Annotated in this window: 98 protein-coding genes, 1 tRNA gene and 3 pseudogenes (2 of these 102 running past the window's edge); 42 read left to right on the top strand and 60 right to left on the bottom strand. The window is 69.4% G+C overall.

All coding sequences use genetic code 11. The features are described 5' to 3' along the window. The 4 genes from clpB to MQH10_RS04890 all read right to left on the bottom strand — a co-directional run. Positions 1-2,068, bottom strand: the 5' portion of a protein-coding gene (gene clpB, locus MQH10_RS04905) for an ATP-dependent chaperone ClpB (protein ID WP_242562945.1). 515 nt of this gene lie to the left of the window's left edge; only the first 2,068 of its 2,583 coding nucleotides appear in the window; it begins with the start codon at positions 2,066-2,068; its stop codon lies off the left edge, out of view. Positions 2,069-2,191: 123 nt separating this feature from the next. Beyond that, on the bottom strand, positions 2,192-2,551 hold the full coding sequence (locus MQH10_RS04900; protein ID WP_242562944.1) for a response regulator: 360 nt from the start codon (positions 2,549-2,551) through the stop codon (positions 2,192-2,194). Continuing rightward, the gene (locus MQH10_RS04895; protein ID WP_242562943.1) at positions 2,548-3,561 is read right to left on the bottom strand and encodes a sensor histidine kinase; all 1,014 of its coding nucleotides are present in this window, start codon (positions 3,559-3,561) and stop codon (positions 2,548-2,550) included. The genes MQH10_RS04900 and MQH10_RS04895 overlap by 4 nt, the downstream gene beginning before the upstream one ends. Before the next feature lie 138 nt (positions 3,562-3,699). Beyond that, positions 3,700-4,194, bottom strand: a complete 495-nt coding sequence (locus tag MQH10_RS04890; RefSeq protein WP_242562942.1) for an Hsp33 family molecular chaperone HslO — start codon at positions 4,192-4,194, stop codon at positions 3,700-3,702. 195 nt (positions 4,195-4,389) lie between these two features. Here MQH10_RS04890 and MQH10_RS04885 point away from each other — a divergent pair, with 195 nt between their 5' ends. Then, on the top strand, positions 4,390-5,196 hold the full coding sequence (locus tag MQH10_RS04885; protein ID WP_242562941.1) for a helix-turn-helix domain-containing protein: 807 nt from the start codon (positions 4,390-4,392) through the stop codon (positions 5,194-5,196). A gap of 7 nt (positions 5,197-5,203) precedes the next feature. On the opposite strand, the gene MQH10_RS04880 is transcribed toward MQH10_RS04885, so the two are convergent. The 7 genes from MQH10_RS04880 to MQH10_RS04850 form a co-directional block, all read right to left on the bottom strand. After that, positions 5,204-7,438 carry an arylsulfatase gene (locus MQH10_RS04880; RefSeq protein WP_242562940.1) on the bottom strand — a complete coding sequence of 745 codons (2,235 nt, stop codon included), beginning with the start codon at positions 7,436-7,438 and terminating at the stop codon, positions 5,204-5,206. 82 nt (positions 7,439-7,520) lie between these two features. Further along, positions 7,521-9,434, bottom strand: a complete 1,914-nt coding sequence (locus MQH10_RS04875) for an alpha/beta hydrolase family protein (protein WP_242562939.1) — start codon at positions 9,432-9,434, stop codon at positions 7,521-7,523. A gap of 23 nt (positions 9,435-9,457) precedes the next feature. After that, positions 9,458-11,371, bottom strand: a complete 1,914-nt coding sequence (locus MQH10_RS04870) for an alpha/beta hydrolase family protein (RefSeq protein ID WP_242562938.1) — start codon at positions 11,369-11,371, stop codon at positions 9,458-9,460. 85 nt (positions 11,372-11,456) lie between these two features. After that, positions 11,457-12,878: a M20/M25/M40 family metallo-hydrolase gene (locus MQH10_RS04865; RefSeq protein ID WP_242562937.1), complete on the bottom strand. Its 1,422-nt coding sequence runs from the start codon at positions 12,876-12,878 to the stop codon at positions 11,457-11,459. A gap of 283 nt (positions 12,879-13,161) precedes the next feature. Next, complete coding sequence (locus tag MQH10_RS04860; protein ID WP_242562936.1) at positions 13,162-13,593, bottom strand: DUF1178 family protein; 432 nt, start codon at positions 13,591-13,593, stop codon at positions 13,162-13,164. After that, positions 13,590-14,423 carry a carbon-nitrogen hydrolase family protein gene (locus tag MQH10_RS04855; RefSeq protein WP_242562935.1) on the bottom strand — a complete coding sequence of 278 codons (834 nt, stop codon included), beginning with the start codon at positions 14,421-14,423 and terminating at the stop codon, positions 13,590-13,592. The genes MQH10_RS04860 and MQH10_RS04855 overlap by 4 nt, the downstream gene beginning before the upstream one ends. A 17-nt stretch (positions 14,424-14,440) precedes the next feature. Then, positions 14,441-14,989, bottom strand: coding sequence for a TetR/AcrR family transcriptional regulator (locus tag MQH10_RS04850; RefSeq protein ID WP_242562934.1), 549 nt, complete (start codon positions 14,987-14,989; stop codon positions 14,441-14,443). A gap of 66 nt (positions 14,990-15,055) precedes the next feature. Here MQH10_RS04850 and MQH10_RS04845 point away from each other — a divergent pair, with 66 nt between their 5' ends. Continuing rightward, complete coding sequence (locus MQH10_RS04845) at positions 15,056-15,448, top strand: hypothetical protein (protein WP_242562933.1); 393 nt, start codon at positions 15,056-15,058, stop codon at positions 15,446-15,448. On the opposite strand, the gene grxC is transcribed toward MQH10_RS04845, so the two are convergent. Together grxC and MQH10_RS04835 are read right to left on the bottom strand one after the other, a co-directional pair. After that, positions 15,445-15,702: a glutaredoxin 3 gene (gene grxC / locus MQH10_RS04840; RefSeq protein ID WP_242562932.1), complete on the bottom strand. Its 258-nt coding sequence runs from the start codon at positions 15,700-15,702 to the stop codon at positions 15,445-15,447. The genes MQH10_RS04845 and grxC overlap by 4 nt on opposite strands. Positions 15,703-15,735: 33 nt before the next feature. Further along, a complete protein-coding gene (locus MQH10_RS04835; protein WP_242562931.1) occupies positions 15,736-16,521 on the bottom strand; it encodes a ComF family protein in 786 nt (261 codons plus the stop codon). Between MQH10_RS04835 and MQH10_RS04830 the strand changes: the two are divergent. Continuing rightward, positions 16,520-17,445: pseudogene (locus MQH10_RS04830) on the top strand (methyltransferase domain-containing protein). The gene MQH10_RS04835 and the pseudogene MQH10_RS04830 sit on opposite strands and share 2 nt — an antisense overlap. Before the next feature lie 59 nt (positions 17,446-17,504). Then, the gene (locus MQH10_RS04825; protein ID WP_242562930.1) at positions 17,505-19,670 is read left to right on the top strand and encodes an acylase; all 2,166 of its coding nucleotides are present in this window, start codon (positions 17,505-17,507) and stop codon (positions 19,668-19,670) included. Between the two features lie 144 nt (positions 19,671-19,814). Here MQH10_RS04825 and MQH10_RS04820 read toward each other — a convergent pair whose 3' ends face one another. Continuing rightward, positions 19,815-20,591, bottom strand: a complete 777-nt coding sequence (locus tag MQH10_RS04820) for a glutathione S-transferase family protein (RefSeq protein ID WP_242562929.1) — start codon at positions 20,589-20,591, stop codon at positions 19,815-19,817. A gap of 84 nt (positions 20,592-20,675) precedes the next feature. On the opposite strand from MQH10_RS04820, the gene MQH10_RS04815 reads away from it, so the two are divergent. After that, complete coding sequence (locus MQH10_RS04815) at positions 20,676-21,410, top strand: helix-turn-helix transcriptional regulator (RefSeq protein ID WP_242562975.1); 735 nt, start codon at positions 20,676-20,678, stop codon at positions 21,408-21,410. Positions 21,411-21,426: 16 nt separating this feature from the next. Here MQH10_RS04815 and MQH10_RS04810 read toward each other — a convergent pair whose 3' ends face one another. Then, complete coding sequence (locus MQH10_RS04810) at positions 21,427-23,235, bottom strand: methyl-accepting chemotaxis protein (RefSeq protein ID WP_242562928.1); 1,809 nt, start codon at positions 23,233-23,235, stop codon at positions 21,427-21,429. A gap of 259 nt (positions 23,236-23,494) precedes the next feature. Here MQH10_RS04810 and MQH10_RS04805 point away from each other — a divergent pair, with 259 nt between their 5' ends. From MQH10_RS04805 to MQH10_RS04795, 3 genes are all read left to right on the top strand, one after another. After that, positions 23,495-24,538: a helix-turn-helix transcriptional regulator gene (locus MQH10_RS04805; RefSeq protein WP_242562927.1), complete on the top strand. Its 1,044-nt coding sequence runs from the start codon at positions 23,495-23,497 to the stop codon at positions 24,536-24,538. Between the two features lie 45 nt (positions 24,539-24,583). Next, positions 24,584-25,219, top strand: a complete 636-nt coding sequence (locus MQH10_RS04800) for a flavin reductase family protein (protein ID WP_242562926.1) — start codon at positions 24,584-24,586, stop codon at positions 25,217-25,219. A gap of 91 nt (positions 25,220-25,310) precedes the next feature. Continuing rightward, complete coding sequence (locus MQH10_RS04795) at positions 25,311-25,820, top strand: DUF1993 domain-containing protein (RefSeq protein WP_242562925.1); 510 nt, start codon at positions 25,311-25,313, stop codon at positions 25,818-25,820. A 134-nt stretch (positions 25,821-25,954) separates the two neighbouring features. On the opposite strand, the gene MQH10_RS04790 is transcribed toward MQH10_RS04795, so the two are convergent. From MQH10_RS04790 to mutT, 4 genes are all read right to left on the bottom strand, one after another. Beyond that, entirely contained in the window at positions 25,955-27,235 is a 1,281-nt protein-coding gene (locus MQH10_RS04790; protein ID WP_242562924.1) for a DsbA family protein, read from the bottom strand. A 65-nt stretch (positions 27,236-27,300) separates the two neighbouring features. After that, a complete protein-coding gene (locus MQH10_RS04785; protein WP_242562923.1) occupies positions 27,301-28,170 on the bottom strand; it encodes a kinase in 870 nt (289 codons plus the stop codon). A gap of 23 nt (positions 28,171-28,193) precedes the next feature. After that, positions 28,194-28,322, bottom strand: a complete 129-nt coding sequence (locus MQH10_RS26275) for a hypothetical protein (RefSeq protein ID WP_272886723.1) — start codon at positions 28,320-28,322, stop codon at positions 28,194-28,196. A gap of 32 nt (positions 28,323-28,354) precedes the next feature. After that, on the bottom strand, positions 28,355-28,765 hold the full coding sequence (gene mutT / locus MQH10_RS04780) for an 8-oxo-dGTP diphosphatase MutT (RefSeq protein WP_242562922.1): 411 nt from the start codon (positions 28,763-28,765) through the stop codon (positions 28,355-28,357). Between the two features lie 307 nt (positions 28,766-29,072). On the opposite strand from mutT, the gene MQH10_RS04775 reads away from it, so the two are divergent. Continuing rightward, positions 29,073-30,524: a DEAD/DEAH box helicase gene (locus MQH10_RS04775; RefSeq protein ID WP_242562921.1), complete on the top strand. Its 1,452-nt coding sequence runs from the start codon at positions 29,073-29,075 to the stop codon at positions 30,522-30,524. Positions 30,525-30,583: 59 nt separating this feature from the next. Here MQH10_RS04775 and MQH10_RS04770 read toward each other — a convergent pair whose 3' ends face one another. The 6 genes and pseudogenes from MQH10_RS04770 to MQH10_RS04745 all read right to left on the bottom strand — a co-directional run bounded on the left by MQH10_RS04770 (position 30,584) and on the right by MQH10_RS04745 (position 38,244). Further along, positions 30,584-32,488, bottom strand: a complete 1,905-nt coding sequence (locus MQH10_RS04770; protein ID WP_242562920.1) for an alpha/beta hydrolase family protein — start codon at positions 32,486-32,488, stop codon at positions 30,584-30,586. A 128-nt stretch (positions 32,489-32,616) separates the two neighbouring features. Further along, positions 32,617-33,258: a tetratricopeptide repeat protein gene (locus MQH10_RS04765; RefSeq protein ID WP_272886738.1), complete on the bottom strand. Its 642-nt coding sequence runs from the start codon at positions 33,256-33,258 to the stop codon at positions 32,617-32,619. A 38-nt stretch (positions 33,259-33,296) separates the two neighbouring features. After that, positions 33,297-33,875, bottom strand: a pseudogene (locus tag MQH10_RS27025) (tetratricopeptide repeat protein); the annotation flags it as partial. Positions 33,876-34,158: 283 nt separating this feature from the next. After that, on the bottom strand, positions 34,159-35,343 hold the full coding sequence (locus MQH10_RS04755) for a tetratricopeptide repeat protein (RefSeq protein WP_419720753.1): 1,185 nt from the start codon (positions 35,341-35,343) through the stop codon (positions 34,159-34,161). A gap of 376 nt (positions 35,344-35,719) precedes the next feature. Further along, a complete protein-coding gene (argJ, locus tag MQH10_RS04750) occupies positions 35,720-37,099 on the bottom strand; it encodes a bifunctional glutamate N-acetyltransferase/amino-acid acetyltransferase ArgJ (protein ID WP_242562974.1) in 1,380 nt (459 codons plus the stop codon). A gap of 122 nt (positions 37,100-37,221) precedes the next feature. Beyond that, positions 37,222-38,244, bottom strand: coding sequence for a peptidylprolyl isomerase (locus MQH10_RS04745; RefSeq protein WP_419720752.1), 1,023 nt, complete (start codon positions 38,242-38,244; stop codon positions 37,222-37,224). Positions 38,245-38,453: 209 nt separating this feature from the next. On the opposite strand from MQH10_RS04745, the gene MQH10_RS04740 reads away from it, so the two are divergent. The 3 genes from MQH10_RS04740 (at position 38,454) to MQH10_RS04730 (ending at position 42,699) form a co-directional block, all read left to right on the top strand. Beyond that, on the top strand, positions 38,454-39,626 hold the full coding sequence (locus MQH10_RS04740; RefSeq protein WP_242562916.1) for an acetyl-CoA C-acyltransferase: 1,173 nt from the start codon (positions 38,454-38,456) through the stop codon (positions 39,624-39,626). Between the two features lie 169 nt (positions 39,627-39,795). Further along, a complete protein-coding gene (locus tag MQH10_RS04735; RefSeq protein WP_242562915.1) occupies positions 39,796-40,980 on the top strand; it encodes an FIST signal transduction protein in 1,185 nt (394 codons plus the stop codon). A gap of 3 nt (positions 40,981-40,983) precedes the next feature. Continuing rightward, positions 40,984-42,699: an ATP-binding protein gene (locus MQH10_RS04730; RefSeq protein WP_242562914.1), complete on the top strand. Its 1,716-nt coding sequence runs from the start codon at positions 40,984-40,986 to the stop codon at positions 42,697-42,699. On the opposite strand, the gene MQH10_RS04725 is transcribed toward MQH10_RS04730, so the two are convergent. Beyond that, positions 42,700-43,926: a glycoside hydrolase family 1 protein gene (locus tag MQH10_RS04725; protein WP_242562913.1), complete on the bottom strand. Its 1,227-nt coding sequence runs from the start codon at positions 43,924-43,926 to the stop codon at positions 42,700-42,702. 168 nt (positions 43,927-44,094) lie between these two features. Here MQH10_RS04725 and secA point away from each other — a divergent pair, with 168 nt between their 5' ends. Beyond that, positions 44,095-46,854, top strand: coding sequence for a preprotein translocase subunit SecA (gene secA, locus MQH10_RS04720; RefSeq protein ID WP_242562912.1), 2,760 nt, complete (start codon positions 44,095-44,097; stop codon positions 46,852-46,854). Between the two features lie 130 nt (positions 46,855-46,984). Here secA and MQH10_RS04715 read toward each other — a convergent pair whose 3' ends face one another. Beyond that, complete coding sequence (locus MQH10_RS04715; RefSeq protein WP_242562911.1) at positions 46,985-47,332, bottom strand: hypothetical protein; 348 nt, start codon at positions 47,330-47,332, stop codon at positions 46,985-46,987. A 269-nt stretch (positions 47,333-47,601) separates the two neighbouring features. Here MQH10_RS04715 and bla point away from each other — a divergent pair, with 269 nt between their 5' ends. Next, positions 47,602-48,705, top strand: coding sequence for a class A beta-lactamase (gene bla, locus MQH10_RS04710; RefSeq protein ID WP_242562910.1), 1,104 nt, complete (start codon positions 47,602-47,604; stop codon positions 48,703-48,705). Here the strand turns inward: bla and MQH10_RS04705 are convergent. The 5 genes from MQH10_RS04705 to MQH10_RS04690 form a co-directional block, all read right to left on the bottom strand. Beyond that, positions 48,702-50,078, bottom strand: a complete 1,377-nt coding sequence (locus MQH10_RS04705) for a methyl-accepting chemotaxis protein (protein WP_336605043.1) — start codon at positions 50,076-50,078, stop codon at positions 48,702-48,704. The genes bla and MQH10_RS04705 overlap by 4 nt on opposite strands. Next, on the bottom strand, positions 50,024-50,605 hold the full coding sequence (locus tag MQH10_RS26690) for a CHASE3 domain-containing protein (RefSeq protein ID WP_336605042.1): 582 nt from the start codon (positions 50,603-50,605) through the stop codon (positions 50,024-50,026). Before MQH10_RS26690 ends, MQH10_RS04705 begins: the two co-directional genes overlap by 55 nt. 497 nt (positions 50,606-51,102) lie before the next feature. After that, positions 51,103-52,140 (bottom strand): DUF1499 domain-containing protein, encoded by a 1,038-nt coding sequence (locus MQH10_RS26685; RefSeq protein WP_242562909.1) that lies wholly within the window; start codon positions 52,138-52,140, stop codon positions 51,103-51,105. Further along, positions 52,113-54,020: a long-chain-fatty-acid--CoA ligase gene (locus MQH10_RS04695; protein ID WP_272886722.1), complete on the bottom strand. Its 1,908-nt coding sequence runs from the start codon at positions 54,018-54,020 to the stop codon at positions 52,113-52,115. The genes MQH10_RS26685 and MQH10_RS04695 overlap by 28 nt, the downstream gene beginning before the upstream one ends. Before the next feature lie 115 nt (positions 54,021-54,135). Beyond that, positions 54,136-54,942 carry an amidohydrolase family protein gene (locus MQH10_RS04690; RefSeq protein ID WP_242562908.1) on the bottom strand — a complete coding sequence of 269 codons (807 nt, stop codon included), beginning with the start codon at positions 54,940-54,942 and terminating at the stop codon, positions 54,136-54,138. Positions 54,943-55,017: 75 nt separating this feature from the next. On the opposite strand from MQH10_RS04690, the gene MQH10_RS04685 reads away from it, so the two are divergent. Further along, entirely contained in the window at positions 55,018-55,596 is a 579-nt protein-coding gene (locus tag MQH10_RS04685; RefSeq protein ID WP_242562907.1) for a TetR/AcrR family transcriptional regulator, read from the top strand. Here the strand turns inward: MQH10_RS04685 and MQH10_RS04680 are convergent. Beyond that, positions 55,591-57,030, bottom strand: coding sequence for a sulfatase-like hydrolase/transferase (locus MQH10_RS04680; RefSeq protein ID WP_242562906.1), 1,440 nt, complete (start codon positions 57,028-57,030; stop codon positions 55,591-55,593). The genes MQH10_RS04685 and MQH10_RS04680 overlap by 6 nt on opposite strands. Positions 57,031-57,306: 276 nt before the next feature. On the opposite strand from MQH10_RS04680, the gene MQH10_RS04675 reads away from it, so the two are divergent. The 3 genes from MQH10_RS04675 (at position 57,307) to MQH10_RS04665 (ending at position 59,686) form a co-directional block, all read left to right on the top strand. Beyond that, on the top strand, positions 57,307-57,603 hold the full coding sequence (locus tag MQH10_RS04675; RefSeq protein WP_242562905.1) for a UrcA family protein: 297 nt from the start codon (positions 57,307-57,309) through the stop codon (positions 57,601-57,603). Positions 57,604-57,779: 176 nt separating this feature from the next. Then, on the top strand, positions 57,780-59,288 hold the full coding sequence (locus tag MQH10_RS04670; RefSeq protein WP_242562904.1) for an alpha/beta hydrolase: 1,509 nt from the start codon (positions 57,780-57,782) through the stop codon (positions 59,286-59,288). Next, positions 59,189-59,686, top strand: coding sequence for an alpha/beta hydrolase family protein (locus MQH10_RS04665; protein ID WP_242562972.1), 498 nt, complete (start codon positions 59,189-59,191; stop codon positions 59,684-59,686). The genes MQH10_RS04670 and MQH10_RS04665 overlap by 100 nt, the downstream gene beginning before the upstream one ends. Positions 59,687-59,943: 257 nt before the next feature. Here the strand turns inward: MQH10_RS04665 and MQH10_RS04660 are convergent, their stop codons facing one another. From MQH10_RS04660 to pdxH, 5 genes and pseudogenes are all read right to left on the bottom strand, one after another. Further along, a complete protein-coding gene (locus tag MQH10_RS04660; RefSeq protein ID WP_242562903.1) occupies positions 59,944-60,906 on the bottom strand; it encodes an NAD(P)/FAD-dependent oxidoreductase in 963 nt (320 codons plus the stop codon). 401 nt (positions 60,907-61,307) lie between these two features. Next, positions 61,308-61,448 (bottom strand): annotated as a pseudogene (locus MQH10_RS04655) (hypothetical protein); the annotation flags it as partial. A 487-nt stretch (positions 61,449-61,935) separates the two neighbouring features. Then, positions 61,936-62,463, bottom strand: a complete 528-nt coding sequence (locus MQH10_RS04650) for a thioredoxin family protein (protein ID WP_242562902.1) — start codon at positions 62,461-62,463, stop codon at positions 61,936-61,938. A gap of 55 nt (positions 62,464-62,518) precedes the next feature. Next, positions 62,519-64,066, bottom strand: a complete 1,548-nt coding sequence (locus MQH10_RS04645) for a bifunctional aminoglycoside phosphotransferase/ATP-binding protein (protein ID WP_242562901.1) — start codon at positions 64,064-64,066, stop codon at positions 62,519-62,521. Beyond that, entirely contained in the window at positions 64,063-64,725 is a 663-nt protein-coding gene (pdxH, locus tag MQH10_RS04640) for a pyridoxamine 5'-phosphate oxidase (RefSeq protein ID WP_242562900.1), read from the bottom strand. Before pdxH ends, MQH10_RS04645 begins: the two co-directional genes overlap by 4 nt. Positions 64,726-64,906: 181 nt before the next feature. Between pdxH and MQH10_RS04635 the strand changes: the two genes are divergently transcribed. From MQH10_RS04635 to MQH10_RS04620, 4 genes are all read left to right on the top strand, one after another. Next, complete coding sequence (locus tag MQH10_RS04635) at positions 64,907-65,242, top strand: hypothetical protein (protein WP_242562899.1); 336 nt, start codon at positions 64,907-64,909, stop codon at positions 65,240-65,242. Between the two features lie 150 nt (positions 65,243-65,392). Further along, the gene (locus MQH10_RS04630; protein WP_242562898.1) at positions 65,393-67,009 is read left to right on the top strand and encodes an NAD(P)/FAD-dependent oxidoreductase; all 1,617 of its coding nucleotides are present in this window, start codon (positions 65,393-65,395) and stop codon (positions 67,007-67,009) included. Between the two features lie 113 nt (positions 67,010-67,122). Next, the gene (locus tag MQH10_RS04625; RefSeq protein WP_242562897.1) at positions 67,123-68,712 is read left to right on the top strand and encodes a sensor histidine kinase; all 1,590 of its coding nucleotides are present in this window, start codon (positions 67,123-67,125) and stop codon (positions 68,710-68,712) included. Then, entirely contained in the window at positions 68,699-68,998 is a 300-nt protein-coding gene (locus MQH10_RS04620; protein ID WP_242562896.1) for a response regulator, read from the top strand. Before MQH10_RS04625 ends, MQH10_RS04620 begins: the two co-directional genes overlap by 14 nt. Positions 68,999-69,001: 3 nt before the next feature. Here MQH10_RS04620 and MQH10_RS04615 read toward each other — a convergent pair whose 3' ends face one another. Next, on the bottom strand, positions 69,002-70,309 hold the full coding sequence (locus tag MQH10_RS04615; protein WP_242562895.1) for an alpha/beta hydrolase family protein: 1,308 nt from the start codon (positions 70,307-70,309) through the stop codon (positions 69,002-69,004). Between the two features lie 128 nt (positions 70,310-70,437). Between MQH10_RS04615 and MQH10_RS04610 the strand changes: the two genes are divergently transcribed. The 4 genes from MQH10_RS04610 to MQH10_RS04595 all read left to right on the top strand — a co-directional run bounded on the left by MQH10_RS04610 (position 70,438) and on the right by MQH10_RS04595 (position 73,267). Then, a complete protein-coding gene (locus MQH10_RS04610; RefSeq protein WP_242562894.1) occupies positions 70,438-71,151 on the top strand; it encodes a DnaJ C-terminal domain-containing protein in 714 nt (237 codons plus the stop codon). Between the two features lie 47 nt (positions 71,152-71,198). Further along, positions 71,199-72,320: a chorismate synthase gene (aroC, locus tag MQH10_RS04605; RefSeq protein WP_242562893.1), complete on the top strand. Its 1,122-nt coding sequence runs from the start codon at positions 71,199-71,201 to the stop codon at positions 72,318-72,320. A gap of 165 nt (positions 72,321-72,485) precedes the next feature. Then, positions 72,486-72,992, top strand: a complete 507-nt coding sequence (locus tag MQH10_RS04600; RefSeq protein WP_242562892.1) for a response regulator — start codon at positions 72,486-72,488, stop codon at positions 72,990-72,992. Between the two features lie 65 nt (positions 72,993-73,057). Further along, a complete protein-coding gene (locus MQH10_RS04595) occupies positions 73,058-73,267 on the top strand; it encodes a hypothetical protein (protein ID WP_242562891.1) in 210 nt (69 codons plus the stop codon). Here MQH10_RS04595 and MQH10_RS04590 read toward each other — a convergent pair. Genes MQH10_RS04590 through queC form a run of 3 tightly spaced genes read right to left on the bottom strand, consistent with a single transcriptional unit; the run spans position 73,264 to position 75,046 of the window. Then, positions 73,264-73,641 carry a 6-pyruvoyl trahydropterin synthase family protein gene (locus MQH10_RS04590; protein WP_242562890.1) on the bottom strand — a complete coding sequence of 126 codons (378 nt, stop codon included), beginning with the start codon at positions 73,639-73,641 and terminating at the stop codon, positions 73,264-73,266. The two genes, MQH10_RS04595 and MQH10_RS04590, sit on opposite strands and share 4 nt — an antisense overlap. Before the next feature lie 41 nt (positions 73,642-73,682). Beyond that, positions 73,683-74,315, bottom strand: a complete 633-nt coding sequence (gene queE, locus MQH10_RS04585) for a 7-carboxy-7-deazaguanine synthase (protein WP_242562889.1) — start codon at positions 74,313-74,315, stop codon at positions 73,683-73,685. Next, on the bottom strand, positions 74,312-75,046 hold the full coding sequence (gene queC, locus MQH10_RS04580) for a 7-cyano-7-deazaguanine synthase QueC (protein WP_242562888.1): 735 nt from the start codon (positions 75,044-75,046) through the stop codon (positions 74,312-74,314). Before queC ends, queE begins: the two co-directional genes overlap by 4 nt. Positions 75,047-75,802: 756 nt before the next feature. Between queC and MQH10_RS04575 the strand changes: the two genes are divergently transcribed. From MQH10_RS04575 to MQH10_RS04565, 3 genes are all read left to right on the top strand, one after another. Beyond that, a complete protein-coding gene (locus tag MQH10_RS04575) occupies positions 75,803-78,190 on the top strand; it encodes a TonB-dependent receptor (protein WP_242562887.1) in 2,388 nt (795 codons plus the stop codon). A gap of 450 nt (positions 78,191-78,640) precedes the next feature. Further along, on the top strand, positions 78,641-81,142 hold the full coding sequence (locus MQH10_RS04570) for a TonB-dependent receptor (RefSeq protein WP_242562886.1): 2,502 nt from the start codon (positions 78,641-78,643) through the stop codon (positions 81,140-81,142). 169 nt (positions 81,143-81,311) lie between these two features. Next, the gene (locus MQH10_RS04565) at positions 81,312-82,427 is read left to right on the top strand and encodes a response regulator (protein WP_242562885.1); all 1,116 of its coding nucleotides are present in this window, start codon (positions 81,312-81,314) and stop codon (positions 82,425-82,427) included. Here the strand turns inward: MQH10_RS04565 and MQH10_RS04560 are convergent, their stop codons facing one another. Genes MQH10_RS04560 through MQH10_RS04550 form a run of 3 tightly spaced genes read right to left on the bottom strand, consistent with a single transcriptional unit; the run spans position 82,428 to position 84,627 of the window. Then, on the bottom strand, positions 82,428-83,549 hold the full coding sequence (locus MQH10_RS04560; RefSeq protein WP_242562884.1) for an HlyD family secretion protein: 1,122 nt from the start codon (positions 83,547-83,549) through the stop codon (positions 82,428-82,430). It abuts the gene before it with no gap. Further along, positions 83,546-84,022, bottom strand: coding sequence for a PaaI family thioesterase (locus MQH10_RS04555; RefSeq protein ID WP_242562883.1), 477 nt, complete (start codon positions 84,020-84,022; stop codon positions 83,546-83,548). Before MQH10_RS04555 ends, MQH10_RS04560 begins: the two co-directional genes overlap by 4 nt. 5 nt (positions 84,023-84,027) lie before the next feature. Beyond that, positions 84,028-84,627, bottom strand: a complete 600-nt coding sequence (locus MQH10_RS04550) for a TetR/AcrR family transcriptional regulator (protein WP_242562882.1) — start codon at positions 84,625-84,627, stop codon at positions 84,028-84,030. 425 nt (positions 84,628-85,052) lie between these two features. Between MQH10_RS04550 and MQH10_RS04545 the strand changes: the two genes are divergently transcribed. The 3 genes from MQH10_RS04545 to MQH10_RS04535 all read left to right on the top strand — a co-directional run bounded on the left by MQH10_RS04545 (position 85,053) and on the right by MQH10_RS04535 (position 87,929). Continuing rightward, complete coding sequence (locus tag MQH10_RS04545; RefSeq protein WP_242562881.1) at positions 85,053-86,258, top strand: DHA2 family efflux MFS transporter permease subunit; 1,206 nt, start codon at positions 85,053-85,055, stop codon at positions 86,256-86,258. 74 nt (positions 86,259-86,332) lie between these two features. Then, complete coding sequence (locus tag MQH10_RS04540; protein WP_242562880.1) at positions 86,333-86,956, top strand: class I SAM-dependent methyltransferase; 624 nt, start codon at positions 86,333-86,335, stop codon at positions 86,954-86,956. Positions 86,957-86,969: 13 nt separating this feature from the next. Further along, entirely contained in the window at positions 86,970-87,929 is a 960-nt protein-coding gene (locus MQH10_RS04535) for a Gfo/Idh/MocA family protein (RefSeq protein WP_242562879.1), read from the top strand. Between the two features lie 27 nt (positions 87,930-87,956). Here the strand turns inward: MQH10_RS04535 and MQH10_RS04530 are convergent, their stop codons facing one another. Next, a complete protein-coding gene (locus MQH10_RS04530; protein ID WP_242562878.1) occupies positions 87,957-88,169 on the bottom strand; it encodes a hypothetical protein in 213 nt (70 codons plus the stop codon). A gap of 303 nt (positions 88,170-88,472) precedes the next feature. On the opposite strand from MQH10_RS04530, the gene MQH10_RS04525 reads away from it, so the two are divergent. Further along, on the top strand, positions 88,473-90,059 hold the full coding sequence (locus tag MQH10_RS04525) for a matrixin family metalloprotease (protein ID WP_242562877.1): 1,587 nt from the start codon (positions 88,473-88,475) through the stop codon (positions 90,057-90,059). An 8-nt stretch (positions 90,060-90,067) separates the two neighbouring features. Here MQH10_RS04525 and MQH10_RS04520 read toward each other — a convergent pair whose 3' ends face one another. The 4 genes from MQH10_RS04520 to MQH10_RS04505 form a co-directional block, all read right to left on the bottom strand. Beyond that, positions 90,068-90,280 (bottom strand): hypothetical protein, encoded by a 213-nt coding sequence (locus MQH10_RS04520; RefSeq protein ID WP_242562876.1) that lies wholly within the window; start codon positions 90,278-90,280, stop codon positions 90,068-90,070. Positions 90,281-90,331: 51 nt separating this feature from the next. Then, positions 90,332-90,832, bottom strand: coding sequence for an SPASM domain-containing protein (locus tag MQH10_RS04515; RefSeq protein WP_242562875.1), 501 nt, complete (start codon positions 90,830-90,832; stop codon positions 90,332-90,334). Then, positions 90,813-91,298 carry a radical SAM protein gene (locus MQH10_RS04510; RefSeq protein ID WP_242562874.1) on the bottom strand — a complete coding sequence of 162 codons (486 nt, stop codon included), beginning with the start codon at positions 91,296-91,298 and terminating at the stop codon, positions 90,813-90,815. The genes MQH10_RS04515 and MQH10_RS04510 overlap by 20 nt, the downstream gene beginning before the upstream one ends. A gap of 155 nt (positions 91,299-91,453) precedes the next feature. Further along, positions 91,454-91,530: transfer RNA gene (locus MQH10_RS04505), tRNA-Met, on the bottom strand. Between the two features lie 85 nt (positions 91,531-91,615). Between MQH10_RS04505 and MQH10_RS04500 the strand changes: the two genes are divergently transcribed. Both MQH10_RS04500 and asnB read left to right on the top strand, forming a co-directional pair. After that, positions 91,616-92,656, top strand: coding sequence for a glycosyltransferase (locus tag MQH10_RS04500; RefSeq protein ID WP_242562873.1), 1,041 nt, complete (start codon positions 91,616-91,618; stop codon positions 92,654-92,656). Next, positions 92,656-94,446, top strand: a complete 1,791-nt coding sequence (gene asnB, locus MQH10_RS04495; protein ID WP_242562872.1) for an asparagine synthase (glutamine-hydrolyzing) — start codon at positions 92,656-92,658, stop codon at positions 94,444-94,446. The genes MQH10_RS04500 and asnB overlap by 1 nt, the downstream gene beginning before the upstream one ends. Here the strand turns inward: asnB and MQH10_RS04490 are convergent. Next, positions 94,443-95,555, bottom strand: coding sequence for an NAD(P)/FAD-dependent oxidoreductase (locus tag MQH10_RS04490; RefSeq protein WP_242562871.1), 1,113 nt, complete (start codon positions 95,553-95,555; stop codon positions 94,443-94,445). The genes asnB and MQH10_RS04490 overlap by 4 nt on opposite strands. A 215-nt stretch (positions 95,556-95,770) precedes the next feature. Between MQH10_RS04490 and MQH10_RS04485 the strand changes: the two genes are divergently transcribed. From MQH10_RS04485 to MQH10_RS04475, 3 genes are all read left to right on the top strand, one after another. Continuing rightward, entirely contained in the window at positions 95,771-96,958 is a 1,188-nt protein-coding gene (locus MQH10_RS04485) for a pentapeptide repeat-containing protein (RefSeq protein ID WP_242562870.1), read from the top strand. A 63-nt stretch (positions 96,959-97,021) separates the two neighbouring features. Next, positions 97,022-98,206, top strand: a complete 1,185-nt coding sequence (locus tag MQH10_RS04480) for a serine hydrolase domain-containing protein (RefSeq protein ID WP_242562869.1) — start codon at positions 97,022-97,024, stop codon at positions 98,204-98,206. Positions 98,207-98,285: 79 nt separating this feature from the next. Next, positions 98,286-99,146, top strand: a complete 861-nt coding sequence (locus MQH10_RS04475; protein WP_242562868.1) for a DUF1963 domain-containing protein — start codon at positions 98,286-98,288, stop codon at positions 99,144-99,146. Between the two features lie 4 nt (positions 99,147-99,150). Here the strand turns inward: MQH10_RS04475 and MQH10_RS04470 are convergent, their stop codons facing one another. After that, the gene (locus tag MQH10_RS04470; protein ID WP_242562867.1) at positions 99,151-102,555 is read right to left on the bottom strand and encodes an indolepyruvate ferredoxin oxidoreductase family protein; all 3,405 of its coding nucleotides are present in this window, start codon (positions 102,553-102,555) and stop codon (positions 99,151-99,153) included. Positions 102,556-102,696: 141 nt separating this feature from the next. Between MQH10_RS04470 and MQH10_RS04465 the strand changes: the two genes are divergently transcribed. Both MQH10_RS04465 and MQH10_RS04460 read left to right on the top strand, forming a co-directional pair. Further along, positions 102,697-103,194: an Lrp/AsnC family transcriptional regulator gene (locus MQH10_RS04465; RefSeq protein ID WP_242562866.1), complete on the top strand. Its 498-nt coding sequence runs from the start codon at positions 102,697-102,699 to the stop codon at positions 103,192-103,194. A 51-nt stretch (positions 103,195-103,245) separates the two neighbouring features. Continuing rightward, a complete protein-coding gene (locus MQH10_RS04460; protein ID WP_242562865.1) occupies positions 103,246-104,106 on the top strand; it encodes a pirin family protein in 861 nt (286 codons plus the stop codon). 9 nt (positions 104,107-104,115) lie between these two features. On the opposite strand, the gene pgsA is transcribed toward MQH10_RS04460, so the two are convergent. Together pgsA and uvrC are read right to left on the bottom strand one after the other, a co-directional pair. Then, complete coding sequence (gene pgsA / locus MQH10_RS04455) at positions 104,116-104,736, bottom strand: CDP-diacylglycerol--glycerol-3-phosphate 3-phosphatidyltransferase (protein ID WP_242562864.1); 621 nt, start codon at positions 104,734-104,736, stop codon at positions 104,116-104,118. A 9-nt stretch (positions 104,737-104,745) separates the two neighbouring features. Next, a complete protein-coding gene (gene uvrC, locus MQH10_RS04450) occupies positions 104,746-106,614 on the bottom strand; it encodes an excinuclease ABC subunit UvrC (protein ID WP_242562863.1) in 1,869 nt (622 codons plus the stop codon). A gap of 104 nt (positions 106,615-106,718) precedes the next feature. Between uvrC and MQH10_RS04445 the strand changes: the two genes are divergently transcribed. Further along, positions 106,719-108,203 (top strand): sensor histidine kinase, encoded by a 1,485-nt coding sequence (locus tag MQH10_RS04445; protein WP_242562862.1) that lies wholly within the window; start codon positions 106,719-106,721, stop codon positions 108,201-108,203. Between the two features lie 7 nt (positions 108,204-108,210). Here the strand turns inward: MQH10_RS04445 and MQH10_RS04440 are convergent, their stop codons facing one another. The 4 genes from MQH10_RS04440 to MQH10_RS04425 form a co-directional block, all read right to left on the bottom strand. Then, a complete protein-coding gene (locus tag MQH10_RS04440) occupies positions 108,211-109,545 on the bottom strand; it encodes an amidohydrolase (protein WP_242562861.1) in 1,335 nt (444 codons plus the stop codon). A 101-nt stretch (positions 109,546-109,646) separates the two neighbouring features. Further along, complete coding sequence (locus MQH10_RS04435) at positions 109,647-109,952, bottom strand: winged helix-turn-helix domain-containing protein (protein WP_242562860.1); 306 nt, start codon at positions 109,950-109,952, stop codon at positions 109,647-109,649. 10 nt (positions 109,953-109,962) lie between these two features. After that, a complete protein-coding gene (locus MQH10_RS04430; protein ID WP_242562859.1) occupies positions 109,963-110,592 on the bottom strand; it encodes a hypothetical protein in 630 nt (209 codons plus the stop codon). A gap of 72 nt (positions 110,593-110,664) precedes the next feature. Beyond that, on the bottom strand, positions 110,665-111,513 hold the full coding sequence (locus MQH10_RS04425; protein WP_242562858.1) for a polysaccharide deacetylase family protein: 849 nt from the start codon (positions 111,511-111,513) through the stop codon (positions 110,665-110,667). Between the two features lie 214 nt (positions 111,514-111,727). Here MQH10_RS04425 and MQH10_RS04420 point away from each other — a divergent pair, with 214 nt between their 5' ends. Continuing rightward, positions 111,728-113,422: a class I adenylate-forming enzyme family protein gene (locus MQH10_RS04420; RefSeq protein WP_242562857.1), complete on the top strand. Its 1,695-nt coding sequence runs from the start codon at positions 111,728-111,730 to the stop codon at positions 113,420-113,422. On the opposite strand, the gene MQH10_RS04415 is transcribed toward MQH10_RS04420, so the two are convergent. Both MQH10_RS04415 and MQH10_RS04410 read right to left on the bottom strand, forming a co-directional pair. Further along, entirely contained in the window at positions 113,419-114,774 is a 1,356-nt protein-coding gene (locus tag MQH10_RS04415) for an ATP-binding protein (RefSeq protein WP_242562856.1), read from the bottom strand. The two genes, MQH10_RS04420 and MQH10_RS04415, sit on opposite strands and share 4 nt — an antisense overlap. Then, positions 114,771-115,343, bottom strand: partial view of a response regulator gene (locus MQH10_RS04410; RefSeq protein ID WP_242562855.1) — the 3' portion only. 150 nt of this gene lie beyond the right edge of the window; the window shows 573 of its 723 coding nt (coding positions 151-723); its start codon lies beyond the right edge, outside the window; it ends in the stop codon at positions 114,771-114,773. Before MQH10_RS04410 ends, MQH10_RS04415 begins: the two co-directional genes overlap by 4 nt.

Below are 115,343 nucleotides of genomic sequence, written 5' to 3'. Positions count from 1 at the left end.
GCAGGACGTTGAACACGTCCGGGTGGGCCTTCTCGACCTCGTCGAACAGCACGACCTGATAGGGCCGGCGGCGCACCGCCTCGGTCAGGGCCCCGCCCTCGTCATAGCCGACATAGCCGGGAGGCGCCCCGATCATGCGGCTGACCGAGTGCTTCTCCATGTACTCGCTCATGTCGAGGCGGGTGATCGCCGCCTCGTCGTCGAACATGAATTCGGCCAGCGCCTTGGTCAGCTCGGTCTTGCCGACCCCGGTGGGGCCCAGGAACAGGAACGAGCCGATCGGCCGGTTGGGGTCCTGCAGGCCGGCCCGGGCGCGGCGCACCGCGTCGGCGACCGCCACCAGGGCCTCTTCCTGGCCCACCACCCGACCGCGCAGGGCGGTCTCCATGGCCAGCAGCTTCTCGCGCTCGCCCTCCAGCATCTTGTCGACCGGGATCCCGGTCCAGCGGGAGACGACCTGGGCGATCTGCTCGGCGTCGACCACCTCGGGGCTCACCGAATCCTGGCTGGCCTTGGCCTCCTCGTCGGCCAGGCGGCGCTCCAGCTGCGGGATCTGGCCATAGGCGATCTCGGACGCCCGCTGCAGGTCGCCCTGCCGCTGGGCCGTCACCAGCTCGGCGCGCAGCCGGTCCAGGGCCTCGCGGGTCTGGGCCGCGGAGGAGACCTTCTCCTTCTCGGTCTTCCAGCGGGTGGTCATGTCCTCGGACTGGGCCTCGAGGTCGATCAGCTCGTCCTCAAGCTTTTCCAGCCGCTGCTTGGAGGCGGCGTCGCTTTCCTTGGTCAGGGCCTCGCGCTCGATCTTCAGCTGCACGATGCGGCGGTCGATCTCGTCCAGTTCCTCGGGCTTGGAGTCCACGGCCATGCGCACGCGGCTGGCCGCCTCGTCCACCAGGTCGATGGCTTTGTCCGGCAGGAAGCGGTCGGCGATGTAGCGGTTCGACAGGGTCGCGGCGGCCACGATGGCGCTGTCGGAGATGCGAACCCCGTGGTGGACCTCGTACTTCTCCTTCAGGCCGCGCAGGATCGAGACCGTGTCCTCGACGGTGGGCTCGCTGACGAACACCGGCTGGAACCGGCGGGCCAGGGCCGCGTCCTTCTCGACGTGCTTGCGGTACTCATCCAGCGTGGTCGCGCCGACACAGTGCAGCTCGCCCCGGGCCAGAGCGGGTTTGAGCAGGTTCGAGGCGTCCATCGCCCCGTCCGACTTGCCGGCGCCGACCAGGGTGTGCATCTCGTCGATGAACAGGATGATCGAGCCCTCGGCCTGGGTCACCTCGTTCAGCACCGCCTTCAGGCGCTCCTCGAACTCGCCGCGATATTTCGCGCCGGCGATCAGGGAGCCCATGTCGAGCGAGTGCAGCTGCTTGTCCTTCAGGCTCTCCGGCACATCGCCATTGACGATGCGCAGGGCCAAGCCCTCGACGATGGCGGTCTTGCCGACGCCGGGCTCGCCGATCAGGACAGGGTTGTTCTTGGTGCGGCGGCTCAGGACCTGGATGGTGCGGCGGATCTCCTCGTCGCGGCCGATCACGGGGTCGAGCTTGCCGTCCCGGGCGGCCTGGGTCAGGTCGCGGGCGTAGCGCTTCAGGGCGTCATAGCCCTCCTCGGCCGAGGCCGAGTCGGCGGTCTTGCCCTTGCGAAGGGCCTTGGCGGCCTCTTCCAGGGCCGCGGCGTTGGCGCCGGCGTCCTTCAGGGCCTTGGCGGCGTCGCCGCCTTCCTTGGCGAGCGCGATCAGCAGGCGCTCAGTGGTGACGAAGGCGTCGCCGGCGGTCTTGGCCCCGGCCTCGGCCTCGGCGAAGACCCGTGCGGTCTCGGGCGCCATATAGAGCTGGCCGGAGCCGCCCTCGACCTTCGGCCGCTTGGCCAGCAGGGCGTCGGCCGCTTGGTCGGCGGCGTCGGGCCGTCCGCCGGCGCTCTGGATCAGGGCGCGCGACAGCCCGTCCTTCTCCTCGAGCAGGACCTTCAGCAGATGTTCGGGCGCGAGTTGCTGGTGGCGGCGGGCGAGCGCGAGGCTCTGGGCCGATTGAACCGCCTGTTTGGCGCGGTCGGAATAGAGATCGATATTCATGGGTTCCCCTCATCAGGCGGATGGACGGGGGTCGCCTTGATCAAGCACAACTCCCGGCAGACCGGATGTAGTGTGGCAGATCAGCCACACAAGTCGGATGGGCCTCTTCGGTGCGAAAAGTCGTCAGCCGAGGTTACGGACCGCGTCGGCCAGCAGGTTCGGATCGATGGGCTTGCTGATCACCGGCGCGGCGCTGAACCGCTCCGGCACGCCGTCGCGGCCATAGCCGGTCACCCAGATGAAGGGCGTGCGCCTCTGGCCCAGTATGGTCGCCGCCTGGAACGAGGTCTGGCCGCGACCGAGATTGACGTCGAGCAGGGCGAAATCCACGTCGCAGGTCATGGCCATGTCGGCCGCCTCGCTGGCCGTGCTGGCGACCATGGCCACCTGGCAGCCGAGCTCGGCCAGCAGGTCCTGGATCAGCATGGCCACCATGGCCTCGTCCTCGACCACCAGGACCCGTCGGACCGGCTGCTCGCTCATGGCGCCGGGTCTCCGGTCTCGATGGCGGCGCGGATCACGCAGACCAGGCCCTCCGGCTCGAACCCCATCTCCACCGTTCCGCCCAGGTCGCTCGCCAGGGCCTCGATCATCCTCAGGCCGAAGCCGCGATGGGCCGGCGGCTCGACCGCCGGGCCGCCCCGTTCGCGCCAGACCAGCTCCAGGACCTGGGGCGCAGGCGTGATCCAGGAGATGTCCACCTGGCCGCCTTGGCTGAGCGCCCCGAACTTGGCCGCATTGGTCAGCAGTTCGTGCAGGGCGAGCGCCAGCGCCACCGCCGCCTTGGGCGACAGCCGCACTTCCGGCCCCGAGACCTGGGCCGACGGGCCGAGCGCATGGGTCTCCAGCGCCGCGGCGACCAGTTCGGCCACCTGGGCGCCCTCCCAGCTCTCGCGGGTCAGGATGTCGTGGGCGGCGGCGAGCGCCACCAGCCGCTTCAGCAGGTCCCGCTGGGCGGCCTGGGTGGACTCGGCGTTGCGCAGGGTCTGGAGCACGATGGCCTGGACCGTCGCCAGGGTGTTCTTCACCCGATGGTTCAGCTCATTGACCATCAGCCGCTGCAGATCGCGGGCCCGCACATCCTCGGTGACGTCGCGCATCACCCCGGTGAAGAACCGCTCCCCGTCCCGCCACCACTCGGCCATGGACAGTTCCAGGGTGAAGGTCTGGCCGTTCTTGCGCAGGCCGGCCACAGCCCGGCCCGAACCCAGGATGCGCCGCACGCCGGCCGCGCGATCCTCCTCCGGTCCCCGCTGGCGGGCGTCGCGATAGGGCGGGGCCATCAGGTCGCGCAGGTCGCGGCCGACCATCTCCTCGCCGTAATAGCCGAACAGGCGCTCGGCGGCGGGATTGAAGGTGCAGATCTCGCCGGCCTCGTTGATCACCACGATGGCCTCGACGGCGGTGTCAAAGATGGTGCGATAGTGGTCCGCGTCCTCCCGCGGGTCTCCGCGAAGGATGGTGAGATCGTCTTCGACCTCTGACGCCGGCATGCAGTCTCGCCCCCAGCGCGAAAACCACTCTCGGCGTGACTGAATCCGATGTGGCGGCCGGAGTAAAGGGAGGCGCCCGGGGCGATTGCATTCAGCGCCTAGAATCTAGCCAAGGTTGGGTATCCCGCCGCGCCGCGATCAGGATGCCGGGGGCTTCAGCAGGCGCGCGGTCACCAGGGCGATCGGCACGCCGACCAGCAGGCTGTGGGCGAAGACCTGATTCGCCGTCTGGATCAGGCTGAGCCGCCCGAACGCCTCCGGCCAGCGCAGGGGCACCACCCCCCAGGTCATCACCCCATAGAGCGCCAGGCCATAGATCGCGCCCCACAGGATCGGCTGGCGGCGCAGGGGCTCCAGGCGCTCGGCGGCGAGCACGAAGACCGTGACCATCACCGCCATGATCGCGAAATGGATGGCGAGGCCCAACAGGGCGGTCGAGGCCCCGCCCTGCAGGGCCGGCTTGCCGAGGATCGCGCTGGCGATGGTCTGCAGCATGCGGACCGGCCCCCGTCCCGTGATCAGCGAGGTGATCACCGCGTCCAGGATGTCCAGGGTTCCGGCCAGCAGGGTGGCGACCAGTATGGCGCGGCCCAGTCCGGGTCCGGCGGCGGGGAGGCTTGAGGCGAGGGACATGGGCGGGCTCCGATCGGGACCTTGAGCCTAGGCGGCGGATTTCCGGCCCGTCGCGCACGATCCGACGGTCGAACCCTGGGGCCGGGCGTCGCGGAATTGACAGGCGGACGGCTTGCGCGCCCCCTTCAGCCTGCGGACCTATCTCAGCGGACCTCCCCAGTGGCCGACGGCTCATTTCCGAAACCCGACCAGCCAATGGCCCATCGCCTGGCCTATCGCGCCTGGGACGGGTTCGAGGCGTCGCTGAACCGCACCGACGCCGGCAAGCATGAGGCGACCATCAGCCCCCTGGTGCGGATGGCCCTGCATGTGGGCCCCGCCGTACGCGCCGACTGCCAGGTCGACGACGTCCGCCGCAGCGGCTGGCAGAGCCCCGGCGACTACGATCTGGTCCCGCCCGGCGTACAGGGCCAGTGGGAAGATGCGACCCCGGCCCTGGTCATGAGCTTCCGCTTCAGCCCCGAGCTGATGACCCGGGCCGCCGAGGGGCTGGACGGGCGGCTTGAGGATCTCCGCCCCCAGATGCGGGCCCGCGACCCCCAGGTCGAGCTGATCGGCCAGGCCCTGCGCGCCGAGCTGGAGTCCCCCCTGCCCTCGCCCCGGCTCTATGGCGAAAGCCTGGGCCTGGCGCTCGCGGTGCGCCTGGCCGTCCGCGCCCGCCACCGCCCCGCCCCGCGGCTGACCGCGCTCACGCCCCGCCAGCTGCGCGCCGTGACCGACCGCATCGAGGCCCATCTGGACGAGGATCTCAGTTTGGCCGACCTGGCCGCCACGGCCGGGGTCAGCGTCTCGCACTTCACGGTGATGTTCCGCCGCGCCGTCGGCCAGTCGGCCCACCGCTATCTGATCGAGCGCCGCGTCCTGCGGGCCCAGGACCTGCTGGTCCGCGGCGGTCGCACGATCGCCCAGGCCGCCGGCGAGGCCGGCTTCGCCCACCAGAGCCACCTCGCCCGCTGCATGCGCCGCATGCTGGGCGTCACCCCCTCCCAGCTGACCGCCTGACCGGCGCCTACTGGCGGGCCATCTCCGCCTCGCCCACCGCCTCGGCGTCCAGGGCCTGGTCCTCGTCCATGGTCACCACCACCGTCTTCAAGGCCCCGGTGAAGCTGAACGGGGCTGCGTAGTCGGCGACCGGGCTGCCGCGGTCGCGGCCGATGTCCAGGCCCGACCAGGAGACGAAGGTGGCGAAGCCCAGATGGGTGTGGACCTGGCCCGCCGGCTTGCCGTCCACCGTCAGGGTGAAGGTCCGCCCGTCCCCCTGGCGCACGCCGACGCCCAGCTTGCGACGGCCCGGCGGGATCTTCGCCTCCGAGGTCACCGTCGCCTTGGCGCCGCCGACATTGATCGTGTGGTGCAGATGGCCGCCCTGCAGATAGAGGCTGTAGCCACAGGTGGCGTCGCCGTGGGCGATCAGCACGCCTTCCGCCCCTTCCGGCGGGATCAGGGCGTCGGCCTCGATGCGGTAGGAGCGGCTGCGGACGTCCGGGGCCATGTCGGTGGGCAGGTGGCCCATGCCGCGATGGAAGACGAAGCGCTTGCGCGGCCCGTGATAGCGGATGGCGTTCTCAGCGAAGCGCGGGCCGAAGCGGTCGTCGAGCGGCAGCACCTTGCAGCGCTCGGCCTCCGCCCACCACAGGTCGATCAGGGCCTTCAGCCGCTCGGGCTCGGCCTGAGCCAAATCCTCGACCTCCGAGAAGTCCCGGTCGAGGTGATAGAGCTCCCACTGGTCGGCGTCGAAGGGCCGGCCGGGGGGATGGAAGGCGACGGCCTTCCATCCGTCCTTCCACAGGCCGCGATGGCCGAACATCTCGAAATATTGCGGCCGCCCGCGGGCCGGGGCCGCCGGGTCCTTCAGCGAAGCCGCGAAGCTCACCCCTTCCATCGACATCTGCGGCACGCCCCAGACCTGGGCCGGCGGCTCCAGGCCCAGCAGGTCCAGCACCGTCGGTGCGAAATCGCTGGCGTGGGCGAACTGGTGGCGCAGCTCGCCGCGGGCCGGCAGGCCGTTCTTCCAGGAGATCACCAGCGGATCGCGGATGCCGCCCCCATGGGTGTTCTGCTTGTAGCGGCGCAGCGGGGTGTTGGACGCCATGGCCCAGCCGTGCGGGAAATTGGAATGGGTGTCCGGCCCGCCGATGTCGTCGATCCGGGCCAGCTTCTCGCCCATCGGCTCGCCCTTCATGTTGTAGGGGCCCATGGCGTTGACCATGCCCAGCGGCCCGCCCTCCTGGCTCGCGCCATTGTCGGACAAGACCAGGATCAGGGTGTCGTCCTTGATCCCCGCCGTCTCCAGGAAGCCGATCAGCCGCGCCAGATGCTGGTCGGCGTGGTCGAGCATGCCGGCAAAGGCGCTCTGCAGGCGGGTGAACACCCGGCGCTCGTCGTCCGAATGCTCCTCCCAGCCCTTCACCCCGTCATTGCGGGTCGGCATGCGGGTCTCGGCGGGCGTGATCCCCATGGCCTTCTGCCGGGCCAGCCGCTGCTCGCGCTCCACGTCCCAGCCGTGTTCGAAGACGGGATCATAGCTGCGGATGATCTCCTGCGGCGCCTGGTGCGGGGCGTGGCAGGCGCCGAAGGCCAGCCAGAGCAGCCACGGCGTCTCCGGCGCGTCGGCGGTGTGATCGGCGATATAGCGGATCGACTGGTCGACCAGGTCGGCGGTCAGGTGATAGCCGGCCTCATAGCCCCCGTCCGGCGGGTCGATCGGGGTGTTGTCGCGCACCAGCTCCGGCGCGTACTGGTCGGTCTCGGCGTCCATGAAGCCATAGAACCGGTCGAAGCCGCGCCCCAGGGGCCAGCCGTCGAAGGGCCCGGTCGGGCCGGTCTCAGTCAGCGGCGTCGCGTGCCACTTGCCGACCATGTAGCTGCGATAGCCGTGGGGCTTCAGCATCTCCGGAAGCGTGCCGGCCTCGCGCGCGATCTTGCCGCGATAGCCCGGATAGCCTGAGTCAAAGTTCGCCAGGCAGCCCATGCCCACCGAGTGGTGGTTTCGCCCGGTCAAGAGCGCCGCCCGCGTGGTCGAGCACATGGCCGTGGTGTGAAAGCCGGTATAGCGCAGGCCGTCCGCCGCCAGGGCGTCGATGGTCGGCGTGCGGATCGGCGAGCCGTAGCAGCCGAAGTCCGAGAACCCGACGTCGTCGAACAGCACCACCAGGATATTGGGCGCGCCCTTGGGCGGCTTTGGCGGCGCCGGCCAATGGGGGGTGGAGTCCGCCAGGGTGCGGCCAATCCGGGCTTCCGTCATCTCGCGTCCTCCGGGCCCATACCGGTCGCCCTATTGGCACGCTTACTGCCACGGCCTAGCCCAGACAAGCCGCCACGCCCGCCTAGTTCGGCGGATTGTTCTTTTCGAGGAAGGCGACCAGCGAGGTCAGCATCTGTTGGCGGGTCTCGCCGCGGGAGAGCCAGTGGTCCTCGCCGGGCAGGGTGACCATCTGGACGTCCTTGCCGGCGGCGCGCAGGGCCCGCTCCATGGCCTGGCTCTGCCAGATGGGCACAACCGTGTCGTCCTTGCCGTGGATCAGGAGGATGGGGACCTGGACCTTGTCGGCGTGCTGGGCCGGCGAGATGTCCTTCAGCACCGGATCGGTGGCCTTCTCGGCGCCCATGAACCGGTTCCAATAGCGCATGGCGCTGTAGTTGCGCCGCTCGCGGGCCGTACCGACGAACACCGAGAGGTCTGAAAGCCCCGCCACCGAGGCGGCGCAGCGATAGACGCCGGGGTCGAAGACCGCGCCCGCCAGGGCGGCGTAGCCGCCATAGCTGCCGCCGGCGATGCAGACGCGGGCCGGATCGATCACGCCCTGGCTCGCCAGATAGCGCACCCCATCGGAGAGATCGGTCTGCATCTTGCGGCCCCACTGGCCGAACCCGGCCTCGAGGAAGGCGCCGCCGAAGCCGTTCGACCCGCGATAATTGACCTGCAGCACCGCATAGCCGCGGGAGGCCAGCGCCTGGGCCCACCAGTCGAAGCCGGGTTCGTCACGCACCGCCGGGCCGCCATGCGGCAGGACCACCAGCGGCAGCATCTTGTCCGGCCGGCCATTGGGCACGGTGAGGTAGCCGGACAGGTCCAGCCCGTCGCGGGCCTTGAAGCGGATCGGACGAACCGCCGCGATGTCCTTGGGCAGCAGGGCCTCATAGAGTTGGCCGACGGGATCGGCCCGCTTGGCCTTCAGGTCGACCAGGTCATACCGCGGACCGTCGTCGGCGGGATCGACCCGGACCACGATCCGGGTCCGGTCGGACGACCATGCCACCATGCTAACCAGAGCGCCCTTGTAGGCCCGCGTGATCTTGGCCCAGGTCGCGGCGTCGGCCGGGTCGAGGAACTCATAGACCTGCTGCTCGCCCTGGAGCGCGGTGAAGCCGATCAGACGATGCGACTTCGGATCATGGATCGGCCTTTCATAAGCCTCGTCGCGAAACGGCTCGCCCCAGGCCAGGGTCTCGGGCGAGATCTCGCGCAGGGCGGCGTTGTAGCCATCCGGGGCGGCGACCAGCGCCGAGCGCCCGTCGCGGCCGAGGCCTTCCAGGCTGGGTGTCTCCAGGGGCGCGGTCAGAGACTTCACCACCCGCCATCCCCGGCCTTCCCGCATCTTGAGCACCCAGGCCCCGGTCTTCTGGGTGTATTCCGTCTCGGCCACGGCCTGCCCGTCCGCCCCGACCAGCCACTCGTCCGTATCGTCGAAGCCCTGCTGCACCAGGGTCGAGAGGTCGCTCTCCAGATTGATCGAGAACAGCGAGACGCGCCCCTGGTGTTCCACGAAATTGATCCCTTCCAGGAACAGCTTCGTCTCGCCATTCACCTCGCGGACCATCGGCGATCCGACGAGGATGTTGAGCCCGTCCTTGACGTCGGCCAGCAGCGGCCGGATCCGATGCTTGCGCAGGTCGAAGTCGTAGATGCCGAAGAATTCGCTGCGCGGCGAGGTGACCCACGGGATGATGCTGGTCGTGGAGGTGGTGATGAGCAGGTGGTCCAGACCCGCCCAGTCCAGGCTCCGCACCTTGGCCGGCCCGGCGTCGAGGCCGAACATCGACCCGTCGGCGAGGGACTTCACGATGATCCGGCGCCCCCCGCTCGCCGTCCAGATCACCGCGAGCTTCTGCCCGTCCGGCGAGATCGCGACATCCTCGATGTCCGGCAGCTTGCCATAGGCCTCCAGCGGCGCGGCGCGCGCCGAGGTCGCGGCGAGGAGCGCCGTCGCGAAGAGGGCGGCGAGGCGAACGGGCGCCATCGCGCGCCTGCGGATCGAAGGGGTCATTGCGGCGGATTGTTCTTTTCGAGGAAGGCGACCAGCGAGGTCAGCATCTGTTGGCGGGTCTCGCCGCGGGAGAGCCAGTGGTCCTCGCCGGGCAGGGTGACGAGTTCGACCGGCTTGTGCGCGGCGTTCAGCGCCCGCTGCATGGCGAGGCTCTGGTAATAGGGCACCACAGTGTCGTCCTTGCCGTGGATCAGCAGGATCGGGATCTGCGCCTTGTCGGCGTGCAGGGCCGGAGAGATGGCCTTCAGCACCGGGTCCTTGCTGTCCTCGGCGCCCATGAAGCGGCTCCAGTAGCGGGTCGCCTCGAGACGCCCCGCGCCCTTCAGGGTGGCCAGCATGGCCGGCAGGTCGGCGGGGCCGGACACCGAGGCCGCGCAGCGATAGACCTTGGGATCGAACACCGCCCCGGCCAGGGCCGCATAGCCGCCATAGCTGGCGCCGGCGATGCAGACCCGAGCCGGATCGATGGTCCCGGCGGCGGCCAGATAGCGGACCCCGTCGGACAGGTCGGTCTGCATCTTGCGGCCCCACTCGCCATAGCCGGCGGTGAGGAAGCTCGCCCCGAAGCCGTCGGAGCCGCGGAAGTTGACCCGCAGCACGGCATAGCCCCGCGACGCCAGCGCCTGGGACCACCAGTCGAATCCCGGCTCGTCGCGCGCCGCCGGCCCGCCGTGCGGCAGGACGATCAGCGGCAGATTGTGCTCCGGGCGGCCGGTCGGAAGGGTCAGATAGCCGCTGATCTCCAGACCGTCGGCGGCCTTGAAGGACACGGGGCGGACCGGGGCGACGTCCTGGGGCTTGATGTCCTCATAGAGGAACCCGATCGGATCAGCCCGGCCCGCCTTGAGGTCCACCAGGGCGTAGTTGGGACTGTCGTTCGGCGGATCGACCCGCGCCACGATCCGGCTGCGATCGGCCGACCAGCTGACCAGCTGCACGCGGGAGCCCTTATAGGCCCGCTTGATCTTGCCCCAGGCCTCGGCGTCGGCGGGCGCCAGGAACTCATAGACGTCCTCGTCGCCCTTCAGGTCGGCGAACCCCAAGAGCACGCCCCCGCCCACCCCGTGGACCAGGGACCCGGGCACATCCTTGCGCAGGGGCTCGCCCCAGGTCGGATTGGCCGAAGACACCTCGCGCAGGACCGTGGCGTCCTTCACGGGATCCGCGACCAGGAAGGAGTCCGGCGTGCGCCCCAGGCCCATCAGGGCCGGGCGGTCAAGGGGCGCGACGCGGGAGACCAGCGTGCTCCACCCGCCTCCGGCCTGGCGGACCCGAAGGCTCCAGTCGCCGGTCTCCTGGTTGTACTGGGCCTCGGCCAGGGCTTCGCCATCCCCGCCGACCACCCAGTCGCGGGTGTAGCGGGAGCCGGTGCGGAAGATCCGGGAAGCGTCGTTCTCCAGATCGATCTGGAACAGGGAGTCCACGCCCCGGCCGTCGACGAAGCTGATGCCCTCGACGATGACGACGGTCTTGCCCTTCACCTGCCGGACGATCGGCGTGCCGATGATGATGTTCAGGCTCTCGGTGGCGCCCGACATCACGTTTTTGACCCGACCCTTGTCGAGGTTGTAGTCGAGCAGGACGGCGTACTCGCCGCGCGGCGCCTCCACCCCGTTGATGTAGGACGTGGTGGTGGTGGTGATCAGCAGGTGGTCGGGGCCGGCCCAGTCCAGGCTGCGGACCTTCACGGTTCCCGCGGCCAACTGGCTGAGCTTGCCGCTGGCCATGTCGCGGACCACGACGCGCCGCTGGACCCCATCCGACCAGATGACGCCGAGCTTCTGGCCGTCGGGCGAGATGGCCACCTGCTCGATATTGGCGAGCTTGCCATAGGCCTCAAGCGGAGCGGCCTGCGCCCGGCCGACGCCCAGGGTCGCCACGACGGCGGCCAACAACACCCTGAAACGCAAGACGGCAGTCCCCCAACCCGATAGGGAGACTGCCGCGCAACCCTTGCGAGATCAACCCGAAGTCAGCCCCGGGCGCTCGAAATCCCTACTTCTGGTTCGCGTAGAGCTTGACCACGTCGAACAGGAAATCGCGGCCCTCATAGAGCGAGCGCACCCGCAGGCGCTCGTTCAGGCCGTGCACGCCGCCGCCGTCCGGGTCGCCGAAGATGCCCGACAGGCCATAGGTCGGAATGCCCGCGGCGTTGGTGAAGCGCCCGTCCGTGGCGCCGGTCGACATGGCCGGCACGAAGGGCACGCCGGGCCACATCTTCTTGGACACCTGCTCGATCGGCCCGACGATGGTCTTGGTCAACGGCGGGGGCGGGGTCACCGGGCTGGGCACGCCCACCAGGGTCACCTTGATGGCCGGATCGGCGAAGACGCCGACCAGGGTGTCGCGGACCTTCAGGATGTCCTCGCCGGGCAGGATGCGGCAATTGACGTTGGCCTCGGCCCGCTGCGGCAGGGCGTTGGGGGCGTGGCCGGCATTGACCATGGTCGCCACGCAGGTGGTGCGCATCATCGAGTTGCGGCTGGGGTCTTGGGCCACGATGGCCACGGCCGCCGCATTGGTCGGGTCCTTGGCGACGGCGGCCATGGCCGCGCCGCTCTCGCCGCCCTCGATCGTCGCCATCTTCTCGAAGTGGTTCTTCGTCGCCTCATTGATGGCGACGGGGAAGTCGAACGCGCCCAGCCGGGCCAGAGCGCCGGACAAGTGATAGATGGCGTTGTCCTTGACCGGCCGCGAGGAGTGGCCGCCCGGATTGGTCACCACCAGGGTGTAGTCCTGATAGACCTTCTCGCCTGCCTGGATGGACAGGAACTGGCGATCGCCCTTGGCGGTCAGCCGCCCGCCGCCGCCTTCATTGAGAGCGAACTCGGCCTTCATCAGCTCGGGCTTGTTCTTCAGCAGCCATTCGACGCCGTCGAAGGTGTCGGAGGTCTCTTCCCCGCAGGTCAGCGCCAGCTTCAGGCCGCGCTTGGCCTTGAAGCCCTCCTTTTTGTAGCGGACCATGTTGTCGGTGAAGATCGCCGCCATGGCCTTATCGTCGCTGGCGCCGCGGGCGTAGAAGTAGCCGTTCTCCTCGACCAGGGTGAAGGGATCGCGCACCCAGTCGGCGCGCTTGGCCTCGACCACGTCGATGTGGGCCAGCAGCATGATCGGCTTCAGCTTGGGGTCGGATCCGGGCAGGTTGGCGATCAGGGCGCCCCATTGCGGATGCTCCGGCGGGACCACGACCTGCACGTCCGCGTCGGGGAAGCCGGCGGCCTTCAGGCGTGCGCCCATCTTCTCGGCGGCGGTGGTGCAGCTGCCGACCGACAGGGTCGTATTGGTCTCGATCAGCTCCTTGTAGAGGTCGCGGAACGCCAGCTGGTCGGGACGCGGCGGCGCCGTCTGGGCCTGGGCGGCGCTGCTGGCGAGGGCGGCGGCCGACAGGACGGCGGCGGCGGCGAAGGTGCGGATCATGGAACGGCCCCGGAGATGAACAACGGGCGGGACCCTAGGATCGCCGAGGCGGCCGGGCAACCGAAGTGTCACAGAGTGACGTTCTGTGATTTAGGTTGCTCCCCCGCTGGGCTCCGCTGATCCTTCCTTCTCCCCTTGCGGGAGAAGGTGTCGGCGAAGCCGACGGATGAGGGGTCTTTCAGAACCCTCCGCGCTCATCGGCGCCAACCGGTGGAGAGGCCTGCCGACCCCTCATCCGACCTGGCTCCGCCAGGCCACCTTCTCCCGCAAGGGGAGAAGGGACCTAGTTCACTTCCGTCTTCTTCGGCGCCTCGGGCGGCAGGGGCGCGACGGGCACGCCGTCGGCGGCGAGCTCGCGGATCTCCTTGGGCGAGGCCTCGCCATAGATGCCGCGGTCCTCGGACTTGCCCTCATGGATGGCGCGGGCCTCGGCGGCGAAGCTGTCGCCGACATAGTCGAAGTTCTCTTCCACGTGGCGGCGGACCTGGCCCAGGGCCTCCATCATCATCTGGCGGGCCTGGGGCGGCAGGTCGACCTGGCCCTTGCGCTTCGTGCCGGCCACGGCCGGGGCCATGATCTGCTTGGCGACGGACTTGGAGTCACAGACCGGGCAGGCGACCAGCCCCCGGGCCTGCTGGTCGTCGAAATCGTCCGACGATCCGAACCAGCCTTCGAACTCATGGGCCTGGTCGCAGGCGAGCGCGTAGCGGATCACGCCAGCGGCTCCGGCGGGCTGAAGGCCCGGGCATTGGCCAGAGCCGGAATGGCGGCGCGGGCCTTGTCGACGGCGGCCAGGTCCAGGTCGACCACCAGCACGCCGGGCTCGTCATGGGCCAGCTCGCCCAGCACCTCGCCCCAGGGGGCGATGGCGATCGTATGGCCATAGGTGCCGCGGCCGTCCTCGTGGAAGCCGCCCTGGGCCGGGGCCAGCACGAAGCTGCCGGTCTCGATGGCCCGGGCGCGGAGCAGGATCTCCCAGTGGGCCGCGCCGGTTGGGCGGGTGAAGGCGGCGGGCACGGTGATCACCTGGGCGCCGGCCAGAGCCAGGGCGCGATGCAGGGCCGGGAAGCGGACGTCGTAGCAGATGGTGAGGCCGAGCCTGGCCGCGCCGATATCGGCCGTCACCGCCCGGTCGCCGGGCTCATAGGTCTCGCTCTCCCGCGCCGTCTCGCCGGTCGGCAGGTCGACGTCGAACATGTGCAGCTTGTCGTAAGTCGAAACGATCTCGCCCTTCGGCGAGACCAGGGCGGCGCGGTTGGCGGCCTTGCCGTCCTCGCGCTTGACCAGGGCCGAGCCGATCAGCAGCCAGACGCCCAGTTCGGCGGCCAGGGCCTGCAGCCCTACGACGACCGGATCCTGCGCCAGCAGGGTCAGCTGCGGCAGGAGCTTCGCCTTGTCCTTCTGCAGAATGTTGCTGCCTTCCGGCGTGGCGATCAGCTGCGCGCCCTGGGCGGCGGCCTCGCGCACCAGGGGGGCGATATGGTCGAGCGCCGCGGCTTGACTGGCGGGCGTCCGGGTCTGGATCAGGGCGACGCGATAGGTCATGGCCCCCTAGATGCGCTTCAGACGCCGCTTGGCAAGTCCCAGACCGCCAGCGCCCGCTCGGCCAGAGCCGCCTGCCCCACTCCGCCCATCATCACCAGGCCGTCGATGACGCCGAGGATCAGGGCGGCGGTCGCCCGGCGGTCGACGCCCGGCGCCACGGCGAGCCTCGCCTCCACCCAGTCGAGGAAGCCCTCGCCGATCTGGGTGCCGATCCGCACATAGGGCTCCTGGCCGCGGGCCGCGGCGGCGGCCACCTCCAGCCACAGCGCCATGACCGGCTGCATGGCCGGGCTCTGAAGCACGCCCCACAGCACCGGGGCCAGCGCCCGCGGCGGGACCGGCTCGGCCGACACCGCCGCCAGATCGCCCTGCAGCCGGCCGGCGATGGTCATCAGGGTGAGGCTCAGCACCTCCTCCTTGTCGTCGAAATAATAGAGCAGCATGCGGTCGCTGATCCCCGCCGCCTTGGCGAGCGGACGCAGGCTCGCCCCCGCCAGACCTTCCGCCAGAAGGTGGTCGGCCATGCGGTCCAGGGCGGCGGCGCGGCGATCGTCTCGAATGGTCATAGGCTCTTGTAGCACTCGCTACATTGATGCAGTGTGTAGCGGTCGCTACAAAATGGAAAAAGCATCATGGACGCCAAACTCACCCTCGCCCAGTCCCTGAAAGCCGTGGCCTGCGGTCTCTCGCTCTGGTTCATCGGCGCGCTCGTGGTCCAGTTCGGACGGCCGATCGGCCTGTTCGGCCCGCACCTGGCGATCCTCTATCTCGCTTCGGTCCTGCTCATCCCCGCCTCGATCATGCTGGTCAAGCGGATCGCGGGTCTCGCGGACGGGGCGCAATATGTCACCGGCGTCGCGCTCGGCACCGCGGCGGCCATCGTCTGGGACGGTCTCTTGATCGCCTTTGCGCCCGGCCTCTATGGCGGGCCCGGCGAAGGCCTGGCCCAGGGCGCGGCCTGGATCCTGTTCGCCGGCGCGCTCGGCTTCGTCCCGCCGCTCGTCAGCCTCTTTCGCAGCCGTTAGGCCGCAAGCAGGGCGTCCAGCTTGCCGGTCTGTTCCAGGGCCATCATGTCGTCGCAACCGCCGACATGGGTCTCGCCGATGAAGATCTGCGGGAAGGTGGCCCGCCCGCCGGAGCGCTGCAGCATCTCCTGCTTCTTCTCGGCGTCGAAGGCCGCCGAGATCTCCTCGAACTGCACGCCCTTCTTCTCCAGGAGAGAGACCGCGCGGACGCAGTAGGGGCAGAACGGCTTGGTGTAGATGGTGACGTTGGGCATGGGTCTTTAAACGCACGAAATCCTTGATTGATCTTATATGGGCCTGTTCGCGGCCTCTTGAACCCTCGCGATCACGGCCAGATTGACGCATTGGGCGCCGGCGCCCTTCAGCGCCCGCGCACAGCCCTCCGCCGTCGCCCCGGTGGTCAGAACGTCATCAATCAGCAGCACGCGGCGGCCCGCAAGCCGCCTCGCCTGAGAGGCGGGCACGGCGAAGGCGGCGGCCACATTGCGCCGCCGCCCGCCGCCCGACTTGCCGCCTTGGGTCTCCGTCGCCCGCACGCGCCGGAGCGCATCGGGCAGATAGGCCAGCCCCGTCAGCCGGGCGAGCGGCCGGGCGATCTCCGCCGACTGGTTGAACCTGCGCCGCAGCAGCCGGGTCGGGTGCAGGGGCACGGGCACAATGACGTCCGCCTCCGCGATCAACTCCCGAGCCGCCCGGCTGATCCAGCGGGCGAACAGCGGCGACAGATCCGTGCGGTCGGCGTGCTTCAACTGCAGGATCGGCCCGCGCGAGGCGTCGTCATAGAGACAGGCGGCGCGGGCCCGATCAAACGCCCGCGGCCGCGCCATGCAGGCCGCACACCGCACGCCGGGGCCCTGGTGAAATTCGAAGGGAACCCCGCAGCCGTCACAGACCGGATCGTCGAGAAAGGTGATCCGGCTCCAGGCCTCGGGGCTCAGCCCCACCGACTGCGGACGCGGCCCGTCATCCAGCGCCTGGGGCGGGAAGATCAGGTCCAGACCGGCCCGCAGGGCGGAAATCCACCCGGGCCCCGGTTTCCACCGGCCCCGCGACACGCCATCTTGCAGGCTCATGTCACGCGCCCCCCAGCCTCTCACGCCCCGCATCTTCGACCGCGCCCTACTGCGCCGCCGCCTCGACCGCGCCGCCAAGGCCTATGGCCAGGCCGATTTCCTCAAGCGCCGCGCCGCCGAGGACATCGTGGCCCGGCTGGAGGTGATCATGCGGGACTTCCCCAGGGCTGTCGATATCGGCGCGCGCAACGGGGCGTTCCGCAACGCCCTGGCGAGCAGCGACGCCCACCCCCGCGTCCAATTCCTGGTCGAGACCGAGATCGCCGAGGGAATCCTCGCCGGCCGCGAGGCGCGCGCCTGCTGGTCGACGAGGAGCAATTGCCCTTCGCCTTCGCCAGCCTCGACCTGGTGGTCTCCAGCCTCGCCCTACACTGGACCAATGACGTGGTCGGGACCCTGATCCAGATCCGCCGCGCCCTGAAGCCCGACGGCCTGTTCATCGGCGCCCTGTTCGGCGGGGCGACGCTCACGGAACTCCGCCAATCCCTGATGGCCGCCGAGGTGGAGCTGACCGGCGGCGCCGGCCCCCGCGTTTCACCCTTCGCCGACCCCAATGACGCCGCCAGCCTGTTGCAGCGGGCCGGATTCGCCCTGCCGGTGGCCGATGTCGATCGGGTGACGGTGCGCTACGCCCACCCGCTCAAGCTGATGGCCGATCTGCGGGCCATGGGCGAGACCAGCGTGCTCGCCGAACGCCACCCCCGGCCGCTCACCCGCGCGGTCCTGGCCCGGGCCTTCGAGATCTACGCCGAGCGCTTCGCCGAACCGGACGGCCGCATCCCCGCCACCTTCGAGATCCTCACCCTCACCGGCTGGACCCCCTCCTCCATCCAGCAACAGCCGCTGAAACCCGGCTCCGCCAAGATGCGCCTCGCCGACGCGCTGAAAACCGTGGAGCACCCGCTGCCGCGGGATGAGGACTGAGACTCCCCGCCGGGCGCAAAACCCTCTAGGTCTCACCCCAAAGACCGGAGGACCTGACCATGAGCGACCCCCAAGCGCCTGACGCGCCGAAGCCGACGGGCAAGGTCACCCTCTATCTGGTCCGCGGGATCATCGTCCTGATGGGCGTCTTCGTCCTGGTCTCGGTCGGCATGTCCCTGCTGACCCGCGCCAGCGGCCCCAGCGCCGCCCAGGTCAGCGCCATGCTGGCGGCCGAGGCCAAGTACAATGTCCGCATCCAGCGCGACACCTATGGGGTGCCGCACATCTCCGGCCCCCGCGACGCCGACGTCGCCTTCGGCCTGGGCTTTGCCCATTCGGAGGACGACTTCGCCACCATCCAGGAGACGGCGCTCACCTCCCGCGGCCAGCTCGCCGCCGTCACCGGCAAGCACGGCGCGGTCACCGACTACATCGCCCGCCTGCTGCAGGTGCGCGAGACCGTCGACGCGGGTTACGACAAGCTGCCGGCCGACGTGCGCCAGGTGGTCGAGGCCTATGCCGACGGGGTGAACTATTACGCCGCCCTGCACACCGCCCAGGCCGCGCCGGGCATGCTGCCGCTCACCGGTAAGGACGTGGTGGCCGGCTTCGTCTTCAAGACCCCGTTCTTCTATGGCCTGGATTCGACGCTCGCCAAGCTCAACGCCCCCGCCGACGGCCCCAACAAGAAGCTGCCCGTGGGCTCCAACGGCATCGCCATCGCCCCCTCGCGTTCGGCCGACGGGGCGACCCGGCTCCTGGTCAATTCGCACCAGCCCTATACCGGCGTCGTCGCCTGGTACGAGGCGGTGCTGGACAGCGGCGAGGGCTGGCATGTGGCCGGCGGATTCTTCCCCGGCTCGCCCTTCATGCTGCACGGCCACAACGCCCACCTGGGCTGGGCCAATACGGTCAACAAGCCCGACCTGATCGACGTCTACCGCCTGACCCTCAACCCGGCCAACGACAACCAGTACAAGCTGGACGGCCAGTGGAAGGCCTTCGAGGTCACCGACGCGGCGCTCAAGGTGAAGGTGTTCGGCCCGATCACCATCACCGTCCACAAGCCGGTGCTGCGCTCGGCCTTCGGACCCGTCATGAAGACCGCCCAGGGCGCCTTCGCCATCCGCTACGCCGGCATGGGCGAGGTGCGTCAGGTCGAGCAGTACTACCGCCTCGACAAGGCCAGGGACCTGGCCGAATGGCGCGCCGCCATGGGGCTCCAGGCCCTGCCCTCGATCAACTACATCTACGCCGATGAGAAGGGGAACATCGGCTATGTCTACAACGCCCAGTTCCCCAACCGGAAAGCCGGCGTCGACTGGTCCGGCGTCCTGCCCGGCGACCGCTCGGACCTGATCTGGAACGGCTACCTGCCCTTCAGCCAGACCCCGCAGATCTGGAATCCGAAGTCGGGCTATGTGTTCAACTCCAACAACACGCCCTTCGACGCCACCGCCCCGGCCGACAATCTGAAGCCCGCCGACTTCCCGGCGACCATGGGCATCCAGACCGACATGACCAACCGGGCCTATCGGGTCGAGGAGACCTTCGGCGCCGACCCGAAGATCACCGCCGACACGTTCGCCGCCTACAAGTTCGACCTCGCCTATTCCAAGCGCTCCAAGGTCGCCGGCGTCATCGCCGAGCTCGTGGCGCTCGATCCCCAGGGCTATGCCGACTTCGCCCATGCCCAGCAGATCCTCAAGGCCTGGGACCTCAAGACCGACGTGCATAATCGGGGGACGGCGCTCGCCATCCTCACCGCCCAGCCGGTGCTGACCGCGCGGGAAAAGGGCGAGCCGGTCGATCTGCGCGCGGCCCTCACCGCCTCGATCAAGACGCTCAAGACCCACTTCAAGCGGATCGATCCGGAATGGGGCGAGCTGAACCGCATCCGTCGCGGCGACGTGGACCTGGCCATCGACGGCGGGCCCGACACCTATCGCGCCGTCTATGGCAAGCCCGAGAAGAACGGCACGCTCACCGCCACGGCCGGCGACACCTTCATCATGTTCGTGACCTGGGACGCCAAGGGCCAGCTGTCGTCCCAGTCGATCCACCAGTTCGGCTCGGCCACCAGCGTGCCGGACTCGCCCCACTACGCCGACCAGACCAAGATGTTCGTGGCCATGAAGCTGAAGCCGGTCTGGTTCACCGCCGACCAGCTGAAAGGCCACGTCGAGGAAGACTACAAACCCCGCGACCGCGCGCCCAAGCAATAGCCGCTCAAAGTCCTCTCCCCACCCGTGGGGAGAGGGTTGGGTGAGGGGCGCGCCGCGAAGCGGTGCGTCTGACATCGACGCAGAGTGCACCGAGGGGCCGCAGCCCCTCACCCTGCCCTCTCCCCGCAAAGCGGGGCGAGGGTCTCAGGCCGCCACCGCTTCCCGCGCCGCGCCCGCCCAGGCGAAGCCCGGGAAGTAGCAGCCCATCATCCGCTCCACATAGGCGACCAGATTGGCGAAACCCTCGGCCCGGCGGCGCAGGGGACTGTCGAAATAGGGCGTCAGCACGGTCGCCAGGATCCCGAAGGCCACCGCATCGACGCTGGTCGGCCGCTCGCCCATCAGGAACGGCTTGTCCCCCAGCTGGGTCGACAGCGCCCACAGCGAACGGGTCCCCAGCAGCACGATCTCGTCGGGGGCATGACGGCCGATCCCCACCGCCTTCAGATTGACCTCGACGGCCGCCTTCAGCCCGGCGCGCAGCTCGTCGCGCATCGCCTCCGGCGCCTGGTCGAACCAATGGGCCGGGCCCTTGTCGAAATTGGCCGGATCCATGAACCGGAACCAGGCCGAGGCCCAGCCGAGCTGGTTCTCGATCATCCGCTCATAGGCCCAGGCCTGGGCCCGTTCGGCCGCCGTCAGACCGGCGTCCAGGTCCACGCCATAGCGCGCCTCGATATGGCCGCGGATGAAGGTGGAATCGGCGATCCGCTCGCCCGCGTCCTCGATGAAGGGCAGCTGGCCCTTGGGCGAGTCCTCGCGGGCGCCCTGGGCGAAGCGGTAGGGAATGCCGGCCATGGCGAACTGGACCATGGTCTTCATCACATAGGGGCTGGTCTCCGGCAGGCCGAAACCCGGGCCGACGCCGTACACGGTGATGGGGTCCTGGGACAGGGTCCGGGGGGCGGCTTGGGCGGTCATGGCGGCGTCTCCTTGTTGACGCCCCCTGCCTATTGCCATCCTGCTGACATCGTGGTGGCAACAGCGGAGGTTCAGATGAGCGCCATGAGACGCGCCGACAGACTGTTCCAGATCATCCAGATCTTCCGCCGCTCGCGCCGGCCGATCACCGCCGACGCCCTGGCGCTGGAGCTCGAGACCTCCAAGCGGACGGTCTATCGCGACATCGCCGACCTGATGGCGCAACGGGTGCCGATCCGCGGCGAGGCGGGCATCGGCTACGTCCTGGACGGCGGCTACGACCTGCCGCCCCTGATGCTGACGCCGGACGAGATCGAGGCCGCGGTCCTGGGCGCCCAGTGGGTGGCGAGCCGCGGGGATCCGGCTCTGGCCCGCGCCGCCAAGGACCTGATCGCCAAGATCGGCGCCGCCGTGCCGGAGCGCCTGCGCCCCTATGTTCTGGAGCCCGCCTCGGGCACGCCGCCGGCCTGGAACGCCGTGCCGGACGCCATCGACATGGCCCGGGTCCGCGCCCACATCCACGCCGGCCGCAAGATCCGGCTCAGCTATCGCGACGAGACCGGCCAGGCGACCGAGCGGGTGATCTGGCCGGTGACCATCGGCTATCGCGACACCACCCGCATGCTGGTCGCCTGGTGCGAGCTGCGCGCCGATTTCCGCAGCTTCCGCACCGACCGGGTCGCTGACGCCGAGTTCCTGGAGGATCGCTATCCGGAACGCCCCGCCGTGCTGCGCGCCAAGTGGCGACGCACCACCGAGGCCCTGCGCCAGCAGTGGATGGCCAAACGGGGTGCGGCGGGGGCCGCTCCCAGCCGCTAGCAGCCCCGCGCGCGCCCTAGAACTCTTCCCAGCCGCCCTGGGTCGGGGCCGGGGCAGGCGCGCGGCCGCCGCCGACCGCCGCGGCGATCTTGGCGCGTTGCTGGGCCACGGGATTGGGGGCGGGGGCGTGCCGGCCCGGCTGGGCCAGGCTCGGCCGGCCGTCGCGGCTGGCGTTCACGCCGGTCTGGAACCGGGCCACCAGCTGGGCCAACTCGCGGGCCTCGGCCTTCAGGCTGGCGGAGGCTGCGGTCGCCTGCTCGACCATGGCGGCGTTCTGCTGGGTCACCTGGTCCATCTGGTTGACCGCCGTATTGACCTCGGCCAGGCCCGTCGCCTGCTCCTGGGACGACAGGGCGATCTCGGAGATAAGGCCGTCGATCTCGGCGACCTTGGCGACAATGCCCACCAGGGCCGTGCCGGTCTGATCGACCAGCTTCACGCCGCGATCCACCTGCGAGCTGGAGGTGGCGATCAGGGTCTTGATCTCCTTGGCGGCCTCGGCCGAGCGCTGGGCCAGAGCCCGCACCTCGGAGGCGACCACCGCGAAGCCCTTGCCGGCGTCCCCGGCCCGGGCCGCCTCGACCCCGGCGTTCAGCGCCAGCAGATTGGTCTGGAAGGCGATCTCGTCGATCACCCCGATGATCTGGGTGATCTGGTTGGACGAGGCCTCGATCTCGCCCATGGCGGCGACGGCGTCGCGCACCACGTCGCCCGAGTGCTGGGCGTCCGCTCGCGCGGTCGAGGCGGCGGTCGAGGCCTGGCGGGCCCCCTCGGCGCTGCGCTTCACCGTGGCGGTGATCTCGTCCAGGGCGGCGGCGGTCTCTTCCAGGCTGGCGGCCTGCTGCTCCGTCCGCCGCGACAGGTCGTCTGAGGCCGCGGCGATCTCGTCGGCCCCGCCGCCCACGGCGCCGGTCGCCTCCAGCACCGCGCTCATCGTCTGGTCGAGCATGCCGATGGCCTGGTTAAAGTCCGTGCGGATCTTCTCAAAGGCGGGATCCACCGGCTTGGTGACCCGATAGGCCAGATTGTTCCGCGCCAGCTGGTCCAGGCCGTTGGCGATCTCAGCCGTCGCCGCGACCCGGCCGGTGACGTCCGTCGCGAACTTCACCACCTTGGCGACCCGGCCCCGGGCGTCGAAGATCGGGTTGTAGGAGGCCTGGATCCAGACCTCCTTGCCGCCCTTGCCGATGCGCTTGAACTCGGCGGCGACGAATTCGCCGGCGTTCAGCTTGCCCCAGAAGGCGTCATACTCGGCCGACCGGGCATAGGTCGGCTCGACGAACATCCGGTGATGCTGGCCTTTGATCTCCGCCAGGCTGTAGCCGAGCGTCTTCAGGAAGTTCTCATTGGCGGTCAGCACCTCGCCGCCCGGCGTGAACTCGATGACCGCCTGCACCCGCGAGATGGCGTCGATCTTGCCCTCGAACTCGGCGGTGCGCAGCTTCTCCGCCGTAATGTCGGTGGCGACCTTCACCACTCGCGTGACCACGCCCTTGGCGTTGACGATCGGATTATAGGAGGCCTGGATCCAGACCTCGCGCCCGCCCTTGCCGATCCGCAAATATTCCCGCGCATCGAACTCGCCGCGCCCGAGCTTGGTCCAGAAGGCGGCGTAGTCGGGGCTGCGGGCATAGTCCGGCTCGACAAACATCCGGTGGTGCTGGCCCTGGATCTCTTTCAGGCTGTAGCCCAGCGCGCTGCAGAAGTTCGCATTGGCGGTGAGGATCTTCCCCGTCGGATCGAACTCGATGATGGCGAGGGAGCGGTCGAGCGCCTGCAGCGTCGCCCTGGCTTCGCCTCCAGACCCAATTTTGGCGCCAAACACGTCGTGCTCCTTGCGATGCGACGAGATTTTCGTCGAACACCGTGATCTGCTGGAACATGTTGATGATTGGTTACGAATCCAGTCGCCACGGAATACTCAGAATATTTTGCGACAAGATGACCCGGGACATTCCCACCAAAATGAGTTGCTTTCGGGAAGTTATGTCTAATATTGAGTCACTATGCAGAAACGGAACCTCCGAATGCAGGCACGGAACAATTCTCTTCTTCCGACAGTTCGCTAGGGAATTTGCAGCCTAATGGCGACCTGGAGCCTGGCCGAGGTCGGACATTTCGACGCTCGCTTCCCGGCGTCATCCGCGCCGCTCGCCGCGCACCCGATCTTCCGGTCCGGCGACCGTGATGGCCTGGCCCTGGAGCTCGACCGGAACTATGGCGCGGCCCTGAACGCCGCCCGGGTCCGAGACGGCGCAGTGGCCGGCATGGCGAACCGCGCCGAGGTGGGCGGGGTCCATCTCCACTATTGCCACTACAAGCCCGCGGTCGAGATCGCCTTTTCGAGCATGGCGGGCCTGAGGCAGATGATCTGCCTCGCGGGCGCCGGGGTCTTCGTCCGGGGCGGACGGCGGCTGAGCGTGGATCCGGCGACGACCGGAGTCCTTCCCCCGGGCTCGGACTTCGAGGCCCACTATGACGAGGACTATCAGCAACTGGTCCTGCAGTTCGACGAGTCGGCCCTGCATCGACGGGCCGAGGCGATCACCGGCTCGCCCTTGCCGGCCGAACTGGGGGTGACCTTCATGCAGGGCGAGAGCCAGCGCGCGCGCCTGCAGTCCGTCGCCATTGCGCGGGCCTTGGCTCAGGTCCTCTCCCTGGAGGGCGCGGCGACCGGGATCACGGCGACAGAACTGGCCAACGCCCTGGCCGGCGCCTTTCTCCTCGAGAACGTCCCCGCCTTCGCCGAGCGGATCGCCGCGCCGGCCCGGGAGGCCTCCCCCGCCAAGACCCGCCAGCTGGAAGACTACATCCAGCAGAACTGGAACCAGGCGATCAGTGTCGAGGACGTCGCGGCCGCCTGCGGGGTGAGCGCCCGCAGCGTCTTCGCCCAGTTTCGCAAGCACCGGGGCCTGACGCCGCTGGCCTATCAGCGAAACCTCCGGCTCGACCAGGCCCGGCGCATGCTGCTGTCCCCGGACAACAGCCTGTCGGTGATCGACGTGGCCATGGCCTGCGGCTTCGCCAGCTTCGGCCACTTCGCCCGCCGCTACCGCGACCGGTTCGGGGAGCTGCCCTCCGCGACCAAGGTTCGCCGGGAATGGGTCGCCGGCCACGACCTTCGATAAGGCCAGGCCCTATCGCCCCGCCGCGTCCGGCCCTAAATCCCCCTCATGGCCGACCACACCGCGCACGCATACGAACCCGCCCAGGGCCATGGCCTGAGGCATGATCCGTTCAACGCCATCGTGGGCCCGCGCCCCATCGGCTGGATCTCCTCCCAGAGCGTGGAGGGCGTGGTGAACCTCGCCCCCTACAGCTTCTTCAACGCCTTCAACTATGTCCCGCCGATCATCGGCTTCTCGACCATCGGCTGGAAGGACAGCGTCGCCAACATCCAGGCGACCGGTGAGTTCGGCTGGAGCCTGGCCACCCGCCCCCTGGCCCAGCAGATGAATCTCACCTGCGCCCCGGCCCCGCCGGAGATCGACGAGTTCGAGGTCGCCGGCCTGACCAAGGCGGCCTCCAAGCTGATCGCCCCGCCCACCGTCCTGCAGAGCCCGGTCAATTTCGAATGCCGCCTGACCCAGCTGATCCAGCTCAAGGCCGCCGACGGCCGCGAGCTCGACACTTGGCTGATCCTGGGCGAGGTCGTCGCGGTGCGCATCGACAAGGCCCTGATCAAGGACGGGGTCTATGACACCGCCGCCGCCCAGCCGATCCTGCGGGCCGGCCGCATGGGCGACTATTTCGAGATCACGCCCGACACGATGTTCGAGATGCGCCGCCCCCGCTGGCCGATCGAATAGCGGACTGGGGACGGATTGAGCCGGACCCATGGCAAGCTCGGCTCATAAGACCTATGTGCGCGGCTCAACCTTTTTGAGTTCGGAGCCGCCCTTGTCCCTCTACGACACCTCGATCCCCGTCTATCTGCAGATGATGCGCAACCTGTCGGCCATTCTCGACAAGGCCGCCGCCGACGCGACCGCCAAGGGCGTCGACATCCAGACCCTGCTGGACGCCAAGCTCGCGCCCGACATGCATCCCCTGTCCCGCCAGATCCAGATGGTCAGCGACGGCGCCAAGGGCGGCGCGGCGCGCCTGGCCGGGATCGAGCCCCCCAGCATGGCCGACACCGAGGTGACCCTGCCGGAACTCAAGGAACGGCTCGCCAAGACGATCGCCTTCGTGGAGTCGATCAAGCCCGAACAGGTCAACGGCCGCGAGGACGCCACCATCGAGCTGAGCTTCCCCGGTCGCACCATGACCTTCACCGGGACCAGCTTCCTGACCAGCTTCTCCCTGCCGAACTTCATGTTCCACGTGGTCACCGCCTACGCGATCCTGCGCGCCCAAGGCGCCCCGATCGGCAAGATGGACTTCCTCGCCGGCGCTCAGATGGCCTAGCCGTTCGCACCGCCTGCTCCCTCTCCCCGTTCGCGGGGAGAGGGCTGGGGTGAGGGGCCTTCCGCAGACGCCGGCTCACCCCCTCACCCTCCCCTCTCCCCCAGGGGGGGCGAGGGTTACTGGCGCTCCTCCGCCTACGGAATATCATCCTCCAGCATGCGCAGGCGATCCTGGCCCCAGTGGGCCGGCTTGCCGTTGACGCGGTAGGAGGGCGCGCCCCAGAGGCCGGCCTCGAACAGGGCCTGGCGGTTCTCCTCCGCCGCCGCCCGCCAGCTCTCATCGGCCAGGCCGGCGCGCACGTCATCCTCGGTCAGGCCGGCGCGGCGGGCGAGGTCGAACAGCACCCCATCCTCGGCCGGGTTGCGGCCATGGGCGAAGATCGACTGCAGGGCCAGCTCGCCGAACGCCTCCCCCTTGCCCAACGCCATGGCCCGCCAGAGCACCGCCATGGCCCGCTCGGTCGGGGCGCCCACCGGCTCGATCATCCGGCCATAGGGCATGGCCGAGCGCTCCGCCTCGCGCTTGGTGTCGAGCATGATGTAGCGGCTCTTGGCCGGCGGCACCGGCAGGCCGCGCATGATCATCGGCAGGATCGGCCGCAGGATGAGCTCGGCGCCGTAGTGCCGCGCCAGGATCCGCACCCGCGGGAAAGCAATGGCGACATAGGGACTGCGGAACGAGAACCAGAACTCGATGACCGGCTTGGTCCCCGGCGCCGCCGTCCGGTCCAGCCGCATGGGGCTGTAGGGCGCCAGCATGGCCGCGCCCGGCGACCGGTCCAGGCCCAGCCCCGCTAGCCGCTCCTCCAGGTGGTTCAGCCGGTCGACGCCCCAGTACCACTCCCCCTCAAACTGGAACATGCCGCCCAGATAGTGCCCCAGCCGGCGGCGCTCGGCCTCGCCCTCGGCCAGCACGGCGCGGGCCACCACTTCCGGCGTCGCGTCCTGGGGATCCAGATTGGCGCCGGCCCACAGGGCGGCGCCAATCTGCGGGGCGAGCGCGGCGAAGGCCTCCGGCTCGCGATGGGCCGCCAGCTTGCGCGCCGCCAGCATCGTGGTCTCCGCGTCCGGCAGCCGGGCGTGATCCGGAAAGCTCAGGCCATAGACCTCGGCCAGCCGGGCGGCGTCGCGCAGGCCATAGGCGCGCAGGCGCTCGCGCTCGGGCGCCGCCCCATCGTCCGGGGCCGGAACCAGATGGACCTTAAGGGCGATCCGGTAGCGCGCCGCCAGGGGCGCCAGCAGCTGGACCGCCAGGTGGCTGTAGGGATCATCGACCTGGTGGAAATAGCGAACGGTCGGCGCACGGCCGCTCAGGCGGCGGCGCAGCCCCTCGACATTGCGGCTCAGGTCGCGCCGGAACCGGCTGGTGATCAGGGCCGAGATCGGCGGCGTCAGCCGGTCGCGCAGCGTGGTCATGGGCGGTCCTCCCGAACGCCTTTATCGGCGCGTCGGGCGCATCACATATATTGACACCTACAATGTCAATTAGCCGCGATCCGGCGGCGCTGGGCGTCCAGGCGCACGGTCACATCCGCCCGCGCCGGCGCCTCGGCCAGGATGTGGCGGGTGATCCGCTCATAGTGGGCGATGAAGCGGCCGACCTCGGCGTCCGACATCGCCCGGCCCGGCCCCGCGCCCTCCCGCGCCAGCCGCGCGCGCAGCTTGCGCTCCTGCTCGATCCGCCAGGCCAGCACCACCTCGAAGGCCGGCGGCCGCAAGAGGACGAAGAGGTCAATGGGGTCGAACAGCCGCCGATAGGGCCCGGCCAGGGCGGCGTTGACATGGGCCCGCCAGGCGCCGTCCGGGTCCTCGTCGCGCTCCAGGGCGTTGACCGGTTCCGCCAGCGCCTCCTGCGGCTGGGCTCGCGCGCCTACGCACCAGCCCTCGAACAGCACCACATCGACCGGCGCCAGGACCACCGGCCAGTCGGCGCGCGGCGCCCGATCGTCGGCCGCCTTGTCGAAGCGCGGCAGGGCGACCTCGCCCGTCCCCTTCAGGGCCGCCAGCACCGCCAGGCCCAGATCCACGTCATGGGTGCCCGGAACCCCGCGCGTCGCCAGCAGCGGATGGACCTCGCGGGCCAGGACCTGGCGCTCAGCGCGGGTCAGATAGAGGTCGTCGAGCGACAGCACCGCCGTGGTCAGGCCTCGGGCCTGCAGCATCGCCGCCAGCCCGGCGGCGAGCGTCGACTTGCCGCTGGCCTGGGGTCCGCAGATCCCGACCAGGAATCCCGGCCCCCGGCGTTCCGCCAGCACCCTGTCGACCAGGGGCGCGCAGACCTCGCGCGCCGTCCGCGCAAATTCGGGGGGCAGGCGCTCGGTTTCGATGAATCGGGAAAGCCAGTCGTCCATGCGGACAGTCTAGCGGATCGGGCCTAGCTGATCGCGGCCTCGATGGTCGCGGCGGCCTTGTTCATCACCGCAAACAGCTTGGTCTCGAAGGCGCTGAAGATCGCCACCACCCCGAAGGACAAGACCCCGATCAGCAGCGCGTACTCGACCATGGTCGCGCCGCGCTCGCAGGCCCAGAAGGCCCTCAGATCAAATCGCGCAGCCAGGCGACCAGAGGCGCGTCGGCCGGCGGCATGGGATAGTCGCCGAGTTTGGAAGGCTTCACCCATGCCAGAGCCGAATGTTCCTTGGCGGTCACCAGGCCGTCCCACCGACGGCACAGATAGAGTGGCATCATCAGGTGAAAGGACTCGTAACTGTGGCTGGCGAACACGAAGGGCGCGAGGCAGGCGTTCGACACCGTGATCCCCAGCTCCTCGCTGAGCTCGCGGATCAGGCAGGCCTCCGGCGTCTCGCCCGCCTCCAGCTTGCCGCCCGGAAACTCCCACAGCCCCGCCAGCTGCTTGCCCGGCGGCCGCTGGCAGATCAGCACCCGGCCGTCGGCGTCGATGAGCGCCGCGGCGGCGACGAGGAGCATGGGTTTGGGATCGGTCATGGGTTGTCCATCGCGAGGCCGGGGAAAAATTGCAACGCCCTCGTCTCTTCGGCAAAGGCGAATCCCAGGCTTTCCTTGACTTTCCGCCCAAACTCCCGCATTGCCACGCTGCGCTGCAGCATAAGCCGCGCTATCGGCGTTCCAGTCGCGTGATGGTTCCGGGTTCGGAACCAGCCTGTCGAGCGCCCTGAAGAGATCGCATAGATCGCCCCGCCACGCGGGGGCTTTCCACAAATGACCCGCGTCCCCGCGACCCTCGCATCCAGCGATGGGCCGGTCTCGGCGCACATGTGAGAGATCTGACACTTTGACTCAATTCACCGACCTCGGCCTCGCCCCGCCGCTGCTCAAGGCGCTGGCCGACGAAGGCTACACCACGCCCACGCCGATCCAGGCGCAGGCCATTCCCGGCGTGATGTCCGGCCGCGACCTCCTGGGCATCGCCCAGACCGGCACCGGCAAGACCGCCGCCTTCGCCCTTCCCATCCTGCATCGCCTGGCCGCCGACCGTCGCCCGGCCACCCGCCGCAGCGCCCGCGTCCTGGTGCTGTCGCCCACCCGTGAGCTCGCCACCCAGATCGGCGAGAGCTTCAAGACATATGGCAAGCACCTCGGCGTCTCCGTCGCGGTCGTGTTCGGCGGCGTGAAGTATGGCGGCCAGATGCGCGCCATGGCCCCCGGCGTCGACGTCCTCGTCGCCACGCCCGGCCGTCTGATCGACCACCTGCAGGAAAAGTCCATCACGCTCCAGGGCGTGGAGATCTTCGTCCTCGACGAGGCCGACCAGATGCTCGACATGGGCTTCATCCTGCCGATCCGCCGGATCGTGAAGTTCCTGCCCAAGGAACGTCAGAACCTGTTCTTCTCGGCCACCATGCCGACCGAGATCGGCAAGCTGGCCTCCGAGCTCTTGAACCCCAACCCGCACAAGGTGTCGGTGACCCCCCAGGCGACCACCGTCGAGAAGGTCAGCCAGAAGGTCATCTTCGTCGAGAGCGCCCGCAAGCGCGCCCTGCTCAACGAGCTGTTCGCCGAACGCGACTTCAAGCGGGTCATCGTCTTCACCCGCACCAAGCGCGGCGCCGACCGGGTCGCCAAGTCCCTGGAGCAGGCCGGCGTCGAAGCCGCCGCCATCCATGGCGACAAGAGCCAGGGCCAGCGGGAACGCGCGCTTGCCGCGTTCAAGGCCGGTGAGGTCAAGGCGCTGGTCGCCACCGACATCGCCGCCCGCGGCATCGACGTCGACGCGGTCAGCCACGTCGTCCAGTACGAGCTGCCCAATGTGCCGGAATCCTATGTCCACCGGATCGGGCGCACCGCCCGGGCCGGCGCCAAGGGCTCGGCCATCGCCTTCTGCGGCGAGGAGGAACGCAACCTCCTGAAGGACATCCAGAAGGTCACCCGCCAGATCATCCCCAGCGAAGACCGTCGCAATGACCGCGGCCTGTCGGTCATGACCGCCCACATGCCGGCTGAGGCGACCGATCGCGCCGAGCGCGGCGAACGCGGCGGCGGCGGCGGCGGACGTCGCGGCGGCGGCGGCCATTCGGACCGCAAGCCGGAAGGTCGCTCCGACCTGCCGGGCGCCTGCGCAAGCAACGCAACCGCCCGGCCCGCGCCGGCGGCGGCGGCGGCCAGGCTGCGGCCGGCCGTCCCAGCGCCTCGACCAAGCCGATCGACCAGTCCCAGTTCAAGGGTCCCAAGCGCGCCGCCGCCGAACCGGCCAAGCGCTGGAGCCCGATCGACTAAGCCGGTCTGAACGCTGCGAGACCCAGAACGCCCCGTGGGAGACCGCGGGGCGTTTTTCGTGGGCCCGCCTCAGTTGGCCGGATTGTGCTTCTCGACGAAGGCCACAGCGGCGGCGAGCATGGCCTTGCGGCTGGGCTCCTTGGACAGCCAGTGGTCCTCGCCGGCCATGGTCACGAACTCCACCGGCTTCCCGGCGGCCTTCAGCGCCTTCTCCATCATCTTGCTCTGCTCGATCGGCACCACCGTGTCGTCGAGCCCGTGGATCAGCAGGATCGGCGCATCGGCCTTGGCGGCCTGCCGCACGGGCGAGATGTCGGCCAGGTTCTGGCCCGCCGAGGCGCCCGACAGGTCGCGCCAGAAGTTCACCCCCCGCATGTCGGACCCGTCGCGGACGGAATCCCAGGTGATCATGCGGCCGAAATCGCCGACCCCCGCCACCGAGACCGCGCACCGATAGAGCCCGTGCTGCAGGGTCACCCCGGCCAGGGCGGCATAGCCCCCATAGCTCGCGCCCACAATACAGGCCCGCTTGGGGTCGATGATCCCCTGGGCCGCCAGGGCGGCGACGCCGTCGGAGATGTCGGTCTGCATCTTGCGGCCGACCTCGCCATAGGCGGCCTTGCGGAACGCCTCCCCATAGCCGAGCGTGCCGCGATAATTGGGCTGGAACACCGCATAGCCCCGCGAGGCGAAGGCCTGGGCCCACCAGTCGAACTGCGCGCCGTCGCCCAGGACGATGGGCCCGCCGTGCGGCAGCACCACCAGGGGCAGGTTCTTCGCCGCCCCGCCCGGGGGCAAGGTCAGCGCCCCGTCGAGCGCCAGGCCATCGGCGGCCTTGTATTGGATCATGCGCACCGGGCCGACGTCCTCGGGCTTGATCAACGGATTGGCGTGGTCGATCCGCCGGGCCGATTTCTTGGGAATGTCCACCAGCCAGTAGGTGCCGGAATCGTCGGAGCCGTCGGTCAGCATGACCAGGTGGTCGAAGGTCTCGTCATAGGAGACCAGGGTCACGTTGAGACCGGGAAACGCCTTGCGGCTGGCGTCCACGCGGCGCTGGATCGCGGGGTCGAACATGTGGACCGCCCCGTTCGACCCTTCGCGCCAGCCGATCAACTGTCGGTTCAGCCGGCCGCGCAGCAGTTCGACGTCACCATGGGTCAACACCTCGCCCTCGCCGCCCTGCGAGACCTGGATCTCCCGCACCACGGTGTCCTGGTCGTTGCGCTCCCGCACCAACACCGTGCCCGGCGTCCGACCCAGACCCGCCAGGCGGACCTCCGAGTCGCCGGTCTGAGGCGAACGGGTGAGGAGGATGGGTCCGCTCCATTTTCCGGCCGTCAGCTTGAAGCCCTGACCGCGCGAGTCAAAGGCGCCGGTCGCCAGGAGGGCGCCATCAGGACCCACCGCCCAGTCGGTGTCGCCCGCGCCGGCCGGCGCGGCCTTATCGACCTTCCCGGTGGCCATATCCATGCGGTAGAGGTCGGGCCAGATCATCCGGCTCTGATAGGACGGGGCGATCTGATCATAGGTGTAGTCGGCGAAATAGCCGTACCAGCGATCACCGATGTGAGCCTGGCCGAACCAGCCGAACACCGCCGGCAGATAGGTGTGGGACTCCTTCATCAGGATGTAGCTGGCCTTGGTGTTCAGATCGATGTGAACCCCGCCCATCCATTCCATCTTCTCGAAGCTGAGATCCGGGATCTGCATGGTGGAGCTGCCGAACACCACCAACTGATCGTCGCCGATCCATTCGAGGTCGCGAACCTTGCTGTCGCCGACCGCCGCGACATAGACGGGCGTTCCGTCGGTCTTGCGCACGAACAGCCTGCGGGCGTCGCCGTCGCGGCCCACCAGGGCGAAGCTCTCCCCGCCGGGCGCCAGATCCACCAGGTCCACGGCGGGCAGGCGGCCATAGACCTCCAGGGGCGGCGCCGCGCGCGCCGCCGATCCGACGGCGAACGCCGCCATCGCGCAAATCCAGAACCGCAAGCTCATCCCCCCGTCACGTCGCGAACAACTGATCCGCGAGCCCCAAGGCGACTATTCCTCAAGCTGAGCCTTGGCTCAACCTCAAGTGGGACGGCACTGGACGGATTCTACTGCCCGCCTTCCGACAGCCGCGGCGGGCCGGGGGTGAAGTCCTGGAAGGCCGCGCCGATCTGCGGGTCGAGCGCCGTGGCCGCGTCGATGTCGGCCGAACCTTCCGCCAGCCGGCCGAGCGACATCCGCGCCACCCCGCGGGCGTAGAGCGCCTGGGGCGACTTCGGCTGGGCTTTGAGCGCCCGATCCAGATCGCCGGCCGCGCGGGCCATGTCGCCCAGCTGCATCCGCGCCAGCGCCTGGTCGACCAGGGCTTCCTGATAATCCGGGCGCAGCGCCACGGCCCGCTCGAAGTCGGCGAGCGCCCGGGCGGGCTCGCCCAGCATCTCCCAGACCCCGCCGCGCAGGACGAGCACGGCGGCGTCATCGGGGGTGAGCTTGAGCGCCTTGTCCAGGTCGGCCAGCGCCCGGGGCGCGTCGCCGAGCATGCGCCAGGCCAGGCCGCGATTGACCAGGGCCCCGGCCGCGTCCGGGGTGATGGCGAGGGTCCGGTCATAGTCGTTGATGGCCCGGATATTGTCGCCCTTGCGCTGCCAGGTGACCCCGCGGGCGAACAGGGTGGCGGCGTTGTTCGGGTCGGCGGCCAGCGACTGGTTGAAATCGGCGAGCGCGGCGTCGAGCTTGCCCACCCTGCGCAGGTCACGCCCCGCTCGGCCAGGATATTGGCGTCGCCCGGCGCCTCGGCGAGCGCAGCGGTGAAGTCGGCGACAGCCCGGTCGAACTCGCCCTTCAGCCGCCAGGCGACGCCGCGCACGAACAGGGCGTCGGCGTTGGGGCCGGGCTTCAGGGCCGCGGTCAGGTCGGCGATCCCCTGCTCCACCGCGCCCGCCAGCACCAGGGCCCTGCCGCGTCCGATCAGGGCGGGAACCGCGTCGGGGCGGAGCGCCAGGGCCTGGTCATAGTCGGCGAGCGCCAGCTCCAGATCGGCGCCGATCGTGATCCGGTCGTCGGCGCGCAGGGCATAGGGCGCGGCCCAGTCGGGGGCCAGGGTGATGGCCTGGCTGTAGTCGGCGATGGCGGCCGTGTGGTCGCCGGCCCCGTCGCGCAGCACGCCGCGGGCGACATAGGCCGAGGCGAGGCCCGGATCGATGGCGACCGCCAGGTCGAGGTCTTTCAGGGCCAGGGCGCTCTCGCCCCGCAGCCGGTGGATGTCGCCCCGCCGGAACAGGGCCTCGGCGTCGTCGGGCCAGCCGCGCACCGCGGCCTCGGCGGCGTCCAGGGCGGCGTCGAAGTCGCCGACCCTGCTGGCGGCCACCGCCTGGGCCAGCAGAGCTTCGCGCCGACCTTCCTGGCGACGCAGGGACTGGCCCAGCTTCTGGATCGCCTGCACCACCGGCTCGGCCGGAGGTCCGGGCGGGGCCGTGACGGCATGGGCGAGGATCAGGCGGGCCGCGGGCTCGGGCGCGGCGTGCGCGGCCGCAAGAGGGCTCAGCGCCAGCCCGGCCGCCCCGACGAAAGACAGGACGCGCCCGCGCAAACCCCACACCCCCGAATTGGCCGCCAGAACACCACGACCTCGCCCCGGGCCGCCAGCGCGATCAATCGGCGGTGGAATTAATTCGGCCCGGCGCCGCTATGGATGGCCTTCGGCGGGATCGGTCGGCCTGGCTGAAAGTCCTCAAAGCGCTGTCCGATCTTGGGATCGATCCGGGTCGCGGCTTCGATGTCGGCATGGCCGGCCTTGAGACGGCCCAGGGACAATTGCGCAAGACCACGCGCAAAGAGAATGGACGCTCGCGCGGAGCCAAAATCAGGGCCTGATCGAATTCCTGGACGGCGGCGGACCAGTCCCCCGCCGCCATTCTGGTGACCCCCCTCATATAGACCGGAAAATCCGAACGGGGCTCGAGCTTCGCGGCCTCATCGAAATCAGCGATACCGTCACTGTATTTGCCGAGCTCGTAAGAGAGCTCTCCCCGAATGATGTGGCCGAAAAAGTCGTTCGGACTCAATTCAAGGCCTCGATCCACGTCAGAGCCCGCCGCCGCGTAGTTTCGATGGCTGTGGTGTAGTTCGGCACGATCAAAATACGCGTCGGGGTCTTTCGGATCTAATTTGATGGCCTGATCATAGTCTGCCAGCGCCCGCACATCGTCGCCCTTCAGCGACCAAGTCACCCCGCGTTGATGCCAATTTCGGGCGTAGGTTGGAGCCAGGGCGATCGCGCGAGTATAGGCGTCCAACGCACGGTCCAGGTCCCCGTCCAGTTGCCACAGGTCGGCGCGCGCCCCCCAGGACAGATAACTGGCGTGCTTGAACGCCACCGCTCGATCGAAATCAGCGGAGGCGCGAACGTGATCTCCCTTCGCCCGCCAGGCCAGTCCGCGAATCCGAAAAGCCTCTTCCGTTGGATAGAGCGAGATCGCCCGGCTCAAGTCGGCGATTGCGGCGTCCATGTCAGACATGGTCCACAACACCCAGCCACGATCCCGCCAAGCTTGCGAGTAGGTCGGGAGAGCCGCCACGGCGCGATCAAAGTCATCAAGGGCGGCTTTGAGCTGATGGCGGCCGAACTCAATGTCACCACGCCCCGTAAGGGCGATGGCGTCGGCCGGATTGCGCGCCAGCGCTGCGTTAAACTCGTCGAGGGCAGGTTCCGGATGACCCAGAAGAAACAAGGTCATACCGCGGAAAGCGAACGCTAGCGAAGAGTCTGGGTCCAGGCGCTCGGAGGTATCAAAGTCTGCGAAAGCGCCATCGATGTCGGTCGTGAGGCTCCGCATCAAGCCTCTATGCGCGTAAAGTCTGCTATCATCGGGCCAAGATTGGATAGCGGCGTCGAGGAGCTTAACTGCGGCCTGCCGGTCGCCGCCCGGCCTCAGCAGATCATAGGCCTCCCTGATGACCGACTCTGGAGACTTGGACGCTGGGTCCTTGGCCTGGAGATTATCGACAGGGACGTTTGGGAGCTGTCGTTCAGCCTGAGCGCTAGCGACAAGTTGCACGGGCTGGCTATGGGCGGCTGCTCCGCAAAGCAGGCTCACCACCGTCGTGAGGCCCAAGACCTGCCGTGAAAAGGATCGCGCCCGCATGGGAGCCATCCCATTCACGGGCTCGGCCCGTCACGCCACCGATCTCAACCGCGAGTAGATCGACCGATCAGCTGCGATAGTCGCCGTTGATCGCCACGTACTGCTTGGTGAGATCGCAGGTCCAGACGGTGGCCGAGCCCCGGCCGACGCCGACATCGACGCTGACCTCCAGCTCCTGATGCTTCATGTAGGCGCTCATCTTGCCCTCGTCATAGGTGGGCGAGATCAGGCCGTCCTGGGCGGCGACCAGCGGGCCGAACTGGATCTTCACCCGGTCGCGGTCGATCGGCTCGTCGGCGCGGCCGATGGCCATGGCGATCCGGCCCCAGTTGGCGTCCTCGCCGGCGAAGGCGGTCTTGACCAGCGGGCTTTCGGCGATGGTGCGGGCGATCTTGCGGGCCGAGGCCTGGGTCTGGGCGCCGGTGACATTGATCTTGACGAACTTGGTCGCGCCCTCGCCGTCGCGGACCAGCTGCAGGGCCAGGTCCAGCAGCACGGCCTCCAGCTTGTTGCGGAAGTCTGCCAGGCGGCGGTCGCCGGCCCGGGTGATCTTGGGCGCGCCGGACTGGCCGGTGGCGAACAGGAGCAGGGTGTCGTTGGTCGAGCGGTCGCCGTCCACCGTCACGCAGTTGAAGGTCGTGCGCGTATAGAGGCTGGCCAGGGTCTGCAGGGCGGCCGGGGCGATGGCGGCGTCGGTGACGACGAAGGCCAGCATGGTCGCCATGTCCGGGGCGATCATGCCCGAGCCCTTGCAGATGCCGGCGATCTTGACCTTCTCCCCGTCGATGACCGCCTCGGCATAGGCGCCCTTCGGGAAGGTGTCGGTGGTCATGATGGCGCGGGCCGCGCCCGCCCAGCCGTCGTCCACCAGCTTGTGCTCGATGTCGGGCAGGCGGTGGGTGATCTTGGCGTCGTCGAGCAGCACTCCGATGACCCCGGTCGAGGCCACCATCACGTCGCGCTGGCGGCAGTCGAAGCGCTTGGCGACGGCCGAGGCCACGCGGCGCACGGCGTCGGCGCCGGGCTTGCCGGTGAAGGAATTGGCGCAGCCGGCATTGACCACCAGGGCGCGGGCGTCGGCGCCCTTGGAGAGCTCCAGGTGCTTCTTGCACCAGTCGACCGGGGCCGAGCCGATGCCGTGGCGGGTGAAGACCCCGGCCGCGCTGGTCCCGCGGGCGAAGCGCATGACCATCAGGTCCTCGCGCTCGTGCTTGTAGAATCCGGCCCGCGAGGTCGCGAGCTGCACCCCCGCGATCGGCGGAATCTTCGGGAACGGCACGGCCAGGGGCGAGACCGGCAGGGCGCCCTTGGCGGGCGCCGGCGTCGCCGGGGCGGCGTCGTCGGCGAAGGGCCGCGAGGCCTTGTCGGCCCGCTTCAGGGCGGCGCGCTTGAGCGCGCTGGCCAGGGGGTCGAGGGCCTGCTGCAGGGTCTGGCCGACCACCTCCACCGGCTTGGCGGCGACCTCGAAGGCGAGTTCGGCCGGGCTCTTGGCGGCGCTCTTGGCCGGCGCGGCCTTGGCCTTGGCGGGGGTCTTGGCGGCCGGTTTGGCCGGGGTCTTGGGCGTGCGCGTCACGGCTTCACCGCCTTGGCCGGGGGTTGCAGGGGCGCGCCGGGCGGCGGCGGGACGGGCTTGGCCGCGCCGGGCTTCAACAGGTCGGGCTTCGGCGGACCGGACAGGGCGGGCGGCGCGCTGGCCGGCTCCTGGGGCGCGCCGGGCACGTCCTGGGGCGCCTTGATCAGGGTCTGGACCTTGGCGCGGCCGCGCAGCTTCTCCAGCAGGTCGCGGACCTGATCATAGGTCAGGAAGCGGACGATCTGCGGCCGGGCGGCCTCCAGCGTGATCGGCTGCTCCAGCCGGCGGTCCTCGACCTTGACGATGGCCCAGCCGCCGTCGATCTCGAAGGGACCGACGATCTGGCCGACCTTGGCCGCCTTCAGATTGGTCTCATAGGCCTCGGGCATGACGTCGGTGGTGAAATAGCCCAGGTCGCCGCCATTGAACCGGGTCGCCGCATCGGTCGAGCGCTCCATGGCGAGCGCCTCGAAGGAGGCGCCGGTGCCCAGGAGCTTCTTGACCGCGTCCGCCTCGGTCAGGCTCGGCAGGACGATCTGGCGGGCGTGGATCTCTTCCGACTGCTTGGCGAGCTTCAGCTGCTCCTGATAGAGGCCGCGGATCGCGTTCTCATTGACGGCGTCCGACACCGTGCTCTCGACCAGCATGTCGCCCAGGATGCGCTCGCGCGCCGCGGCCAGGCGGCGCTGGGCCACCGGGTCCTTGTCGAGCTTGCGCTTCAGCGCCTCCGAGGCCAGCAGCTTCTGGTCGATCACCTCGTCCATCACCCGCCGGAACAGGTCGGAGGAGACGTCGAGCGGCTCACCCTCGCCGATCAGGCCCTGCGCGACCGCCTCGCGCTTCACGTCCGAGGCCCACACGGTCTTGGCGTCCACCCGGGCCACGGCTTGGTCGCCAGGCTCGGGCGGGTGTTCCGCGCCATTGCGGCCGCCGCAGGACGCCAGCACCACCGACAGCGTCAGCACGACCGCGATCGTGCCGAAACTGCGGGCCATCCGGGTGAAACTTGCCTTCGCCATTGGGCCTCGCCTGTTGGTCGTCCGCGCCGCGGGCGCCCCGTCCCTAGATCAGGACTCCTTGGGTGGAAAGGTTTTTTGAGCTGTCTCAGCGCGCGCGGGCCGCGGGCTCGCTAGCCATTTCCGCAGCGGGACCCTAAGGTCGCGCCCTATCGAAGCCGGCGGGGTCCTGAGGGGAGCCCCGGCGGTCCATATTTTTGGGAGGATTTTTCATGTCACGCGAAGCCGTTATTGTTTCCTACGCCCGCACCGGTCTGGCCAAGTCCGCCCGCGGCGGATTCAATATGACCCCCACCGTCACCATGGCCGCCCATGCGGTCCGCCACGCCGTCCAACGCGCGGGCGTCGCCCCGGATGCGGTGGAAGACTGCATCATCGGCAATGTGGCGCACGGCGCCGGCAATATGGGCCGTCAGGCGGCCCTGCTCGGCGGCCTGCCGATCACCACCTCGGGCGTGACCGTCAACCGCTTCTGCTCCTCGGGCCTGCAGACCATCGCCACCGCGGCCAACTACATCCGCAACGACGGCGCCGACGTGGTCGTGGCCGGCGGCGTGGAATCCCTGTCCTTCCCGGGCGGCGGCGGTCCCCTCAGCAACAACGACCCGGCGCTCTCGGCCCAGTATCCGGCCATCTTCATGCCGATGATCGACACCGCCGACATCGTCGCCGAGCGCTACAAGGTCAGCCGCGAGTCCCAGGACGAATACTCCCTGGAATCCCAGCGCCGCATGGCCGCCGCCCAGCAGGCCGGCAAGTTCAAGGACGAGATCGTCCCGCTGAAGACCAAGATGAAGGTCGTCAACAAGGAGACCAAGGAAGAGTCGATCGTCGACGCCGTGGTCGACCGCGATGAGTGCAACCGTCCCGACACCACCCTGGAAGGCCTGCAAAAGCTCCAGCCGGTGCGCGGCGAAGGCAAGTACATCACCGCCGGCAACGCCTCCCAGCTGTCCGACGGCGCCGCCGCCGTGGTGGTGATGGAGGCCAAGGCCGCCGAAAAGGCCGGTCTCGCCCCGCTCGGCGCCTTCCGCGGCTGGGCCGTGGCCGGCTGCGCCCCCGACGAAATGGGCATCGGCCCGGTCTTCGCCATTCCGCGCCTGCTCGAGCGTCACGGCCTGAAGATCGACGACATCGACATCTGGGAGCTGAACGAGGCCTTCGCTTCCCAGTGCCTCTATTCCCGCGACAAGCTCGGCATCGATCCCGAGAAGTACAACGTCAACGGCGGCTCGATCGCCATCGGCCACCCCTATGGCATGACCGGCGCCCGCCTGACGGGCCACATCCTGCAGGAAGGCAAGCGCCGCGGCGCCAAGTGGGGCGTCGTCTCCATGTGCATCGGCGGCGGCATGGGCGCCGCAGGCCTGATCGAAATCTTCTGATTTCGCTCCCGGCCCGAAGGCTTCGGCCTTCGTCCGTCTGAATCACCCCCGGTCCGCAAGGGCCGGGGGTTTTTCGTTTGCGCCTGCGACAGTCCGCCGCAGGTGTTAAGGCTGAGCTTGTTTAACGACTTGGCCCTAGGCGTGGAGCAAGCCAGCCCACGAGGGATACTTGCGCACCGCCTCGGCCTTCAGCCTCGATCCGGACACCGCCGCCGGCGCCGCATCCGCCGCCGCTGACCTCGTCGCCGCCCTGGGCGAACGCCCCGACATCGTCATGGTCTACGCCACCGAGCATCACGCCGGGCCGGCCCTGATTGACGCGCTTGCCGCCGCCCTGCCCGGCGCCCGGCTGATCGGCGGCACCTCCTGCGGCGGGGTGATGACCGAGGCGGGCTTCCACGCCGGCCCGGACGGCGCGCTCGGCCTGTTCGGCGTCAGCGATCCGGCGGGCGCCTACGGGGTCGGCTTCGCCCCGATCGGCGAGGACGCCCACGCCGCCGGCGAGGCTGCCATGGCGCTGGCCCTGGCCGACGCCGGGCGCGACTTCGAAGGCCCGACCCTTGTCTGGTGCTGCCAGCCCCCCGGAACCGAGGAGCGCGTGCTGAGCGGGGTCGAGGCGGTGATCGGCCGCCGCACCCCGATCATCGGCGGCAGCTCGGCCGACGAGGCCATCGCCGGCGCCTGGCGGCAGTTCGCCACCGGCCAGCTCCTGGCCGACCACGTGGTGGTCGCCGCCCTGTTCCCCTCGGTCGGCCACGGCGCGGCCTTCCAGAGCGGCTACGCCCCCACGGGCCGCGAAGGCGTGGTCACCAAGGCCCAGGACCGCCAGGTGCTGGAGATCGACCATCGCCCGGCGGGCGAGATCTACAGCGGCTGGACCAATGGCGAGGTCTGCGCCGAGACCGCCGGCGCCATCCTGGCCAAGTCCACCCCCACCCCGCTCGGCCGGGTGGCCGCCGAGGTCGGCGGCGTGCCGATGTTCGTCCTGTCGCATCCGGCCCTGATGGGCACGGGCGGCGACCTGTCGCTGTTCACCGACATCGCCGAGGGCGACCGCATCCACCTGATGCGCGGATCGCCCGACAGCCTGGTCAAGCGCGCGGGCCTGGTGGTCGCCGACGCGCTCGCCATGGGCGGCTGGCCGGTCGAGGACACCGCCGGCGGCCTGGTGATCTATTGCGGCGGCTGCATGCTGCATGTCCGCGAGCGCATGGACGAGGTCGCCGAACAGGTCCGCGAGGCCATGGGCGGGGCGCCCTTCCTGGGCGCCTTCACCTTCGGCGAACAGGGCGCGATCGTTGACAGCTGCAACCGGCATGGGAACCTCATGGTCTCCGCCCTCACCTTCGGCTGACCCATGGAAGACATCGAGCAGCTGCGCGAAGCGCTCGCCTCGGCCAAGCAGATCGAGGCCGCCCTCACCCGGCGGCTGAGGGAACAGGACCTGGTCCTGTCCGGCCTGGCCGCCCTGCCCGACAATGACGATCCCGCCCAGCTGTTCACCCGCGCCTTCGGCCTGCTGCGCGAGGCGGTCGATTTCCAGCACGCCCTGGTGCTCACCCCAGGCCCCGACGGCTTCGTCTGCCGGGCCTCGACCGCGCCCGAGGCCCTGGGCGAGGTCTGGCCGACCGGCGGCTTCTTCAGCCGCGTCGCCAACGGCCGGGCGACCGTGGTGCCGGACAATTCCAAGCCGCCGGAATGGGCCTGCGGCGCGGCCTTCGTCCCCCCGCCCGGCGGCGGGGTCTATGCGCCGATCCGGGCCGAGGGCGGCCACGGCCTCCTGATCCTCACCCACGCCGAGCACGGGGTCTATTCGGCCCACGAGGCCAATCTCGTCTCGCGCCTCGGCCTCCTGATCTCCCAGACCCTGGCCGCCGGCCAGCGCCGCCGCCTGGAGACCGAGCGCCAGATCGCCGTACAGGCCAATGAGGCCAAGTCCCGCTTCCTGGCCAATATGAGCCACGAGATCCGCACCCCGCTGAACGGGGTGACCACCGTCGCCGAACTCCTGGCGCGCACGGCGCTCGATCCCCAGCAGGCCGAGATGTCGGCCCTCATCGTCGAGTCCGGCAAGATGCTGGAGCGGCTGCTCGGCGACGTGCTGGACTTCGCCCGCATCGAGGCCGGCCGGCTGGACATCGAGCACGCGCCCTTCGCCCTGGACGCCGCGCTCGCGGCCGTCACCGACCTCTTCGCCGCCAAGGCCGACGCCAAGGGCGTGGCCTTCCGGGCCGAGATCGATCCCTCCGCCCAGGGGAGCTTCCTGGGCGACGACCTGCGGGTGCGACAGGTCGTGGCCAATCTGCTGGGCAACGCCGTGAAGTTCACCGATCGCGGCGAGGTCGTCATGACCGTCTCCGCCCGCGACCTGGACGCCGACGGCGAGATCACCATCGTGGTGCGCGACACCGGCCACGGCTTCAGCGAGGCGGTGGCCGAGCGGCTGTTCTCGCGCTTCGAGCAGGGCGACGATTCCATCACCAAGTCCTTCGCCGGCGCGGGCCTGGGCCTGGCCATCTCGCGGGCGCTCGCCCGGCTGATGGGCGGTGACATCACCTGCACCGGCGCGCCGGATCAGGGGGCGGAGTTCGTCTTCACCTTCCGCGCGGCCCGGGCCGAGGCGGCGCAGGTCCTGGCGGCCGAGGCGACCGTCGATCCCTTGGCGGACGCGCCCCGGATCCTGGTGGTCGAGGACAACCCCAACAACCGCAAGATCGTCGGCATGATCCTGGAGCTGATCCAGGCCCAGACCGTCTTCGCCGAGAACGGCCAGGAGGCCCTCGACGCCTTCGCCCCCGATCGCTTCGACGCGGTGCTGATGGACCTGCAGATGCCGGTGATGGACGGGCTCACCGCCACCCGCGCCATCCGCGAGCGCGAGCGCCGCGAGGATCTGGCGCCGATCCCCATCGTCGTGGTCTCCGCCAACGCCATGACCCACCACGTGGCCGAATCCCTGGCCAGCGGCGCCACCACCCACCTGGCCAAGCCGATCCAGCCCATGCGCCTGATCGAGACCCTGGCCGCCCTGCTCGACCCCGACCGCAGCGACGTGGAGCTGGGCGCCGCCTGATCAGGGCCCGTCCGGGTGGGCCTGGGCGAAGTCGCCCAGCCACCGGGCGCTGTCGCGGACCTGCCGCGCGAAGGTCGCCCGATCAACGCCGATCAGGCCGAAGGTCGGGCCGTAGCCGTGCATCCACTCGAAATTGTCCAGCGCCGACCAGTGGACATAGCCCCACACCTCGGCGCCCCCCGCCCGCGCCGCCGCCAGGCCCTCCAGGGCGGCCTGGGTATAGTCCCGTCGCTGGGGATCGTGGGCGGTGGCGATGCCGTTCTCGGTGACCAGGATCGGCTTGCCGGTCCGCTGCGCCGCATAGGCGACCGAGCGGCCGAGCGCCTGGGGATAGACCTCCCAGCCGGTCAGGGTGAGCGCCTCGCCGTCCGGCGGCGGCAGCCGGCCCTGCGGCCCGAACAGCTCGCGGGTATAGGTCTGGACGCCGACAAAATCGTCGCCGGAGGTGATGTCGAGCCAGCGATCCTGCGTCTCGGCCCGGACCCGGTCGCGGGGCCCCTCCCCGCCCGGCTCGGCCTGCAGGACCGGCAGGGCCAGGGTCAGGCCGACCGGCGCGTCCGATGCGGCGCGAACTGCCTGGGCCGCCAGGGCGTGGGCGCGGGTCAGCACCGCCGGCGCCTCGCCGCCATGGGTCAGGAAAGTCGAGAACCTCGACGCCTCGATCCGGGCGGCGGCCGCGGCCCGCAGCTTCTCCAGCCGCCGGGCCCGCCGTTCAGGCGCCAGCTCGAAGGCCAGGCTGGCGAGATTGATCTCGTTGAACGTCACCCAGGCGCCGATCCGGTCGGCGAGATGGGCGGCGACGCGGGCGCAATGGTCGGCGAAACGGTCGGCGGCCTCGGGATTGTCCCACCCGCCCCGCTGGGCCAGCCACAGCGGCGAGGTGAAGTGGTGCAGGGTGACCAGCGGGGTCAGTCCCCGCGCCAGGCAGGCGTCGGCCATCCGGGCGTAGTGGTCCAGGGCGGCCTGCGAGATCCGCCCCGCCTCCGGCTCGATCCGCGCCCATTCCACCGAGAACCGGTAGGCGTTGAGGCCCAGCCCGGCCAGGAGGTCGAGATCCTGGGCATAGCGGTGATAGTGGTCGACCGCGTCCCCGGAAGGCTCGCGGAAGCCGCCGCTGCGGTCGGGCAGATTCTCGAGCAGCCAGATGTCGGAGCTGACATTGCCGCCCTCGACCTGGTGCGCCGCGGTCGCCGCACCCCACAGAAATCCGCCCCAGGGCCTATTCATAACGTCCTCACTCCTCTTGCGGCCGCCCCATCGCCGCGCCACTTGCGTTGACACTGGACGGGCCGCTGCTTAAGTCTCGCGCGCCCTGAAAAGAGCGGAAATTCCGGGCAGGCCAAGGGGCTTAGACCCGCCCCGCCCCTCGCCCCGCATCACTCCGGACCCATTCCCTTGAGCATCTTCCAACGGTTCTTCGGCTCTTCCAACGACCGCAAGGTCAAGGCCCTCGCGGCGCGGGTCGCGAAGATCAACGGCTTCGAGCCTCAGATCCAGGCCCTGTCGGACGAGGCCCTGCGGGCCAAGACCCAGGAGTTCAAGGACCGGCTGGCCAGTGGCCAGACCCTCGACCAGATCCTGGAGGAAGCCTTCGCCGTGGTGCGCGAGGCCTCGCGCCGGGTGCTCGGCCAACGCCATTACGACGTCCAGCTGGTCGGCGGCATGATGCTGCACCAGGGCGGCATCGCCGAGATGCGCACCGGTGAAGGCAAGACCCTCGTCGCCACCGCGCCCACCTATCTGAACGCGCTCACCGGCAAGGGCGTCCACGTCATCACGGTCAACGACTACCTCGCCCAGCGCGACGGCGAGTGGATGGGCCAAGTCTACCAGTTCCTGGGCCTGACGGTTGGCACCATCGTCCACGGCCTGTCCCAGACCCAGCGCAAGCAGGCCTATCAGTCGGACATCACCTACGGGACGAACAACGAGTTCGGCTTCGACTATCTGCGCGACAACCTGGTCTATGACGTCGAGGAGATGGTCCAGCGCGGCCACCACTTCGTCATCGTCGACGAGGTGGACTCGATCCTGATCGACGAGGCGCGCACGCCTCTGATCATCTCGGGCCCGACCGAGGACCGCTCGGAGTTCTACAAGACCATCGATCTCCTGGTGAAGGAGCTCATCAAGGATCCGACCACCTTCGACCACGACGAGAAGCAGCGGCAGGTGATCCTGACCGAAGAAGGCTCGGAGAAGATCGAGGAGATCCTGATGGAAGCCGGCCACCTGGCCGAGGATTCCGCCGGGCTCTACGACGCCGCCAATGTCTCGGTGGTGCACCATGTGAACCAGGCGCTGCGCGCCAACGTCCTCTACACCCGCGACAAGGACTATATCGTCCGCGCCGGCGAGGTGATCCTGATCGACGAGTTCACCGGCCGCATGATGCACGGCCGCCGCCTGTCCGAGGGCCTGCACCAGGCCATCGAGGCCAAGGAAGGCGCCCACATCCAGCCCGAGAACCAGACGCTCGCCTCGGTCACCATCCAGAACTATTTCCGCCTCTACGAGAAGCTGTCGGGCATGACCGGCACGGCGGCCACCGAGGCGCAGGAATTCGCCGACATCTACAAGATGGATGTCTCCGAGATCCCGACCAACCGCCCGGTCGCCCGGATCGACGACGACGACGAGGTCTATCGGACCGAGGCCGAGAAGAACCAGGCCATCCTCAAGCAGATCGAGGAATGCTTCCGGCGCGGCCAGCCGGTGCTGGTCGGCACGGTGTCGATCGAGAAGTCCGAGACGCTCTCGACCCTGCTGAACGGCCACAAGTTCGAGGTCGACGGCAAGAAGTACAACGGCATTCCGCACAACGTGCTGAACGCCCGCTATCACGAGCAGGAAGCCTTCATCGTCGCCGACGCGGGCGTCCCCGGCGCGGTGACCATCGCCACCAACATGGCCGGCCGCGGCACCGACATCCAGCTCGGCGGCAATGTCGACATGAAGCTGGCCAAGTGGCGCGACGAGCAGCGCGGCCTGGGCATCGAGGTCACGCCCGAACAGGCGCTTGAGCAGAAGGCGATCATCGAGGCCGAGATCAAGGAACTGAAGGACCAGGCCATGGCGGCCGGCGGTCTGTTCGTCCTGGGCACCGAGCGCCATGAAAGCCGCCGGATCGACAACCAGCTGCGCGGCCGGACCGGCCGTCAGGGCGACCCCGGCCACTCGAAGTTCTTCCTGTCCTGCGAGGACGACCTTCTGCGCATCTTCGCCGGCGAGCGCCTGGACTCGATCATGCGCACCTTCGGCGTCCAGGAGGGTGAGGCCATCACCCACAAGTGGCTGAACGGCGCGATCGCCACGGCCCAGAAGCGCGTCGAACAGCGCAACTACGAAATCCGCAAGAACCTCCTGAAGTACGACGACGTCGTCAACGACCAGCGCAAGGCCGTGTTCGAGCAGCGCGCCGAGTTCATGACCGCCGCCGACCTGTCCGACGTCATCAACGAGATGCGCCAGGACACCATCGAGGACCTGGTCACCCGCCACCTGCCGCCCAAGGCCTATGCCGAGCAGTGGGACGTCGCGGGCCTCGAGCACCATGTCCGCGAGATGCTGGGCCTGGAGCTGCCGATCGCCGCCTGGGCGGCCGAGGAAGGCATCGCCAACGAAGAGATCCAGGCGCGCATCCAGGCGGCGGCCGACGCCCGCGCCGCCGAGCGCGAGCAGCTGATCAGCCCCGATCAGATGCGCAATATCGAGAAGAGCTTCCTGCTGCAGATGGTCGACATGCAGTGGCGCGAGCACCTCATGCATCTGGACCACCTGCGCAACGTCATCGGCCTGCGCGGCTACGGCCAGCGCGATCCGCTGAACGAGTACAAGACCGAGGCCTTCTCACTGTTCGAGAAGCTGCTGGTCGACCTGCGCCAGAACGTGACCCGCTGGCTGATGACGGTGGAGTTCGAGTTCCAGCAGCCGGAGCCCGCGCCCCAGACCCGCTTCACCGAGGTCCACATGGACCCGCTGAGCGGCGAGAACGCCGCCCAGATGGGCCAGCTGCCCGACGGCCTGTCGCCGGAACAGCGCCAGGCCCTGCCGATCTCGGCCCTGCCGCATGGCTGGGAAGACACCGGCCGCAACGCCGCCTGCCCCTGCGGCTCAGGCAAGAAGTTCAAGCACTGCCACGGCGCCCTGGTCTGAGGGCCGGGGCCGCCAGCGGTTCACGCCGCGGCCACGCCTGTCACGATCGCCAAGTTGCTCCCCCGCTGGGGGAGCTGGCGCGAAGCGCCTGAGGGGGACTTTGGCTCTCTCGGCTGAGGTTCGCCCCCCTTCAGCCCGTATCGCCGAACCGGGGGTCCTCGAGATTGGCCGCGGCCGCCTCGTCGGCGAGCCGCCAGCGGTGGGAGCCGGGGCCGAAGGGCAGGACGAACAGATGCGTGTGGCCCAGGCCGCCCTGGGCGAGGCCCTGGTCGAAGGCGCTGATCAGGTCCTCGCGCAGGTCGTGAGGCGGATTGCGGTGGTCGAAGCCGGCGCGGCGGGCGATGTCGCCGATCACCATGTCCCGGTGCGCCTGGCCGCCATAGGCCTGGAGCGAGCGGGCGATCTCGAAGACCAGCGCCTCGGCGATGGTCGGCTTCCTGCGGCGGGTCCGGCGTGGGAACGCCACGACATCCGACATGTCACTTCCCCGTACATATCTCGTTAACGCTTGACGGACCGCGACTCGCCACAGGCAGGGCGGCCGCGCAATCGCGGCGCGCCTCAATCTGGGTCGATGAGCGGCGCCCAGGCGCCCACCCTGGGGTCGGCGCCGGCCCGGGGTCCGCGGCGCCTGGAATGAGGGCGCCGGCGCGCGCCTCGGGCGAGCCGGTTGGCGCTCGCCCCCCGCCGCCTCTATGGTGCCGGCATCGGACGCCGGACGGGACAGGGAGGGAGCAGATCTTGTCGATGCGACGCACGCTGCGCCCCATGCCCCTGGCCAGGCTCCTGACCCGCGTCGCGGTGGCCGGCGGCCTCTTGTCCCTGGTCCTGCTGATCCCCGTCGCCAAGACCGAGCCAGAGCAGAAGGTCGACGGCCGCGTGGTCCGCCAGGCCGCCGCCACCCTGGCAGCGCCGGATCTCACCGCCAGGATCACCGAGCTGGGCGAGGGCTTCGACGGCCGCGTCGGCATCGCCGTGCGCGATCTGAAGGAAGGCTGGACGACCAATTTCGACGGGGACGCCCCCTATCCCCAGCAGAGCGTCAGCAAGCTGTGGGTGGCGCTCGCCGTGCTCGACGCCGTGGACCGGGGCCGGCTGGCGCTGCAGGACACCGTCACCATCCGCCCCGACGATCTCAGCGTCTTCCACCAGCCGATCCGGGCCCGGGTGGTGGGCGCCGGCGCCTATGCCGCCACGATCCGCCAGCTGCTGTCCGGGGCGATCAGCCAGAGCGACAACACCGCCAATGACGTGCTGCTGAACGCCGTCGGCGGGCGCGCCGTGGTTCAGGCGGCGGTCAACGCCCGCCAGCTCGCCGGCATCACCGCCAGCCCCAGCGAGCGGGACATGCAGACCGAGACCGCCGGCCTGGAATGGCGTCGCGAATATTCCTTCGCCCACAGCTTCTGGGACGATCGCGACAAGCTGCCCCTGGAGTTCCGCCGGGTGTCGCTGGACGAGTATCTCGCCCATCCGCCGGACGCCGCCTCACCGAACGGCATGGTCAACGCCCTGGACCGGCTGCACGCCGGACGCCTGCTGGGTCCGCAATCGACCCAGCTCCTGCTGCAGCTGATGGTCGAGGCCGAGACCGGCCCCAGCCGGCTGAAGGCCGGCCTGCCGCCGGGCTGGACGCTCGCCCACAAGACCGGCACCGGCCAGGTGCTGGGGCCCGTGGCCACCGGCTTCAATGACGTGGGGGTGATCACCGCCCCGGACGGTCACGCCTATGCGGTGGCGGTGATGATCGCCCAGACCCGGACCTCCATCGAGACCCGGGAGCAGGTCATGGTCGAGGTCGCCCGGGCGATCGTCGCCCATCACGACCGCGAAGCGGCTCGGCCCGCCTAGAACTCTTCCCAGCCGTCGCCGCCGCCCGAGGCCGCGACCGGGGCGCTGCGGCCGCCGCTGGCGGCCATCCGCGGCCGGATCGCCTGGGTGGCGCGGACCGGCGGGGCGCCGCCGCTGAAGCGGAAGCGGCCGACATAGCCGGACAGGACGCTGGCTTCCTTCTTCAGGCCGTGGGTGGCGGCGGTCGCCTCCTCCACCATGGCCGCGTTCTGCTGGACCACCTGGTCCATCTGGTTCACGGCGGCGTTGACCTCGGTGAGGCCCGTGGCCTGCTCGCCCGCCGCGCCGGCGATGGTGTTCACCAGGCTGTCGATCAGGGCGACCTGGTCGACGATGCGCTGCAGGGCCTCGCCGGTCTGGCCGACCAGCTGCACGCCCGAGCTGACCTGGGTGGTGGAGGCCGAGATCAGGGCCTTGATCTCGCGGGCCGCGTCGGCCGAGCGCTGGGCCAGCGCCCGCACCTCGGAGGCGACGACCGCGAAGCCCTTGCCGGCCTCGCCCGCCCGTGCCGCCTCGACCCCGGCGTTCAGGGCCAGCAGGTTGGTCTGGAAGGCGATCTCGTCGATGACGCCGATGATCTGGGCGATCTGGCCCGACGAGCTCTCGATCTCGGTCATGGCGGCGACGGCCTGCTTGACCACCTCGCCGGAGCGGGCCGCGTCCGACCGCGCCGTGGCCACCACGCCGGAGGCCTCCTTGGCCCCGCTGGCGGTCTGGCGCACCGTGGCGGTGATCTCGTCCAGGGCGGCGGCGGTCTCCTCCAGGCTGGCGGCCTGCTGCTCGGTGCGCCGCGACAGGTCGTCGGAGGCCTGGGCGATCTCGTCGGTGCCGGCATTGACCCCGCCCGTCGCCGTCGCGATGGCGGTCATGGCCGCCTCAAGCGTCGAGACGGCGGCGTTGAAGTCGTCCTTCAGCTTCATGTAGCGGCCGGAGAAGTTCGAATCGATGCGGGCGCCCAGGTCGCCCTCCGACAGCCGGGCCAGGCCGGTGGCCAGCGCGTCGACCACTTCCTCCTGCTCGGCCTGCACCTTGCGGCGCTCGGCCTCGTTGGCGGCGCGGGCCTGTTCGCTCTCGCCGCGGGCCGCCTCGGCCTCGTGCTCCAGGCGCTCATTGGCGATGGCCGCCTCCTTGAAGGACAGAAGGGCGGCGGCCATCAGGCCCACCTCGTCCTTGCGGCCGACGCCGGGGACGTCGATGTGCTTGTCGCCGGCCGCCAGCCGGCGCATCACCGCCGTCATGGCGGTCACCGGGGCGGCGATGGCGCCCGACAGGATCAGGCCGCCGCCGACGGCGATGGCGCCGGTCAGGGTGATGCCGATCAGCAGGGCCAGGCCCGATTCCCGCAGCGCCTTGGCCTGGGCCTTGGATTCCACCTCCAGCTGGTCTTGGCGGTGTCGACGACCGCCTGGATGGCGTCCTCCACCGGCTCGACCGCCTTGTCGGCCACGCCGTCGTGGCGAACCAGCTCGACGGCCTGGGGCCGGGTGGCCGGGTCGACGCCCAGCTGCTCGCCGGGCTCGATCGCCGCGGCGCGGTAGGCGGCGTAGGCGGTCTCGATCGCCTTGACCCGGTCCTGGGCGGCGGAGTCCGAACCGGCCAGGCCGTGCAGGGTCTCGAGCGCGGCCAGGAACTTGGGCTTGTGGGCCTCCTCCAGCCGCTTCACGTAATAGTCGTCGCCCGACAGCAGGAAGCCGCGCAGCGAGTTCTCCTGGCGGGTCAGTCGGAAGGCCGCCGCATTGGCCGCCTCCACCGCCGCATAGGACTGGTTCATGCGGTCGACGGAGTGGTGGAAGGTGAGGTTGTTGGCGAAGAGCGTGGCGCCCATGCAGGCGATGGTCGCCAGCATCACCGCGAACACCGCCATCAGCTTTGTTGGGATTTTCAGGTCACCGAACCGCATTTCCGTCTCCCGCGACGTCGCCTTCAGGTCTTCGCCGTAGTGCGAAGAACCGACTACTTGTTGCGGTACTCGCTGGCGCTTGCCTCTCGGTTAACGGAACATTGCTGTGGGTGTGGCGGGATGTCGCATCAGGCCCGAAACAGCAAAAACCCCGGCCGCGGGGAAGCGACCGGGGTTCATGGACGATCGGCGGGCCGAAATCGTTTGGCGATTCCGACCCGCCGCGCCGAACCATCTCCGCCCAGGAGGACGCCAAAAGGCGAAGACAGTTCTACTCTGCGGAGATCAGGACTTGCCGTTCGACCAGATGGCCGTGCCGAACAGCACCACCGCCAGGAGGCTGAAGCCTCCGATCACGCCGTAGAGATAAATCTCTTGGACCAGGGTGGGCAGGTGGGGCATTGGCGATCTCCTCTTTGAAAGGAGAATGCCGCGGCTGGCCGGGCGCGCTTTGACCGAGATCAAAACGGCCAAGCTTGCCCGAAATCAAATGCGCCTCAGCTGCGCATGAACCCCATCAGCCGGCCGATCCGGGTGCAGTTGGCGCCCAGGTCCGGGGTCGGCGCCCGGTCCACGGCGCGCATGTCGATCCGCGCGCCCCGCGGGTCGGGCAGGATGCGGACCACCACGTCGCTGCGCAGGCCGAACAGCAGGCTGCGGGCCGTGGCCTCCAGCCGCCCCTGGCGCGGATCGTCGGTGACGAGGGCCAGGCCCGCCTGCTCGACCGCGGCCTTGGCGCGGGCGTAGGCGGCCGCGGTGTCGGCGGTCAGGATCAGCGGGCGGGCCACCGCGCAGGTCTCGGCGTTGACCTCGGCGACCCGGCGGCCGGCATAGAACTCGGCGCCCAGCGGGACGACGGGATCGAACTCCACCGGCACGGAATCGGCGCCCCGCTGGCTCATGATCCGCTGCGAGAAGGTCAGCGGCCGGGTCCAGTCGGTGGACACGTCATTGACCGGCGGGTTGGTGATCTGGGCCTGGCGCGCCCAGACATAGCCGCCCATGGTCGCCAGGCTGAGCCCCAGCACCAGGAAGGCCTTCAGCCCCAGCCGGCCGAAGCCGGCGAACAGGGCGATGATCACCCCGACCAGGCCGGTGGCCACGCTGAGCAGGGCGATCTTCGGCGCCCATTCGAGCGTGATCAGGCCCAGGCCCGTCTTCCAGTCCATCAGGCCGAAGCGGGTGCCGAGCATGGCCGCCCCGACCATGACCGCCGGCGCGAGCGCCAGCAGCAGGGCGAAGTCCAGATAGCCGCCCGACAGACCGCCGGACCCGGCCTTGCCCGACTTGGCCTTGCGGGCGGCCTTCTTGCGCGCCTTGGTCCCAACCGGGGTGAAGCCCAGGCTCAGGGGCGTGTCGCCGAACACGTCGGCCTCGGGGGCCGGCAGGGGGTCAGCCGGGGCCTCAGCCCGCGGCTCAGCGGGAAAAGGGCGGCCGGCTTCCGCCGCGGCCTCCGCAGCGCCGGCGCCGGGGAACTTGGTCTCGGTGAAGGTCGGTTCGATGACCGTCAGCCCACGGACCGGTTCGGCCTGCACCGGCCGCGCCTGGGGCGACCAGGCGGTGTGGTCGGCGGGCGGCGGCTCATGATGCGCGACGGGCGGCGGCTCGGGGCGCGCCTCCGCGACCGGGGCCGGCGCGGGCTCGGGGGCGGAGGGCTCGACCACGTGCATGGCGGCGCCGGCTCATGGGCGTGCGGCGCTTCGGGCGCGGGATGCGCCTCGGGCTCGGGGGCGTAGATCTTCGGCTCGGGCGGGGCGGCCAGGGCCACCGTGGCCGCGGCCGCCGCGACGGCGGCGGTCGGCAGCACATAGTCGGCCATCCGCTGACGGATCAGCTTCTTGTCGATCTTGCCGGTCGCGCCCAGCGGGATGTCGTCGACGAAGACCACGTCGTCGGGCATCCACCACTTGGCGATCTTGCCTTCCAGGAACTGGAGGAACTCTTCCTTGGTCGCCGTCTGGCCGGCCTTCAGCTTGACCAGCAGCAGCGGCCGCTCGTCCCACTTGGGGTGGGCCACGCCGATCACGGCGGCCAGTTCGGCCTTGGGGTGGCCGGCGGCGATGTTCTCGATCTCGATCGAGCTGATCCACTCCCCGCCGGACTTGATCACGTCCTTGGAGCGGTCGGTGATCTGCATGAAGCCGTGCTGGTCGAGGGTCGCCACGTCGCCGGTGTCGAAATAGCCCTCGCCGTCCAGGATCTGGCCGCCGTCGCCGCGGAAATATTCGCCGACCACGAACGGGCCCTTGACCATCAGCTTGCCGAAGGTCGCGCCGTCGTGCGGCAGCACCTTGCCGCTGTCGTCGACCAGCTTCAGGTCGATGCCGAGCGGCGGGCGGCCCTGCTTCAGCTTGAAGCGCAGCTGGTCCTCGGCGTCCATGGCGGCGATGGCCGCATTGGGCGTGGCCTGGGTGCCCAGCGGCGAGGTCTCGGTCATGCCCCAGGCGTGGGTCACGTCGACGCCATAGTCGTCGCGGAAGCGGCGGACGATCGCCTCGGGCACCGCCGAGCCGCCGATCACCACCCGCTTCAGGCTGGTCAGCTTGCCGTTGGTGGCCTCCAGGTGCTGCAGCAGCATCTGCCACACGGTCGGCACGGCGGCCGAGAAGGTGACCTGCTCGGTCTCCAGCAGTTCGTGGATCGAGGCGCCGTCCAGCTTCGGGCCGGGCATGACCAGCTTGGCGCCCACGGCCGGCGCCGAGAAGGCGACGCCCCAGGCGTTGGCGTGGAACATCGGCACCACCGGCAGCACGGTGTCCGTCGCCCCGATGCCGAGCACGTCGGCGCCCATGGTCACGAGCGTATGGAGGAAGTTCGAGCGGTGCGAATAGAGCACGCCCTTGGGATTGCCCGTCGTGCCGGAGGTGTAGCAGAGGCCGGCCGGCGAATTCTCGTCAAAGCCGCCCCAGGCGCAGTCGGCCGAGGCCTCGCCGATCAGGGTCTCGTAGCAGAGGGCGCCGGGCAGCTCGGCCGTCATGTGGTCGGCGTCGGTCAGCACGATGATCTGCTTCACCGTCGGGATCTGGTCGCGGATCTGGGCCAGGATCGGCAGGAAGGTCAGGTCGGTGAAGATGATCCGGTCTTCGGCGTGGTTGATGATGTAGACCAGCTGCTCGGAGAACAGGCGCGGATTGAGGGTGTGGCACACCGCCCCGATCCCCATGATCCCGTACCAGGCCTCGATATGGCGCGCGGTGTTCCAGGCGAGCGTCGCGACCCGGTCGCCGGTCTGGACGCCCAGATGCTTCAGCACATTGGACACCCGCTTGGCGCGGCCATGCACGTCGCCATAGGTGGTGCGGGTGATCGGCCCCTCGACGGACCGGGTCACGATCTCGCGCGCCCCGTGCCAGGACTTGGCGTGATCGAGGATCCGGTCGACCGTCAGCGGCCAGTCCTGCATCCTGCCTTGCATCGTCGTTCTCTCCCAGATCTTGGCCCTTTTACAGGCCCCGCTAGGCTAGAGAGTCCCGCCCGTCCAGGCAACGCGGCGCGCGCGCGACGCGAGGGAAACTGGGGGTTTCCGGCGCCTAGAGGGCGAACACCTGGCGGGCGGTCCCACCCAGGAACGCCGCCCGCGCCTCCGGGCTCAACCCCAGATCATCCAATCCCTCCAGCGCCCGGTCCGGCGTGATCATCGGATAGTTGGTCCCGAACATCACCTTGGCCCGGCCATGCCCGCGCATGTAGTCGACCAAGGCGGGGGGATAGCGCCTGGCGGTGTAGGCGGAGGTGTCGATGAAGACATTCTCGTGCTTCGTCGCCACGGCGACGGCCTCGTCGGTCCAGGGATAGCCTATATGGCCGCCGACAATCTTGAGCTCCGGGAAATCCAGCGCCACCTGATCCAGATAGATCGGCCGCCCGACTTCCGACGGCGCCAGGGGCCCGGTGTGACCGATCTGGGTGCAGAAGGGCGCACCCACCTCGCAACAGGCGGCATAGGCCGGATAGAAGCGCCGATCCGTCGGGGGCGTCTCCCAAAGCCAGGGCAGGATGCGAATGGCCTTGAACCCCAGCACCTCGACACACCGGCGGATTTCTTGAACCGCCTCCATGGGGCGCGTGATGTCAGCCGAGCCGACGCCGACCAGCCTGTCGGGCGCCTGGGCCACGAATGCGGCGACCTCGTCGTTCGAGATCATCACATTGCGGGGCGCGTACCAGGCGCAGATCAGGGCCTTGTCGACGCCGCCGCGGTCCATCGCCGCCAGGGTCACGGACAGGGGCAGGGCGGTGCTTGGGGCCTCGGCCTTGTTCCATCGACGCAGCGACGCGAACACCGGATCCTGACTGTGGCGCAAGGTCGGATGTTGCGCCCAGGCGTCGATGATCATGCCGAATCCCCTTCCCATGCGACGGAAGACCGCCTTAGAGCATTGCTCTAGAGTGTTACTCTAATCAGGAAGATCATGAGCGCAAGGGACGATCTGCTACGGGCGGGGTTCGCGACCATGGACCAGGTCGGCTTCGACGCGGCGACCGTGGCGGCGATCTGCCGGGCGGCCGGGGTGTCGAATGGCAGCTTCTTCCACGCCTTCGCGTCAAAGGACGCCCTGGCGGCGGAGTTGTTCATGACCGCCCTGGAGGCCTATCACGCGGCCATGTTGAGCCCCCTGACCCCGGGCCTGGGGGCGGCGGACGGAATCGAAGCCCTGGTCTCGGCCCATCTGACCTGGGTGACCGGGGCCCGCGCCCAGGCCCGCTTCATGTTCGAGCGCTCGCGGGCCGAATGGATGGTGCATATCCGGGCGCGCCAGCAGGCGGAGAACAGGCGCTATGGCGAGGCGATCGGGGCCTGGCGCGACCCGTTGATCGCATCCGGCCACCTGCGCGACCTCTCACCGATGGTGTTCATGGCTCAGATCATCGGACCAGCCCAGATCCTTTGCCGCGCTTGGCTTTCCGGTCGTGACGACGCCGACCCGCGCGACCAGCAGAGCGTGCTCGCCGATTGCGCCCGCCGCGCTCTGATGGCCGCCCCCCTATAGCGTCTCCGGCCAGCGCCCCACCCCGCCGTTCTCGATCAAGAGCCCCGTCAGCGTCCGGTCGGCGTGCTGAGCGCGCCAGGCCAGCATGGCCTGGGCATGGGCGAGCCGCACGGCCGGGTCGTCGGTCTGCGTCCGCCAGGTCGGGTCGGCCACGAGGTCGAAGCAGAGCGACCCGCCGTCGCCGAACTGCACATAGGCCGCGGTCTCCGAGCGCAGCACCGCCAGGTTCTGTCGCTCCAGCCGCCGGTCCCAGGGCCAGGCGTGCGGTCCGCGCGGAATGACGGCGCCGCGCCAATCGAACTCCCAATGGGCCGCCTCCCGCCACCAGGGCGGCTCGGCCCCCTCCAGGAACGGGGTCAGGGGCAGGCCGTCGCACTGGGCCGGCACGGGCAGCCCCATGGCCTCGCAGAGCGTCGGCAGCACATCGACATTCTCGGTGAAGCGCTCGACCACCGTCCCATGGCCCTGCGGCCGGCGCGGATCACGGACGATGCCCAGCACGTGATAGCTCGCCTCGAAGAACCCGCCCTTCTGGATCAGGCCGTGGTCGCCCAGCTGCTCCCCGTGGTCGGCGGTGACCAGGATGAGCGTGTCCTCCCACTGGCCGCGCGCCTCCAGCGCCGCCCACAGCCGGCCGAGCTGATGGTCGACCTCGGCGATCATGGCGAAGTACTGGGCCTGCACATGGGCCATCTCGGCCGCATCGGTCGGCGCGGCCATGGCCGAGCGCAGCAGGGCGTCATGCAGCCTGTGCCGCTGGTCCGACATCGCGATCGGCGCCGGCATCGCGGCCGGGTCATACAGCCCCGCATAGTCGCCGGCCGCCGCATAGGGCGGATGCGGGCGCAGCTGCGACAGGTGGGCGAACCAGGGCCCTTCCTGGCCGTCGATCCAGTCGATCAGCACATCGGTGTGATAGGCCGACAGGCTGTGCTCGGCCGGCCGCCCCGGCTCGCCGCCGACCGCGCCCTCATAGTCGTCGGGAACCTCGTGGCCGCGCTCGCGCAGCCAGCGCACCCAGACGCTCGGATCATGGGTGGCGAAGTTCAGCCCCACCTCGAAGCCCGGCAGGATCCCCTCCCAGCTCTTCAGCCGCGGATCGTCCGGCCCGGTGATCTCGCGCGGATCGACCGCCTGGTCGGTATAGCCGAACAGGGTCGGGACATAGCCCGCCCGCCGCGCCGCCCAGGCCACATTGTCCAGCCGCCGGTCGAGCGGCGTGCCATTGGCCACCACCCGATGATTGAGCTGATAGGTCCCGGTATAGAGGCTGGCCCGCCCGGGGCTGCAGGGCGCCGCCTGGCTGTAGTGCCGCGCGAACCGCACCCCCTCCGCCGCCAGCCGGTCCAGGTGCGGCGTCCGCGCGATCGGATGGCCCGCCGCCGACAGGCAGTCGCCGCGGAACTGGTCGAGGGTGATCAGGAGGATGTTCATGGCCGCCGAGTGTGGCCGCTGTCGGGGCGCGGCGGAAGAGGCCCGGCAAGCGTTCCTTCTCCCGCAAGGGGAGAAGGGCGCGCACCGGCCGCCCTTAACAATCATTACGTCCGTGTAAGTAATGTAAATATTCAATGTCACATGTACATTCTGTAATTCTCTTACATCTTCGTCATTACGCCGACTTAACAAGACTTCTGAACTTCACCTCTGTAGACCACAGTCATCGGCCGCACAGAAACGGCCACACAAAATTCAGCTCAGAGGGACCACACCATGTTCAAGACCACTTCCATCGCCGCCGCCGCCTCGCTCGCCCTGGCCACCCTGCCCGCCCTGGCCATCGCCACCGGCGCCCACGCCGCCCCCGCCGCCGTCAAGGTCGCCGACCTGAACCTCAACACGGCGGCCGGCCAGAAGGCCTTCGCCCAGCGGGTCGACAAGGTCGCCGTGCAGATGTGCCGCGAAGTCCGCGCCGGCCGCTTCACCGACGACAGCTGCGTCAACGCGGTGCGCGCCGAAGCCCAGGCCAAGGCCGCCGCCATCACGCCCTCCCAGATGGCTGCCCGCTAAATCCGAGATCGGCCCGACCGCCCCTGCCCCCGCGGTCGCGCAGATAGGGTCGCCTCCCACGGCCCGGACCAGAAGCCCGCCGCAGCCCCGGCGGGCTTCTTCATGTCTGGCGCGACCCCGGTGTGACATCGGACGAATTCCGCTAGTGAGTCGGTCAAAGTCTCTGGGGGGATCGCATGTCGGGTCTGTTCACCGCCGCCCTGGCCGCCGCGGCCGTCGCCGCCGCGCCGCACGGGGTGCATCAGTATGACGGCCTGGCCCTGGCGCCGGCCGGCGACCGGATCGCCGCCGTCGAGGCCTTCGAACTCGCCGACGTGCTGGAGAAACCCCACACCCACCTGGTGATCCGCGGCGCCGACGGGTCGGTCCTCGGCGACCTCGACCCCTGCCTGGCCTGCGACTATTCGGGACCGGCCTGGTCGCCGGACGGCAAGGCGCTGGCCTTCGTGGCCTCGAACCGCAAGGCCGGCCAGGCCGCCCTGCTGGTGCTGGGGACCAGCGGCCTCAAGGTCGCGGCCAATTTCAAGGGCCTGCTGGCCACGCCCCGCTGGTCGCCGGACGGGACGACCCTGGCGGTGCTGGCCACGGCCGACGCCCACAAGGAAAGCGGCGCCACCCAGGCCGGCGCGGCGCGGGTGGGCGACATCGACGCCAAGCCGGACGAGCGGCGCATCGCCGTCCTGCCCGCCGCCGGCGGCGAGGTGCGCATGGTCTCGCCCGACGACACCTTCGTCTACGAATATGACTGGACCCCCGACGGCAAGGGCTTCGTCGCCACCGCCGCCCAGGGCGACGGCGACAACAACTGGTGGATCGCCAAACTCGACGCCATAGACTTGGCCACCGGGGCCTTGCGCGAGATCGCCGCGCCCAAGACCCAGATCAACGCCCCCCGCGTCTCGCCCGACGGCAAGACCGTGGCCTTCATCGGCGGGCTGATGAGCGACTTCGGGCCGGTCGGCGGCGACCTCTACACCGCCCCCTTCGACGGGGGCGCGCCGGTCAATCGCACCCCGGGTTTCAAGGGCAGCTTCGCCTCGCTGTCCTGGACCCGGGCGGGCCTCAAGGGCGTGGCCCTGGTCGGCGAGGCCAGCACCCTCTTCGCGATCGACGCCAAGTCCTGGCGCCTCGCGCCCGTCTGGGGCCGCCCGGCCAGCTTCGCGGCCGGCGACGGCCGGGTCTCGATCAGCGCCGACGGCCGCCGCGCCGCCGCCGTCGTCCAGGACTTCGCCGCCGCTCCGCGCATCGAGGCCGGTCCGATCACCGCCCTGACGCCCGTCACCCACGACAATGACGCGCTCACCGCCGCCGGCCTCGCCCGCTCGGTGGCCTGGAAGAACGAAGGCTTCGACGTCCAGGGCTGGCTGCTGGCGCCGCTCGGCGTCCAGCCCGGCAAGACCTATCCCATGGTGGTGCAGATCCACGGCGGCCCGGCCGCGGCCGCCCAGCCGACCTTCCTGTGGAAGGGCCCGACCTATGAGCTGCTGGCCCACGGCTATTACGTGTTCATGCCCAATCCGCGCGCTCCCACGGCCAGGGCCAGGCCTTCAGCCGCGCCAATGTCCAGGACTTCGGCGGCGGCGACCTGCGCGACATCCTGGCCGGCGTGGATGCGGTGGAGAAGATCGCCCCGGTCGATGACAAGCGCCTGGGGGTCTATGGCCACTCCTACGGCGGCTACATGACCATGTGGACCGTGACCCATTCCAAGCGGTTCAAGGCCGCCGTCGCCGGGGCCGGCATCGCCAACTGGATCAGCTATTACGGCCAGAACGGCATCGACCAGTGGATGGTCCCCTATTTCGGCGGCACGGCCTATGACAACCCGGCCGTCTATGACCGGCTGTCGCCGATCCGCGCCATCCGTGACGCCGCCACGCCGACCTTCATGTATGTCGGCGAGCGCGACGTGGAGTGTCCGCCGGCCCAGTCCCTGGAATTCTGGCACGGCCTCAAGGCCATGGGCGTGCCCACCTCGCTGGTGATCTATGAGGGCGAAGGCCACGGCATCCGCACCCCCGCCCACAACCACGACCTCGACGCCCGCGTCATCAACTGGTTCGACCGCTATCTCGGCGGCTGACCCCCACCCCGCTCATCCCCGCGAAGGCGGGGACCCAAGCCGAGCTTCCGCGCACTCAGTTGCTCCCCCTCTGGGGGAGCTGGCGCGAAGCGCCAGAGGGGGACTTTGACTCCCTCAGCTGAGCCTCAAACCCGCAAGCAAGACCATCAAGGTCCCCCTCAGCCACCCCTTCGGGTGGCAGCTCCCCCAAGGGGGGAGCAACTTGGCCGAGCCGACCTGAGTCAAAAGGCGACCTCCCCCATCGCCGGAGAAGGAGCTCACGCCGCGCTATCCGCCAGATAGGCATGCAGCGCCGCGACCACCTGGGCGCCTTCGCCCACCGCGGCGGCGACCCGCTTCACCGAGCCTGAGCGCACGTCGCCGATGGCGAACACCCCGTCGCGGCTGGTCTCCAGGGGACGCCGGCCCTCCCCCAGCTGGTCGCCGGTCAGGACGAAGCCCTTATTGTCCAGCCCGACCGGACAGCCCTCCATCCAGGCGGTGTTGGGCTCGGCGCCGATGAACAGGAACATGTGGCGGATCGGCCGGGTGGTCTCGGCGCCGGACTTGCGATGGCGCCAGGTCACGGTTCGCAGCGCCCCCTCCTCGCCGGCCAGCGCCGTGACCTCGCTCTCGGCGACCAGTTCGACATTGGCCAGGCCCTTGATCCGGTCGATCAGGTACTTGGACATGGTGGCCTCCAGCCCCGGCCCGCGCACCAGCAGCCAGACCTTGGCCGCCTGGCCGGCCAGGAACACCGTCGCCTGGCCCGCCGAATTACCCCCGCCGATCAGCACCACCTCTTCGCCGGCGCACAGCTTCCGCTCCAGCGGCGAGGCCCAATAGTGGATCGAGGCGCCCTCGAAGGCGTCCACCCCGGCCACATCGAGGCGCCGGTAGCGGGCGCCCGTGGCGATCACCACCGCCCGCGCCGCGGCCGAGTCGCCATAGCTGAGTTTCAGCCGGAACCGGCCATGGGCCGGGTCGGCGGCGCCGTCCACCGTCACCACCGCATCGGGGATCGCCAGGTCGGCGCCGAACTTCTGGGCCTGGTTATAGGCCCGCGCCATCAGGGCCATGCCCGAGACCCCGGTCGGAAAGCCCAGATAGTTCTCGATCCGCGCCGAGGCGCCGGCCTGGCCGCCGAACGCCCGAGCGTCGAGCACCAGCACCGACAGCCCCTCAGACGCCGCATAGACCGCCGTCGCCAAGCCGGCCGGCCCGGCGCCCACCACGGCCACGTCATAGACCTTGTCCGGATCGATCGCCCGATCAGCCCCATGCAGCGGGCGAGCGCCTGTTCCGACGGATTGCGCAGCATCTCGCCGCCCGGACACAGCACCAGGGGCAGCTCGTCCGCCGTCACCTGGAAGCGCTCGATCAGGGCGCGGCCGCCCTCGTCGGCGACGGAGTCCAGGAACTGGTTGGGGTGGCCGTTGCGGTTGAGGAAGCTGATCAGCCGCAGCACGTCGGCCTGGCCCGCCGGCCCGATGATCACCGGCCCCACCCCGGTCTCGATCAGGCTGACCCGGCGCAGGATCAGCGCCCGCATGATCCGCTCGCCCAGCTCCGCCTCGGCGATCAACAGGGCGCGCAGGCGGTCCGGCGCGATCAGCAGGGCCCGGCCCTCGGTCGCCGCGCGGCCGGTGACCAGGGCGGGCTTGCCCGACAGCTGGGCCAGTTCGGCCATGAACTGCCCCGGCCCCTGGCGGATCACCAGGGCCTCCTCGCCCAGGGGATCGCCGCGCACGATCTCCACCTCCCCGGCCAGCAGCACATACATGCCCGGCCCCGGCTCACCGGCCTGGAACAGCAGCTCGCCGGCCTTGAAGGGACGGACCTCGCCGAACCGCCGGATCCGGTCGACATCCTCCGGCCCGAGCTGCGGGAACATCTGGTCGGAGCGGGTGTCGATCGTGGCCATGCCGCAACGCTAGGGCGTGGCGAGAGCCGGGCCAAGGGCCGTCAGCGGATCGGCGGCCAAGTCCCGCCGCATCGTCGCGTTCGCAGGCACATCCCAATATCCCGCTCATCCCCGCGAAGGCGGGGACCCAAGCCGAGTCACAAGGCGGCAAGAGCCAGGGGGTAATTTAATGAATTAATACAAATAGTTGATATGACTCACCGCCCACCCAAACCCCCTCGTCCATGTTGACGTCAAACGCACAAGGTCGATTCAGGTCGGCGGATTCAGGACCTCGGGGTTAGACTGCCCCCAGGTCCTTCTCATCCTGAGCTCAACAGACGCAGGCGCCTTCCCGCGCAGGGCGCTACTTGGCGTACTGCGCCAGGTAGTCGGCCAGGCTCTGCGGGGTCATGTGGCGGGCGTCGGCCAGGTGCGAGACATTGCCGGCGTTGAGCAGCTTGTCGGTCTTGGGGTCGACCAGCAGCAGGCTGGGCACGCCCTCGAGGCGCTCGGTGATGCCGTAATGGGCCGGGACCTGCAGGTTCTTGTTGAAGCGGCCCACATCGACGATGACCTCGACATAGTGCTTGTCGACGAAGGCCTTCATCTCCGGCAGGTCCAGCGTGCCGGCCAGGACGCGGCAGTCGCCGCACCAGTTGCCGCCCAGGTCGATCAGCAGCAGCTTGCCGGACTTCTTGGCCTTCGCCTTGGCTTTGGCCACGGCGGCGTCGGTGGCTTCGGCCGAGGCCGCCTCGTCATAGGGGAAGGGCAGCGGCGTCTTCAGCTGGGCGTAGTCGGTGATGCTAACCTTGGGGGCGGGCACGCCGGCATGGGCGGCGGCGCCGAAGGTCAGGGCGGCCAGGGCGGCGATCAGGGCCGGGCGCAGGGTCATGCGGAGAACTCCGGAAGTCGGAAAGGGTCGCCCTGTTGCTAGGCGGAACCAATTCCTAGTGAAACCCAGGAATTCGGGCGGCGGTATCGGCTTTTCTAATGGCGGCCAGCCAGGCGCCGGCCGTCTCGGCCACCGGCCGGGTGGCGTCGATCCGGGTCCAGGCGATCTCGCCGACGTCGCGTTCCAGCTGCATGTTCAGGGTGGCGACCGTGGCGTCAGACGCGTCGCCGGTGCGGTGCGCGATGCGGCTGGCCAGCACCTCGACCGGCGCCTCCAGCCAGACGGCGTGGAACGGAACGCCTGTCTCGGCGGCCAGCGCCTCGGCGCGGGCGCGCAGGTCCGGCTGGATGAAGGTGGCGTCCAGCACCACCGCCCGGCCCGCCGCCAGCAGGGCCCGCGCATCGGCCATCACCGTGTCATAGACCTCGGCGTAAAAGCCCGGCGAATAGACGCTGGCCGGCAGGCTGGCGGTCGGCGCGACCTTCAGGAGCCGCTTGCGGATCTCGTCGGTGCGCAGGACCAGCGCGCCTGGCGAGGCGCCGAGGGCCGGCGCGATGGCGCGGGCGAAGCTGGTCTTGCCGCTGCCCGACAGCCCGCCCGTCGCCGCCAGGACCGGAGGCTCGGGCTGCAGGTGCGCGGCGGCGGCGGCCAGATAGGCGCGGGCCTCGGCGTCCTTGCCGGAATTGCCGCAGACATGGGCGCGGACCACGGCCCGCACCGAGAGCAGCAGGGGCAGCAGCGCCATGCCGGCCCGCAACTCTTCGCCCCAGACCCGCGCGGCCTCGTCGAAATAGGCCGCCAGGATATGGGCCGCGGCCCCGCGCTTGCCGCGGAAATCCAGGTCCATCAGCAGGAAGGCGATGTCGTAGAGGACGTCGATCTCCGACAGGGCGTCATTGAACTCGATGCAGTCGAACAGCACCGGCTGGCCGGCCTCGAGCACGATATTGCCCAGGTGCAGGTCGCCATGGCAGTGGCGCGAGAAGCCCGCCGCCCGCCGCGCCTCCAGCAGCGGGGCCAGCCGCTGGAACTCCCCCTCGGTCGCCAAGATGACCGCCTCGACCTCGGCCGGGCCCAGCCGGTCCGCCATGCCGCGCAGCAGGTGGGCGTTGGAATCGATGGTGTATTTCAGATTGGCCGCGCCCCCGCCCTCCGGACGGACCGGCGCCTCGGCATGGAAGCGGGCGATGCGACGGCCGAGCGCGTCGGCCAGGTCGGTGTCGACCCGTTCGGGGCAGGCCGACAGGACGAGGTTTTCGTCGAACCGGCGCATCTCCAGCGCATAGTCGACCGTGACCCCGAAGCCCTCGATCTCAAGCTGGCCGTCCGCGGCGCGGGTCACCCGGCGCACGCCGCGATAGATGTCGGCGGCGGTGGCCTGGTTGAAGGCCAACTCACGTTCGAGCGCCCAGCGGCGCTGGTCCAGGGTGGTGAAGTCGAGATAGCCGAGATCGACCCGGCGCTTGACCTTGAAGGCGGTCCCGCCGGCCAGATAGACCCGCGCGCAGGCGGTCTCGATCACCGGGGTCTCGGACCGCGCGGCGAACCAGGCGGCGACCTCGGCCTCCTCGGCGGCGTTATCCGGCGGCGCTCCTGCGCTCAAGGATAGAGCCGCTGGGTGGTCCAGCCCCCGTCGGCCCGGTCGAACACCAGGCGCTCGTGCAGGCGGAAGGCGCGGTCGCGCCAGAACTCGATATGCTGGGGCGCGACCCGCCAGCCGGACCAGTGCGGCGGCCGGGGCGGCTTGCCCAGGCCGAACTTCAGGCCGTACTCGGCGATGCGCTTCTCGAAGGCCAGGCGATCGGGCAGGGGCCGTGACTGCTCCGAGGCCCAGGCGCCCAGCTGGGCCGGCTTGGCCCGGGTCGCCCAATAGGCGTCGGCCTCGGCGTCGGTGACCGGCGTGACCGTCCCGCGCACCCGCACCTGGCGACGCAGGGATTTCCAGTGGAACAGCAGGGCGGCCTGGGGATTGGCGGCCAGCTGGCGGCCCTTGGCGCTGCCCAGGTTGGTGTAGAAGACGAAGCCGTCGGGGCCCGCGTCCTTCAGCAGCACCATGCGCACGTCGGGCAGGCCCGTCTCATCGACCGTGGCGAGCGCCATGGCGTTGGCGTCGTTGAGTTCCTTGGCCACGGCGTCCGCCAACCATTCGGCGAACAGGGCGAAGGGGTCCTCGCCGGTCAGGGCCGGCAGGTCGGCGTTGGCCACATGGCTCAGATAGTCCGCCTCGCTGGGGGAGGCGGGAATGGCGGGCTTGTCGGTCATGCCCCCGCCTATAGCGCGGCGGGGGCGCGGACGGCAGGGCGATATTTTCGCCAGCCATTTTGAGGCCCCAGTGTGGGCTTAGACGCCCTGGCTCGCCGGGCGGCCGGCCACTACTCCTAGTCCGGCGCCTGCGACCCTAGGTCCCGGCGAAAGCAGAGCTTAACAGGGATAACCACAACCCATGAACGTGGTGCGCAATGAAGACATGGCCGCGGCGCGGCTGGCCCGCCTGTCCCCCGATCTCGACGCCCGAATGGCCGAGATCGTGGACGCCCTGATGGCGCTCGCCGGCGCCGCCCACCGGGACGCGGTGATCGAGCTGATCGCCCGCCGCCGCACGGGCCAGGCCGCCTCCCCCGGGCTCAAGGCCGAGCTGATCGCGGCCTTCGAGGCTCATTGCCAGACCTTGAAGGCCCGCGGCCTAGTGCCTTTGGTGCATCGCCCCTTCGGCGACCGCTCCCTGCGCTGGGCCCTGACGCCCGAGGCCGACGACTTCCTGCGCCGGGCGGTCCGCTAGATGCTCCGCCCCATCGCCGCCCTGCCGCTCGCGCGCTTCGCGCTGACCCTGGTCGCCTCGAGCTTCGCGCTCGGCCTGCTGATCGGCCTGATGGTCGCCTCGCCGCGCTGAGCCTTCCCTTCCCCCGGCGAGCCGCTACATAGGCGCCCAATGCTGCGCCTGACCGAACTCAAGCTGCCCCTCGACCACGCGCCCCAGGATCTGGAGGCCGCGGTGCGCGAGCGGCTGGGCGTCGCGCCCGCGGATCTGCTCGGCTTCGAGATCGTCCGCCGCGCCCATGACGCCCGCCGCAAGGCCGCGATCCTGACGGTCTATTCGGTCGATGCGACGGTCCGCGACGAGGCCGAGGTGCTGAAGCGTCTGGCCGGCGACATCCGCGTCCAGCCCGCGCCGGACACCACCTATCGGCCCGTCGCCCACGCGCCGGCGGACCTGGCGCGCCGCCCCATCGTCATCGGCGCCGGCCCCTGCGGCCTGTTCGCGGGCCTGATCCTGGCCGAGATGGGCTTCAAGCCCATCATCCTCGACCGCGGCAAGGTGGTGCGCGAGCGGACCAAGGACACCTGGGGCCTGTGGCGACGCGGGGTGCTGAACCCGGAGTCCAACGTCCAGTTCGGCGAGGGCGGGGCCGGCACCTTCTCGGACGGCAAGCTCTACAGCCAGATCAAGGATCCCCGGCACCTGGGCCGCAAGGTGCTGACCGAGTTCGTCCTGGCCGGCGCCCCGCCGGAGATCCTGACTGAGGCCCATCCGCACATCGGCACCTTCCGGCTGGTGACCATGGTCGAGTCCATGCGGGCCAAGGTCGAGGCCCTGGGCGGCGAATACCGGTTCCAGAGCCGGGTCGAGGACCTGCTGGTCGACGTCGCCGCCGACGGGTCGCGGCGGGTGCGCGGGGTGGTGCTGCAGGACGGCTCGCAGATCGCGGCCGACCAGGTGGTGCTGGCGGTCGGCCACAGCGCCCGCGACACCTTCGCCCAGTTGCTGGACGCCGGCGTGTTCATGGAGGCCAAGCCCTTCTCCATCGGCTTCCGGATCGAGCATCCGCAGTCCTGGATCGATCGCGCCCGCTACGGGACCAACGCCGGACACCCCGACCTGGGCGCGGCCGCCTACAGCCTGTCGCACCACGCCGCCAACGGGCGCACCGCCTATAGTTTCTGCATGTGCCCGGGCGGGACCGTGGTGGCCGCGGCCTCCGAGCCCGGCCGCGTCGTCACCAACGGCATGAGCCAGTATTCCCGCAACGAGCGGAACGCCAACGCCGGCATCGTGGTCGGGATCACGCCGGAGAAGGACTATCCCGGCGGCCCCCTGGCCGGCGTCGCCCTGCAGCGGCACTGGGAGGAGCAGGCCTTCAAGGCCGGCGGCGGGACCTATGCCGCGCCGGGCCAGAGGGTTGGCGACTTCCTGGCGGGCCGGCCCTCGACCAGCCTGGGCGAGGTGGTCCCCTCCTATCGACCCGGCGTGACGCCCACAGATCTGTCGACCTGCCTGCCGGATTTCGCGATCGCCGCCATCCGCGAGGCCCTGCCGGTCTTCGCCCGCCAGATCCCCGGCTTCGACGCCGACGACGCGGTTCTGACCGGGGTCGAGACCCGCACCTCCTCGCCGGTGCGCATCACCCGCGGCAAGGATTTTCAGAGCCTCAACACCGCCGGCCTGTTCCCGGCCGGCGAGGGCGCGGGCTACGCCGGCGGCATCCTGTCGGCCGCGGTCGACGGCATCAAGGTGGCCGAGGCCGTGGCCCGGGCGATCACGGCCTGACCTCGTCGCGGCGCCCAAATTGGGCCATTTCCCGCCTAGAACTCTGAATGATTGGGCGATTTCTTAAGTGTAACTGAGGTCTATGATCGGTCAGACATAAAGGCGCGAGACCCTTGAACGGGCGATCCGAATTCCAGCCGGCGAGCGAGACCGTCCCGACCGAGGGATTGGACATCGCGCTTCTGCGGGCGGCCCAGCGCAACAACCTTCCCACCATGGTGGTGCAGATCGCCGCCTCGATCGGGGTGGTGGTCGCCGCCTATCACACCAATTCCACCTGGTATTCGACCTGGCTGGCCATCGTCCTGACCCTGGCCGTCGCACGCCTGGGCATTCATCGGAACCTCGGCCAGCTGCTGCGCCGCACCCCGTCCGCGCCGCCTGGGCAAATCCGCGCCTGGGGCAAGGCGCACAGCGCGGGTCTGGTGATCAGCGCCGGTCTTTGGGCCCTGCTCGCCTGGCTGCGTCTGCCGGCGGAGGATCTCGAGACCCGCTTCGTCATCATCATCATACTGTCGGCCCTGTCCGGCGGGGCGATCGGGGTTCTGGCCCCGCTGAAGATCACCGGCCGAGCCTATGTCAGCCTGCTGCTGCTGCCCGCCTGCGCGCGCATGCTGATGATGGGCGGGGCCATGACCCTGCTCGGCGTCCTGGGCGCCGTATTCTGGGGCGTGATGATGGTCGGCCACCGCAACAACCGCGCGATCCTGGTGCGCTCCATCGAGCTGGGACAGGAGAACCTGTCCCTGGTCGGCCAGCTGCGGGTCCACGCCGAGGAGGTGGAGGCGATCAATCTCAGCCTCGAGCAGAGGGTCGCGGAGCGGACCGCCGAACTTGAGGCCCTGGCGGTCCAGGCCCAGGCCGCCAACCGCGCCAAGTCCGAATTCCTGGCCACCATCAGCCACGAGATCCGCACCCCCCTGAACGGCGTGCTGGGCATGGCCCAGGTCATGGAGAACACCGGCCTCAATCCCGATCAGGCCGGGCACCTGGCCGTCATCCGGTCCTCCGCCCAGATGCTGCTCAGCGTCGTCAACGACGTGCTGGACATCTCCAAGATCGAGGCCGGCCAGATGACCCTGGCCCCAGCCGCGTTCCAGCTGGACCAGTTCGCCGACGGCCTGCGCCGGCTCTATTCGGCGCTCGCCAATGACCGCGGACTGGACTTCAGCCTGACCCTGCACGACCTCGCCCCGGGCCCGAGGCTGGGCGACGAGGTGCGCCTGCGGCAGATCCTCTCGAACCTGGTCTCCAATGCGCTGAAGTTCACGGAGGACGGCGGGGTCCGGGTGGTGATCCGCGCCGACGCCGAGCGGGCGACCTTCGCTGTCCATGACACCGGTATCGGCATCGCCCCGGCCGACCAGCCCCAGGTGTTCGAAAAATTCGTGCAGGCGGACGGGTCGAACACCCGTCGCGCGGGCGGCACGGGCCTGGGGCTCGCCATCTGCCGCGACCTGACCGCCCTGATGGGCGGCGAGGTGACGCTGGCCTCGGCGCCGGGCGTCGGGTCGACCTTCACGGTCAGCATTCCCCTGCCCGTCCTCACGGCGACATCAGCGGAGCCGACGCAGGCCCCCGCCCCGGCGCCGCCCCCGCGCGTCACGGGCCGCGCGTGCTGGTCGTCGACGACAACTCCACCAACCGCATGGTGCTGCAGGCCCTGCTGCAGCAGTTCGGCGTCGACGCGTGACGGCCAATGACGGCGAGGAAGCCGTCACCGCCTGGGCCGCGGCCGACTGGGACGCGATCCTGATGGACATCAATATGCCGGTCATGGACGGGCTGGACGCCACCAAGGCGATCCGCGCCTGCGAGACCGAGGGCGACCGTCCGCGCACCCCGATCATCGCCGTCACCGCCAGCGTCCTGTCCCATGAGACGGAGGCCTATCGCGCGGCCGGCATGGACGACGTCGTCGCCAAGCCTGTGGACGCCGAGACCCTGATGGACGCCCTGAACCGGCGCATTCACCCCCAGGCGGCCTAACTCTTACTCGGCGGATCGGTGGCGCAGCTCCAATCCCACGGCGCTGTTGCGATGAAAGCCCTTCCAGGTCGCGCCGGGACCGCCGGGACTGACCGCCGCAAAGCCGGTCACGCCGGCCGGCCATTGACCGTCGCCGCCCAGGACCACGTCGCTGTCGAGATAGGCGGCGCGGCTGTCGTCGCCCTTCACATGCCGATCCAGGAAGGCGGTGATGACGTGCTGGTCGATCCCCATGATCCGCGCCTTGCGCCACACGGCGTCCTCGAACCAGTGGAAGTCGTAGAGGTCTGAGCGCATCTGCGGCGGGGCGGCGCTCATGCCGATGGAATGGCCGGCGTTCTGGAACACCAGCAGGGTGCGGTCGGCGTGAATCGCCTGGTCGAAGACCGGGGCGATCCCGTCGGCGAAGCCCACAGTGGCGTCGTGATCTCCGCCGATCAGCAATAGAGGGGCCGTGATCCCGGCGAGCCCGTCGGGCCCCCAGGCGCCGAACCGGACCCCGGCAGGCGCAATGGCCACCACGGCCTTGAGACCCGGCACATTCAGCTCCGCCTGTCTCGGTCCGCCGCGGGCATAGGCGGCGAGCAGACCGCCCGGCACGCCGCGCACCAGGGGCCCGTGAGGGTCCAGGCCGCCGCCGGCCACGATCAGGCTGCCATAGCCGCCCATGGAATAGCCGATCAGGGCCATGCGGGTCGGGTCGGCGCCCACCAGGCCCGGCGCGCCGGCGCGGGCGCGGGCCTGCAGGGTCTGGGCGACGAAGGCGATGTCGAGGGGCCGGCGCAGCATGGGCTCGGCGAAGCGGGTTCGGTCGGAGATGTCCGGGTCATGGTGGCCGATCGCGGCGACCACATAGCCCTTCGACGCCAGGTTCTCGCCCAGCCAGCTCATGGCCTCCGGCGCATTGCTGTAGCCGTGCGACAGGATCACCAGGGGAAATCGGCCCGCCGCCTCTGGCGCGTCGGCGACCGCGATCCCCGGGACGGTGAAGGCCGCCGGTCCGCGCGGCGGGGCGCCCGGCATGGCCGCCGAATAGGTCGCCGGCTTCGCCTTCGCCGGCGGCGAGGCGGGATACCAGAGCAGCACCTGCAGCCGACGGTCCTTCAGGGACGCCGCGCCCGTGGCCGGATCAAAGGCGAGGACATCGGCCTGGTCCTTCTGGACCAAGGCGAGGGTGCGCAGGCCGACCCCATAGGGCCCGAGCCGGGCCAGCTCCGGCGCGTCCACCGCCGGCCGGCTGGGCGGATCCTCGGCCCGGGCGGGGCCGGCCAGGGCCAGGGCGAGGAGGACAGCGGCGATGCGGCGGATCATGGGGACGACTCGGCATGGAAAGGACATGCACGGCCATAGCCGGGCAAGATCGAGCTTTTGCGACGGGCGGCCTGTCGCGCCAAACAGGCTTAACGCGGCATTGACGCCCGGCCGGTCAAGATGGGCCGATGAGTTCGTCGAGCGGCATGGGCGTCAAGAAGGCGCGAGAGGTTTTGCGCCTCTCGCCGTTCCACACCACGACCGAACTGCGCCGCGCCTTTCGCGAGGCCGCCAAGCGGGCGCACCCCGACCGCAAGGGCGGCGACGCCGAGCGGTTCCGGGAGGTGGTGGAGGCCTTCCGCTTGCTGCAGGCCGCGGCGGTCGAGCGCGCCAAGGCCGATCACCACATCATCCAGCCGCCGGTTCCGACCCGCCCCGCAGCCGAGGGCGGCCTCAAGCTCGCAGTCTCGCCCCGTGTCGCCTTCGAGGGCGGCCAGACCGAGCATGGTCTGCCGGACGGCCGCCGGATCCGCCTGACCCTGCCGGCCGGCCTGAGGGCCGGCGACACGGTGCGGGCCGGCGAGGTCCTGCTGACCGTGGCGGTGCGCGGCGACGGCGAGATGATGGTGCGCGGCGACGACCTGTGGATCACGGTGCCGGTCGACCCGCGCCTGCTGGCCGAGGGCGGCCGGATCGCCATCGAGACCCCTCTGGGCCGGCGCGTGGTCTGGATCACCAAGAAGGCGGGCGAGCGCGGGCTGGTCCGCCTGGTCGGGCAAGGCCTGCCGCCGGCCGGCCACCGCCAGGGACACCTGTTCCTGCGCCTGACCCCGCAGGTGCGCGAGACCCACTCGGCGGCGCGCACCCTGCTGCGCCGCTTCGCCGCCGCCTGGGCGGCCTGACCTCGGCGGACTAGGCGCGCGGGCCGGCGCCCGCTAAAAGCGCCGCCATGTCGCACAACAGCTTCGGCCACCTGTTCCGTGTCACCACCTGGGGCGAGAGCCACGGCCCGGCCCTGGGCTGCGTCGTCGACGGCTGCCCTCCCGGCCTAAAGCTGACGGCGGAGGACGTGCAGGTCTGGCTCGACCAGCGCCGTCCGGGCCAGGGCAAGTTCGTCACCCAGCGCCAGGAGCCGGACGCGGTAAAGATCCTGTCGGGCGTGTTCGAGGACGACCGCACCGGCGGCCAGGTCACCACCGGCACGCCGATCTCCATGCTGATCGAGAATGTCGACCAGCGCAGCCGCGACTATGGCGAGATCGCCCAGGCCTTCCGCCCCGGCCACGCCGACTACGCCTATTTCGCCAAGTACGGGGTGCGCGACTATCGCGGCGGCGGGCGCGCCTCGGCCCGCGAGACTGCGGCCCGCGTGGCGGCCGGCGCCGTGGCCCGCAAAGTTCTGGAGGGCGTGACGATCCGCGCCTGCGTCACTCAGATCGGCCCGCACGCCGTCGACCGCGCTCGCTTCGACTGGAGCCAGACGCACGAGAACCCCTTCTGGTGCCCGGACGCCGAGACGGTTCCGGTCTGGGAAGAGCATCTGGAAAAGGTCCGCAAGGCCGGCTCATCGACCGGCGCCATCGTCGAGGTCGAGGCCGTGGGCGTGCCGCCGGGCTGGGGCGCGCCGATCTATGGCAAGCTCGACGCCGAACTGGCCGCCGCCCTGATGTCGATCAACGCCGCCAAGGGCGTGGAGATCGGGGCGGGCTTCGCCGCCGCCGCCTTCTCCGGCGAGGAGAACGCCGACGAGATGCGGGCGGGCAATGACGGGCCGCTGTTCCTCTCCAACTCCGCCGGCGGCATCCTGGGCGGCATCTCCACCGGCCAGCCGGTGGTGGCCCGGGTGGCCTTCAAGCCGACCTCGTCGATCCTGTCCCTGCGCCGCAGCCTGAACGAGGCGGGCGAGGAGATCGAGCTGCGGACCAAGGGGCGCCACGACCCCTGCGTCGGCATCCGCGCCGTGCCGGTGGTCGAGGCGATGACGGCCTGCGTGCTGGCCGACGCCTGGCTCCGGCACCGAGCCCAGACCGGCGGCGGCGCCTTCCTGCCGGGCGGCGGCGGGCGGGGTTAGAAGCGGGCGCCGACCCTGGGTGGCGCCGTTCGCCTGACGGCGTTCATTTGAGTTGACGTTGTTTGTTTCGCGCCGGTAATGAGCCCTGCCGATCAGGCGGTGCTTGTGTTCAGGCCGCCGGATCGCGAAGCCCTCAAGGCCGCCCCAAGAGACCACCAGACAGACGTGAAGCTCGAAGCCCTCAAGATACTTCTGGTTGACGACAATCACCACATGCGGGTGCTGTTGACCGAAATCCTGAGAGCCGTCGGGATCACCCATGTCTTCGAGGCCGGCGACGGCGCCGAGGCGCTGCAGACCCTGCGCACCCAGCCGATCGACATCGTCATGACCGACCTGGCCATGTCGCCGCTGGACGGCATCGACTTCGTCCGGCTGCTGCGCAACGCCCCCGACAGTCCCAACCCGATGCTGCCGGTGATCATGATCACCGGCCACTTGACCGTGAAGCGGATCTGGGAGGCGCGGAACGCCGGGGTGAACGAGTTCCTGGCCAAGCCGATCACCGCCCGCGGGGTGCTGGAGCGGCTGCAGCTGGTGATCGACCACCCCCGCCCCTACATCCGCACCGACGACTATTTCGGCCCCGACCGTCGTCGCCGCGCGGACCCGTCCCACCCCGGCCCCTGGCGGCGCGCGGGCGACGAATTGAAGCGCCTCACCGGGGTGTGAGGCCTTAGGGCGCCTTTTGGTGATCTTTCAGGGTTAATCGAAGGTTCCCAGAAGGAGCCTGCCCCATGCCGTCCACGCGCACGATCGCCCGCCTGGCCCTGATCCTGGGCCTGGGGCTCAGCCAGTCGGCCTGCATCGCCACCGCTGTGGGCGTAGTCGCGGGCACGGCGATCGGGGTCACCGGCAAGGCGGTCGGCATGACCGCCAAGGGCGCGGGCATGGCGGTGGGCGCGGTCCTGCCCCACGACCACAAGAAGGACGAGGCCCGGCGCTAGCTCAGGCTGAGCGCGCAGCTCTCGCCGATCGTCGGCCGCGACAGCACCACCCGGCACAGGCCCGGGAAGCGCGGCTTCAGCTTGTCGGCGAAATAGAGACAGATGTTTTCCAGGGTCGGGCTTTCCAGGCCGGCGACCTCGTTCAGCAGGCCATGGTCCAGGCTGGCGGCGACCGCCTTCAGCGCGCCGTCCAGGGCGGCCAGGTCCTCGACCCAACCGACCGGCGCCTGGGCGCGGCCGCGCACGGTCGCCTCCACGCGGAAGGAGTGCCCGTGCATGCGGGTGTAGGGGCTGCCCTTGGGGCCGCCGTCGGGCAGGAAGTGGGCCGCGTCGAAGGTCGCGGCCTTGGTGATCTCGAATTCGGGCTGGGTCATTCCGGGGAGGGCTTGAGGCGTCCCAGACGCGACGGACGCGCCTAGGGGATGCCGAGGTACTTGTGGGTTTGCACGCTTAAACGCCAGCGAGGGTGCGTGAGGCAATAGGCGATCGCCGCCTGCGTGTTCTCGACGCGGTGCGGGCCGTCCATCGGCTGTAGCAGGAAGCGCTCGAAATCCATCGCCTCGAAGCGGGTGGGATCGACGCCCTTCTGAGGAAACACCAGCTTCAGCTCCTGGCCGCGGGTTTGCACCACCGGCGCCTGGGCCTTGGGGCTGACGCAGATCCAGTCGACGCCTGCGGGCGCCGGCAGGGTGCCGTTGGTCTCCAGCGCGATCATGAAGCCGCGGGCGTGGAAGGCCGCGATCAGGGCCTCATCCAGCTGCAGCAGGGGCTCGCCGCCGGTGCAGACCACCAGCCGGCCCTCGTCGCCGCCTTCCCACTTGGCGGCCACGCCGTCGGCCAGGGCCTCGGCCGTGGCGAACCGCCCGCCGCCCGGACCGTCCATGCCGACGAAATCGGTGTCGCAGAAGCTGCAGACCGCCTCGGCGCGGTCCTCCTCGCGGCCGGACCACAGATTGCACCCCGCGAACCGGCAGAACACCGCCGGCCGGCCAGCCTGGCCGCCCTCGCCCTGCAGGGTCAGAAAGATCTCCTTGACGGCGTAGCTCATGGCGCGAGGGTCTCGCGGCCGGCCTCGACCCACTGGTCCCAGCCGCGAGCCCGCAGTTCGCAGGCCGGGCAGGTTCCGCAGCCATAGCCCCAGGCGTGGCGTTCGCCGCGCTCGCCGCGATAGCAGGTGTGGCTGTGTTCGAGGATCAGCTCGACCAGCGGCTCGCCGCCCAGCCGCTTGGCCAGGCCCCAGGTTTCAGCCTTGGTCAGCCACATGAGCGGCGTCTCGATCACGAAGTCCTGGGCCATGCCCATGTTCAGGGCGGTCTGCAGGGCGTCGAGGCTGTCGCGCCGGCAGTCGGGATAACCGGAGAAGTCGGTCTCGCACATGCCGCCCACCAGGAAGCGGGCCTTGCGTCGGTCGGCAAGGGCCGCGGCATAGGTCAGGAAGACGAGATTGCGGCCGGGCACGAAGGTGTTGGGCAGGCCCTTCTCGGTGATCTCGAAGGCGCGGTCGGCGGTCATGGCCGTGTCGCCGACCGCGCCGAAGCCGGTCAGGTCCAGCATGTGATCCTCGCCCAGGCGACCGGCCCATTGCGGAAAGGCCCGGACGATCTGGTCGCGGACCACCGATCGCTGGGCCAGTTCGACCGCATGCCTCTGGCCATAGTCGAAGCCCACGGTCTCGACATGGTCGTAGCGATCAAGGGCCCAGGCCAGACAGACGCTGGAGTCCTGGCCGCCGGAGAACAGCACGAGAGCGCGGGAGGGGACGCGGGTGGGGGAGCTCATGGCGCACATATGCAACTTGCCGAGGCTTTCCGAAACCCCGGGGCCGCCGCCGTAGCGGCCGGCCCTTCGCCCCACAGGCCCGAGGGCGCCTACCGGCGGTACGCATCCTCAAATTGAGTTAGCTTCGGCGCCAAACCCAAGGTCATTTTTGTGCGGCGCGTCCGAAAACGCGCCATTTGCGCCACATTCGCGACGCCGCTTGCCGCGGGACCCCTAGGTTATCAGCCATCACAATTGACGTTTCCGCAGATAACCGGGAGGTTCCAAACGGCTCCTCGGCTCGAAATGTTCGAGTTGGAGTCAGAAAAAAATCAATTGGGCGTCCGAGGAGTGGCCAACACTCACGAGCCCTTTGGGAGGAATCATGACGTCAAATAACAGCCTTCGGCTGCGTTCTGTGTTGGCCGTGGGGGCCTCGGCCCTCGCCCTGTCCGCATTCGCAGCGCCCGCATTCGCCGCCGCCGCCGCCGCCGATGCCGCCCCTGAAGCCACCATGATCGAGGAACTGGTCGTCACCGCTGAAAAGCGGGAGCAGAGCCTGCAGGACGTTCCGGTCGCGATCTCGGCCTTCACCAGCAAGACCCGCGATCTCGTGGGCATCAACACCGTCCAGGACCTGACGAACTTCACGCCGGGCTTCGTCTATTCGTCGGTGAATGACCGCGCCAGCATTCGCGGCGTCGGCCGCCTGACCAACATCCACTCCGTCGACGCGCCGTCGCCATCTATATTGACGGCCTCTACACCACCTCGACCGTGTTCGCCGGCGCGCCGCCGCTGTTCATCGACCGGGTCGAAGTGCTGCGCGGCCCGCAGGGCACCCTCTACGGCCGCAACTCCATCGCCGGCACCGTCAACATCGTCTCGGCGCGCCCGACCGAGACCATGACCGCCGAAGTCCGCGCGATCGCGGAGAACTACGGCTTCACGAACTTCCAGGGCTATGTCTCCGGCCCGCTCGGCGACAATCTGAAGTTCCGCCTGTCCGGCTATAAGCTCGACCAGAGGGACGGCTACTATTCCAACGTCAACGCCAACATGCCGACCGAAGGCTCGAAGCGGAACGAGTATTCCGTCGAGCTGCAGCTCGAGGCGAAGCTCGGCGACAACGCCGAAGCCTGGCTGAAATACGGGGTTCTGAACTGGGACAACCGCGGGGGCCCCGGCGCCCGTTCCGGCTATCTCGGCGACTCCTATGAAACGGGTCTGATGGATCCGAACTTCTCGGTCGTCTACAACCCGGTCCACGGCTACTCGACCGAGACCGGCGTTAACGGCATCGTTCCCGGCAGCCTCCAGCAATTCAACGGCGGCACGACGACGACGAACCCCGCGATCGCGGACTCCCACAAGATCAACACCAATACGCCGATCCATGTGGGCCTGACCGACGTCAATCTGCTGACGTTCAACTTCGCCTATCACTTCCCGACCTTCGACGTGAAGTACACGACGGGCCTGCAGAACTACACCTACGACACGACCGGCGACCTGGATAACTCCAACGTCAAGTCGTATCAGGTTCCGCTGGCGGCCGGCTCGGCTTGCGGCACCGTCCACACCCTATTTAGCTTCGGGGCGTCGACCGTCGACTGCAGCCCGCTGACCGTCCAGGGCGTCGACACCTACGACTATTTCGAGAAGCCGAAGTGGTACAGCCACGAGATCAACTTCTCGTCGACCACGGATGGCCCGCTGCAGTGGATCGCCGGTCTCTATTATTACCACGACACCTATTCGGCGACGAACACCCTGGACGGCTACAACGCCGCCCAGACCCAGATGCTGACCCCGGTTCTCGGCGCGGCCAAGAACCCCACCGGCGCGTTCTCGATCTCGGAATACACCCTGGTCACCGAAAGCCAGGCCGCCTTCGGTCAGATCGACTGGAAGGCCACCGACACCCTGAAGTTCACGGCCGGCCTGCGCTACACCAAGGACAAGAAGTACGGCGTTGAAGATCGTCGGGTCGTCTGCTTCTCGGACGTCTGCATGCCCGCCCTCTACTCGGCGCTGGGCCTCAACGCTTTCGGCCCCGGCACGGCGGCGAACTGGGGCAGCCTGCTCGGCAACCTCAGCGCGCTTCCAGCGGTGGGCAAGGCGTTCGGTCTGGGCAACGCGCTCGCGCCGCTCGGCGGCCTGGGCAACGGCGCCTTCGACCTGACCACGGCGCTCGCGCCGACCACCACCGCGGCCGGCGCCAAGGGCGTCACCGATCCGGTGGTCTGCAAGGGCACGGTCTGCACCCAGTACACCATCGATCCCACCACCGGGAACATGGTCCGCCACCTGGGCGACACCTCCGACGCCTGGACCGGAACCCTCGGCGTTCAGTGGGATCCGGGCGAAGGCACCATGGGCTACGCCCGCTATAGCCGTGGCTACAAGGCCTTCGGTCTATCGGCTGGCGGCGGCCTCGCGGAGCCGGAAGCCGCGCCGGAGTTCGTCGACTCGATCGAGATCGGCCTGAAGAAGAACTTCGGCCGGACCCTCCAGGTCAATGCGGCGATCTTCAACTACAGCTACAAGAACCTGCAGGCGCCGGTGTCGGTGGCGCTGGGGGCGACGGTCGTCACCCAGTTCGTCAACGTGCCGGAATCGCGTTCGACCGGTCTGGAAATGGACGCCATCTGGGCCCCGACCCAGGCTCTGCGTGTCATGGCCGACTATTCGTTCAACGACACGGAAATCACCAAGAGCGGCCTCTACACCGATCTGAACGACAACGTGAATACCGGCCTGGTCAGCGTGAAGGGCAACAAGCTGCCCCAGGCGCCGCGCAACAAGCTGGGCGTGAACGCCAACTACTCGTTCTTCCTGGACTCCGGGACCCTGACCGTGGGCGGCAGCTATGTCTGGCGTGACAAGACCTACGCCAACATCTTCAGCCAGCCCTGGAACGAAGCGCCGACCTGGGATCAGATCGACCTTCGCGCCTCCTGGGCGCCCACCAGCGGCAAGTACACCGTCATCGCCTACGTCAAGAATGTCGCTGACACCGAGGGCTACGACGCCGCCGTGGCCGCTTCGAACCGCAACTACAATCCGAAGGTTCCCTCCGACCAGTTCCTGAGCGGTGGCCGCAACTACGGCCTGACCCCGCCCCGGACCTACGGGGTGGAGCTGCACTACAAGTTCTTCTAGGCCTCACCTCAGGCCACAGAGAGCTCCAAAGACGGGGGCGCGTCGGTATCCGGCGCGCCCCTTTTTCTTGCGCGGGGCTTCATCGGGTCCGCCGACCAAAGGCCCAGGGAACGTCGCGCGGCCGCCTCCCGCCCCGTGGGCCCGGAGTTTTTTGAACAATGGGTTTGTGAAGCTCTGCCATTCCTCGAGCTTCACCTTTGATTCACGAACGGGTCAAAGAACGCTGCTCGGTTTTGTACATGCGATTTGAAAGCGCGGTATTTCGGCCACAATACAGCGTAAGCGAATATGATTCACGATAACTAATCACCCATCACAATTGACGGGTGCGCATGCGGACACGAGGTTCCGCCACGTCCGGTCGCCTCCCCGCGCCCGGGCCTCATCACACGCGCATCACGCGGGCGCCGGCAGGGTGAATCAACACCCTCCTGCGCCTTGGGAGGATCTATGACGTCAATCAACAGCCTGCGGCTGCGCTCTGCGCTCGCCGTCGGGGCCTCGGCTCTCGCACTCACCGCCATGTCCGCCCCCGCCTTCGCCCAGGCGAAGGATCCCTCGGACTTCACCATCGAAGAACTGGTCGTCACCGCTGAGAAGCGCGAACAGGCCCTGCAGGACGTTCCGGTCGCGGTGTCGGCCTTCACCTCCAGCCAACGCGACGTGGTCGGCATGACCAACGTCCAGGACTTCGTGAACTTCACGCCGGGCATGAACTATTCCGGCACCGACCGCATCTCGCTGCGGGGCGCCGGCCGCAACACCTTCTATGTCGGCAACGACCCGGGCGTGGCGACCTATTCGGACGGCTTCTATTCGGCCTCCTCGTCGGAACTGTTCAAGACCCCGCTGTTCGTGGAGCGCACCGAAATCCTGCGCGGTCCGCAGGGCACGCTGTATGGCCGTAACGCCATGGGCGGCGCGGTGAACACCATCTCCAAGCACCCGGCCCATGACTTCGGCGGCGAGATCCGCGCGAGCTACGGCAACTACGACCACTCCAAGGTCGAAGGCGTCGTCTCCATCCCGGTGGCCGAGCACCTGCGCTTCAAGGTCGGCGGCAGCCAGGACTATCAGCGCGAAGGCTTCATCAAGAACATCGGCACCGCCAACGACGGCGGCACGATCAAGCGCACCTATTTCGAATTCCAGGCCGAAGCCGAGCTGGGCGACAACGCCACGGCGTGGCTGCGCTATTCGCGGACCAGCTGGGACGACACCACCGGCGTCGGCGACCGTCTGTCCAACACCATCACGCCGTACGACACGACCCGCGTGTTCCAGCCGATCGGCGGCCTGCTGCCGAACCCGCAATACGGCTACACGACCGCCAATCCCGGCGCGTCCGACCCGTACAAGATGAACACCAACACCAACGGCTATGGTCAGCTTCGCGGCAACCACCTGCTGACGGCTCAGGTGACCTACGACCTCGGCTGGGCGGACCTGAAGTACATCGGCGGCTTCCAGCAGTACAACTACCAGACCGGTGGCGACTATGACGGCACCAGCCGCACCACCGCGATCGCGATCCCCGGCATGGCGGTCCCCTACTATCCGGACCAGACCACCGATTTCAACGAGCACAAGCGCTATTACTCGAATGAAATCAATCTGAGCTCCAAGGCCGACGGCCCGCTGACCTGGATCCTCGGCCTCTATCAGTACCACGAGGAATACGCCCAGCGGATCCAGCTGGCCGACCCGCAGCAGACCCAGCTGGCCCAGCCCCTGACCCTGACGGGGGCCCTGGCCGCCGCCAATCCGTCGCGGGATTTCGCCGACCAGCAGGCGCGTCTGACCAGCAAGGCCTATGCTGTCTTCGGCCAGGCGACCTACAAGTTCAACGACGCCTGGTCGGTGACCGGCGGCCTGCGCTACACGAAGGATGAGAAGGACGGCTACGAGTATCAGCGCCTGGTCCTGCTCTCGCCCTCGCTGTTCGCCGGCGCGGTGGCCTTCGACGTCTCCAGCGACATGGATCCGACGACGCCCGGCGTGCAGAACTACCGCAGCCTGTCGGGCAGCTGGGACGCGGTCACCGGCACCCTCGACGTCGACTTCACCCCGGACCGCGACAGCCTGTACTACGCCAAGTACAGCCGCGGTTATAAGTCCGGCGGGTTCCTGCTGGGCACGCTGGCCCCGCAACCGGAAGCCAAGCAGGAAGGCGTCGACGCCTTCGAGCTGGGCATGAAGAAGACCATCGCGCGCCGCCTGATCCTGAACGGCTCGCTGTTCTACAACACCTACAAGGACCTGCAGCTGAACCTGCAGCAGCTGAACGCGGCGGGCACGGCCTCGGCGAACAACTTCGTCAATGTCGACGCCCGCGCCTACGGCCTGGAGCTGGAAGCCCAATGGCAGCCGATCCAGCCCCTGCAGTTCATCGCCTCCTACGGCTATCTCAACACCGAGATCACCAAGGGCTGCTGCTTCTATGACCCGGCGGACCCGTCGGCCCTGCTGGCCTCGGCCAAGCCCAAGGGCGGCACGGCCACGTCCAATGGCGTGCTGCTGGTCTTCCAGGACCTGAAGGGCTCGCAGCTCTTCCAGTCGCCGGAAAACAAGTTCGCCTTCAACGGCAACTACACCTTCGACTTCACGCCGGGCTCGCTGATCCTGTCGGCCACCTACACCTGGACCGACAAGACCATCTACCAGCCCTTCAAGGATCCGGCCTTCGAGGTTCCCGCCTACGGGACCGCCGATTTCCGGGTGCTGTGGAAGGACGCCGACGAGAAGTATTCGATCATCGGCTACGTGAAGAACGCCTTTGACGAGCAGGGCTACACCTCGACGGGCTCCACCAACCCGACGGCGGTCTTCGCCAATCCGAACCCCGGCCTGGTGGTCGGCGGCAAGGCCTACCTTCAGCAGACTGGGGTCGCGATCAACCGCGGCCTGATCCAGCCGCGCACCTACGGCGTCGAGCTGCAGTACCGCTTCTAGAACCCGGGTTTCCTCCCCGGAACTTGCAGGGCGGCGGGGTGACCCGCCGCCCTTTTTCTTGTTCGCGTCGGAACTTTGCTCAGAGTTGCGCAACGCCGACGGAATTTAACGTCTCTGCAAGCGCTTGTGCGCATTCTGGGTATCAGTTGTTCAAGGCGACCGCCCGCACATGCCGTCGAAAGAGTTCTTTTTCGAGCGCGTCACCAGCGAAATCCATCAGCAGATGGAGGGCGTGCTGGCGCTCGCCGAGCGCCTGTCGCGCCAGCCCCTGGGCCATGACGCCCAGGCCTGCGTCGCCGGGGTGACCGAGGCCTGCCTGAACGTCCGCCAGATCGTCGCCTCCAGCATGGACCTGATGACGGCGTCCGCGACGGGCATAGAGCTCAACCCCCAGCCCCACCGGCTGCGCGACCTGGTCGACGACCTGGAGGCCCGCTGGGGCGACCGGGCCCGGGATTCCGGCGTCACCCTGCTGGTCTCCTATGACGGCGACCCGGAAGCCTCGGCGATCATCGACGCGCCGCGCACCATCCAGGCCTTTGACGGCCTGATCGCCCAGGCCCTGGCCGGCGTGCGCCGAGGGGCGGTCGAGGCCACCCTGCGGGCGGTGCAGACCGGCGACACCATCAAGATCGAGGGCCGCGTCCGCGGCGGCGGCGACCGCAATCTCGGCGCCCGCGCCCTGGATATCCGCGAGATCGAGGCCCTGTTCGGCCTTGAGATCGCGCTCGCCTCCGCCCTTGGCCGCACGATCCTCAACGCCCTGAGCGGCCGAATCCGCGCCGACGACAATCGCGGCGGCGGCGAGACCCTGGTGTTCGAATTCGAGGCCCCCTGCGCCCTACCGGAGGTCTCCGAGGGCGAGACCGCGGGCGGCGAGAACGGGCGCAGCGCCCACATCCTGGTGGTCGACGACAACGCCACCAACCGCATGGTCGCCGAGACCCTCTGCGAGATGTTCGACTGCACCTCAGAGAGCGCCATGGACGGGGTCGAGGCCGTGGAGGCCGCCCGCTCGGGCCGTTTCGACCTGATCCTGATGGACATCAAGATGCCCCGCATGGACGGGGTCGCGGCCACCCGCGAGATCCGCCAGTTCGCCGGCCCGGCCGGGCGGGTGCCGATCATCGCGCTCACCGCCAACGCCGACCCTGAGGACGCCGCCGGCTATCTGTCGGCCGGCATGAACGGCGTCGTCGAAAAGCCCATGAAACCCGAGACCCTGCTGCGCGCCCTGCAGGAGAACCTGGGCGGCGGAACCGCGTCGGCCGCCGCCGCGGCCTGATCAGTCCTTCAGGCGCACCGTGACCTTGGCCGAGAGGCCGGGGCGCAGGCGCGCCACCTCCGCCTGACCGGGATCGAAGGTCAGCCGCACCGGAATCCGCTGCACGATCTTGGTGAAATTGCCTGTGCCCGGTTCGAAGGGCAGCAGGGCGAATTCCGATCCCGATCCCGGCGCGAAGCTCTGCACATGGGCCTTCAGCTTGACGCCTGGAAGGGCGTCGACCCGCACGATCGCCGGCTGTCCCTGCAGCATGCGGTCGGTCTGGGTCTCCTTGAAATTGGCGGTGACGTACAGGGTCTCCATCGGCACCAGGGTCAGGAGCCGGGCGCCGGGCTGGACGAAGTCGCCGGGATTGGCCTGGCGGTCCCCGACCACGCCGGCGATGGGGGCGCGGATCACCGCGTGGTCGGCGTCCTGGCGGGCGAGGTCGAGGGCGGCGCGGGCCTTGGCCTCGGCGGCGCGGGCCGCGTCCAATGCGGCGTCCAGCTCAGCCCGGCGGCGCCCGTGACCGTCGCCTGATCGCGGCTGACGGCCAGGGCGGCGCGGGTCTTTTTCCGCGGCGGCCGAGGCGCTCAGGGCGTCGGCGTGGACGCGCTCGGCGTCGCGGCGGGCCACGGTGCCGTCCCCCACCAGGGCCTGGAAACGCTTCCAGTCGGCCTGGGCGCGGTCGGACTGGGCGTCGGCGGCGCGGATGTCGGTCTCGGCCTGGCGGGTCGAGGCCTCGGCGAGGCTCTGCTCGGCGCCCAGCCGGGCGAGCGCGGCCTGGGCGGAGGCCACCTGGGCCTGGGCGAGCGCCAGATCCCCTTCCGCCGAGGCCAGGCGGGCGGCGTATTCGGACGGGTCCAGCCGGATCAGAGGCTGGCCCGCGACCACGCGCTGATTGTCGACCACCAGCACCTGGGCGATCTGGCCCTTCACCCGGGGCGCGACCTCGGTGCGGTCGGTCTTCAGATAGGCGTTGTCGGTGCTGACCGCGGCGCGCGGCGCATTGAGCCAGGCGACGCCCAGGGCGGCCGCAACCACCGCGGCGCCCAGCACCAGGATGGCGCGGCGCGACGGCCGCCGGCGCGCAGGTGTGGTGACGATCTCGGCGGGCGCGCCGTCCAGGGTCGCGGCGCTCATCGCTCGAACACCAGGAGCGTGCTGGTGGCGGTGGCGTAGAGCCGGCCGTTCAGGTCGGTCAGCCGGCCTTCGGCGAAGGCGGCGCGGCGGCCCATATTGATCACCACCCCCTCGGCGCGGATCGGCCCGGTCGCGGTCGTCATCGCCCGGTGATAAGCGACCTTGAGCTCAAGCGTCGTATAGCCCTGGCCGGCTTTCAGCTTGGAATGGACCGCGCAGCCCAGGCAGGAGTCCAGCAGGGTGGCCGCGAAGCCGCCGTGCACCGTGCCGATCGGATTATAGACGCCGGCGTGCGGCGTGGCGCCGAACACCACGCGGCCTTCCTCGATCTCCACATGATCAATGCCCATGGTCGCCCCCATGCCGGAGGGCGCGCGGTCAGGGTTCTGGAAGATGTCGCGCAGCTGCTCGAGCCCGCTCGGGGCCGGGGCGCCGGGGCTATGCGCTTCAGGGGTCAGGGTGTCGGTGCTCAAGGGGGTCAGGCCTTCTGGGGAGGGACAAGGCCCATCCGCGCCTTCACCCGCTCACGGGTGTCGGACAACAGACGGTCGGAGAAGTCTCGGTCGGAGACCGCGCGCGCCAACGCGACGGCGCCGGCCATTTCCGCCACCAGCGAGCCCGCGAGGGCCTCGCGATCAGACGCGGCCCCCACGGTCAGACGGCTTGCCAGGGAGGCGATCAGGGACTTCACGCCGGCGTCGAAGGCGGCGCGCGCGGGCTCGCCCTGTCGGGGGAGGTCGTTCGACAGGGTGGTTACGGGACAGCCGCGCTCGGGCGCGTCGCGATGGACGGCCGAGACATAGTTGTCCACGAAGGCGGAAAGGTATTCGGCGTCCGACATCCCCTCGCCCAGCCGCTTGAAGCGGCGGCGGCTCTGGTCGAAGGCCTGGGTGATGGCCGCGGCGACCATCTCGTCCTTGGATTTGAAGTGGGCGTAGAAGCCGCCATGGGTCAGGCCCGCCTGGGCCATGATCTCGGCCACGCCGACACGGTCCGGCCCCTGGCTGCGCACCGCCGCGGCGGCGGCGTCCAGCACCTTCTTCCGGGTCTCTTCCTTGTGCGTCTGGCTATAGCGCATCGCCGCATCCCGCTTTATATGATGGACATAATACTATGAAACCCGAGGCGCAAGGCCGACCATGACCGCCCCTGCCGTGAACCCGTCGACCCTGCCCGATCGCACCAAGATTGCGATCTTCGCCATGATGGCCTTCGGCCAGTTCATGGCCCTGCTGGACATCCAGATCGTCGCGGGCTCGCTGGGCTCGATCCAGGCCGGGTTGTCGGCCGGGCCCGACGAGATCGCCTGGGTCCAGACCGCCTATCTGATGGCCGAGATCGTCATGATCCCGCTGGCCGCCTTCCTGTCCCAGGCGATCTCGACGCGGTGGCTGTTCACCGCCTCGGCCGGGCTGTTCACCCTCTCCAGCCTGATGTGCGGCATGGCCTGGGACATTGATTCGATGATCTTTTCCGGGCCCTGCAGGCTTTGTCGGCGGGGCGATGGTGCCCACGGTGTTCGCCACCGGCTTCGTCCTGTTCGATGGCCCGCGCCGCGCCATGGTGCCGGCGATCCTGGGCATCACCTCGACCCTGGCCCCCACTCTGGGTCCCAGCGTCGGCGGCTGGATCACCGATGTCGCCGACTGGCGCTGGCTGTTCTTCATCAACCTGATCCCCGGCGTCGCCATCACCGTGATCCTGCCCCTGCTGGGCAAGGTCGATGAGGCCCAGCCCCAGATGCTGAAGCGCATCGACTGGCTGCATGTCGGATCGCTCGCCGTGTTCCTGGGCGGGCTGCAGTACATGCTGGAGGAAGGGCCCCGGCACGAATGGTTCAACGACATCGGGGTCGCCAGCGCCGCCTGGCTGTCCTTCGTCGGGGGCGTTGTGTTCTTCGAACGCAGTCTGTTCTCGACCGTGCCGGTCCTGAAGCTGACCCCCTTCCGGCGACCGACCTTCGCCATGGCCTGCGTCCTGAACCTGGTGATCGGCTTCGGGCTCTATTCGGCCACCTATCTGACCCCGGTGTTCCTGGGCCGGGTGCGCGGCTTCTCCAGCCTGCAGATCGGCGGCACGGTGTTCGTCACTGGCCTCACCATGGCCTTCGCCGCCCCCATCGCCGCCCGGCTCTCGACCCGGGTCGACGGCCGTTACGTGATCGGGGTCGGCTTCAGCCTGTTCGCCCTGGGGCTCTGGATGTTCTCGGCGATCACCCCGCAGTGGGGGTTCTGGGAGCTGTTCGCACCCCAGGCCGTGCGCGGCTTCGCCATACTGCTGTGCATCGTGCCGGCGGTCGGCATGGCTCTGAACGGGGTCGCGCCCTCGGAACTGCGCTACGCCTCGGGCCTGTTCAACCTGATGCGCAATCTGGGCGGGGCGATCGGGATCGCCGTGGTCAACACCTGGCTCCAGGACTTCGGCCGCATGCATGCCGCCAGCCTCGGCGCCCAGATGGGCGAGCATGCGGCGACCGGCCAGGCGGTGGTCTCGGGCCTCGCGGCCTACGCCCGCCAGTTCACGCCGGACGCCGGCTACGCCCTGTCCCTCGCCCAGGCCCAGATGGCGCGGATCGTCGGCCGCGAGGCCACCACCCTGGCCTTCGCCGACACCTACCGGCTGATGGCCTGGGCCTTTCTCGCCGCCCTGGTCATCGTGCCCTTCTGCCGCCCGGCGCCGACCAACGCGCCGCCGCCCCCGGAACATTGAGCGGGACGCGCTTTCCCCCTGGCGGCGCGCCCCCCGCCGCGTAAGCTGGGCCAGGTTCCGGGGGGAAACACGCCATGCCGTCGCTCTATGACCGTTTCGTCCTGCCAGGCCTCCTGAAGTGCGCCTGCTCCTCGCCGCCGATGATGAAGCAGAGGGCCAAGATCGTGCCCCGCGCCGCCGGCCGGGTGCTGGAGCTGGGCATCGGCATGGGGCTGAACCTCGCCTATTACGATCCGGGCAAGGTGGATTCGGTGTTCGGGGTCGATCCCGCTCCGGAGCTGAGGGCCATCGCCCTGGCCGCCCCGCGCCCCGAGGGGCTGAAGGTCGAGGTCGAGGACGGCATGGCCGAGGACCTGCCCTTCGAGGACCGCGCCTTCGACACCGTGGTCTGCACCTTCACCCTGTGCTCGGTCCATTCGCCCAGCGCCGCGCTCGCCCAGGCCCGGCGGGTGCTGAAGCCGGGCGGTCGGCTGCTGTTCTGCGAGCACGGCCTGGCCCCCGATCCCGAGGTCTCCAAGTGGCAGAGGCGCGTCGAGCCGATCTGGAAGCGGATCGCCGGCGGCTGCCACCTGACTCGCCCGGTCGCGAGCGCGATCGGCGACGCCGGCTTCAAGATCGACTGGCTGGAGACCATGTACGTGCCGAACACGCCCCGTATCGCGGGCTGGAACGAATGGGGCGCGGCGCTCGCCGCCTGAGGAGCCGACTTCCATGATCCGCATCGGGCTGTTGGGCGCCTCGCGCATCGCCGTCACCGCCGTCATCGGCCCTGCCGCGGCGCGGGATGATTTCACCGTCACGGCCGTCGCCGCCCGCGATCCGGCCCGCGCCAGGGCCTATGCCGACACCCATGGCGTTCCCCATGTCGCCGGAGACTACGCCGCCCTGATCGCCCGCGACGATGTGGACCTGGTCTATAACGGCCTGCCCCCGGCCGGCCACGCGGAGTGGACCATCGCCGCGCTCCAGGCCGGCAAGCCGGTGCTGTGCGAAAAGCCTTTCGCCCGCGACGCCGCCGAGGCCCGCGCCATGGTCGCCGCCGCCCAGGCCGCCGGCCTGCCGCTGATCGAGGCCTTCCACTACCGGTTCCACAATGTCACCCGCCGGGCCGAGGCGCTGGTGCGCTCCGGCCGGCTCGGCCGCATCACCGAGGCCCGCGCCCTGTTCCAGGTGAAGATCCCCCGCGACCGCGACGACCTGCGCTGGCGGGCCGACCAGGGCGGCGGCGGCCTGATGGACCTGGGCTGCTATCCCCTGCACATCCTGCGCACCCTGATCGGCGAGGAGCCGACAGTGACGGGCGCCGAGGCGGTGTTCGAGGACGGGGTGGACGCCCAGCTCTCGGGGCGGCTGGCCTTTCCGGGCGGCGCCCGGGCCGAGATCTCCTGCTCGATGATCCCCGAGGCGCCCGGCGCGAGCGCGGTGCTGGAGGGCGAGCTGGGCCGGCTGGAGATCGTCAATTTCCTGGCGCCCCAGATGGGCTGCCGCTTCACCACCACGATCGGCGGCGAAACCACCGTCCATCCGACCGACGGCCCCACCACCTATGAGGCGCAGCTGGAGCATGTGCGCGAGGTGCTGCGGGACGGGGTCGCCCCCCTGACCGGGGGCGCGGACGCCATCGCCAACATGGCGGCGATCGACGCGCTGTACGCCGCGGCGGGACGCTAAGCCCCGCCTTGGCGGCCTTGGGCCGTCCTAGAGCTGGTTGTACTCGCCGCAGCGGCACTTCACGACGACGTCACGCAGCTCTTCCGGACCGTTCGCGGCCAGGATCGGTTCGCCGCAGGCGCCGCAGGTGAAGGCGGTGCGCGAGGGATCTTCGCCGGCCACGTCGACCACCACGGCGTCGACCAGCGAACGGCGGCCCACGAACAGCGACGGGAAGACGCGAAGGGAGGTCATGATCATGGCGGCAGACTCCGTACATCACATCGGCGCCCGACCGGCGCCGCGTGAAAGGGGTTTATGACTGATGAATGCTGCAATGCAATGACAACTCTATCGCTTAACCATAAAGGAATGTGGATGATGCGATTGCGGGCGCCTTTGCGTTGCAGCGAGGCGAGGAGACGGCCCCGTCCCGCCCGCCGCGGGAAATAATTCCGCTCCATCGCGATCTTTGCATCGGTTGGGCTTGCAACCATCCCGCGCGGTCATCCAAGGTTGCGGTGAATCGCGGGCCACACGGCGCCGCTGTCCTGGGGGGGACCTGTGACCGTACCGACGCTCGATCAGATTCAGGGGGCCCTGCTCTATCCGGACCGGTTCTGGTCCGGGGGGACGGTCACCTATTCCATTCCGACCACCGGCAGCCTGTGGCCGGGCTACGATCCCGGCGACGAGCCGGAGAACGCCGATTTTGGCGTGTTGACCTCCGACCAGGCCGACCGGGTCCGGATAGCCATGGCCCTTTGGGACCGGGTGGTGAACATCCATCTGCTGGAGACCAACGACGTCTCCAATCCCGGCCAGATCCGCGTCGCCTTCACCGACGTCAATGACTACACCAACAATCCCGACACCGGCGCCTACGCCTATTCACCGCCCCTGAACGGCGGGACGGGCGGGGCCTGGAACGGCGACGTCTGGCTGGACGCCGACATGAAGTCGCTGAACTTCGTCGACCGCACTTACGAATATATGACGCTGCTGCACGAGATCGGGCACGCGCTGGGGCTGAAACACCCCTTTGAAGGCGACGTCACCCTGCCCGCCGACTACGACACCACCCGCTACACGGTGATGTCCTATACCGACTACAAGGACGGGGTCTGGGTCGACATCGAGAAGGTGAACGGGGTCGACACCCTGGTCCAGCGCTACGTGGCCCCCTACACCCCGATGGTGTTCGACATCGCCGCCCTGCAGGCGCGCTATGGCGCCGACACCACGACCAATGCCGACGACACCACCTACACCATCATCACCGACCCGGTGATGCGGACCTTCTATGACGCGGGCGGGATCGACACCTTCGACCTGACCGCCCACACCCGCGGCTCGATGATCGACCTGACGCCGGGGTCCTATTCCTCGACCGCCTATTGGTCCGCGGCGGACCAGGCCAAGTACTGGACCGACCTGCATCCGGACATGGCCGCCTCCATCGCCCAGGTGTTCGCCGACCCCAAGGTCTACACCTGGTCCTACAATCTGGGCCTGGCCTATGGCACCGTGATCGAGAACGTGAAGGCCGGGTCCGGCAATGACACGGTCATGGGCAACGACGTCGACAATGTCATCGAGGGCAATGGGGGCCAGGACTATCTGCGCGGCGGCGCCGGCAACGACACCCTGATGGGCGGCGACGATTTCGACGACCTCAACGGCAACGTCGGCAATGACACCGAGTACGGCGGCAACGGCGCCGACTGGGTGGTCGGCGGCAAGGACAATGACCAGCTCTACGGCGAGAGCGGCAATGACATCGTCTATGGCAATCTGGGCAATGACACGATCAGCGGCGGCGACGGGGCCGACTGGGTGCGCGGCGGCCAGGGCGACGACAGCGTCTCCGGCGGGGCGGGTGACGATCTGATCTATGGCGACCGCGGCAATGACACCATCAGCGGCGGGGCAGGCGCCGACGCCTTTCACAGCTTCGGCGACGCCGGGATCGACCGGGTGATCGACTTCAACCGCGCCGAGGGCGACCGGGTGATCCTCGATCCGGGCACGGCCTACACCGTGGCCCAATCCGGCGCCGACGTGGTGATCTCGATGACCGGCGGCGCCCAGATGATCCTGACCGGCGTGAGCCTCTCGAGCCTGTCGGACGGCTGGATCACCGTAGGCTAGGCGAGGACCTAGACCCAGCGATCGCGGGAGCGCTTCAGGGCGGCGATGACCTGGGCCGACATGAGGGCCGAGCGATTGGCCACCGCCTGGGCGACGTCGGCGGAGGGGAACAGGCCGAGCGACAGCTTCACCCCCTCGGACGTGACGAGGTCGGCGCGCCAGTCCCCCTGGTCGGCGGGCTGGATGCTGAGCGCGAAATCATGATCGGCCGCGAGTTCCATTTTGACGCGCTCCCCTGGGGTTCAGGGGCCGCGTCGCAAGGACCGCGCCGGTCAGCCGCCCTGGCGCGTCATGAATTTCGTGTGCGCCGCGATCATGCCGTCATGGACGTCGCGGCTCGGAACCCCTGCCGAACAGGTGTCGCACGGCTTGCGCTTCTCCTGACCGCCCGCCATCTCGCGGCGCCAAGCCGCCGCCGGCTCGCTCAGGAAGGCCTGGAAGATGGAGTCGTAGTCCCGCAGGTTGCCGTAGATGTAGGGCGCGTGCTCGGGCCGGTCGCTGCGGATATGGCAGCAGGGCGCGATCAGGCCGTTATAGCTGATCACGAAATGCGAGAACGGGAAGAAGCAGGGCGCGCTGCGGCCCTGGGGCGTGGTGACCTCGCTGATCAGGCCGCCGCGATCGGTGCCCTGCTCGAAGTAGTTGATGGCCCGGATCTCGATTTCCATCTTGTTGTGCGGCGTCTTGGCGACCATCAGCTGGCCGGTCCGCACGGTCTCGATGCGCGAGGCGATGCCCATCCGGACCGAGATCTCATTGATCCGGTTGACCACATAGAGGTCGGTGTAGCGGTCGCCGCGCTTCAGGTGGATGGAGATGTGCAGATAGTCGAGGCCGCTCGGCCAGCTCCTCGATGAAGGCGCGATCCAGATAGTCGCCGTTGGAATAGATCATGATGCGCGCATTGGGCAGTCTCGCCCGCGCCTCGGAGATCCTGGCGATGATCGATCGATCCGCCAGGGGTTCGTTGTAGTAGTTCAGGATCAGGTAGCGGTCGTAATTGATCTCCTCGAGACCGCCATAGATCTTCTCGAGGATGTCGGCCGGCATGAACTGGTTCGGCCCGATCCGGTCGCCGACCACGTTGGGGCAATAGGAACATCTGCGATTGCAGTAGGAGTGGGTCTCCATCTCGATCCGCGAGACGGTCATGGCGAAGACCTGCCGCGCCCGCTCCCGGTCGGTCACGGCCTCGAACATCTCCGACCCGACATACATGGTCGGCCTGGCTTCAACCACGACGCACCCTCTTCAAACCCGGACGCGCCAGCCCGCGGCGCAATCCAACCTAACCAAACGCCGAGAGGTTGTACGTCGGCTTGGTGCGGGGAGCACGCGATCTTCGAGGGTGTTGTCGTGCGAAACGCGCCTGTCGCGGGCGTCCGCCGCGAGAGTGGTAGCTGGGGGCGGGATCGAACCGCCGACCTGTGGGTTATGAATCCACCGCTCTAACCATCTGAGCTACCCAGCCGCCGGGCCTTTCGGCGAGGGGCGGTTTATAGGGATTCCTTTTCGTCGCTTCAAGCGGCTTGGGTGCGACGCAAAGGACGGCTAGGTTGCCGCTCGACATGAGCGTGCTCCACCTCCTCGGAACGGCTGGCGAAGGCGGCGCCGAAACCTATTTCGTCGACCTCGTGGCCGCGCTCGCCCGGGCCGGCACGCCGCAGGCCGCCGCGATCCGCCCGAACGCCAATCGGCAGGCCGCCCTGAAGGCCGCCGGCGTGCCGGTGGAGACCTTTCGATTCGGCGGTCCGCTGGACATTCTGACCAAGCCCAAGGTCGGCCGCTTCGCCCTGAAGCACGATGTGAAGCTGGCTCTGGCCTGGATGAACCGCGCCGCCCGCCATACGCCGCGCGGGCCCTGGGCGCGGATCGGGCGGCTCGGCGGCTATTACAATCTCAAATATTATCGCGGCTTCGACGAGCTGGTGGCCAACACCGAGGACATCGCCGACTGGATCGTGGCCCAGGGCTGGCCGGCGGGCCGTGTGCGCTGCATCCCCAATTTCGCCGCCGCCCCGCCGGAGGCCGCCCCGGTCGACCGGGCGAGCCTGGACACCCCGCCCGACGTTCCCCTGCTGCTGGCCATGGGCCGGCTGCACGAGGCCAAGGCCCATGACATCAATCTGCAGGCCCTGGCCCAGATTCCGGACGCCTATCTGTGGATCGCCGGCGTCGGGCCGCTGGAGGCCAAGCTCAAGGCCATGGCCCAGGCGCTGGGCGTCGAACGCCGCGTGCGGTTCCTGGGCTGGCGGAATGATCCCTCGGCGCTCTACCGCTCGGCCGATGTCTGCGTGTTCCCCTCGCGCTATGAGCCGCTGGGCAATGTGGTGATCCAGGCCTGGGCGCACGGCCTGCCGGTGGTGGCCGCCGCCAGCCAGGGGCCGGGCGCCCTGATCCGCGACGGCGAGGACGGCCTGCTGGCGCCGGTGGACGACGCCGACGCCCTGGCCGCGGCGGTGAACCGGCTGCTCGACGAGCCCATGCTGCGCATCCGGCTCTCCCAGAACGGGGCCGAGCGGGTGGAGGCGGAGTTCTCCGAAACCGCCGTGGTCACCCAGTGGCGGTCGCTGTTCGCCGATTACGAGGCCATCTGATGTGCGGCATAGCCGGGGTGCTGCACGGCGCGGGCTCGGCCCGGCCGCTGATCGAGGCCCTGACCCATCGCGGCCCGAACGGAATTCGGGTGGAGGACCATGCGGGGTCGTCCTTCGCCCACGCCCGGCTGTCGATCATCGACCTGGAGGGCGGCTGGCAGCCGCTGCATGTCGGCGGATCGACCGTCATCGGCAATGGCGAGATCTATAATTATGTCGAGCTGACCGCGCAGTTCGAGCTGAAGGATCAGCTCGCCACCGGCTCGGACTTCGAGCCCCTGCTGCACCTCTATAACCGCGAGGGGCCGGCCGCCTTCCAGCGTCTGCGCGGCATGTACGCCCTGTGCCTGGTGGGCGCCGACGGGCGCACCTGGCTGGTGCGCGACCCCTTCGGGATCAAGCCGCTCTATGTGCTGGAGCATGAGGGGGCGGTGTTGTTCGCCTCCGAACCCCGCGCCTTCCTGGAGGCCGGCCTGCTGAAGCCGGCGGTGAATTCCGACGCGGCCGCCGAACTGCTGGCCTTCAACTACACCCTGGGCGAGGACCCGATCTTCCAGGGCCTGCGCCGCCTGGCGCCTGGCGAAATCGTCGAGGTGGTCGAGGGGCGGCTTGTGAGTCATGGGCGGCGGTCGGCGATCTCCTCCCCCGCGCCGCGGGGGAGGGGGACCGCGCGCAGCGGGGTGGAGGGGGCGGCCTCCTCCACGGCGCCCGGTCTCGCCCCCTCCACCGGCTTCGCCGGTCCCCCTCCCCCGCAGGCGGGGGAGGATGAACTCATCGCCCGGCTCGACGCCGTGCTGGAGGACAGCGTGCGGGTGCATCAGCGCTCCGACGTGCCCTATGGGCTGTTCCTGTCGGGCGGGATCGATTCCGCGGCCATCGCGACCCTGATGGCGCGGCTGAATGAGCGGCCCGTCACCGCCTTCACCTGCGGCTTCGATGCGCCGGGCGCCAAGGACGAGCGGGGCCAGGCTGAGCGGGTGGCCCGGGCCCTGAACCTCGACTGGCGGGAGACCCGGTTCGGCGAGGAGGACTTCTGGCGGATCCTGCCTCAGGTGGCCTGGGCGCTGGACGACCCCACCGCCGACTATGCGACCCTGCCGACCTATCGCCTCGCCGAGGCCGCCAAGGGGGTGCTGACCGTGGTGCTGACCGGCGAAGGGGGCGACGAGCTGTTCGGTGGCTATGGCCGCTATCGCCGCGCCCTGCGCCCCGCCTGGCTGGGGGGACGCGCCGCCGAGCCGCGGCCCGACGATCCGGGCGCGCTGGCCCGCTGGCGCGCCGCCGCCAAGGCCCCTGCGGGCCTCACCCGCCTGCAGCAGGCCCAGTGGGGCGACATTGAGACCTGGCTGCCCAATGACCTGTTGCTGAAGCTCGATCGCTGCCTGATGGCCCATGGGCTGGAGGGGCGCACGCCGTTCCTGGATCCGGAGGTCGCCGCCTTCGCCTTCCCCCTGGCCGACCGGTTCAAGGTGCGCGGGCGCTATGGCAAGTGGCTGGTGCGCAAGTGGTTGGAAAAGACCTGCCCGGCCGCCGAGCCCTGGGCCCGCAAGCAGGGCTTCACGGTGCCGGTCGACGCCTGGATCGGCCCGCGGGCGGGGGACATCGCGGCGCGGATCAGCGGGCTTGAAGCGGTGCGGGGCTTGCGCTCGCCTGACGCCGTGCAGGCGACGTTCCGCGACGGCGGGCCGGAGCGCTGGCCGCTGCTGTTCTTCGCGGTCTGGTCCCTGATCCACCTGGAGCGGGCGAGCCCGGCCGAGGCGCTGGCCGCCTGCGTGGGGACGGTGGGCTAGAGCCCCAGCCGCCCGGCCACCTCTTCCCCGATCGCCAGAGACGAGGTCAGGCCCGGGCTTTCGATGCCGAACAGGGTGACGAGACCCTCCAGGCCGTGGGCCTGGGGACCATCGATGCGGAAGTCGGGCTGCTTCTGGCCGGGGCCGTGCAGCTTGGGCCGGATGCCGGCATAGTCGGGGCTGAGCGCGCCCTCGGGCAGGCCGGGCCAGAACTTGCGGATATAGGCGTAGAACTCGCCGGCCAGGCGGGGATCGACGGTGTAGTCCAGCGCGTCGACGAAGTGCAGGTCGGGGCCGAACACGGCCTGGCCCCCTAAGTCGCGGCGATAGTGTGTGCCGAGCGCGCCCGGGATCGGCGGCGGATAGATCAGCCGCGAGAACGGCGCCTTGCCGGTCAGGCGGAAATAGACCCCCTTGCCGAAATAGCCCTGGGGGATGGTGTCCTTGGGAAAGCCCTCGATGGTCGCCGCCACGGCTTGCGCCGACAGGCCGGGCGCGGTGACCAGCAGGCGGGCGGTGAGCGTGGTGGGCTCGTCGCCGCCGGCGCGCACCTGGAAGCCGCCGCCGGCCATGGGGCTCGCCCCCTCGAACGGGGTCGAGGTGACGACGGCCCCGCCGGCCGCCTCGATCTCGCCCTGCAGGGCCAGCATGTAGCCGTGGCTGTCGAACACGCCGCTCTCGGGCGACAGCAGGGCGGCCTCGCAGTGCAGCTCGGGCTCCAGCGCCAGCGCCTGGGCCTTGGTCAGATGGACCATGCCCTCGACGTCATTGGCCAGCGCCTGGTCCATGATGGCGCCCAGACGGTCGGCCTCCTCGGCGCTGGTGGCCACCACCAGCTTGCCGCAGCGGTCATAGGTGACCTTGTGGCTGTCGCAGAAGGCGTAGAGCAGGCGCCGTCCCTGGACGCAGAGCCGCGCCTTCAGGGAGCCGGTCGGATAGTAGAGCCCGCCGTGGACGACCTCGGAATTGCGGGCCGAGACGCCCTCGCCGATGATCGGACCGGCCTCCAGCACCGCCACGGTCATGCCCCGGCGGGACAGGGCGTAGCCGCACGCCAGGCCCACGGCCCCGGCGCCGACCACCACTGCGTCAAAATCGAATTCGGCCATACCCGGTCGTTATCCGAAACTCCCCGATGGCGGAACGGGCAATCTTGGCATGGGCGGCTGCATTCGGGTCATGGGCGCGCGAGGTGCGACACTTTCGCCCGATCCCCCAATCTGAGCTGTCCCCAGCTTGGGGAGCCCAAGCTTGACCATAGAGTGAGGCGCGATGTGAGGGGTGGGGCGCGAGGGCGTCGCCGCCCGGCCGCCAAGGGACGACCATGACCCCTATGAGCCAGCCGGAGCTGGATCGCGCCGTCTCCGCGCACGAGGCCTTCATCCAGCGCCGCAACGGCGGCCAGCGGCTGATCCTGCGCTTCGCGGTGCTGGACGGCCTGAACCTGGCCGGGCGCGATCTGCGCGAGGCCGATCTCAGCGCCTGCAGCCTGATCGGCTGTCGCCTGGTGGGCGCGCGGCTCGACCACGCCAATCTGTTCGGCGCGGACCTGAGCGGCGCGGACCTGTCCAAGGCGAGCCTGGTGCGCGCCGATCTGCGCGGCGCCCTGCTGCGCGGCGCCAATCTCTCCCAGGCCGATCTTACCGAGGCCGACTTCCGCCCCGGCCAGGTCATGCGCTCGGCCAGCGATTCCGTCGGCCAGAGGGCCTGGCGCACCACGGACGCCTCGGACGCCAACCTGAGCGGCGCGACCCTCGATCGCGCCAATCTCGGCCGCACCTCGGCCCCCAACGCCGACTTCTCCGACTGCACCATGCGCGCCGCCACCCTGGTCGGGGCCAAGCTGAAGTCGGCCAATTTCCAGGGCGCCCTGATGGAGGGCTCGAACTTCGCCGAGGCCAATCTGGAAGGGGCGGACCTGTCGGGCGCCGTCCTGACCGGCACGGACTTCCGCAAGGCGGTGACCTCGGGCGCCAAGACCGAGGGGGTGCTGCGCGATCCGACGCCGGAGGCCATGGCGCGGCGGCCCGTGCTGCTGGAGCGGCTGGCGGGCCATCAGGTCTGGTGCCTGACCCACGGCAAGCAGGGCGCCCAGGCCAATGTCGAGGGCGAGGACCTGAGGGTGATCGGCGACCAGCTGCTCAAGGCCGAGCTGGTCGGACTGAAGGCCGCGGGCGCGATCATGATCGGCCTGCGCCTGGCCGGCGCGACCCTGCAGGCGGCCGATCTCAGCCGGGCGGACCTGCGCGGCGCCGACCTGGCGCGGGCCTTCCTGCGCGGGGCCAATCTCGCGGGCGCCAATCTGGCCCAGGGCGACCTGCGGGGCGCGGACCTCAGCGACCTGGTGATCGGGGGGAATGTCCGAAAGACCAATCTGGCGGAGACGCGCCTGCGCCACGCCGATCTGCGCGACGCGAGGGTCGAGGCCGAGCAGCTGGCGGCGGCCGATATCGGCGGGGCGCGCCTGCCGCTGGCGCTTCTGACGCCGCCGCCCATCCAAGAGGCCTGTTAGACGAATCCGCGGACCGCCCCTAGGCTGACGCCCAAGACAAGACGACGTTCGGGGAGGTCCGCCATGTCCAAGTTCACCCTGCGGTTCGCGGCGGTCGGCCTCGCCGCGCTCTTCTGCACCGCGCCGGCCCTGGCCGCCGACCCACCCCCGCCGCCGGGCGGCGCCGCGATCCTCAGCTGGACCCTGGACCAGCAGAAGTACGGCTATCGCAACATGGAGAAGCTGAACCCCGCCCATGTGGTGAAGCGGGGCGACCATGTCCGCGCGCTGCCGGTCGCCAGGACCGCCATCGATCCGACCTGGACCTGGCAGGGCCAGCCCCAGACCTTGGCCGGCTACATGGCGCAGATGCGCACCTCCGGCGTGCTGGTACTGCACGACGGCGAGATCATCCTGGAGCGCTATGGCCTGGATCGGGGGCCGCAGGACCGCTGGACCTCCTTCTCGGTCGCCAAGTCGGTGACCGCCACCCTGGTCGGGGCGGCGGTGAAGGACGGTTACATCAAGAGCCTGGACGATCCGGTGACCGCCTATATCCCGCAGCTCAAGGGCAGCGCCTATGAAGGGGTCTCGGTCCGCCACCTGATCACCATGACCTCGGGCGTGAAGTGGAACGAGGACTATACGGACCCCAATTCCGATGTCGCCAAGGTGGGCTTCTCGACCGACGAGGCCGGGGTCAATCCGGTGGTCAGCTACATGCGCAAGCTGCCGCGCGAGTCCGCGCCCGGCGCCAAGTTCGTCTACAAGACCGGCGAGACCGACCTGGTCGGCATCCTGGTCTCCAACGCCGTCGGCAAGCCGCTCTCGACTTATCTGTCGGAGAAGATCTGGGCCCCCTTCGGCATGGAGCAGGACGCGATCTGGATGGACGACATCGCCGGCCACGAGCGCGGCGGCTGCTGCATGTCGATGACCCTGCGCGACTATGCGCGCCTCGGCCAATTCACCCTGGAGGGCGGCAAGGCCGGCGGCGTCCAGGTCGTGCCCGACGGCTGGATGGCCGACGCCACGGCCGAGCACGTGAAATTCCCGGCCGGCAGCGGCGTGGAGACCGGCTACGGCTACTTCTGGTGGCTGATCCCCCACGGCTATGCCGCCGAGGGCATCTTCGGCCAGGAGGTGATCATCTATCCGAAGGAGAAGCTGGTCATCGCCATCAACTCCGCCTGGCCCGTCGCCAGCGACCCCAAGCTCTGGGCCGCCCAGGCGGCGTTCGCGGAGGCGGTGCGGGCGGCGGTCAGGTAGGGGCGGCGGAAGTTCCCTATTTGTTCTTCTCCGAGCGATCGATGAGTGACATCATGGATTAATCAGGAGGGGGTTCGAAATGGTTGCGTGGTTAGCGTTCCTCGCCGTCGTGGCCGCGATTTACGGCATTGCGCTGATTGGCTACTCCCGAGCCCAGCGGCAGGACACGGTGGAGACGCCAGAGGTCGCGGCGCGGACCGCAAATTTCCGTCGCCGCATGACGCGGGCGACGGCGCCGGCCTTGATGCTGGTCGAAGCTGAAACCCCGGGCTTTTCAAAGTTTGGCGGAGCCCCTGACTGGCGGCTAGGTTCGCCGTGGCCACAGGGGCCGGACGGCCGGCTTGGATTCCTATTGCAACTGGATCTCGCCGCGGCGCACGCCGCCGGCGGACCAGATTGGTTGCCCTCGACCGGTGGTCTCTATTTTTTCCGTGATGATCGATGGGGGCTCGCGGACCAGGTCTTGGTGCTGCACCAGCCGCTGGAGACGCTGGAGACAGCGGTTCCACCAGCCGATCTTCCGGCCAAGTGGCGCCACCCAGAGCGCTATATCGGCTTCAGGAGACGCATGTCGCGGCCGAGCCTTGAGTGGCTAGGCGGCGACATTCGCGAGGTCGATGCCGACGCGTTTGACCGCGAGGATCTCGCCAAAGGGGATGGTCCGTCCCACCAGGTCTGCGGCTATCCCGCCGAGATTCAGGAAACCTGCATGCCGCTTGAATGTGAGTACGCCAAGCGCAAGCTTCCCTACGATCACGGCCCGGCGACGCCGGCGATCACCAAGGCCGCGCGATCCTGGCGGCTTCTCGCGCAAATCGATTCAGACGCCGCTTTGAAGATGAACTGGGGCGACGGAGGAATGATCTATGTCCTGGTCCGCGAGGTCGACGCCCGGGCGGGCGACTTCTCCAGGACCGTGACGATCACCCAGACCTACTGAGGCGTCAGGCTTCCGCCCACTTGGCCCAGAGCTTGGCCTTCTCCGCCTTGGCCGCCACGACCGAGGCGTCCTTCACGTGGCCGAAGCCGCGGATGGATTGCGGGACCTGGGCGATCTGGACGGCCAGCGCGCCGCGCTCGGGGGTGTGGTCCTTGAGCAGACGATCCAGGTCGGCCTCGTAGTCGGCGATCAGCTGGCGCTCCATGCGCCGCTCCTCGCTGTGACCGAACAGGTCGAGGGCCGTGCCGCGCAGGCCCTTCAGCCGGGCGAGCACCGGGAAGCCGTAGTCGAGCATCCAGCCGCCGAAGGCGATCTTCTTCGGGCGACCTTGCGCGTCCTTGGGGGCGAGGATCGGCGGGGCCAGCCAGACCTTGGCCTTGCCGCCCTTGAAGGTCTGGTCGCGGGCGCGGTCGAAGCGGCCGTCCGTATAGAGCCGGGCGACCTCGTACTCGTCCTTATAGGCCATCAGCTTGTAGAGATTGACGGCGACCGCGCGGGTCAGGGCTTCGGAGCCCTTGAGCGCGACCTGCTCGACGCGATGGCGATAGCGCTCAGCGTAGGCCGCGTTCTGATAGGCGGTGAGTTCGCCGATGCGATGGGCGATCAGGGCGTCCAGACCCATGGTCTCGGGCGTCGGCGCATCGGCCTCGGCCGGGCCGCGCTTGGAGGGGTCGTGTGCGACCTGACGGCCCAGCTCGAAGGCCTGGAGATTGGCCTCGGCCGCGACGCCGTTCAGCCGGATGGCGCGATAGAGCGCGCGGCTGGAGATCGGGATCAGGCCCTTCTGCCAGGCGAAACCCAGCATGATCATATTGGCGTAGATGGCGTCGCCCATCTCGGTCTCGGCCAGATGGTGGGCCGGGCACTGGTCATAGGCCTTGGTCGCCGCCGCGATCCGCCGTGACATGCTGGCGGAATCGAAGCGGACGTCGCGGTCGGTGACGAAGTCGGCGGTGGGGGCGAAGTCCTCGTTGCCGCAGGCCGCCGTGCGGTCCTTGGCGTAGAGGGCGAGCGCATCGGCGCCGGCCGCCGAGAGGATGTCGCAGGCGATCAGCACATGGGCCGAGGCCGCCGGCACGCGGCCGCCGACCACCGTCTCCTCGGTCTCGCCGATCCGCACATGGCTGAACACCGCCCCGCCCTTCTGGGCGAGGCCGGTCATGTCGACCACCGAAGCGGCGCGGCCATCCACATGGGCGGCCATGGCCAGGATCGAGGCGGTGGTGGTCACCCCGGTGCCGCCAATGCCGGTGAAGACGATGTTGCGCACGCCTTCCAGGGTCTCGAATTCCGGCAGGGGCGTGGACTCGGCGGTGAGCGCCGGCATGGCCTTGGCCTGGGCGTTGGTCGCCCCTTCCAGGGTCACGAAGGAGGGGCAGAAGCCGTCGAGGCAGGAATAGTCCTGATTGCAGCTCGACTGGTTGATCCGCCGCTTGCGACCGAACTCGGTGTTCAGCGGCTCGACCGAGACGCAGTTGGATTTCTTCGAGCAGTCCCCGCAGCCCTCGCAGACCAGCGGGTTGATGAACACCCGCTTCTCGGCCTGCTCCAGCTTGCCGCGCTTGCGGCGGCGCCGCTTCTCGGTGGCGCAGACCTGGTCATAGAGCAGGACCGTCGTCCCGGGGGTCTCGCGCAGCATGCGCTGCACGGCCATCAGCTCGGAGCGCGGCTTCACCTCGACGCCGGGGGCGAGATCGGTGACGCCGTCATAGCGGCTGGTGTCGTCGGCGACGATGACGGTCTTGGCGACGCCCTCGGCGGCCAGCTGGCGGGTGATCTGGGCCGGGGTGAAGCCGCTCTCGGCCGCCTGGCCGCCGGTCATGGCGACGGCGTCGTTGAACAAGAGCTTGTAGGTGATGTGGCTGCCGGCCGCGATCGAGGCGCGGACGGCGAGCGAGCCGGAGTGGTTGTAGGTGCCGTCGCCGAGGTTGGCGAAGACGTGGCTCTCGGTCGTGAAGGGCGCGGCCCCGACCCAGGTCAGGCCCTCGCCGCCCATGTGGCTGTTCAGGTCGGTCTGGGGATCGGAGAAGCTGGCCATGTAGTGGCAGCCGATGCCGGCCAGGGCGCGGGAGCCTTCCGGCAGGCGGGTCGAGGTGTTGTGCGGGCAGCCCGAGCAGAAGAAGGGTTTGCGCTGCTGCTCGGCGCCCAGGGTCACGGCGGCCATGGAGGCGGCCGACACCCGGCTCAGATAGTCATAGACCCGGTCCATGTGCGGGCCGGGCGGCAGGCGGTCGGCGATGGCCAGCGCCACTTCCGCCACCGAGAGCGAGCCCAGTTCCGACAGCAGCGGATGGCCGACCTCGTCGGTCTTGCCGATGATCCGCGGCCGGGCGTGGGCCGGCAGGTCATAGAGGGCGGCGCGGGCCTGGGTCTCGATCAGCGGGCGCTTGTGCTCGATGACCATCAGGGTCTCAAGCCCGGCGGCGAAGGCCTTGAGGCCTTGCGGCTCCAGCGGCCAGGGCATGCCGACCTTGTAGATCGAGACGCCGAGACTGGCGGCCTCCTCAAGGGTGATGCGCATGGCCGCGAAGGCCTCGATCACGTCCTTATAGGCCTGACCCTGGCAGACGATGCCCAGGCGCGGGCGGGCGGCGGGCAGCACCACCCGGTCGATGCGGTTGGCGCGGGCGAAGGCGAGCGCCGCGGGGATCTTCAGGGTGCGGAGCCGGCGCTCCTTGTCGAGCGGCTGGTCCTTCAGCCGGATGCCCAGGCCGCCGGCCGGCATGGCGAAATTGGCGGGGGTCACAATCTGGTGGCGGTCCAGGCCGATGTCGATGGTGACGCCGGAATCCATGGTGTCGGCCAGAGCGATCAGCCCGACCCACAGGCCGGAGAAGCGCGACATGGCGTAGCCCATCAGGCCGTAGTCCAGCACCTCCTGCACGTCGGCCGGGGACAGGACCGGCATCTCGAAGTCCTGGAAGGCGTATTCCGACTGGGACGGCAGGGTGGAGGACTTGCAGGTGTGGTCGTCGCCGGCCACGGCGAGCACGCCGCCGCGCGGATGGGTCCCGGCGAAATTGGCGTGCTTGAAGGCGTCGCCGGTGCGGTCGACGCCGGGCGCCTTGCCGTACCACATGCCGAACACGCCATCGAACTTCGCGCCGGGGAACAGGTTCGCCTGCTGGCTGCCCCAGACGGCGGTGGCGGCCAGGTCCTCGTTGAGGCCCTCCTTGAACACCACCTCGGCGGCCTTCAGGTGTTTGGCGGCGCGGTTGGCCTGCTGGTCCAGCCCGCCAAGCGGCGAGCCGCGATAGCCGGAGACGAAGCCGGCCGTGTTCAATCCTGCCCGTTCGTCCAGCCGGCGCTGGTCCATCAGGACGCGCAGCAGGGCTTGGACGCCGGTGATGAAAACCCGGCCTTCCTTGAGCAGAAATTTGTCGTCAAGCGTCACTTCGATGTGTCGCATCGCAAATTCCTTCCTTTTGGGCTCCCTAAAGAGCTTGCAAGATCATATAAGTTCGACGCAATTGCTTACCAAAGGCATGCCCCGCCACACCGGTTCCGGGGCAAGAATGACGCTCATTTGCACCTAGTGCAGGAGGAAAACTTGTCCGAGGCCCTCGACGCCGTCGATGCTAAGATTCTCGATCTTATCCAGCATGACGCAGGATTGTCCGTCGCCGAGATCGCCGACCGGGTCGGTTTGTCCTCCAGCCCCTGCTGGCGCCGCATCAAGCGCCTGGAAGACGCCGGCGTCATCCAGCGTCGCGTGACCATCCTCGACCGCGAGAAGCTGGGCCTGAATTTCGAGGTCTATTGCACCGTCAAGCTGTCGCTGCCGACCAAGGACAATCTGGATTCCTTCGAACAGGCGATCGGCAAGCTGCCGGAGGTGGTGCAATGCGCCACGGTCACCGGCGCCGCCGACTATGAACTGCGGGTCGTGACCCGCGACATGCACGCCTTCGACGACTTCCTGCGCGAGAAGATCCTGGGCCTGGGCCTGGTCTCCAACATCGAGAGCCGGATCGTCATCCGCTCCGTGAAGAACACCACCGCCGCGCCATTGGGCCTGATCAGCCCCTATGTGAGCGCCCAGGGCTAGCCAACAGGGACGCACCATCCCAAGTTGCCGGGAGCTTCAAGGAGAGCCCCCATGATCGAACTCGTCATCGACCAGCGCCGCCGCGACATCGGCGGGTTCGAGGTGGGGCGCGTCCTGCCCCAGGCCGGCCACCGGATGGTCGGGCCCTTCATCTTCTTCGATCACATGGGCCCTAAGGCCTTCGAGGCCGGGTTTCCGCGCACGGTCGACGTGCGACCGCATCCGCACATCGGGCTGTCGACCGTCACCTATCTGTTCGAGGGCCAGATCACCCATCGCGACAGCGTCGGCGTGACCCAGGAGATCCGCCCCGGCGAGGTCAACTGGATGACCGCGGGGCGCGGCATCACCCACTCCGAACGCTTCGAGGACCTGCGGGCCCACGGCGGGACCATGCACGGCATCCAGGCCTGGGTCGCCCTGCCCGACGCCCTGGAAGAGACCGACCCCAGCTTCGCCCACCATGACGCCGCCGACCTGCCGACCTATGAGGGCGGCGGGATGTGGGCGCGGCTGATCGCCGGCAAGGCCTTTGGCGCCGAGGCCAAGGTCAAGACCCACTCGCCGATGTTCTATGCGCACTGGGCGCTGGAGGCCGGGGCCAAGGCCCAGTTGCCGGCGGAATATCCCGAGCGCGCCGCCTATGTGGCGGCGGGCGAGGTGGAGGTCGACGGCCACACCTATGGGGCGGGCAAGATGCTGGTGTTTCAGGCCGGCGAGCCGGTGCTGTTCACCGCCCAGACCCCGGCCATCGTCATGCTGCTGGGCGGCGAGCCGGTGGGGCCGCGCTATATCGACTGGAACTTCGTGTCCTCGTCCAAGGAGCGGCTGGAACAGGCCAAGGCCGACTGGCGGGCGGGGCGGATGAAGCTGCCCGACGCCGACCACGACGAGTTCATCCCCCTGCCCTGAGGCCAGGGACTATTCCTTCAGCGCCTTGTGGGTCTGTTCCCAGTACTGGGCGCCGGTGATCAGGGTGATCAGGGTGGCCAGCCAGAACAGGCCGTGGATCACCATGGCCACCGGATCGCGCAGGCCGGGATCGGCGGGAAGGTCGAAGGCGCCCCAGGAAGCCAGCAGCAGTTCGCCGCCGAGCGCCACCAGCTGCAAGGTGGTCTTCCACTTGGCGAGCTGGGTGACCGGCAGCTTGATCCCCCGGCCGGCGCCGACCTCGCGCAGGGCGCTGACCGTGAATTCGCGGAACAGGATCAGGCCCGCGGGCACCAGGACCATGGGCTGGGGGCCGAGCGCCATCAGGCCCAGGACCGCGCCGGCGACCAGCACCTTGTCGCCGATCGGATCGAGGATCGCGCCCCAGACGGTGACAGCGTCGAGCTTGCGCGCCAGCCAGCCGTCGAAGAAGTCGGTGACCGCGGCCACGACAAAGGCCCAGAAGGCCCAGCGCTCCAGCGAGAACTGCATCTCCACCGTCAGCCGCTCGCTGAAATAGGGCACCCCGCCCGCCGCCAGGGCGAGGGCGATGAACATGAACAGCGTCAGGACCAGCCGGCCGGCCGACAGGATGTTGGGGATCGATTTCATGCGTGTCCTTTAGGCCTTGCGGAAGAAATCGAAAATGCGTTGCGCGAGGGCAAGGTTCACGCCCTCGACCTTGGCGAGGTCATCGACCGAGGCCCTGGAGACCCCGCGGGCCGAGCCGAAGGCGTGCAGCAGGGCGCGCTTGCGGCCCGGGCCCACGCCGTCGATTTCGTCGAGGGGGTTCTTCTTCATGTCGGCCGCGCGGCGCACGCGGTGGGTGCCGATGGCGAAGCGGTGGGCTTCGTCCCTCAGGCGCTGCAGGTAGTAGAGCACCGGCGATTTCGGCTCGAGCATGAAGTAGGGCTTGCCCGGGATGAAGAAGCGCTCGAGGCCCGCGTCGCGGTCGGGGCCCTTGGCGACGCCCACGACCGGTATGTCGTCGACGCCCAGGTCGGCCATGATCTCCATCACCACGCCCACCTGGCCCATGCCGCCATCGATCAGCACCAGATCGGGGCGCACGACATCGGCCTCGCCCTCCTCCTCTTCCTTGACCAGGCGGCCGAAGCGGCGGCGCAGCACCTCCTTCATCATCCCGAAGTCGTCGCCCGGGGTGAGGTCCGTGCCCTTGATGTTGAACTTGCGATACTGGCTCTTCTGGAAACCGTCGGGTCCGGCCACGATCATGCCGCCGACGGCGTTGGTCCCCATGATGTGGCTGTTGTCATAGACCTCGATCCGCTCGGGCGGGGCCTCCAGGCCGAAGGCCTCGGCGACGCCGATCAGCAGCTTGGTCTGGGCCGAGCTCTCCGCCATCTTGCGGCCCAGGGCCTCGCGGGCGTTGGTCAGCGCGTGCTCGACCAGCTGGCGCTTCTCGCCCTTCTGCGGCTTGAGGATCTCGACCTTGCGGCCGGCCTTCATGGCGAAGGCCTCGGCCAGCAGCTCGCGCTCGGACGGCTCGACGCTGGTCAGGATCAGCTTGGGGATCGGCTTGTCGTCATAGAACTGGCCCAGGAAGGCGCTCATGACGTCGAGGTCTTCGTCGGACTTGTCGACCCTGGGAAAATAGGCGCGGTTGCCCCAGTTCTGGCCGGCCCGGAAGAAGAAGACCTGGACGCAGGCCTGACCGCCCTCGGCGAACAGGGCGAAGACGTCGGCCTCCTCCGTGCTCTCCGGATTGATCTGCTGCTCCTGGGCGACGGAGGCCAGCGCCCGGATCCGGTCGCGCAGGCGGGCGGCCAGCTCGAACTCCATGTCGTCGGAGGCGGCCTGCATCTGCTCGGACATGCGGGTCATCACCGCGCGGCTCTTGCCGCGCAGGAAGGCCTCGGACTCGTCGACCAGCTTGCCGTAGTCCTCCAGGCTGATCAGGCCGGTGCAGGGCGCGGCGCAGCGCTTGATCTGGTGCAGCATGCAGGGCCGGGTGCGGCTCTCATAGACGCTGTCGGAGCAGGACCGCAGCAGGAAGGCCTTCTGCAGGGTGTTGAGCGTGCGGTTCACCGCGCCGGCGCTGGCGAAGGGGCCGAAATAGTCGCCCTTGATGGTGTGGGCGCCGCGGTGCTTGCGCAGCTGGGGCGCGGCGTGTTCGCGGCGGATGACGATCTCGGGGAAGCTCTTGTCGTCGCGCAGCAACACGTTGAACCGGGGCTTCATCTGCTTGATCAGATTGATCTCAAGCAGCAGGGCGTCGGTCTCGGTGCGGGTGGTGACGAACTCCATCGACCGGGTCAGGTCGACCATCAGGGCGATGCGCTGGGTGTGGAACCGTCCCTGGGCGTATTGCAGCACGCGCTTCTTCAGCGAGCGCGCCTTGCCGACATAGAGCACCTCGTCGTTCTCGCCGATCATGCGGTAGACGCCCGGCGAATCCGGCAGGCGGCGCACCTGGTCCTTGATGAGGGCGGCGCCCGTCAGCGGCGTCTCGGTTAGAGGGATCGACATGGCCCTCATATAGGCGAGTCCGGCCGTTCGCGCAGGCTGCTACAACAAGCGGAACCGTGGACCGCGATCTGCGTTTCCGGTGCAAGAGGGGGAGATCTGTTCAGATGAAGAGGATTCTCCCCGCCGAGCGCGCGCCACGGCCCGTCGCGCCGCCGCCGATCGACTTCGCCGCGGTGTTCGAGGACCTTCCCAGCCCGTACATGATCCTGGACCGCGACCTGCGCTTCGCCGCGGCCAACGCCGCCTATTGCGCCACGACGGGCCAGACCCGCGAGGCCCTGATCGGCCGGGGCCTGTTCGAGGTGTTTCCCGATCCCGGCGAGAGCGGGCGCATGCTGCGCGCCTCCCTGGACCGGGTGCTGGCCAGCGGTGCGCCGGACTCCCTCGCCTTCATTCCCTACGCCATCCCCCAGCCGCCCGAGCGCGGCGGCGGCATGGCGATGCGCTACTGGTCGGCGGTCCACACCCCGCTGAAGGGCCCCGACGGCCAGGTCGCCCATATCGTCCAGAACACGGTGGACGTCACGGAGCTGCACGAGCTGCGGGGCGCGGGCGCGTCTGCGCCGCGGGTCGGCGAGACCCAGCTGCTGCAGAGGGCCGAGGAGGTCCAGAGGCTGAACGCCAGCCTGGCCGAGGAGTCCATGCACCTGCGCGACCTGTTCATGCAGGCGCCGGGTTTCATGGTGGTGTTCTCCGGTCCCGATCACCGGCTGGAGCTGGTCAACAACGCCTTCCTGAAGCTGGTGGGCGGTCGCGCCCTGGTGGGCGAGCCCCTGATCGAGGCCATGCCCGAGCTGGTCGACCAGGGCTATATCGCCCTGCTGGACCAGGTGGCCGAGACCCAGCAGCCCTTCGTGGGCCGCGCCGCCCTGGTCGGCCTGCAGAACAGCCCGGACGCGCCGCCGGAGGAGCGCTATCTCGACTTTGTTCTCCAGCCGATCCTGGGGGCGGATGGGGTGACCCGCGGCATCTTCGTGGAAGGCAGCGACGTCACCGACCGGATCGCCGCGGAAGCGCAGCAGAAGCTGCTGCTCGACGAGCTGAACCACCGGGTGAAGAACACCCTGGCGACCGTCCAGGCGATCGCCGCCCAGACCCTGCGCCACAGCCCCGACCCCGCCGTCTTCCGGCAGGCCTTCGAGGCGCGGATCATGGCGCTTTCGGCGACGCACAACCTGCTGACCGCCACCAGCTGGCGCGGCGCCAAGCTGCGCGATGTCCTGGCGATGGAGCTCAGCCCCTATGGCGGCGAACGCTACGCGCTCGACGGGCCGGAGATCGACCTCTCGGCGCCCGCGGCCCTGGCGCTTGGCATGCTGACCCATGAGCTGGCGACCAACGCCGCCAAGTACGGCGCCCTCTCCTCAGCCGGTGGGCGGGTGGAGGTGCGCTGGCGCCTCGGCGCGGACATGCGGCTGGAGCTGGATTGGGTCGAACGCGGCGGTCCGACCGTCGTGGCCACCAGCCACCGTGGATTCGGGTCCCGGCTCATCGAGCGCAGCCTGCGCGGGGAGCTGGCGGGCCAGGCCGTCCTGGCGTTCCATCCGGACGGCCTGTGCTGTCACATCGAGCTGCCGGTCGCCGCCTGAGCGGCGATCAGGGCTGGGCGGCGTTCATCACCGCCAGCGTCATGGCCTCGACGCCGGTGCGGATGGTGGGCTCGGGGACCGGCGCGAACTGCGGGGTGTGGTTGCCGGGCAGGAACTCGCCCTTGGCCTTGGCCGCCGCGATCTTGGCCGGGTCATAGCCGCCCAGGCTGAAGAACACCGAGGGCACGCCGGCGATGATGAATTCCGAATAGTCCTCGCTGGGATAGCCGGGCGCCGGCTCCAGCACCGCCTTGTCGCCGAAGGCGGCCTTGAACACCTTGGCGGTGCGCTCGGTCAGGGGAACGTCGTTGATGACCGCCCGGCCTCCGACCACGATCTGCACGTCGGGCGCCGGCGCGCCCTGCATGGCGGCCACCGCCGACGCGGTGCGCCGGATCCCGTCGAGCATCTTTTCGCGGACCCCGGCGTCGAAGCTGCGGATCGTGCCGCGGATCACCGCGCTGTCGGGAATGATGTTGCCGGCGCTGCCGGCCTGCAGGGCGCCGACCGTCACGACGCCGAAGGAAGCCGGGTCTTTCTCGCGGCTGATCACGGTCTGGACGTCGACCACGAAGCGCGCCGCCTCGATCACCGGATCGATGGTCACGCTGGGCATGGAGCCGTGGCCGCCGCGCCCCTTGAAGGTGATGTCGAGGCTGTCGGAATTGGAGGTCACCACGCCCGGGCGGTAGGAGATCTCCCCATAGGGGCCGGGGCCCACATGCAGGGCGAAGCCCATATCCGGCTTGCCGAAGCGGGCGAACAGGCCGTCGGCCAGCATGCCGCGGGCGCCGCCGGTGGTCTCCTCGGCCGGCTGGCCGATGAACATCAAGGTGCCATGCCACTTGGACTTCAGGGCCACCAGGGCCTGGGCCGTGCCGACCCAGACGGCCATGTGGATGTCGTGGCCGCAGCTGTGATCGACCGGGGTCGGCTTGCCGTTCCAGGTGGTGACCGCGTGGCTGGCGTAGGGCAGGCCGGTCTTCTCCTCCATCGGCAGGGCGTCGAGCTCAGTGCGCACCAGGATGGTCGGGCCGGGACCGTTCTTGTAGATCGCCACGATCCCGGTCTGGGCCACGTGCTCGGTGACCGTGAAGCCCAGGGCCCGCATCTCGGCGGCCAGCTTGGCGGCGGTGGCGGTCTCCTGGAAGCCCAGCTCCGGGTGGGCGTGGATGTCCTTATAGAGCGCGTCCAGGTGCGGATAATTCTTGTTCAGCTGGGCGTCGACCGCCGCCTTCTGGGCCAGGACGTCCGGGGCCGCCGCGGCGCCGGTGGCGAAGGCCAGGCCCGCGGCGGCGCCGGCGCACAACAGGGATTTCAGGGCGATGGAGGAACGACGCACGGACATGACTCACCTTGGCTGGAGATGGGTCAGGTTAAACACCCGCAGGCTCATGCCGCAAAGTCAGCCCGGCGGGTCCGCCTCGAATTCGTCCGGAGCGATCAGGAATGCATCGGATTGACCAGCTTGGTCATGGCGTCGAGATAGCCGATGAAGGCGGTCCGGCCGGCCTCGGTCAGGGTGACGCGGGTGAGCGGCTTGCGGCCGGCGAAGCTCTTGTCGATGGCGACATAGCCCGCCTCCTCCAGCTTGCGCAGATGGACCGAGAGGTTGCCGTCCGTGGCGGAGAGCCGCTTCTTCAGCTCCCCGAACTCGGCGGTTCCGGCGGTGGAGAGGAAGGCCATGACGCCCAGCCTCAGCCGCCCGTGGATCACCTCGTCGATCTTGTCGATGTCGAAGTCGTCCATGGCCGGGGTCCTAGACGATGTCGCTGGGGGCTTGGCGCATGAGGAGGTAGCCCGGCAGGGCGACCAGCAGGAACAGGCTCGCCGCTTCCAGGGCCGAGGCGACCACCACGCGATCACTAAGCGCCGCGATCCCCAAGGCCGCGCCGAAGCTGGAATAGGCCACCAGCGCCATCCAGCCGATCCGGGTCATCGCCGCGGAGACCAGCCAGCCGGCGCCGTAGAGGGCGAAGATCACGGACGGAAAGACCGCGAACACCCGCCAGTCGGCGAACCGCCAGCTGGTCAGCATGAACGCCGCGACCAGGACCATGATCGCGACGCCGACGCCGCGCCAGGCCGAGCCCGTGGCGCGGTTGACCGGCGAGTGCGCGCCGGGCCGTGCGCCCAGGCCGCGGCGCAGCAGGCTGAGCGCCGCCAGGAACACCGCCATCGCTCCGAAGGGCAGATAGACCGACAGGGCCGGATGCTCCCGCAACAGGCCGAGCTGGAGCGCCGCGAGCCCCAGCGCCTGGACCCCGCCGAAGATCAGGCCCGCGGCCAGCAGGATCGAACCGCCCAGCATGGGCGTCGCGCGCCCCTCCTCGGCCAGGGCGCGCATGAAGCTGATGTCGTCGCGCAGGGCTTGTTTGGCGTCCGTCATGGGGACCTCCGTCATTCCGATGGAGCCTGCATAGACCAAGTACTTTATGTTTCAAAGTACTTTTTGCGCGCCCTACCCTTCGCCGCGCTGCAGGTCCCGCAGGGGTCGGAAGCTGATCGGCTTGAAACCCTCGGCCGCGATCAGGGCGGCGATGCCAGGGTCCAGGGCGCAGGCGTGGTCGTCGACGCGGATCTGGGCCTCACGGTGGTCGTAGCCGCGCAGTTCGGGTCCATCGAGCACCGGGTGCAGGTTCACCTCCGCCACCCCGGGCCCCAGCCGGGGCAGGACCTTGCGCAGGAGGTCGGCGGTGGGCTCGCCCCAGCGGGAGACGAAGGCGTCGGGGAAAACCAAGCCCAGCTGGGCCGCCGGCCGTCGCGACAGGAAGCCCAGGCCCGGCTCGTGCCGCGCCCCCACCATGCGCAGGGGCAGGCGATATTCGCAGGCCAGCTCGACATAGATCTCGAAGAACCGCGGATCGAGCTGGACCGTGCCCATGTGGGAGTCGAGGTGGGTGACGTCGACGCCCCAGTCGAGCGCCTGGTCGATCTGGGCCCGGCACTCGCGGCGCACGTCGTCGGGATGGGCCCGGGCGAACACCGCCGCCGCCGTCGCCGGCATATAGCCCTGGGCGTCGTGCAGAGAGGCCGCGCCGGTGAGCGCGCGCCAGCGATAGCCGGGATATTCGGCGGTCAGGGTCAGGTGCACGCCCACGTCCAGGCCCGCGAACATCTCCACCGCCTCGACCGCCCAGGGACAGGGGACCATCAGGGTGGCGCTGGTGGCGATCCCTGCGGTCATCGCCTCGAGGCTGGCGAGGTTGGCCGCATGGCTGGAGCCGATGTCATCGCAATTGACGATCAGCAGACGCTCGCCCGGCCCGTGGCCCAGCCGCTCCGCCACCGATCCGACCGCCTCGCCCATCGCCGCCCTCCCCGCGCGCCGCCATTCGGCCGGGCCCGCGGGCTCCTGTCCAGGGCCCTGGCGGCGCCGGGGACGGAGCATTTGCGAAAAGATTCGCGGGCAGCCGCCATCAGCAGTTGCCAGAGACCCGCCCGACATTGAAATAGGCCCCGTTCGAAGGCCCGCGCAGACGGGCCAGGACGGGCGTTATGTGGATCTAGGGAAGGAACGTGCGTTGCATTACCAGGAGCTGAAGCAGGCGTGGGCGGAACTGACCGCGCCCGGCGCCCCGTTCGAGATCGCTGTCGCCGAGGTGCGCGGCGTGCCGATCCGCACCTTCAAGAACGTCCCGCCCTCGGTTCGCGAGTTCTGGCTGTCCACGGCCGCCTTCGCCGACCGCACCTATCTCGTCTATCAGGACGAGCGCATCACCTATGCCGAGGCGCACCAGCAGGTCGCCTCGATCGCCAACTGGCTGATGGCCAACGGCGTCGTCCCCGGCGACCGCGTGGCGATCGCCATGCGCAACTATCCGGAATGGATGCTGATCTATTGGGCCTGCGTCTCCATCGGCGTCGCCGCCGTCGGCATGAACGCCTGGTGGACCACCGAGGAAATGGCCTATGCGCTGAAGGACTCCGCGCCCAAGGCGGTGTTCGCCGACGCCGAGCGCCTGGCCCGCATCCAGGAGCGTCCTGAGATGGCCGGCGACGCCAAGCTGGTCGGCGTGCGCCTGGCCGCGCCCGCGCCGCGCGTCACGCCCTATGCCGAGGTCATCGCAACCGGCGGGACCCTGCCCGACGTGACCGTCGATCCCGACGCCGACGCCTGCATCTTCTACACGTCGGGCACCACCGGCTTCCCGAAGGGGGCGCAGCTCACCCATCGCGGCTGCGTCGCCAACCTGTTCAACATGATCTCCTGCGGCCAGGCCCAGGCGCTGGCCACCCAACGGGCGACCGGCGTGCAGCCCCCGGCCGAGGCTCCGATCCCGGTCTCGCTGCTGACCACGCCGCTGTTCCACGTCACCGCCAACAACTGCGGCGCCTACATGACCACCGCCGCCGGCGGGACCATGGTCCTGATGTACCGCTGGGACGCGGGCGAGGCGCTGAAGCTGATCCAGCGCGAGAAGGTCACGGCCATGAGCGGCGTGCCGGTGATGTCGCGTGAGCTGATCACCCACCCCGAGTTCGACAAGCACGACGTCTCCAGCCTGATGAGCCTGGGCGGCGGCGGGGCCCAGCTGCCGCCGGACCTGGTGCACAAGATCGATTCCAGCGTGAAGAGCGCCCGGCCGAACACCGGCTACGGCATGACCGAGACCTGCGGGATCATCACCTCGGTGTCCGGCGACTTCTTCGTCGACCGCCCCGACAGCGCCGGCCCGCCGGTGCCGACGCTGGAGGTCAAGTGCGTGGATGACGACGGGAACACCGTTCCCCGGGGCCAGGTCGGCGAGCTGTGGGTGCGCGGCGCCCCGGTCATCAAGGGCTATATCAACCGCCCCGAGGCGACCGCCGAATCCATCACCGACGGCTGGCTGCACACCGGCGATGTGGCCCGGATCGACGAGGACGGCTTCATCTATATCGTCGACCGCAAGAAGGACATGGTGCTGCGCGGCGGCGAGAACGTCTATTGCGCCGAGGTCGAGGCGACCCTCTATCGCCATCCGGCCGTGGCCGAATGCAGCGTGTTTGGCGTGCCGGACGCCCGCCTCGGCGAGGAGGTGGCGGCCGCCGTCCACCTGCGTCCGGGCATGACCGTGACGGGCGACGAGCTGCGCGCCCACTGCGCCGGCCTGATCGCCAAGCACAAGGCCCCCCGCTACATCTGGATCCTCAGCGAGCCCCTGCCGCGCAACGCCTCGGGCAAGTTCCTGAAGCGCGAGCTGCGGGAGAAGCTGGCCCTGGAGGAAGCGGCCTAGGCCGACACGGCGAAGACCAGCTCGGCCTCCAGCCCGCCCTCGGGGTGATTGCGCAGGGAGAGCCGGGCGCCGTTCTTCTCGGCGAGCGCGCGGGCGATGGCGAGGCCCAGCCCCGCCCCGCCGGTGTCGCGCGACCGGGAGTCCTCCAGCCGCACGAAGGGCTCGAGGATGGTCTCCAGCTGATCCTCCGGCACGCCGGGGCCACGGTCGCGGATGCGGACGGCCACGCCCGCGCCGCGCGGCTCGCTCAGCACCTCGACGTCGCCCCCGTACTTGGCGGCGTTGTCCATCAGATTGCCGACGCAGCGGCGCAGGGCGTCGGGCCGGGCCAGGACATCGCGTCCCGCGCCGCGCACGAAGCGGGCTTGGGCGCCGGCGTCGATCGCATCCTCCACCAGGCTCTCCAGCAGGGAGTCCAGGTCCAGCCGGGCCGGGGGCTCGATGCTCTCGGCGCTGCGGGCCAGGTCCAGCCCCTGGCGGATCAGGGCCTGCATCTCGGCGAGGTCGCCCAGCAGCTTGCCGCGCAGGGCCTCGTCCCCGACCTTTTCCAGCCGCAGGCGGATGCGGGTCAGGGGGGTCTGCAGGTCATGGGTGATCGCGGCCAGCATCTGGGTGCGGTCCGACAGGTTGCGCTTCAGCCGGGCCTGCATGGCGTTGAAGGTCCGCGCCGCCTCGGCCACCTCGGTCGGGCCGGCCTCGGCCATGGGCGCGCGGTCGAGATCACGACCCAGCTCGCCCGCCGCGTGGGACAGGTCGCGCAAGGGCGCGGTCGACATCCGCGCCAGGACCAGGGCCATCACCGCCGCGCCGGCGCCCAGGATGGCGAGGGCCAGGGGATCGACGCTGCGGGCCTCGCCCACCAGCCGCGGCGGGGTGCCGACCAGCAGCCGGGCCGGGGCGCCGGACTTGAGCTTGAGGGTCACCAACCAGCAGATCGGCGGCTGGATGCCCAGGCGGACCTCGTCAGGGCCCGGGGTGCGGATCCGGCGGCGGCTGTCGCCGGCCCGCAGGCAGTTGCCGACGTCGGCGTGACGCGCCTCCACCCCGCTCGCCGCCCCGAAGCGCTGGACCAGCAGGGCGGTGAAGGCCGGGTCCACGGGCCCGGCCGTGACGCGGTCGGCCGGCAGGTCCCGGGGCCCGACGCCGTCCGCCAGGGTCCCGCCGCGTTCCCGCTGGGCGACAATGTCCTCGGCCCAGTCGGCGGCGCGCTCCAGGTGCAGGCGCTCCAGATCGGCGCGGCGCTTGGCGTCGGCCACGGTGAGCGACAGGCCCGCCGAGACGAATACGCCCAGCAGCAGGACCAGGAACATCCGCCCGGCCATGGAGGCGAAAAAGGCCCGCAACGTCTTCATTCCAGGGTGACCACGGCGGCCAGCACATAGCCCTCGTTGCGGACCGTCTTGATCAGCTCGGGCGCGCGAGGATTGTCGTCGAGCTTCTGGCGCAGGCGGCTGATCTGCAGATCGATGGCGCGGTCCAGCGCCTCGGCCTGGCGCACGGCGCCCAGGGCCAGCAGCTGTTCGCGGCTGAGCACCCGGTTGGCGTGCTCCACCAGGATGCGCAGCAGGCGGAACTCGGTGCCGGACAGCATCACCACCCGCCCGGCCGGATCGACCAGATGGCGGCGTTCGAAGTCCAGGGTCCAGCCGTTGAACCGGGCGCGGACGGCGTCCAGGGGTTCGAGATTGGCCGGCAGGGCGCGGCTGCGGCGCAGCACGCTGCGGATCCGCGCCAGGAGTTCGCGGGGCTCGAAGGGCTTCGGCAGATAGTCGTCCGCCCCCATCTCCAGGCCCAGAATGCGGTCGATGGGCTCGCCCCGGGCGGTGAGCATGATGATCGGGGTCTCGGACCTGGCCCTCACCTGGCGGCAGAGGGTCAGGCCGTCCTCGCGGGGCAGGTTGAGGTCGAGCACGATCAGGTC

This window comes from Phenylobacterium aquaticum, assembly GCF_022695515.1.
In the GTDB taxonomy this organism is placed as follows: domain Bacteria; phylum Pseudomonadota; class Alphaproteobacteria; order Caulobacterales; family Caulobacteraceae; genus Phenylobacterium; species Phenylobacterium aquaticum.
This window is presented reverse-complemented; position numbering and strand designations above follow the sequence as displayed.

Coding starts and splice junctions, on each gene's coding strand:
- MQH10_RS04415 (WP_242562856.1), bottom strand. CDS start 114,774: ATGAAGACGTTGCGGGCCTTTTTCGCCTCCATGGCCGGGCGGATGTTC.
- MQH10_RS04480 (WP_242562869.1), top strand. CDS start 97,022: ATGTCCAAGTTCACCCTGCGGTTCGCGGCGGTCGGCCTCGCCGCGCTC.
- MQH10_RS04675 (WP_242562905.1), top strand. CDS start 57,307: ATGTTCAAGACCACTTCCATCGCCGCCGCCGCCTCGCTCGCCCTGGCC.
- MQH10_RS04805 (WP_242562927.1), top strand. CDS start 23,495: ATGGCGACCTGGAGCCTGGCCGAGGTCGGACATTTCGACGCTCGCTTC.
- MQH10_RS04545 (WP_242562881.1), top strand. CDS start 85,053: ATGGTGCCCACGGTGTTCGCCACCGGCTTCGTCCTGTTCGATGGCCCG.
- MQH10_RS04550 (WP_242562882.1), bottom strand. CDS start 84,627: ATGCGCTATAGCCAGACGCACAAGGAAGAGACCCGGAAGAAGGTGCTG.
- MQH10_RS04670 (WP_242562904.1), top strand. CDS start 57,780: ATGTCGGGTCTGTTCACCGCCGCCCTGGCCGCCGCGGCCGTCGCCGCC.
- MQH10_RS04730 (WP_242562914.1), top strand. CDS start 40,984: ATGGAAGACATCGAGCAGCTGCGCGAAGCGCTCGCCTCGGCCAAGCAG.
- MQH10_RS04785 (WP_242562923.1), bottom strand. CDS start 28,170: ATGGACGACTGGCTTTCCCGATTCATCGAAACCGAGCGCCTGCCCCCC.
- MQH10_RS04865 (WP_242562937.1), bottom strand. CDS start 12,878: ATGATCCGCACCTTCGCCGCCGCCGCCGTCCTGTCGGCCGCCGCCCTC.
- MQH10_RS04855 (WP_242562935.1), bottom strand. CDS start 14,423: ATGACCTATCGCGTCGCCCTGATCCAGACCCGGACGCCCGCCAGTCAA.
- MQH10_RS04650 (WP_242562902.1), bottom strand. CDS start 62,463: ATGACCCTGCGCCCGGCCCTGATCGCCGCCCTGGCCGCCCTGACCTTC.
- MQH10_RS04820 (WP_242562929.1), bottom strand. CDS start 20,591: ATGACCGCCCAAGCCGCCCCCCGGACCCTGTCCCAGGACCCCATCACC.
- grxC (WP_242562932.1), bottom strand. CDS start 15,702: ATGCCCAACGTCACCATCTACACCAAGCCGTTCTGCCCCTACTGCGTC.
- bla (WP_242562910.1), top strand. CDS start 47,602: ATGCGACGCACGCTGCGCCCCATGCCCCTGGCCAGGCTCCTGACCCGC.
- MQH10_RS04895 (WP_242562943.1), bottom strand. CDS start 3,561: ATGCCGGCGTCAGAGGTCGAAGACGATCTCACCATCCTTCGCGGAGAC.
- MQH10_RS04595 (WP_242562891.1), top strand. CDS start 73,058: ATGCCGTCCACGCGCACGATCGCCCGCCTGGCCCTGATCCTGGGCCTG.
- MQH10_RS04900 (WP_242562944.1), bottom strand. CDS start 2,551: ATGAGCGAGCAGCCGGTCCGACGGGTCCTGGTGGTCGAGGACGAGGCC.
- asnB (WP_242562872.1), top strand. CDS start 92,656: ATGTGCGGCATAGCCGGGGTGCTGCACGGCGCGGGCTCGGCCCGGCCG.
- MQH10_RS04535 (WP_242562879.1), top strand. CDS start 86,970: ATGATCCGCATCGGGCTGTTGGGCGCCTCGCGCATCGCCGTCACCGCC.
- MQH10_RS04885 (WP_242562941.1), top strand. CDS start 4,390: ATGGCCCATCGCCTGGCCTATCGCGCCTGGGACGGGTTCGAGGCGTCG.
- MQH10_RS04590 (WP_242562890.1), bottom strand. CDS start 73,641: ATGACCCAGCCCGAATTCGAGATCACCAAGGCCGCGACCTTCGACGCG.
- MQH10_RS04560 (WP_242562884.1), bottom strand. CDS start 83,549: ATGAGCGCCGCGACCCTGGACGGCGCGCCCGCCGAGATCGTCACCACA.
- queE (WP_242562889.1), bottom strand. CDS start 74,315: ATGAGCTACGCCGTCAAGGAGATCTTTCTGACCCTGCAGGGCGAGGGC.
- MQH10_RS04695 (WP_272886722.1), bottom strand. CDS start 54,020: ATGCAAGGCAGGATGCAGGACTGGCCGCTGACGGTCGACCGGATCCTC.
- MQH10_RS04880 (WP_242562940.1), bottom strand. CDS start 7,438: ATGACGGAAGCCCGGATTGGCCGCACCCTGGCGGACTCCACCCCCCAT.
- MQH10_RS04770 (WP_242562920.1), bottom strand. CDS start 32,488: ATGGCGGCGTTCGCCGTCGGATCGGCGGCGCGCGCGGCGCCGCCCCTG.
- pdxH (WP_242562900.1), bottom strand. CDS start 64,725: ATGACCGACAAGCCCGCCATTCCCGCCTCCCCCAGCGAGGCGGACTAT.
- MQH10_RS04460 (WP_242562865.1), top strand. CDS start 103,246: ATGATCGAACTCGTCATCGACCAGCGCCGCCGCGACATCGGCGGGTTC.
- MQH10_RS04485 (WP_242562870.1), top strand. CDS start 95,771: ATGACCCCTATGAGCCAGCCGGAGCTGGATCGCGCCGTCTCCGCGCAC.
- aroC (WP_242562893.1), top strand. CDS start 71,199: ATGTCGCACAACAGCTTCGGCCACCTGTTCCGTGTCACCACCTGGGGC.
- MQH10_RS04755 (WP_419720753.1), bottom strand. CDS start 35,343: ATGCGGAGCCTCACGACCGACATCGATGGCGCTTTCGCAGACTTTGAT.
- MQH10_RS04435 (WP_242562860.1), bottom strand. CDS start 109,952: ATGGACGACTTCGACATCGACAAGATCGACGAGGTGATCCACGGGCGG.
- MQH10_RS04475 (WP_242562868.1), top strand. CDS start 98,286: ATGGTTGCGTGGTTAGCGTTCCTCGCCGTCGTGGCCGCGATTTACGGC.
- MQH10_RS04825 (WP_242562930.1), top strand. CDS start 17,505: ATGAGCGACCCCCAAGCGCCTGACGCGCCGAAGCCGACGGGCAAGGTC.
- uvrC (WP_242562863.1), bottom strand. CDS start 106,614: ATGTCGATCCCTCTAACCGAGACGCCGCTGACGGGCGCCGCCCTCATC.
- MQH10_RS04845 (WP_242562933.1), top strand. CDS start 15,056: ATGGACGCCAAACTCACCCTCGCCCAGTCCCTGAAAGCCGTGGCCTGC.
- MQH10_RS04790 (WP_242562924.1), bottom strand. CDS start 27,235: ATGACCACGCTGCGCGACCGGCTGACGCCGCCGATCTCGGCCCTGATC.
- MQH10_RS04800 (WP_242562926.1), top strand. CDS start 24,584: ATGGCCGACCACACCGCGCACGCATACGAACCCGCCCAGGGCCATGGC.
- MQH10_RS04430 (WP_242562859.1), bottom strand. CDS start 110,592: ATGACGGACGCCAAACAAGCCCTGCGCGACGACATCAGCTTCATGCGC.
- MQH10_RS04540 (WP_242562880.1), top strand. CDS start 86,333: ATGCCGTCGCTCTATGACCGTTTCGTCCTGCCAGGCCTCCTGAAGTGC.
- MQH10_RS04615 (WP_242562895.1), bottom strand. CDS start 70,309: ATGATCCGCCGCATCGCCGCTGTCCTCCTCGCCCTGGCCCTGGCCGGC.
- MQH10_RS04680 (WP_242562906.1), bottom strand. CDS start 57,030: ATGAACATCCTCCTGATCACCCTCGACCAGTTCCGCGGCGACTGCCTG.
- MQH10_RS04715 (WP_242562911.1), bottom strand. CDS start 47,332: ATGTCGGATGTCGTGGCGTTCCCACGCCGGACCCGCCGCAGGAAGCCG.
- MQH10_RS04740 (WP_242562916.1), top strand. CDS start 38,454: ATGTCACGCGAAGCCGTTATTGTTTCCTACGCCCGCACCGGTCTGGCC.
- MQH10_RS04530 (WP_242562878.1), bottom strand. CDS start 88,169: ATGATCATGACCTCCCTTCGCGTCTTCCCGTCGCTGTTCGTGGGCCGC.
- MQH10_RS04690 (WP_242562908.1), bottom strand. CDS start 54,942: ATGATCATCGACGCCTGGGCGCAACATCCGACCTTGCGCCACAGTCAG.
- MQH10_RS04570 (WP_242562886.1), top strand. CDS start 78,641: ATGACGTCAATCAACAGCCTGCGGCTGCGCTCTGCGCTCGCCGTCGGG.
- MQH10_RS04850 (WP_242562934.1), bottom strand. CDS start 14,989: ATGACCATTCGAGACGATCGCCGCGCCGCCGCCCTGGACCGCATGGCC.
- MQH10_RS04630 (WP_242562898.1), top strand. CDS start 65,393: ATGCTGCGCCTGACCGAACTCAAGCTGCCCCTCGACCACGCGCCCCAG.
- MQH10_RS04445 (WP_242562862.1), top strand. CDS start 106,719: ATGAAGAGGATTCTCCCCGCCGAGCGCGCGCCACGGCCCGTCGCGCCG.
- MQH10_RS04565 (WP_242562885.1), top strand. CDS start 81,312: ATGCCGTCGAAAGAGTTCTTTTTCGAGCGCGTCACCAGCGAAATCCAT.
- MQH10_RS04610 (WP_242562894.1), top strand. CDS start 70,438: ATGAGTTCGTCGAGCGGCATGGGCGTCAAGAAGGCGCGAGAGGTTTTG.
- MQH10_RS04635 (WP_242562899.1), top strand. CDS start 64,907: ATGAACGTGGTGCGCAATGAAGACATGGCCGCGGCGCGGCTGGCCCGC.
- MQH10_RS04875 (WP_242562939.1), bottom strand. CDS start 9,434: ATGGCGCCCGTTCGCCTCGCCGCCCTCTTCGCGACGGCGCTCCTCGCC.
- MQH10_RS04470 (WP_242562867.1), bottom strand. CDS start 102,555: ATGCGACACATCGAAGTGACGCTTGACGACAAATTTCTGCTCAAGGAA.
- MQH10_RS04425 (WP_242562858.1), bottom strand. CDS start 111,513: ATGGGCGAGGCGGTCGGATCGGTGGCGGAGCGGCTGGGCCACGGGCCG.
- MQH10_RS04685 (WP_242562907.1), top strand. CDS start 55,018: ATGAGCGCAAGGGACGATCTGCTACGGGCGGGGTTCGCGACCATGGAC.
- MQH10_RS04725 (WP_242562913.1), bottom strand. CDS start 43,926: ATGAATAGGCCCTGGGGCGGATTTCTGTGGGGTGCGGCGACCGCGGCG.
- MQH10_RS04745 (WP_419720752.1), bottom strand. CDS start 38,244: ATGGCGAAGGCAAGTTTCACCCGGATGGCCCGCAGTTTCGGCACGATC.
- MQH10_RS04890 (WP_242562942.1), bottom strand. CDS start 4,194: ATGTCCCTCGCCTCAAGCCTCCCCGCCGCCGGACCCGGACTGGGCCGC.
- MQH10_RS04520 (WP_242562876.1), bottom strand. CDS start 90,280: ATGGAACTCGCGGCCGATCATGATTTCGCGCTCAGCATCCAGCCCGCC.
- MQH10_RS26690 (WP_336605042.1), bottom strand. CDS start 50,605: ATGCGGTTCGGTGACCTGAAAATCCCAACAAAGCTGATGGCGGTGTTC.
- queC (WP_242562888.1), bottom strand. CDS start 75,046: ATGAGCTCCCCCACCCGCGTCCCCTCCCGCGCTCTCGTGCTGTTCTCC.
- mutT (WP_242562922.1), bottom strand. CDS start 28,765: ATGACCGATCCCAAACCCATGCTCCTCGTCGCCGCCGCGGCGCTCATC.
- MQH10_RS04815 (WP_242562975.1), top strand. CDS start 20,676: ATGAGACGCGCCGACAGACTGTTCCAGATCATCCAGATCTTCCGCCGC.
- MQH10_RS04835 (WP_242562931.1), bottom strand. CDS start 16,521: ATGAGCCTGCAAGATGGCGTGTCGCGGGGCCGGTGGAAACCGGGGCCC.
- MQH10_RS04490 (WP_242562871.1), bottom strand. CDS start 95,555: ATGGCCGAATTCGATTTTGACGCAGTGGTGGTCGGCGCCGGGGCCGTG.
- MQH10_RS26275 (WP_272886723.1), bottom strand. CDS start 28,322: ATGGTCGAGTACGCGCTGCTGATCGGGGTCTTGTCCTTCGGGGTGGTG.
- pgsA (WP_242562864.1), bottom strand. CDS start 104,736: ATGAAATCGATCCCCAACATCCTGTCGGCCGGCCGGCTGGTCCTGACG.